We start from the raw sequence: 113046 nt of genomic DNA, 5'->3' as shown, positions 1-113046 counted from the left end.
GTCGTGTCGGCGAAGGAGTCGACCTGCTCCTGCGTGATCTGCCGCCAGGCGGTGGCGCCCAGGTCGGCGCCCTCGGCGGCGAGCAGCTCCTGGACGTCCTCGAACGAGCGCATGGTCCCTCCGGCATCGGTGCGGTACCCGGACGGTACCCGTCGGTGTGAGGTTGACGTCAAGTACGGACGGCGTCGAGTACCGGGGCGGGTGCACGGCGCGTCACCCGCAGCAGCAGGAGGACGAGCAGCCCGCCGAACCCGGCAGCGGCGGCCGCCGCGGCCATCGCCCACAGGTAGGCGCCGGTGCCGGTGCGCACGGCGCCGACCAGCAGCGGGCCGAAGGCCATGCCGCAGCTGACGCCGAGGTTGGACAGCGCGAGGATCCGCCCGTAGTGCCGCGCCCCGAACCGCTCGGCCACCAGCAACGGGTGCAGCACCTGCATGTTGCCCACCGTCAGGCCGAACGCCACCGTGCTCACGACCACGGCGGCGAGCGACGGCGCGGCGGCGATGCCGAGCGTCGCCGCGCACTGGAGGCCCAGCAGCAGGGCGGCGGCCGCGGTCAGCCGCACCCGCCCGAGCAGCGCCGAGCCGAGCACCCGTCCGGCGAGGCTGGCCAGCGCCATCGTGCTCACCGCGGCCGCCGCCGCGACCGCGTCGAGCCGCTCGGTGACCGCGTTGAACAGGTGGGACAGGGCCCCGACCTGGCCCAGCATGCCGAGCATCAGCCCCGTCGTCGCCAGCCAGAACCACGGGGTGCGCAGCGCCGCCCGGACGCCCTCGCCGCCGTCGTCGGCCGCACCGGCCGCGGTCCCGGGCGGCGAGCGCAGGACGGCGACGGCCACCGGCACGATCCCGACGACGTAGGCGCCGGCCAGCCACGGGGCCGCCCCGGCCACCCCGAGCGAGCGGACGAGCGCCGCGATCGCCGGGGTGAGGACGGCGCCGCCCACCGGCAGGCCGGTGAACGCCAGCGACATCGCCACCGCCGGCCGCTCCGGGAACCAGCGGGTGATCAGCGTGCTCGCCGGGATGGTGCCGGTCGCCGCGAAGCCCACGCCCAGCGCCGCGTAGGCGAGCACGAGCCCGGCCGGGGTGGCGACCGAGCCCAGCGCGAGCAGTGCCCCGGCGGCCAGCAGGGCGCCACCGGCGAGCACCCAGCGCACGTCCACGCGCTCGAGGAGCGCGGCCACGCCGAGCCCGGCCACCCCGCTGACGAGCAGGAAGGCGCTCGTGCCGGCGGAGACCGTGGCCAGGGAGAAGGCCCCCGGCCCGCGGGTCAGCGCCTCCAGGTAGACCGAGACGCCGTAGAACGAGATGCCGACGCTGACCCCCAGCACCACGCCGAGGGCGGCGACCACCGCCCACCGGTAGGACGGGCGACGGGCCGCCACCGGCGGGTCAGGCCGGGACGGCGGCGCCGAGGTGGCGCGCCGTGAGCCGCTCGAGCCCCGCCTCGAACTCGGCGACCGTGCGCCTGATGATCTCGGCCACCGGGAGGATCTCGTCGATCCGGCCGGCGACCTGGCCCAGCTGCTGGAGCGACGCGGACAGGTCCCCGCCCTCGTAGGTGTCGCGCACCTTGAGCAGCAGGGGGACCGGATCGGTCAGGTCCGCCTCGACCTGGGAGACCAGGTCGGTGCGCAGCACCCGCATCGGCTTGCGGTTGTGCCGGTTGAGCAGCGTCGTGTCGGTCTCGGTGGCTCGGACGACGGCGTCCTTGACGTTGTCGTGGACGCCGGACTCGGTGGAGGCGAGCATCCGCGTGCCCATCTGCACCCCCTCGGCGCCGAGGGCGAAGGCGGCCAGCATGGACGCGCCGTCGACGATGCCGCCGGCGGCCACGACGGGCACGTCCAGCGTCCGCGTGATCATCGGCAGCAGCACCATCGAGGCGACCTCGTGCGGGCTCTTGAAGCCCGCACCCTCCACGCCCTCGACCACCAGGCCGTCGACGCCGGCGTCGACCGCCTTCTGCGCGGCGTACAGGGTGGGGACGACGTGGAAGACCGTCAGTCCGGCGTCCTTGAGGATCGGGGTGTACTTGCCCGGCGAGCCGGCCGAGGTGGTGACGAAGGTGATGCCCGCGTCGACCACCACGTCGATGACCGCGGGGTCCTTGGCGAAGGCGATCGGGATGTTGACGCCGATCGGCTTGTCGGTGAGCTCCTGCGTGCGGGCGATGTCGGCACGCACCTGCTCGACGGCCAGCGAGCCGGGCACCAGGCCCATCCCGCCCGCCTCGGAGACGGCGGCGACGAGGTCGGGCCGGGCGACCCAACCCATCGGCGCGGAGAGGATCGGGACGTCGACCCCGAGGAGTTTAGTGACGCGCGTGTCACTTTTCATGCCGGCACGGTAGCCTCTCCGCCGGGAGCGCGTCGGGTGACCTGGATCACAGGGAGCGTCACCCGTTGGGAGGCGGGCCCGCGCGCGACCGGCTGTGGGACGACGGTGGCTCGTTACCATCGCCGTCGATCCGCGCGACGATGGTCGCGCGCACGGTGTTCGCAGGCAGGAGGGAGGGAGCGGGTCGTGGTAGCACCTCGTTCCCACGGCGCGGGAGCAGCCCCCAGCGTCGGTCAGCAGGAGCGCCGGGAGGCCGGTCCGCTCACCGGGAAGGGCCAGGCCCGCAAGGCGGCCCTCCTCGACGCCGCCGCCCGGGTGTTCGAGCGCCGCGGATTCCTCGACACGCGCGTGGCCGACATCGTCGCCGAGGCGAAGGTCGCGCAGGGCACCTTCTACACCTACTTCGACTCCAAGGACGCCGTGTTCCAGGCGGTGGCCACCCGCGTCGTCGGGGAGATGCTCGTCGCGCTGCACGCCGACCACCCGAACCCGTCGGCCACGCCCTACCAGCGCGCCTTCGCCGCGATGGAGCGCTTCGTCGACTCCTACCGGCCGCGGGCGCGGATCATCGCCCTCATCGAGCAGGTGGGCACCTTCACCCCCGAGCTCAAGAGCCTGCGCCTGCAGGTCCGCGAGGCCTTCGTCGACCGCGCGGCCCGCGGCATCGCCCACCAGCAGCAGCAGGGCATCGCCGACGCGTCGCTGGACCCCGTGCTCACCGCCGAGGTGCTCGGGGCCATGGTCGACCACGTCTGCTACGTGTGGATGAACCTCGGCAAGGAGTTCGACCGCGAGGCGCTGCTGAAGATGCTCACCGTGGTCTGGATCCGCGCGATCGGCGCCGAGGAGCCCGCCGAGGACGCCGCCGAGCCGGTGGTCGAGGCGGTCCCGGCCGGCTGATCGTCGCGGCGGCGTTCCGCCGCACTCCTCCGGCAGGTAGCGTGCCGCGCGTCGGAGGGAATTGACGATGGAGTCAACTGGCACGCCGGCGGCGCTCCCGCTCGCCGGTCTGCGCGTCCTCGAGTGCGGGGACACCCTGGCCGCCGCCTACGCCGGCCGGCTGCTGAGCGATCTGGGCGCGGAGGTGGTCAAGGCCGAACGGCCGGAGGGCGACCCGCTGCGCGCGCTCGGCCCGTTCGTCGGGGGGATCCCGGACGCCGACCTGTCGGTGTCGGCGGCGTACTTCCACGCCGGCAAGCGGTCGGTCCTGGTCACCCCGCCGGACGACGGCGAGCTCGCGCGGCTGGTGACCCGCGCCGACGTCGTCCTGCGCAGCACGCGCGACGGCGTCGACTGGGTGCCCGACGAGCTGCTCGCCGACGACCGGCTGCTCGTCGTGGACGTGTCCTCGTTCGGCCGGATCGGGCGGCCGGGCCCGCACCCGACCGACGACCTGCTGGCGTCGGCGGCCGCGGGGCTGCTCTCGGTCAACACGTGGAGCCTGTCGGACCCGACCGCGGGGCCGCTGCGCTACCGCGGCGAGCTGGCGTCGGTGCACGCCGCGTGCGCGGCGGTGCTGGCGACCCTCGGCGCGCTGGTCGAGCGCGACCGCAGCGGCCGCGGTCAGCGCATCGACGTCTCGGCGCAGGCGGCGGTCTCCAGCGTCCTGGCGACGGCGATGTCCCGCTACGGCTACACCGGCACGCTGCCGGTCCGGCAGGGCACCCGCAGCGTCGGCCCGTGGGGCTTCTACGCCTGCGCCGACGGCACGGTGCTGATCCAGTGCACCAAGGACGAGGAGTACCGGCGGCTGGTCGAGCTGCTGGGCGGCCCGGAGTGGGGGGAGCTGGAGATCTTCGCGACGATGGCCGACCGCGACGCGAACTCCGACGTCCTGGACGTGTTCCTCGGCGAGGCGCTGGCCGCCTACCCGCTGGAGGACTTCCTCGCCGCCGCGCACCGCGCCCGCGTGCCGGCGGCGCCGGTGCACTCCGGGGCCGACGTCCTCGCCTGGGACCACCTGCAGGCGCGCGACTCCCTGCACCCGGTGCGGGTGTCCGACGCGAGCCGCGCCGCCGAGCTGCCCGTCCCCGGGCCGGCGTGGCGGTTCGGCGGGGGCGGGCCGGCGCCGCGCGGGCCGGCACCGCGGCTCGGCGAGTCGCCCGCCGGGTCGTTGTGGGACGACGCCGCGACCGGCGCGCACGAGGGCCGCCCACCGGCGCGGCGCCCGCTCGAGGGCGTGCGGGTGATCGACCTGACCTGGGTGTGGGCCGGCCCGTACTCCACGATGCAGCTGGCCCACCTGGGCGCGGAGGTGATCCGGGTCGAGACGACGACGCGGGTCGACGTCACCCGCCTGCTCCCACCGTTCGCCGACGACGTCCCCGGCATCGACCGCTCCGGCTACTTCAACCAGTACAACCAGGGCAAGAAGAGCGTCGCGCTCAACCTGCGGGAGCCGCGGGGCATGCAGCTGCTGCGGCAGCTGGTCGCCACCGCCGACGTCGTGGTCGACAACATGGCCGCGGGCTCGCTGGCCCGGATGGGCCTGCCGTGGGAGCAGATGCGCGAGCTCAACCCGCGCCTGGTCGCCGTGTCGATGACCGGCTTCGGCGAGAGCGGGCCGTACGCCGACCACATGGCCTACGGCTCGCTCATCGACGCCCTGTCCGGCACGGCGGCGGCCAACGGCCCGGTCGGCGGCGGTCCCGCCGACTTCGTCATGTCGCTGCCCGACCCGATGGCCGGGGTGCACACCGCGATCGCCACCGTGGCCGCCGTGCGGCAGGCCCGGCGGACCGGCGTCGGCACCCGGGTCGAGACGGCGATGCTCGAGGCGTGCCTCGCCGCCTTCCCGCAGCCGGTGCTGTACGCGGCCGTCGGCTCGGCCGCGCCGGTGATCGGCAACCGGGACGACGAGCGCAGCCCGCACGGGATCTTCCCGTGCGCCGGCGACGACGAGTGGCTGGTCGTCTCCGTCGCGGACGACGACCAGTGGCGGGCGCTGGCGGCGGTGGTCGGCGGCCCGGAGCTCGCGGCCGACCCGCGCTTCGCCGACCTGCGCTCCCGCCGGGTGCACGAGTCGGCTCTGGAGGCGCTCGTCGGGGAGTGGGCGGCCCGCCAGGACGCGGCCAAGGCCGCCGACGCCCTGCGCGCGGCCGGCGTGCCGGCCGAGCAGGTGCTGCACGTCGACGAGGTCTTCCGGTCCGAGCCGCTGCTCACCCGCGGCCACTTCACCACCCACGACCACCCGGTGATCGGCCCGCGCACGCTGCCGGGCGTGCCCTGGGTGACCTCGCTGTCGGACATGGCACCGGCCGCGGCCTCCCCGGCCCTGGGCCAGCACACCCGCGAGGTGCTCGCCGGGGTCCTCGGCCTGGCGGAGTCGGAGATCGACGAGCTCGTGGCGGCGGGGGTCACGGTCTGAACGCCGCCGTGCTCGACGACCTGCCCGGCCGGCTGCGGCGCTGGGCCGACCGCGAGGTGCTCCCCGGCGGGCGGGTGGCCGGGCTGGCGCCCATGCCCGGCAACGCCGGGCTCAGCTTCGGCTTCGACGTCGTCGACGGGGACGGCGCCGTCGTCCGGTCGCTCGTGGTGCGGTTCGCCCCGCCGGGCGTGCGGCGCAGCGGGAACACCGACGTGCTCCGGCAGGTGCCGCTGCTGCAGGCGCTGGACCGGGCCGGGATCCCGGTCGCGCCGCTGGTGTGGTGGACGGGTGACGAGGCCTGGTTCGGCACCGACGCCATCGTGCAGGAACGGCTGGCCGCCCGGCCGCTGCGGCTGTGGGACGCCGGGGAGGCGGCTCCCGACCCGGCCCCGTACCTCCGCGCCGCCGTCGGGGTCCTCGCCCGGATCCACGCCCTGGACTGGGCGGCCGACCTCGCCGGCTGGGAGCGGCCGCGTCCGGTCGCCGAGGAGATCGCCTTCTGGCAGCGGCTGCTGGACAAGCACCCCGAGCCGGGCTGGACGGCGGCCGGGCAGCAGCTGGCCGCCGACCTGCTGCGCACCGACCCCGGCCGGCACCGGACCGGCCTGTTCCACGGCGACTTCCACACCAACAACGTGCTCTTCGACGACGACGCCTCCGTGGCGGCGGTCGTGGACTGGGAGATCGCCGGCATCGGCGCGACCGGTCTCGACCTGGGCTGGCTGGCGCTGATGACCGACCCGTCGTGCTGGCACCCCGACCAGCAGGCGGCGATGCGCGTGGTCGCCGACCCGGCCCGGCTGCGCGCCGACTACGAGGCGGCCGCGGGCGTCGCCGTCCCCGACCTCGCCTGGTACCAGGCGCTGGCCTGCTACCGGTTCGGCGCGATCGCCGGCTTCAACGTGCGGCTGCACCGCACCGGCCGCCGCCCGGACCCGCTCTACGAGGACATGGCGAGCTCGGTGCCGGTCTTCTTCGCCCGGGGGACGGAGCTGGTGCGCGGTGGATGAGCTGCGGGGCAGGGTCGTGCTGGTCACCGGCGGCAGCCGGGGGCTGGGCCGCGAGATGGTGCTGGCCTTCGCCGAGCGCGGCGCCTCGGTGGTGGTGGCCAGCCGGAAGCTCGACGCCTGCCGCGCCGTCGCCGACGAGGTCGCCGAGCGGTTCGGCGTCGAGGCGCTGCCGGTCGGGGTCAACGTGAGCGACTGGGCGCAGTGCGACCGGCTGGTCGAGGCCGCCTACGACCGGTTCGGGCGGGTCGACGTCCTGGTCAACAACGCCGGGCTGTCCCCGCTGTACCCGAGCCTGAGCGAGGTCTCGCCGGAGCTGTTCGACAAGGTGATCGGGGTCAACCTGCGCGGCCCGTTCCGGCTGACCGCGCTGATCGGCGAGCGGATGGCCGCCGCCGACGGCGGCTCGGTGGTCAACATCGGCTCGGTCGAGGCGGCCCGGCCGCAGCCGCTCGCGCTGCCCTACGCGGCGGCGAAGGCCGGGCTGCACGCGCTCACCGAGGGGTTCGCCCGGGCCTACGGGCCGTCGGTGCGGGTCAACACGGTCCAGGCCGGACCGTTCCTCACCGACATCGCCCAGCACTGGCCGCCCGGGCTGCGCGAGGAGATGGAGCAGCACCTGGTGCTCGGTCGCTGCGGCGAACCGGCGGAGATCGTGGGGGCGGTGCTGTTCCTCGCCACCTCCGCCTCGTCCTACGTGACCGGGTCGGTGCTGCGGGTCGACGGCGGCTGGCGTTAGAGAGAGGGAGACGACGATGTGGGGCTTCGAGACCGAGCCGGAGTTCCAGCGGGAGCTGGACTGGATCGACGCGTTCGTGCGCGAGCGGGTGCAGCCGCTGGACCACCTGCTGGGCAACCAGTACGACGTCGCCGATCCGGAGTTCGTGCGGCTGGTCCGGCCGCTGCAGGCGGAGGTCAAGGCGCGGGGGCTGTGGGCCTGCCACCTCGGGCCCGAGCTGGGGGGCAAGGGCTACGGCCAGCTCAAGCTCGCGCTGATGAACGAGAAGTTCGGCATGGCCCGGTTCGGCCCGATCGTCTTCGGCGCCCAGGCGCCCGACACCGGCAACTCGGAGATCCTCGCGCACTTCGGCACGCCCGAGCAGAAGCGGAAGTACCTCGAGCCGCTGCTGGCCAACGAGGTCGTCTCCTGCTTCTCGATGACCGAGCCGCAGGGCGGCGCCGACCCCCTGGGCTTCACCACCTCCGCCGTCCTCGACGGCGACGAGTGGGTCGTCAACGGCGAGAAGTGGTTCGCCTCCGAGGCCCGGACGGCCGCCTTCTTCATCGTCATGGTGGTCACCGAGCCGCAGGCGGAGAACCCGTACCGGCGGGCGACGATGCTCCTGGTCGACGCCGGCACCCCCGGGCTGGAGATCGTCCGCGACTACGGCTTCCACGGCGAGCCCGAGCCGGCGCACGCCCATCTGCGGTTCACCGACGTCCGGGTGCCGGCGGGCAACGTGCTCGGCGGCCGCGGCGAGGCGTTCGCCGTCGCGCAGACCCGGCTCGGCGGCGGCCGGCTGCACCACGCGATGCGCACCATCGCCCAGGCCCAGCGCGCCTTCGAGATGATGTGCGAGCGGGCCGTGTCCCGGACCACGAAGGGGCAGCGGCTGGCCGACCTGCAGATGGTGCAGGAGAAGATCGCCGACAGCTGGGTGCAGCTGCGGCAGTTCCGGCTGCTGGTGCTGGAGACGGCGTGGCTGGCCGACCAGGGGCGCGACTGGCGGCAGATCCGGCTGCACGTCTCGGCGGTCAAGGCCGAGATGCCCAAGGTGCTGCACGACATCGCCGCCCGGGCCCTGCAGGTGCACGGCTCGCTGGGGCTGTCGACCGAGATGCCGTTCACCGACTGGCTGGTCAACTCCTTCCACGTCGGCCTCGCCGACGGACCCACCGAGGTGCACCAGCAGGTGGTCGCCCGCGAGCTGCTCAAGGACGTCGCGCCGGCGGAGGGGATGTTCCCCTCCTACCTCCGCGCCGAAGAGGAGCGCCGGGCCCGCGAGCTCTACGGCTCGGTGTAGACCTCCGCGCCGCCGACCCACACCGTGCGGACGGCGTCGGCGGCGGGCTGCGGGCCGTCGAGCAGGACGAGGTCGGCGACGGCGCCCGGCACGACGCGTCGGCCGCCGGTGAGCCGGTCGAGGGCCGCGGCCGGCGTCAGCCGCTCGTCCGGGCCGACGACGGCGCCCGACCGGGTGCGCCGGTCGACCGCCGCCGCCAGGACCGCCCACGGGTCGAGCGGCCCGTAGGGGGCGTCGGAGGACAGCGCGACGGCCACCCCGGCGTCGACCAGCGACCGGCAGCGGTAGAGGTCGGCGTGCTCGTCGGCGGGGACGTCGCGCAGGTAGTCGTCGCCGCGGTCGGCGAGGAAGCCGGGCTGGGTGACGACGGTGAGCCCCCGCAGCGCCGGCACGAGCTCCGCGGGGACCAGCGCGGCGTGCTCGACGCGGTCACCGGGGTGCCGCCCGGCCCTCTCCAGCGCGGCGAGCAGCAGCACGAGCGCCTCGCGGGTCACGCAGTGGACGGCGACCGCGCGGCCTGCGGCGTGCGCGGCGGCGATGCGGCCGGTGAGGTCGTCGAGGTCGGGCAGCGCGCTGTCGGCGAGCACGATCTTGAAGGGCCCGGCGGTGAGCCCGTGCGGCAGCGGCCCGTCCAGCGGAGCGCCGAGCACGGTCACCCGCTGCGGCAGGCCGGCGCCGGCGAGGGCGGCCAGCGCGGCCGGGTCGAGGTCGGGCGTCGCGTCGATCACTGCCGTTATCCCCAACTCGGCCAGCCGTCGGCCGACGGCCGCCAGATCGGGCGGCGAGGAGCGCAGCCGCCCGCGCAGCCAGGCGTCGGCCCGCCACAGCCTGCCGGTCGGCCGCCCGTCGGGACCGCGTTCGACGCCCGGCGCGTCGGCGGAGTCGAGGTCGAGGAGCCGCGCGGCGACGCCGTTGACCACCCACAGCGCGCCGCTGCGGTGCTGGACGCGCACCGGGCGCGCGGCGTGCAGCCGGTCGAGCGCGGCGGCGTCGAGGTTCCCGGCGACGGTCTCGGCGTAGCCGACGCCGCGCACCCAGCCCGCGGCATCGCCCGGGGCCGCGGCGAGCGCGGCGGCCAGCGTGGCGGTGTCCTGCACGTCCGGCGGGCCGCAGCGGACCGAGGTGAGCGCGGCGGCCAGCGCCAGCAGGTGCAGGTGCGGGTCGACGAAGCCGGGCAGCAGGGCGCCGCCGCGGGCCTCGAGCACCTCCTCGCCGGGGATCCGCTCGAGGGCCGGCGCGACCGCCGCGACCCGGTCGCCGGTGATCCGCACGTCGGCCCGGCGGCCGCGCACCTCGGCGCCGCGGATCAGCACGGCAGCCCGAGCTCGCGCAGGACGTCGGCGGTGTCGGCCCCGGCCACGGGCGCGTCGCCGGCGGGCTCGCGGCGGCGGGGCAGTGCAACGGGCAGGTCGCCGGCCGGCCAGGACGGCGTCCCGTCGAGCGTCCGTGCGACGACGTCGGTCATCGAGACGTCGTGGAGCACGCCGGAGCCGTCGGCCGGCGCGGTCGTGGCGAGCACCGCGGCGGTCAGCCCGGTCAGCGGGTCGGCGAGCGCATCGCCGCAGAACAGCGGCGTCCCGTCGGTGTCGCTCGCGACCAGCCCGGCGGCGGCCGCGACGTCGTCCCCGAAGCCGACCCGGCCCGAACCCCGGCCGGCCGCGGTGAGCGAGATCCACGTCGTCCCGGCGGCCACCGCCGCTGCGGCGTCGAGCCCCCACGCGGCCAGCGCCCGGGGGCGGGACGCCTCGACCACGACGTCGGCGGCATCGACCAGCCGGGCCAGGGCCGACCGGCCCGTCGCGCTCGCCGGGTCGAGGACGACCGACCGGGTGCCGGCGTGCAGCAGCCGGTAGAAGCCGGGGTGTCCGTAGCGGGCGCCGTCGGGGCGGCCGGGCGTCTCGACCTTCACCACGCGGGCCCCGGCGAGCGCGAGCAGCGAGGTGCACAGCGGCCCGGCCCACAGCGCGCTGAAGTCGGCGACGAGCAGCCCGGCGACCGGGCGGTGCGGCGGCTCGGGGAGGACCTGCGGCGCCCGGCGTGGGGCGACCGGCGCAGCGGCCACCCCGAGCAGTTCGGCGCGCTCGGCGAGCACCGCACCGGGGTGCTCGCGCAGCCACGCCGCGACCTCCGGCCACGGATCGCCGGGGAGCTCCCGGCCCACCAGGGCGCCGAGCAGCGCCGGGTCGTCCGGTCGCGCGCAGGAGACGGCGGCCCAGCCGTCGGCGGTGGGCAGAAGGCGGCACGACCCGCCCACCGACACCGCGCCACGGCGACGGCCGCCGGTGAAGGCGGCCCGCTCGGCGAGCAGGGCCGCGCCGTCCACCCGCACGCCGGTGCGCTCGGCGAACCGGTCGGCGAGCTCGCCGGCGACGGTGGCGGCGCGGCCGGGCGGCAGCAGCGGCGGCCCGTCGGCCCGGCCGGTCAGCGCGAGGACGCCGCTGGCCGCCCAGTCACCCGCCGTTGACACGCGGAGGACCTTACGAGGGGCTCGTGCAACCCGGGCACGACCGCGTATGGTGCGAGCCATCCGTGTGACACTGACGTCAACACCAGGAGTCGTCGTGCGCGAAGCAGTCGTCGTCGAGGCCGTCCGCACCCCCATCGGCAAGCGCAACGGTGCGCTCTCCGGTGTGCACGCCGCGGACCTGTCGGCCCTCGTGCTCACCGAGCTGGCAGATCGCACCGGCCTGGACCCGGGCATCGTCGACGACGTCGTCTGGGGCTGCGTCTCGCAGGTCGGGGACCAGTCGAGCAACATCGGCCGCTTCGCCGTCCTGGCCGCCGGCTGGCCGGAGACGGTGCCGGGCACCACGGTCAACCGCGCCTGCGGGTCGAGCCAGCAGGCGCTGGACTTCGCCGCGTGGGGCGTGATGAGCGGCCAGCAGGACGTCGTCGTCGCCGGCGGCGTCGAGACGATGAGCCGCGTGCCGCTGGGCTCGGCACGGCAGTCCGGCTTCCCGTACGGGCCAAAGGTGATGGCCCGCTACGACGACTTCCCGTTCAACCAGGGGATCGGTGCCGAGCTGATCGCGGAGAAGTGGGGCTTGTCCCGCACGCGGCTCGACGAGTTCGCCGCCCGCTCGCACGCGCTGGCCGCAGCCGCGCAGGACGCCGGTGCCTTCGACGCCCAGCTCGTGCCCGTGCCCACCGACGCGGGCACGGTGAGCGCGGACGAGGGGGTGCGGCGGGGGAGCAGCGTCGAGTCGCTCGGGGCGCTCAAGCCCTCCTTCAAGGAGGACGGCGTCATCCACGCGGGCAACGCCAGCCAGATCTCCGACGGCGCCGCGGCTCTGCTCGTGACGACCCCGGAGATCGCCCGCGAGCACGGCTGGACTCCGATCGTCCGCTACCACACGGGCGCGAGCAGCGGCGCCGACCCGATCTTCATGCTGACCGGCCCGATCCCGGCGACGGAGAAGCTGCTGCGGCGGGCCGGCGTCGGCATCGACGAGATCGGCGTCTACGAGGTCAACGAGGCCTTCGCACCGGTTCCGCTGGCGTGGCTGATCGAGACCGGCGCCGACGAGGAGAAGCTCAACCCCCTGGGTGGGGCGATCGCGCTCGGTCACCCGCTCGGCGGCTCCGGCGCGGTGCTGATGACCCGGATGGTGCACCACATGCGCGACCACGGGATCCGGTACGGCCTGCAGACGATGTGCGAGGGCGGCGGCACCGCCAACGCGACGCTCGTCGAGCTGGTCTGAGAGAGGGAGAACATGCAGCTGAAGGTGGGCCAGACGCTCGTCAGCCCGGTCGACACGGTCTCGGTGGTCGTCGTCCGCGCCCCGGCGGGCGAGGTCGAGATCACCAGCGCCGGCGTGCCGCTGTGGGACCCGAAGGGCGGCGGCAGCGCCCCCGAGGGGAGCGCCGACCCCGGCCAGCAGGAGGGCACGCAGCTGGGCAAGCGCTACGCCGACGAGGAGCTCGGCCTCGAGCTGCTGTGCGCCAAGCCCGGCACCGGCACGCTCGCCGTGGGCGGCGTGCCGCTGCCGCTCAAGGACGCCAAGCCGCTGCCCGCCTCCGACTGACGGCGGCCCGGCGTGGACCTCACCCTGCTGCTCACCATGGCCGCCGACGGGTTCGGCGACCGCGTGGTGGTCGGTCCCCGCGAGGGCGGGCTGACCGCCTCGCGGCTGCGCGAGCTCGCCGTGGGGGGCGCCGCGGCCGTGCGCGCGGCCGGTGCCGACGCTGTCGTCTACCTCGCGGTCAACGGTCCGGCGTTCCCCGTCGCGCTGTTCGCCGCGGCGTACGCCGGCGTGCCGCTGGTCCCGGTCAACTACCGGCTGGGCGCCGACCAGCTCGCGGCCCTGCTGGCCCGCCACCCGCGGGCGCTGGTGATCGGCGACGACGCCCTGTCCGCGGACGCCTGGCTGGCCCTGGCCGCCGAGCACGCCGGCGAGGCGGTGGCCGACGTGCAGGCGGTGCCCACCGACGGCCCGGCGGTGGTCATCTACACGAGCGGGACGACGTCGGCGCCCAAGGGTGTGCTGCTGCGGCACGAGAACCTGGTGTCCTACGTGCTGGGCACGGTGGAGTTCGCCGCGGCCGACCCGGACGACGCCGCGCTGATGAGCGTGCCGCCGTACCACATCGCCGCGGTGTCGAACACGCTGACGAACCTGTTCGCCGGCCGCCGCACGCTGGTGCTGGAGACGTTCACGGCCGAGGGCTGGCTCGAACTGGTGCGCCGGGAGGGCGTCACCTCGGCCATGGTCGTGCCGACCATGCTGGCCCGGGTCCTCGACGCCGATGCGGACAGGTCCGTGCCGTCGCTGCGGTCGCTGGCCTACGGCGGGGCGAAGATGCCGCCGCGGGTGATCGAGCGGGCCTTGGTGGAGTGGCCGCACGTCGACTTCGTCAACGCCTACGGGCTGACCGAGACCAGCTCGACGGTCACCGTCCTCGGCCCGGAGGAGCACCGGGCCGCGGTGGCCTCCGACGACCCGGCGGTCCGAGCCCGGCTGGGCTCGGCCGGACGGGCAGTGCCCGGGATCGAGATCGAGGTCCGCGACGACGTGGGTGCGGTGCTGCCCGCCGGGGCCAGCGGGCTGATCTGGGTGCGCGGCGAGCAGGTCTCCGGCGAGTACGCGGGGTCCGGGCCGGAGGTCGACGACCGCGGCTTCTTCTGCACCCGCGACCAGGGCCGGCTCGACGGCGACGGCTACCTGTTCGTCGAGGGCCGGGTCGACGACACGATCATCCGGGGCGCGGAGAACATCGCCCCCGCCGAGATCGAGGACGTGCTGCTGCGCCATCCCGACGTCACCGACGCCGCGGTGGTCGGGGTGCCGGACGAGGAGTGGGGCCAGCGCATCGAGGCCGCCGTCGTCGTCCGGCCGGGCAGCCCGCTGGCACCGGAGGAGCTGCGCGCCTTCGCCCGCGGGTCGCTGCGGGGCTCGCGGACCCCTGACCGGATCGCCTTCTGGGACGAGCTGCCGCGCACCGTGACCGGCAAGCTGCTGCGCCGCGAGGTCGTCGCGGCGCTGGGCGATCGTCAGCCGGCCGGAGCCGCCTGAGGTGCTGCGCGAGCCCGTGGCCTTCGTGCCGTCGGACGCCGGCCCGGGCGAGGTGGCGGCCGCCCACCGGGACGCCGGTGTGGTCGTCGGCGTCTGCCGCGGGACGGCCGCCGAGCCCGCGACGCTCCGCGCCGTCGACCTGACGCTGGCGTCGCGTCCCGCGCCGCGGACGGCGGTCGCGGTGCCCGACGTCGACGCCGCGTGCGAGGCCCTGGCCGCGCGCGTGGCCGCGTTCCCGCAGGCGGCCGCCGTGCTCGCCGGGCTGCTGCGGTGGAGCGGGTCGCTGCCCGTCCCCGCCGCCCTGGAGGCGGAGTCGCTGGCCTACTCGACGCTGCTGGCCGGTCCGGAGTTCGCCGGCTGGCTGGCCGGGCGCGGACCGCGCCCCGAGCCGCCGCACGTCGCCGACCCCGTGCTGCTCGCCCGGGTGGACGGCGAGCTGCGGATCACGCTGAACCGGCCGCAGCGGCGCAACGCCTACGGGCGGCAGCTGCGGGACGCGCTGGTCGACGGGCTCGCGATCGCGGAGCTGGACCCGAGCGTGGAGCGGGTCGTGCTCGACGGCGCCGGTCCCGACTTCTGCTCCGGCGGCGATCTGGACGAGTTCGGGACGGCGGCCGACCCGGTCACCGCCCACCTGGTCCGCACCCGGGCCGGCGCCGCGGCTGTGCTGGCCCGGCTCTCGCCGCGGATCGAGGCGCGGCTGCACGGCCGCTGCATCGGCGCCGGGGTCGAGCTGCCCGCATGGGCGGGACGGGTGGTCGCGGCACCCGGCACGGAGTTCGCGCTGCCCGAGCTGGCGATGGGGCTGCTGCCCGGAGCCGGCGGCACGGTCAGCCTGCCGCGGCGGATCGGCCGCTGGCGCACGCTCTGGCTCGCGCTCACGGGGACCCCGCTCGACGTGGTCACCGCCCGGGAGTGGGGGCTGGTGGACGAGATCACCGACTTCGAGGAGCTCAGATGACGACGACGCAGTCCGCACCGGCCCGCCCGGCCCCCGACGTCTCCCGCCTGGTGGTCGGGGTGCTGGGCGGCACCGGTCCGCAGGGGAGGGGGCTGGCGGTGCGGCTGGCCGCGGCCGGCCAGCGGGTGCTGCTCGGCTCCCGGGACGCCGAGCGCGCCTCGGCGGTGGCCGGCGAGGTGGCGGAGCGCGCCGGGGGAGCGGCGGCACCGGGGGTCGAGGTGTCGGTGACCGGCGGGGGCAACGCCGACGTCGCCGGCGCGGCGGACCTGGTGATCGTCGCGGTGCCGTACGACGGGCACGCCGAGCTGCTGGCCGGGCTGGTCGAACCCCTCGCGGGCAAGGTCGTGGTGGACTGCGTCGTCCCGATGGGCTGGGACGAGAAGGGTGCCTACGTCCTCGCGGTCCCCGAGGGGTCGGCGGCCCTGCAGGCGGCGGCCCTGCTCCCGGACTCGCACGTGGTCGGGGCGTTCCACCACCTGTCGGCGCGCCTGCTCGAGGACCTGTCGCACCCCGAGATGGACGGCGACGTGATGGTGGTCGGCGACGACCGGGCGTCCACGGACCTGGTCCAGGCGCTGGCCGGGCGGTTGCCGGGCATGCGCGGGATCTACGCCGGGCGGCTGCGCAACGCCGCCGCGGTCGAGGCGCTGACGATCAACCTCGTGTCGGTGAACCGCCGCTACAAGGCCCACGCCGGCGTCCGCATCACCGACGTCTGAAGTCGCCCCCCGCGACCGGCGGGCTTAGCGTCGGGATCATGGCCGAGCAGACCGGGCCCCGCACGACGACGATCGTCGTCATGGGCGTCTCCGGCGCCGGGAAGTCGACCGTCGCCGCCGAGCTGGTGTCCCGCCTCGGCTGGGACTTCGCCGAGGGCGACGAGTTCCACCCGCCGGAGAACGTCGAGAAGATGCGCGCCGGCATCCCGCTGGACGACGACGACCGCTGGCCCTGGCTGCGCCGGCTGGCGGCCTGGATCGGGGAGCACGAGGCCGCGGGGACCAACGCCGTCGTCACCTGCTCGGCGCTCAAGCGGGCCTACCGCGACCTGCTGTGCGACGGCCACCCGTCGGTCTGGTTCGCCCACGTCCAGGCGGCCTCGGAGCTGATCCGCGACCGGGTCGAGCACCGCTCGGGCCACTACATGCCGGCCTCGCTGCTGGACAGCCAGCTCGCGACCCTCGAACCGCTGCAGGACGACGAGCCGGGCGCGGTCATCTCGGGGGTCGACCCGGCGGCGCAGGTCGCCGACCACGTGCTCACCGCGCTCAGCAAGGAGCGATCCCTCGACCTCCGGACCCAGGAGGACACGCCATGACGGTCCTGGCCGCCATCGATCACACCGACAACAGCACGCAGCTGGTGCTCGCCGCGCTGCTCGGCATCGCCACCGTCGTCGTGCTGATCGTCTGGCTGAAGGTCCACCCGTTCGTCTCGCTCATCCTCGGCTCGGCGGTGCTGGGCGTGGTGGCGGGCGTGAGCGCCCTGGACATCGTCACCAGCTTCACCACAGGGCTCGGCGCGACCACCGGCAGCGTCGGGTTGCTCATCGCGCTGGGCGCGATGATCGGTGGGCTGCTGACCCACTCCGGGGGCGCCGACGGGATCGTGAACCGGATCGTCGACCGGGTCAGCCCCCGTGCGCTGCCGTGGGCCATGGGGGGCGTCGCCGCGCTGATCGGCATCCCGCTGTTCTTCGAGATCGGCGTCGTCCTGCTCATCCCCGTCGTGCTGCTCGTGGCCCGCCGCGCCGACCAGCCGGTGCTGCGCGTGGGCATCCCGGCGCTGGCCGGGCTCTCGGTCCTGCACGGGTTCGTCCCACCGCACCCCGGGCCGCTCGTGGCGATCGCCAACCTGCACGCCGACCTGGGCCTGGTGCTGATCTTCGGCCTGATCGTGGCGATCCCGGCGGTGATCATCGCCGGACCGGTGTTCGGCTCGTTCATCTCGCAGCGGGTCGCCATCGCCCACCCCGCGCCCCTGGTGGCCGCTGGGGTGGGCGGCCGGGAGACCGGGAGCACCGGATCGGCGGGCCTCGGCCCCGACGAGGACGACCGCAGAGACCTGGTGCAGCCGGTCGCCGACTCGCCCGACCTCACCGACGAGCACCCCAGGCGGCAGCCGTCGTTCGGCGCGACCGTCTTCACGATCCTGCTGCCGATCGTGCTCATGCTGATCCGCGCGATCGTCGAGCTCACCGTCGACGACCCCGAGAACGGCCTGCAGAAGGTCACCGACGTGCTGGGCACCCCGTCGGTGGCGCTGCTCATCGGGCTGATCGTGGCCATGTTCACGCTCGGGACGGCGGTCGGCTTCGGCCGGGAGCGGATCTCCGCCATCACCGGCGGGGCGCTGCCCGCGATCGCCGGCATCCTGCTCATCGTGGCCGCCGGCGGCGGGTTCAAGCAGCTGCTCGTCGATTCCGGGGTGGGCGACCTCATCGCGAAGTGGGCGGAAGGCTCCCACTTCTCCCCGCTCGTGCTGGGCTGGCTGGTCGCCGTCGGCATCCGGCTGGCCACCGGCTCGGCGACCGTCGCGACGATCACCGCGGCCGGCATCGTCGCCCCGCTCGCCGAGGGCCTCGACCGGCCCACCGTCGCGCTTCTCGCCCTCGCCGTCGGCGCCGGTTCGCTGTTCTTCTCGCACGTCAACGACGCGGGCTTCTGGCTGGTCAAGGAGTACTTCGGGATGACGGTGGGGGAGACGATCAAGAGCTGGTCGGTGATGGAGACGATCATCTCCGTCGTCGGCCTGCTCGGGGTGCTGCTGCTGTCGGTGTTCTTCTAGCTCGCGGCGTCGCCGTCCGGCCGGGGCTCGTCCTCCGGCCGGGTCGGGCGGCGGCGCAGCAGGCCGGCCATCGAGCCGGTGACCGTGCCCATCCGCTCCTGCGCCTGGCGCAGCCCGTGGATGAGCGGCATGAGGTCGTCGTGGATGCGCCGCAGCGTGTCCGGCACGGTGTCGACGGCGGGGTCGTCGAGCACGCGGCCGACCCGCTCCAGGCCCGGCTTGAGCGCCCGCACCGGCTCCTCGAGCTCCTCGACCAGGGCCTCCAGCCGCTCGGCCGTGCGCTGCGCCGAGGCGACGGTGTCCTTGGCGGTGTTGGTCGCCTCGGTCAGCTGCCGGACCGTGCCCTGCAGGTCGGCGAGGGTGCGCGGCAGCTGCGCCAGCGCTTCGGTCTGCTGCTGCAGCAGCGTCAGCAGGTCGGTCAGGCCCGGGATGCGCCCGAGGTTGCGGAAGGGGTCCACGTCGCCACCGTCGGGGACGGCGGCGTTCACCGCAAGACGGCCGACACCCGGTGGGCCAGGCCGCCGACCCCGGCCTGGTCGGCCTCGGTGATCGTGAAGCCGGCCGCCTCGGCCAGCGGAACGGGCACGCGCAGCAGGTCGTCGGACTGCCAGCGCTTCGCGAACGGGTTGATCAGCCGCTGGACCGCCCGGATCCACCACGTCCGCGCCGGCCCGTGCTCCACCAGCACCAGCCGGCCGCCCGGCACGAGCACCCGCCGCGCCTCCCGCAGCACGGCGGCCGGATCGGCGACGGTGCACAGCGAGTACGTGGCGACGACGCAGTCGACCGAGGAGTCGGGCAGGTCGAGGTGCTCGACGTCCCCCTGCCGGACCTCGGCGCGGTCGAGGCCCTGGTCGGCGATCCGCGCCCGGGCGCGCACCAGCATCTGCTCGGACAGGTCGATCCCCAGCACGTGCGAGACGGCGTCGGGGTAGCGCGGCAGGTTCAGGCCGGTGCCGACGGCGAGCTCGAGCACCCGGCCGTGCGCCCGCGAGGTGGCCCAGCCGCGCTGGTCGCCGAGCAGCCGCCGCTCGACGTCGGCGACCGACCGGTCGTAGTCGGCGGCGTGCGTGTCGAAGTAGCGCCGCGCGCGGGCGGTGGTCAGCTGCGGACCCATGGCGGTCACGGTCCCGGGAGGGCGACGACGCGCGCAACCCCTCCGCGGCTGGTAGGACGGCGGTCATGCCGCCCACCAGGATCCCCGGCGCCACCACCGCTCCCGAGCTCGACGGCTACCTCGCCGTCCCGCCGGTCGGGGAGGGGCCGTGGCCCGGCGTGGTCGTCGTCCACGAGGTGTTCGGGCTCACCGACGACACCCGCCAGCAGGCCGACCGGCTGGCCGCCGCGGGCTACCTCGCCGTCGCCCCGAACCTGTTCACCGCCGGCGGCGCGCTGCGCTGCATGCGCTCGACGTTCGGCTCGCTGATGCGCGCGGCGGGGCCGCCGTTCGACGACCTGGAGGCGGTCCGCTCGTGGCTGGCCGACCGGCCGGACTGCACCGGGCGGGTCGGCATCATCGGCTTCTGCATGGGAGGCGGGTTCGCGCTGCTGGCCGCGCCGAAGGGATTCGACGCCTCCGCGCCCAACTACGGGCCGCTGCCGAAGGCCGACCTGGAGGAGGTGCTGCGTGGCGCCTGCCCGGTGGTTGCCAGCTACGGCGGCCGCGACCGCGGGCTGCCCGGCGCCGCGGCGAAGGTCGAGCGGGTGCTCACCGACCTCGGCGTCGAGCACGACGTCAAGGAGTACCCCGAGGCCGGGCACTCGTTCCTCAACCGGCACAACACCGGCCCGTTCGGCGTCCTGGAGAAGGTGGCCGGGCTGGCCTACCACCACCCGTCGGCCGAGGACGCCTGGGCGCGCATCCTCACCTTCTTCGACCGCCACCTCCGGGCGGCTGCCTGAGGCATGGGAAGCGATACGTGCGTTTCCGGGCGGAAAACGCATGTATGGCTTCCCATGCCTGGGTCGCCTAGGACTCGATCGGCAGACCGGTGTAGTTCTCGGCCAGCTCGCGGGCGGCGGCCTCGGAGTCGTGGATCCGGCGCAGCTGCGACAGCTGCAGCTGCGCGTCGAAGTCGTCGCCGGAGCGGTGCATCATCGAGGTCATGAACCAGGAGAAGTGGGTGCACCGCCACACCCGCTCCAGCGCCTTGTCGGAGTAGACGTCGACCAGGTCGCTCTGCTTCTCGTGCAGCAGCCGGACCAGCGCGCCCGCCAGCCGGGTGACGTCGGCGACGGCGAGGTTGAGGCCCTTCGCGCCGGTCGGCGGCACGATGTGCGCGGCGTCGCCGGCGAGGAACAGCCGGCCGCGGCGCATCGGCGCGGAGACGAACGAGCGCATCGGCAGGATCGACTTGTCGGTGACCCGGCCGCGGTTGACCGACCAGCCCTCGTGCGCGAAGCGGGTGTCGAGGGCGTCCCAGATCCGCTCGTCGGACCAGTTCTCGATCTTCTCGCTCGGGTCGACCTGGATGTAGAGCCGCGACACCGACGGCGAGCGCATCGAGTACAGCGCGAAGCCCTCGGGGTGCCACGAGTAGATGAGCTCGTCGGTGGCCGGGGCGGCGTCGGCCAGGATCCCCAGCCAGGCGTAGGGGTAGGTGCGCTCCCACAGCTGCCCCCGGGCGCCGGCGGTGACCACCGGCCGGGAGACGCCGTGGAAGCCGTCGCAGCCGGCGATCACGTCGCACTCGAGCACCTGCGGGTTGCCCTCGGCGTCGGTGAACCGGATCCGCGGCGACTCCCCGTCGACCTCCTCAGGGACGACGTCGGAGACCTCGAACAGCAGCGGCGGGCCGCCGTCCAGCTGGGTGGTGATGAGGTCCTTGACCACCTCGGTCTGCCCGTAGACCCAGACCGTGCGCCCGCACAGCTCCTTGAAGTCCAGCGCGAACCGGGTGCCCGGGTACTGCAGGTAGATCCCGCGGTGCTCCAGGCCCTCGCGCTGAAGGCGGTCGCCGACGCCGGCCTCGATCAGCGTGTCGACCGAGTGCTGCTCGAGGATGCCGGCGCGGATCCGCCCCTCGACGTACTCCCGCGACCGGTTCTCCAGCACCACGGAGTCGATGCCCTGCAACGTCAGCAGCCGCGACAGCAGCAGGCCGGCCGGGCCGGCACCGATGATCCCCACCTGAGTACGCACGGCGTCGAGTGTGACGGCCGCGACGCCGTCCGGCCTAGACGAGACTTCCGCTCAGCGGAAAGCCTCTGCCCGGGCCAGCTCGCGGCTGATGCCGCGCGCGGCCACCTCCAGCACCGGCACCAGCCGGGCGACGTCGCGCCGGTGGGAGGGGACGACGATCCCGAGCGCACCGGCGACGACCGGCCCGCCCCCGCGCTCCACCGCTATCGGGACGGCGACCGAGATCGTGCCCAGCGACATCTCCTCCGCGGTGCGCGCGAACCCGCGGCGGCGGATCTCACCGAGCTCGCGGCGCAGCCGCACCGGGTCGACGACGGTGTGCCGGGTCTCGCGGGTCAGCGTGCGGAAGACCTCGTCGCAGACCTCGTCGGGCGCCGCCGCGAGCAGCACCTTGCCCACGCCGGTGGCGTGCAGCGGCAGCCGGCTGCCGACCTGGCTGACCACCGGCACCGACTCGCGGCCGGAGATGCGCTCCACGTACAGCGCCCGCGTGCCCTCCCGGACGGCGAGGTGCACGGTGTCGCGGGTGGCCGTGTGCACGTCGAGCAGGAAGGGCGCGGCGACCTGGCGCAGCTCGAGCTGCACGGGGGCGAGCAGGCCGAGGTCCCACAGCTTGCGGCCGATCTCGTAGCGCCCGTCGGCCCGCCGGGTCAGCGCGCCCCACGCGGTCAGCTCGGCGAGCAGCCGGTGCACCGTCGTGAGCGGCATCCCGCTGCGGTCGGCGATCTCCGACAGCGACAGCCGGGGGGCCCGGACGTCGAACGCGTCCAGGACGGCGAGGGCGCGGGAGGTGACCGAACGCCCCGGGGTGGTGCTGCGCCCCGCCATGCCTTCCCTCCGCCGTCCCACCGCTTCCGTCCATCGGAAGCCTTCTCTTGGGCAGCGTACGGCCGGGCCGTACCTTTCCCGCTATGACCGGCACCACTTCGGCGAGCGGGCTCATCCTGCCGCGCTACCTCCGCGAACCCGCTGAGAAGCGGACCCCCGTCGGGTTCCCCAACTACCGGAGCACGGCGCTGCGCGCGCCGCTGCGGACGCCGGTCGACCTGCCGCAGCGGCTGACCGAGGTCACCGGCCCGGTGCTCGGCGAGGACCGCGTGCTCCCGCACGACGCGGACCTCACCCTGCGCAACGGCGGCGAGGCCGTCGGCCAGCGGATCCTCGTCTACGGCCGGGTGCTCGACAGCGACGGCCGCCCGGTGCCCGACGCGCTGGTCGAGGTCTGGCAGGCCAACGCCTCCGGCCGCTACCGGCACGTCGTCGACACCTTCCCCGGGCCCCTCGACCCGCACTTCGACGGGCTCGGCCGCGTGGTCACCGACAGCCTCGGGCGCTACGAGTTCATGACGATCAAGCCCGGCGCCTACCCCTGGGGCAACCACCACAACGCGTGGCGGCCGGCGCACATCCACTTCAGCCTGTTCGGCCGGGCCTTCACCCAGCGGCTGGTCACCCAGATGTACTTCCCGGGCGACCCGCTGTTCGGCCAGGACCCGATCTACCAGGCCATCCCCGACGAGGCGCGCGACCGCACGGTCAGCCGGTTCTCCCTCGAGCGGACCCAGGACAACTGGGCGCTGGCCTTCGAGTGGAACATCGTGCTCCGCGGCCGCGAGCAGACCCCGTTCGAGACCGACGACGACGGAGACGTGGCATGAGCGCCCCCAACCCCCTCGACGTCCCGGACGTCACCGAGCCGTACCAGCCCCGCTCCGGGCAGCGCGGCAGCGGCTTCCTCACCGACCTGTTCCAGCTCGGCACCACCCCGAGCGCGACCGTCGGCCCGTACCTCGCGATCGGCCTGACCTGGGAGGACGGCGTCTGGGCCGCCGCCGAGGTCACCGAGGGCGGCTTCTGGATCCGCGGCCAGGTGTTCGACGGCGCCGGCCAGGTCGTCCCCGACGCGATGATCGAGACCTGGCAGGCCGACCCGGACGGCGGCTTCGCCTCGCCCGAGGACCCGCGCGGGCAGGCGACCTACCCCGGGTTCCGCGGCTACGCCCGTGCCTCGACGATCACCGGCGAGTACGAGGTCTTCACCCTCAAGCCGGGCCGGGTCCCGGACGGAGAGGGCGGTCTGCAGGCGCCGCACATCGACGTCTCGGTGTTCGCCCGCGGCATCCTCGACCGCGTCGTCACCCGGATCTACTTCGCCGACGAGGCCGACGCCAACGCCGAGGACGCCGTCCTGCGCGGGCTCTCCGACGAGCAGCGCCGCACGCTGATCGCGGAGAAGACCGACGACGGGTACCGGTTCGACGTCCACCTGCAGGCCTGCACGGACAAGGGCATGGACGAGACCGTGTTCTTCGCGGTCTGACCGGCTCCGGTAGGAAGGGCGCGTGACCGACCTCTTCGCCGGGACCTTCGCGCGCGGGGGAGCGGCCGGTGCCGTCTCCTCCTCGGCCTGGTTCGACGCGCTGCTCGACGTCGAGGCCGCCCTGGCCCGCGCCGCCGCCCGGGTCGGGCTGGTCCCGTCCGAGGCGGCCGACGCGGTGACGCGGGCCTGCGCCGAGCCGGCCGCGCTCGACCTGGCCGCCGTGGTGGCCAGGGCCGCCGACGCGGGCAACCCGGTCCCGCCGCTGGTGCGCGTGCTGCAGGCGGCCGTGGGGGAGCGGGCCGCGGTCGCCGTGCACGTGGGCGCGACCAGCCAGGACGTGCTCGACACCGCGCTGGTGCTGCTGGCCCGCCGGGCGCTGGGCGCGATCGACGCCGACCTCGCCGCCGCGGCGGCTGCTGCTGCCCGGCTGGCCGAGGCGCACCGGGACGACGTCGTCATGGGCCGCACGCTTCTGCAGCAGGGCCTGCCGACGACGTTCGGGCTCAAGGCCGCGGTCTGGCTCTCCGGCCTGGACGGCGCCCGCGCCCGGCTGCGCGCCGTCGACGCCGCCCTGCCGGTGCAGTACGGCGGCGCTGTGGGCACCCTCGCCGCGAGCGGCGGCCGCGGGCTCGAGCTGCGGGAGGCGCTCGCCGCCGAGCTGGGCCTGACCACGACCGCCGTCCCCTGGCACACCGTGCGGCTGCCGATCGCCGACCTCGCGGGGGCGCTCGGCGCGGCCGCCGGGGCGGTGGCCACCGTCGCGGTCGACGTCGTCCTCATGGCCCAGACCGAGGTCGGCGAGCTGGCCGAGGTCGCCCCCGGCCGCGGCGGCTCCTCGGCGATGCCGCACAAGAACAACCCGGTCGCCGCGATCTCCGCGCGGGCCTGCGCCCGCCGCGCGCCCGGCCTGGCCGCCGGCCTGCTCGCCGCCATGGAGCAGGAGCACGAGCGGGCCGCCGGCGCCTGGCACAGCGAGTGGCCGACGCTGACCGATCTGCTCACCGCCGTCGGCTCGGCCGCGGCCTGGCTGGCCGAGAGCCTGGCCGTGCTGCGGGTCGACGCCGACCGGATGGCCGCCACGGTCGCCGAGGCCGCCGAGCCGGCCCTCGCGCAGCGGGTCACCGAGTCGCTCGGCGACACCCTCGGCCGGGCCGCCGCGCACGAGGCGGTCGCCGACGCGGCCCGCCGCGCCCGGGAGGCCGGCCTGCCGCTCGCGGCGGTCCTGGCCGAGCGCGGCGACGTCGACCCCGTGCTGCTCGACGCGGCCGGGCCGGACGTCGGCGAGGCCGGCCGGCAGGTCGACGCCGTGCTCGCCGACCACAAGGCCTTCGTGGAGGAGAACCCGTGACCGCAGTCGAGGTGGACGCGAGCGTCGCCGGGCCGGAGGACGCGCCGGTCGTCGTCCTGGCCAACTCCCTGGGTGCCGCGCGCGGCATGTGGGACCCGCAGGTGCCGGCGCTGGCCGAGCGCTACCGGGTGGTCACCTACGACATGCGCGGGCACGGCGCCTCGCCCGCGCCCGCCGGCCCGTACGCGCTCGACGACCTGGTCGACGACCTCGTCGCGCTCCTCGACCGGCTCGGCGCCGGGCGGGCGCACGTCGCCGGGCTCTCCCTGGGCGGCATGGTCGGCCTGCGGCTGGCCGCCCGCGAGCCGGCCCGCGTGCACCGGCTCGCCGTCCTGTGCACCTCGGCGAAGACCGAGCCGCAGGGCTTCCTCGACCGCGCCGCCGCCGTCCGGGCGAACGGCACCGCGCCGATCGCCCCGGCCGTGGTCAGCCGCTGGCTGACCCCGCCCTACGCCGCCGAGCACCCCGACCTGGTCGCCCGCCTCGAGGCGATGATCGCCGGCTGCGACGACGAGGGCTACGCCGCCTGCGCGGAGGTGGTCGCCGGCATCGACCTGCGCGGGGACCTCGGCCGGATCACCGCGCCGACGCTGGTGATCTCCGGCGCCGACGACCAGGCGCTGCCGCCGGCGCACCAGCAGGCGATCGCCGAGCGCATCGCGGGGGCGGAACTGCGGAGCGTCACCCCCGCCGCGCACCTGGCCAACCTGGAACGGACCCTCGAGGTCACCGACGGGCTGCTCGCCCACTTCGACGGGAGCGCCCGATGACCACCGATGACGACCGGCACGACGCCGGCATGCGCACCCGCCGCGAGGTGCTGGGCGACGCGTGGGTCGACCGCGCGGTCGCGAACACCACGCCGTTCACGGCCGACTTCCAGGACTTCATCACCCGCACGGCCTGGGGCGACATCTGGCAGCGCCCCGGGCTGGCCCGGCGCGAGCGCAGCATCGCCACCCTGTCGATCACCATCGCCCTGCGGCACTGGGACGAGTTCGCGCTGCACGTGCGCGCGGCCAAGAACAACGGCCTGTCCGACGAGGAGATCGCCGAGGTCATCCAGCACGCGGCGGTCTACGCCGGGGTGCCGGCCGCCAACCACGCCTTCAAGGTCGCGGGGCCCATCCTCGAGGAGCTGCGCGCCGGATGAACCCGGCCCCTCCGCGGGCCACGGGGATGCTGCTGGCGGGCGTGCTGCTCGCCGGCCTGAACCTGCGCCTGTCCATCGCCGCCGTCTCGCCCGTCCTGCCCGAGATCCGGGCCGACCTCCACCTGTCCGCGACGGTGGCCGGCCTGCTCACCACGCTGCCCGTGCTCTGCTTCGCCGGCTTCGCCCCGGTCGCCGCCTGGTTCGGCCGCCGGGTGGGCGCCGAACGGGCGATCCTGCTCGGCCTGGTCCTGCTCGGCGCCGCCACCGCGCTGCGGGTGCTCGACGGCGCGCCCGTCCTGCTCGCCGGGACGGTGCTGCTCGGCGCCGCGATGGCGGTGGGCAACGTGCTGCTGCCGGCGGTGGTCAAGCGCGACTTCGGTCCGCGCGCCGGCACCGTGACCGGCCTGTACACGGCCACGTTCACCGTGGGCGCCGCGGCCACCGCCGCGCTGACCGCGCCGCTGGCGGCCGTGTGGGGGTGGCGCGCCGCCCTGGGCTGCTGGGCCGTGCTCGCCGTCGTCGCCGTCGTCGTCTGGGCGCTGGCCACCCGCGGTGACCGCGGGGTGCCCGGCGCGCGGGCGGCCGGACCGAGCGGCGGGCCGCGGGTGTGGCGCAGCGGCCTGGCCTGGGCGGTGAGCACCGCGCTGATGCTGCAGACGGGGCTGTACTACGCGGTCACCGCCTGGCTGCCGAGCCTCCTGGTCGACGAGCTCGGTCGCGGCGGCGCCGCGGCCGGGGCGAGCGCGGGCTCGCTGTTCCAGAGCCTGGGCATCCCGGGCACGCTGATCGTCCCGCTCGTGGTGCGCCGCAGCACGAGCCAGCGGGGCCTCGGCCTGGTCGTCGCCGCCGGCTGGGCCGTGCTGGTCGTCGGTCTGCTCGTCGCGCCCGCGGCGTGGCCGGTGTGGGCGGTGGTCGGCGGGATCGCTCAGGGAGCCGGGCTGGCGCTGGCCTTCACGCTCGTCGTCCTGCGCTCGGCCGACGAGGAGCAGGCCCGCCAGCTGTCTGGCATGGGCCAGCTGGTCGGGTACGGCGGCGGCGCGCTCGCCCCGCTGGCCGTCGGTGCGCTCTACGCGGTCGGCGGGTCGTGGACGCTGCCGCTGGGGTTCCTCGTCGTCCTGGTCGTCGTCCAGGCAGCCGTGCTGTTCCGGGCCGGCCGGCCGGGAACGCTGGCCCCGCTCAGCGAGCGAACGGGTCCCGAGGCGTCGCCCGGCTCGTGACCAGCTGCACCTCGGTGAAGTCGTCCCGGCCCGGACCGGTGCCGAACCGGCCCCAGCCGGAGTCGAGCGAGCCGCCGAAGGGCATGTGCGGCTGGTCGTTCACGGGGGAGTCGTTGACGTGCACCATCCCGGCCGTCAGCCGCCGGGCCAGCCGCAGGCCGCGTCCCTCGTCGCCGGTGATGACGCCGGTCGACAGCGCCCAGGGCGAGTCGTTGGCCCGCTCCACCGCGGCGTCGGCGTCGGGCACCCGCTCGACGATCGCGACCGGGCCGAAGGTCTCCTCCAGCGCCAGCTCGCAGTCGGCCGGGACGTCGGTGAGCACGGTCGCGGGGTAGCACGGGCCCTGCGCGCGCCCGCCGGCGAGCACGGTGGCCCCGCGGTCGACGGCCTCCTGCACCCGCCGCTCGATCAGCCGCAGCGCCCACTCGTTGATCAGCGGGCCGATCTCCACGCCCGGCTCGCGCGGGTCGCCGACCGGCAGCCGTTCGGCCCGTGCGACGAACTCCTCGGTGAACGCGTCGGCCACCTGCTCCTCGACGAAGATCCGCCGCGAGCACATGCACACCTGGCCCTGGTGCACGAACGAGCCGTACGCCGCCGAGCGGGCGGCCGCGGGTACGTCGGCGTCGGCCAGCACCAGCAGCGGGTTGAACCCCGACAGCTGAAGCAGCAGCGGCTTGAGGTGCCGGCCGGCGTTCTCGGCCAGCCGGCGGCCGGTCACCGTCGACCCGGTGAAGTTCAGCCGGCGCACCCGCGGGTCGCCGACCAGCACGTCGGCGATGCCGCCGGCCTCACCGGGCGCGTGGGGGACGACGTTGAGGACGCCGGGCGGCAGACCGGCCTCGGCCAGGATCTCGGCGAAGAGCAGACCGCCGGACCACGGCGACTCCTCCGAGGGCTTGAGCACCACGCAGTTGCCGACGGCGATCGGGACCGCGAGCGCCCGCGCGGACAGGCTGACCGCGGCGTTCCACGGCGTGATCGAGCCGACGACGCCGACCGGGCGCCGGCGGGCCAGCGCGTGCGTGCCCGGCAGGTCGGAGGCCAGCGCGTCGCCGACCGGCGCGTAGGCCAGGGCCGCCGCCTGCCGGAACAGGGTCGCGGCGAACTCGACCTGCACGCCGGCGAACGAGGCGCCGCAGCCGGTCTCGACCGCGAGCAGGTCGCGGATCTCCCCGGCCCGGCGCTGCATCAGGTCGGCCGCGGTGAGGAACACCCGCTGCCGCTGCGCGGGGGTGGACTCCGACCAGGCGGGGAAGGCCCGGGCCGCCGCGTCGACCGCCTCGACGGCGTCGTCGGCGTCCCCGGCCGCCACGGTCACGACCACGCCGTCGTCCCACGGGTTGAAGTCGGGGAACGTGCGCCCGTTGAGCGCGTCGACCCACTTGCCGTCGACGAACATGCGCAGCCCGGGTGCCTCGGTCACGACTTATTGGACCTCAACCGGTATCCGATCGGCAGCAGCGGTCCCGGCAGCCGGTCGCCGATCAGGCTCCACAGCCCGCGCGGCAGGAAGAGCGCGAAGCCGATCGCCACCAGGCCCAGGCCGATCAGGTACCAGGCGCCGAGGTCGGCGAACTCGTTCTGGGCGACGAAGAAGACCAGCGCGCCGAGGATCGGTCCCTCGAAGCTGCCGAGCCCGCCGACCAGCACCATGAAGATCATGAAGGCGGTGTACTGGACGCCGAAGATCGACTGCGGCTGGATGAACAGGGTGTTGGCCAGGGTCAGCGCCCCGGCCGCGCCGCAGCCCACGCCGGCGAGCACGAAGAGGATCAGCTTGAGCGGCCGGGTGCGCACGCCGACCGAGGCCGCGGCGCCCTCGTCGTCCCGGATGGCCTGCAGCGCGGCGCCGGTGCGGCGGCGCAGCAGCAGCAGGACCGCGCCGAGCAGCACGACGGTGAAGGCCAGGGTGATCCAGTACGTGTAGGCCCGCCGGTCGGCGACCGGGTAGACGTTGAGCGCCCGCAGCGAGACGCCGGTGCCGCCGCCGAGGCTGGCCTGCATGAGGATGATCAGCCCGATCGTCTCGGCGACCACCCAGGTGGCGATCGCGAAGACCCCGCCGCGCAGCCGCAGCAGCAGCGGCGAGACCACCAGCGCGAGGACACCCGAGGCCAGCGCCGCGATCACGATGGACAGGTACGGCTCGACGTCCCGCTGGGTCAGGAAGATGACCGCGTAGGCGCCGAACCCGATGTAGGCCTGCTGGCCGACGCTGACCAGCCCGCCGTAGCCGGCCAGCGCGTTCCACATCGACGCGAGGATCACCAGGATCAGGAACGACGTCGTCTGCTGGATGACGACGGGGATGAACGCGATCGGGACGAACGCCAGCACGACCAGGACGGCGAGGAAGCCCAGCGAGCCCAGCCACGAGGTGAGGCTGGAGCGGCTGACCCGGTAGCCGGTGCCGGTCGCCGGCCGCTGCGCCCGCTCGGTGGTGCTCATGCGCGCACCCCGCCCAGGTCGAGGGACCGGCCGCGGGGGGTGGCGAGGATGAGCAGGAACACCAGGTGCCCGGCCAGGATCGACCACTGCGGGTCGAACTGCGCGCCCACCGTCTGCGCGACACCGAGCACGATGCCGCCGCCGAGGGTGCCCCAGAGCGACCCGAGGCCGCCGATCACGACCGCCTCGAAGGCGAAGATCAGCTGGGTGGGGCCGCTGGCCGCGGAGAAGGTGGACCGCAGCGCCAGGAACATCCCCGCGAGGGTCGCCGTCGCCACCGCGATCGCCGTGGCACGGGCGTACACCGACGACGACGGCACGCCGACCAGGCCCGCCGTGTCGGCGTCCTGGGCGGTGGCTCGCATCTCGCGGCCGACGCCGGTGCGGCGCAGCACCAGCTGCAGCCCGCCGAGGACGGCGACCGCGGTGGCGAGCACGACCACCCCGAGCACCGGGACCGACAGCTGGTCGGTGATCGTCCAGCTGGCGTGCGCGATCGGGCCGGCCTGCCCGCCGAGCGAGCGGACGTCGGCGGAGAACACCTGCAGCAGCCCGTTCTGGATCACGATGGACAGGCCGAACGTGGCCAGCAGCGGGATCAGCGGGCCGCCGCGCAGGGCGCGGGTGAGCATCGTCTTCTGCAGCACGTAACCCAGCACCAGCATGACCACCAGCGTCGGGATCAGCGCGAGGAACGGGCTGATGCCGAACGAGGTGCTGATCTGCCAGATGAGGAAGGCGCCGAGGACGGCGATGTCGCCGTGCGCGAGGTTGATGATCCGCATGACGCCGAACAGCAGCGACAGCCCGCAGGCGAACAGCGCGTAGAGGCCGCCGAGGAAGACCCCCTGCAGGACCGCGTTCACCCAGGTCACCGGCGGGCCCCCTCAGACACGGTCCACCCCGAAGTAGGCGGCGGTGACCTCGTCGCGGGTGATCCGGTCGCTGGGCGCCTCGAGCACGATCCGGCCCTCCAGGACGCAGATCACCCGGTCGGCGACCGTCAGCGCCCGGCCCAGATCCTGCTCCACCAGAACCAGCGTGGCGCCGTCGTCGTCGGTCAGATGGGCGAGCGAGGCGTAGACGGCGTCGACGGCGACGGGGGACAGGCCCAGGGAGACCTCGTCGACCAGCAGCAGCCGCGGGTTGGTCATCAGCGCCCGGCCGATCGAGGTGGCCTGCTGCTCGCCGCCGGACAGGCTCGCCCCGCGCCGGCCGCGCAGCGGCTCGAGCATGGGGAACGCCTCGAGCACGCGCTGCAGGGTCCACGGGCCGGGCCGCGCGCGGCGGCCGGCGACCAGCAGGTTCTCCTCCACGGTCATGTCGCCGAACAGCCGCCGCCCCTCGGGGACCAGCGCGACGCCGCGGCGGACCCGCTTGTAGGCCGGCAGGTGCGTGACGTCGGCCCCGTCGAACACGACCGACCCGCTGGTGGCGTGGTGCGCGCCGGCGAGCGTGCGCAGCAGCGTCGTCTTCCCGGCGCCGTTGGCGCCGACGAGGGCGACGGTCTCGCCCTCCCGCACCTCGAAGCTCATCTCCCGGACGGCGGTGAGCAGCCCGTGCCCGGCGGTGAGGTCCCGCACCTCGAGCAGGCTCATGCCACCGCCCGGCCCAGGTAGGCCTCGATCACGGCCGGGTCGGCCAGCACGGCCCGCGGCTCGCCGTCGGCGATGACCTTGCCCGCGGCCATGCAGATCAGCCGGTCCACCACCCGCAGCAGCACGTGCACGATGTGCTCGATCCAGACGATCGCCACCCCCCGCTCGCGCAGCGCCAGGATCGTGTCGACCAGCTCGGCCGCCTCGGCGTCGGTGAGCCCGCCGCCGATCTCGTCGAGCAGCAGCACCCGCGGCTCGGTGGCCAGCGCCCGCGCCAGCTCCAGCCGCTTGCGGGAGAGCAGCCCGAGGTCCTCGGCCCGCCGGTTGGCCACGCCGATCAGGCCGCACAGCTCCAGGACGTCGATCGCCCGCTCCTCGCCGCGGCCCCCGCGCAGACCGCCGCCGAAGGTGGCGCCGACGAGCACGTTCTCGAGCACGGTCATGCCGCCGAACGGCCGCGGCACCTGGAATGCCCGGCCGATGCCCCGCCGGCAGCGCACCTCCGGCCGGGCGCGGCTGACGTCGGCGCCGAGCAGGGTCGTGTGCCCGGCGGTGGCCGGGGTCGACCCGGACAGCACGGAGAGCAGCGTCGTCTTGCCCGCGCCGTTCGGGCCGACGATGCCCACGGCCTCGCCCTCGGCGACGGCGAAGTCGACCGAGTCGAGGACCGTGAGGTCGCCGTACCGCTTGGTCAGCCCGGTGCCCGCGAGCACCGGCGTCCCGCTGCCTTCGCTCACAGGCTTCCGTACGGCTTGAGCGAGGCCGCGATCGGGACGTTCGTGTCGGAGGAGTTCTCGACGAGGACGAAGTCGAGCGGGAAGTCGGTGCCCTTGACCCACTGGCCGCCGATGATCGGGGTGGCGACGACGTTGCCGTTCGGGCCCGAGCCCCACTTCAGGTTCCCCACCGGCGTCTCGACCTCGAGGGTGCCGATCGCCTTGGACACGGCCTCCTTGTCGGTGGGGTCGTCGGCCGCCTTGAGCGCGGCGACGCCGGCGTCCAGCAGTGCCATCGTCGCGCCGAGCTGCTGGTTCCACTGCTTGCCGGAGTCCTTCTGGTAGCCGTCGGCGAGGTCCTTCGAGCTGGTCCCGGTGAGCGAGGACTTGTAGGGGAACGTCGGCGTCCAGTACGCGCCGGACGCCAGGCCGACGCCGATGTCACCGAGCTCCTCGACCTGCGAGGGGAACAGGCCGGTCTTGGCGATCTGCGCGATCAGCGGCTTGTAGCCCTGCTGCGCCGCCTGCTGCCAGAACGTCGCGAAGTCCGGCGGGATCGGGAAGGTGTTGAAGATCTGGCAGTCCTCGGCCTTGAACTGCGCGATCTGCGACGAGTAGTCGTTGGTGCCGTCGGTGTAGGCGCCCGGGTCGACGATCGTGTACCCGGCCTGCTGCAGCAGCGGGCCGAGCGACTGGCGGATCGCGTTGCCGTCGGAGTCGTTCGGCCACATCACGCCGACCTTGTTGTTCGTCGGCACCTGCGGCCACATCGTCGTGTAGGCCGAGGCGAACTGCTCGACGCCGAAGCAGAAGTGGTAGGTGTACCGGAAGGCCTTCTTGTCCTCGGGCGTGCCGCCGCGGCCGAAGTACCAGGCCTCCCACGGGACGACGGTGGAGATGCACGGAACGCCCGCGGCCTCGCACGCGTCGGAGACCGGGTTGACCGTCTCCGGCGTCGAGGTCGTGAGCATGAGGTCGACGCCGTCGGAGTTGATCAGGTCGTTGGCGACCTGGGCCGAGCGCTGCGGGTCGGACTGGCTGTCCTTGTCGACGATGGTCACGTCGTAGGTGGTGCCGCCGATCTTCAGGCCGCCCTTGAGCGCGTCGCGGGCCTGCTTCAGGGCGTAGCCGTCGGGCTCGCCGAACCCGGCGGTGGCGCCCGTCCGCGGGCTGACGAAACCGACCTTCAGCGACGAACCGCCCGAGCCGCCGCCACTGCTGCCGTTGGCGCAGGCGGACAGGAGGGGGGAGGACAGCGCCAGCCCCGCGCCCACCGCCCCCGCCGTCCGGAACAGATCACGCCGGCTCATGCCCCGGCCGGCGAACAGCCCTTCCCGTGGTTGGTCCATGTCGACCTCGCTGCTCCGTGGGTCCGCCATTGGACCGGTGGTCGGCAAGCTAGGGATCCCGGGTGTGACCGTCAACACGTCGTTCTACGATCCGGAACGTGGAGGCCAACGATTCGAACACCGTGCGGACGGCGGAGCGCTCCGGGTTCTCGCAGTCGCTGGAGCGGGGGCTCTCGGTGCTCGACGCGTTCGCCGGGATGCACTCGACGCTGGGCATCGCCGAGATCGCCCGCGAGGTGGGTCTCAACAAGAGCACCACGCACCGGTACGTCAACACCCTCGCCGTCCTCGGGTACCTGCACCAGGACCCGGAGAGCCGCAAGTACCGGCTCGGCGCGCGGGCCGTCGAGATCGGCTTCGCCGCCCTGAACTCGATCGAGATCACCAGGGTCGCGGCGGGCCCGTTGCAGCGGCTGGCCGACGAGACCGGGTTCACCGTGAGCATGGCCGTCCTCGACGGCCCGGAGATCGTCTACATCGAGCGCCGGCGGACCGGGCAGGACCGGCAGCTCGACCTCAACCTGCAGGTCGGTTCGCGGTTGCCGGCGTACTGCACGGCGCTGGGCAAGGTGCTGCTCGCCGCCGAGCCGCCGGCCCAGCTGCGGGCGCTGCTCGACCGGATCGACCTGGCCCGGCGCGCGCCGAACACGATCACCGCCCGCGAGCACCTGCTGGCCGCGCTCGACCGCATCCGGCGCGGCGCTGTCGCGGTCAACGACGAGGAGCTCACCCCGGGCCTGCGGGCGATCGCCGTCGGGGTGCGCGACCGGTCCCGCCGGGTGGTCGCGGCGATCAACATCGCCGTCCACACGACCGGCTGGAACGCCTCGCCCGACGCGCTCATGCGCCGGCTGGAGCCGGCCCTGCGGCGGACCGCCGCCGACATCTCCGGCCAGCTGGGTTTCCGCGACCCGACCGGTTGAGCGTTCCACTCTCTCGATCCGGCGTCCCGCCGGGCGGAACGCTCTGTTGTCGCGCTTCCGAACCGGCGGCTAACGTCCGCTACCGGCCGCGCCGGCGCGGCTCCGGGGAACGGCAGGGAGGCCACCGACATGGGACTGCTCGACGACGGCGCCTGGCAGGGCAGGCTCTGGACCGGTGCCTGGACCGACGGGTCCGGCGGCACCTATGACGCGGTGGAGCCGGCGACCGGCGACGTGATCGCGCCGGTCGGCCGGGCGACGCCGGAGGACGTGCACGCCGCGGCGGAGCGCGCGGTCGCGGCGCAGAAGGCGTGGGCGGCCGCCCCGTTCGAGGAGCGGGCCCGCGTGCTGCGCAGGGCCGGCGAGGTCCTCGAGGCCCACGCCGACGAGATCAAGGGCTGGCTGGCGCGGGAGTCCGGGGCGATCCAGCCCTTCGGTGACTTCCAGGTGCACACCTCGGCGGCGGAGTGCTACGAGGCGGCGGCGCTGCCCTCGCACCCCTATGGCGAGCTGCTGCGCAGCGGCTCCCCGCGCCTGTCGTTCGCCCGGCGGCTGCCGGCCGGCGTCGTCGGCGTGATCGCGCCGTTCAACGTGCCGACCATCCTGGCCATCCGGGCGGTCGCCCCGGCGCTGGCGCTGGGCAACGCGGTGGTCCTCAAGCCCGACCCGCGCACCGCGATCTCCGGCGGGGCGATGTTCGCCCGCGTCTTCGAGGAGGCGGGGCTGCCGGCCGGCGTGCTGCAGGTGCTGCCCGGCGGTGCCGACGTCGGCGAGGCCATGGTCGTCGAGCCGGCGATCCGGGTGATCGCGTTCACCGGGTCGACCCGGGCCGGGCGCGCGGTCGGCGCGCTGGCCGGCCAGCACCTCAAGCGGGCGCACCTGGAGCTGGGCGGCAACTCGGCGCTGATCGTGCTGCCCGACGTCGACGTGGCCGCGGCCGCGTCGGTCGGGGCGTGGGGCACCTTCGCCCACCAGGGCCAGATCTGCATGGCGACCTCGCGGCACCTGGTGCACCGCGACATCGCCGAGGAGTACACGCAGATCCTCACCGAGAAGGTGGAGAAGCTGCCGGTCGGCGACCCGTTCCGCGAGCAGGTCGCGATGGGCCCGCTGATCGACGTCGGCCAGCGCGACCGCGTGCACGGGCTGGTCACCGCCTCGGCCGAGCGCGGCGCGAGCGTGCGCACCGGCGGCACCTACGAGGGCCTGTTCTACCGGCCGACCGTGCTCGGCGACGTCCCGGTCGACACCCCGGCCTACCAGGAGGAGATCTTCGGCCCGGTCGCGCCGGTGACCCCGTTCTCCTCCCTGGAGGAGGTCGTGGAGCTCGCGCGCGGGACCGAGTACGGCCTGTCGCTGGGCATCCTCACCCGCGACGTCTACCAGGGTCTGGAGATCGCCGAGCAGATCCCGTCGGGCCTGGTGCACATCAACGACCAGACGGTCAACGACGAGGCGGTCGCCCCGTTCGGCGGCGTCGGGGCGTCGGGCACCGGCTCCCGGCACGGTGGCCCGCAGGCCAACATCGAGGCGTTCACCGAGACCCAGTGGGTCACCCTGCGCGGCGACCTCCCGGCCTACCCGTTCTGACCCGTCGCGGTTTCGCGCGCCTGACCACCCGCGGTCAGGCGTGCGAAACCGCGGTCACATCCCGGCCGCGGCGGGCCAGAGGGCGAGCAGCGTCCGCAGCCCGGTGACCAGGGCGAGCGGCTGGTCGAGCATGGGGTGGTGGCCGGCGTCGGGCAGGTCGACGACCGGCAGGTGCTCCCGCGCGAGCCCGGCCATCTCGGCTGCCATCTCGGGGCTGACCAGCCCGTGCTCGCAGCGGAACAGCGCCACCGGGCAGGTCAGCTGCGGCAGCAGTTCACGCAGCAGGAGCCGGCGGCCGAAGAAGGTCGGGTCGAACTTCCAGGTCCAGCCGCCCTCGACCTGGTGCAGCGACTCGCGGGCGACGTGCTCGCGGATGTAGGGCAGGACGACGTCCTGCGGCGGCAGCGTGCGGAACCGGCCGACCGCCGCCTCGAGGGTCGGGTAGACCCGGCGCGGACGGCGCCGCTCGGCCAGCCGGGACTCCTCCGGCGGCTGGTCGTTGAGCGGGGAGTCGATGTAGGCGACCGCGGAGACGGCGTCGCCGTGCTCCACACCGACGGTCACCGCGACCCAGCCGCCCATGCTGTGCCCGACCACGACCGGCCGGTCCAGCGCCTCGGCCTCGGTCACCGTCACGATCTCGCGCGCCCACTGGCGCATGTCGTAGATCTCCCGGCGGCCGCTGTCACCGTGCCCGGACAGGTCGAGCGCCACCACCCGGTGCGAGGACAGCTGCGGTGCGATGTGGTCCCACCAGCCGGAGTGCGCGGCCCCGCCGTGCACGAGCACCAGGCCCGGCGCGCCGACCCGGCCCCACACGCGGTAGTGCACGCGGGTGCCGTCGACCTCGACGTCGCGGTGCTCCGGCGCCGCGGCGAGGGCCCGGGTGAACCACGCGGGGACGTCGGTGTCGGTCGGCTCGCTCACGACGGTGATCCTCTCCGACGGCGGACGGCGCTCCGGCAGCAGGCCCCACTCGTCCCTCCGCTCGGCGAACAGGTCCTAGCCTCGCGGCCGTGGATCCGTCGGTCTGGCTCGCCGCGCACCGCACGGGTGGGCTCGCCGCCGACGCGCTCGCCTGCTTCGACCGGTGCGGCACGGTCGGGCCGGGTGAGCTGACCGGTCGCTGGCGAGGGAGCGGGCTGCCGACCGGCCACCCGTTCGACGGGCTGCTCGAGGACTACGGCTGGTACGGCAAGGAGGTCGTCGACCCCGAGACGGTGCACCCGCTGCTGTTCCGCGACCGGCGCGGGCGGCCGCGGCCGGTCGACCCCACTCACGCGCCGCTCGCGCTCCTGCGCCGGGCGCCGGGACTGGCCCGGACCACGGCCGCCCGGACCGGCTTCGCCGTCGTCCGGCCGCTGCGCACCACCCGCCGTCCGGCGGCCCGGGTGCGCGCCGTCGAGTTCCGCGGAGTGCTGTCGGCGGCCCTGGTCTACGACCGGCTGCCGATCATCGACGTGCTGCGGCGGGCCGACGAGGCGACCCTGCTCGGGCTCATGGACCTGCGCGGCGTGCCGGCACCGTTCTTCTTCGTGCTGCGGCGCGACAACCCCTGAGGACCGGGCTCCGGTGGTTCCCGGAGTCCTTGTCGGCCCCACGGCGCCGGAGCACACTCGGCCGCTGTCCGTGGGAGGTGCCCCATGACCCGTGCCCTGCCCGACGAGCGCATCGAGCTGCGCCTCGCCCTGGTCTGCTACGGCGGCGTCTCGCTCGCCGTCTACATGCACGGCGTGACCAAGGAGCTGCACAAGCTGGTGCAGGCCTCGCGGAAGTTCGACGCCATGGACCCGGACGACGCCAACCCCTTCGACGCCGAGGACAGCGCCTTCGCGTACTTCGAGGCGCTGCGCGAGATCGCCCGGAACGGCCGCCGGTTGTCGGTGTCCATCGACGTCATCTCCGGAACCTCCGCAGGCGGCATCAACGGGGTCGTCCTGGGCAAGGTCCTGGCGCGCGGCGGCTCCCAGGAGAAGCTGAAGCGGCTGTGGATCGACGCCGGCGACCTGAAGACGCTCCTGCGCGCACCGGCCATCGGCGGTGTCCGGGTCCGGGCCGCGCTGGCCGGCGTGCGGCTGCTGGGCCGCCAGCTGATCGGCAGCAGGGAGGACAAGTCCCTCTCGCCGCTCAAGGGCGAGCGCATGTCCCGGCTGCTGGTCGACGCGATCGGGGAGATCGACGCCTCCGCCGACGGCTCGCTGATCCCGCAGCCGGGATCGCTGGACCTGTTCGTCACCGCCACCGACCTGCACGGCTTCGAGATGCTGGTGCCCACCGGGGTCGGTGGCGCCAGCCAGCACGACCGGCAGCACGCGCAGGTGCTGCGGTTCACGGCCGACGGCACCGACACCGCGCAGTTCGGCCCGAAGGCCACCGGCGCGCTGGCCTTCGCCGCCCGGGCGACCTCGGCCTTCCCGGGCGCGTTCGCGCCGGTCAACGCCGTCTCGTTCGGCACCGAGTCCGGCGAGAAGCCGGACATCGACCTGCTGAAGCAGAGGTTCGTCTACCCGTACGAGGAGAACGGCGCGACGGCGGTCGACGCCTGGTTCGTCGACGGTGGGGTGCTCGACAACGCGCCGTTCGACCTCGTCGTGCGGGCCGTCGCCGACAAACGGGCCGAGAGCCAGGTGGTCCGACGGATCGTCTACATCCAGCCCGACCCGGGACTCCCACCGACGCAGGGGCAGCAGCAGGGCGGCGGTGCGCAGGCGCCCACGTGGCTGGGTGGCCTCACGCAGGCGGTGTGGGAGGTGAAGGGCAACCACGACGTCCTGCGCGACCTCATCGCGCTGCGCGACCTCAACCTGCACATCGCCGAGGTGGGCTCCATCACCGCGACCCAGATGGCCGCCGTCGAGGGCCTCCTCCGGGCCGCCCTCGCCGGGACCGGCCTCCCGGCCGGGCAGGTGACGCAGGAGGCGTTCCGGCCGGTCTCCGACGCGGTGCACCGGAAGGCGGCCGAGCGGCTCGGCGCGGACTATCCCACCTACGTCCGGCTCAAGCTGGAGGCCACCGTCCGTCGGCTGGCCGACGAGGTCGCGCGGCGGTTCACCTACCCGTCCGGCGCCCGGCGCGAGTCGTTCCTGCGGGCGGCGGCCGGCGCCTGGGTCAGGAGCCTCCCCGAGTGGGCCGACCAGGACCCGGACGGCATGATCGCCCTGCTCAAGCAGACCGATCTGCCCTATCGCGAGCGTCGGCTGTTCTTCCTGCTGGCCGGCATCAACTCGCTCTACCCGCGGGTCGGGGCGGACGCCGGGGCGCCGAAGCGCACCCAGCTCGACGCGCTCAAGCGCAAGGTGTGGGACCTGTTGCAGAAGCAGCGAGACGTCGCCCAGCGGGTCGTCCACGTCCCCGAGGCGGACTTCCTCGACCCCATCGCCCTCGACGAGAACCGGATCGCCGACCCGGCCGCGTTCGCCGCGGACCACGCCAAGCACTTCCACGGGCTCTTCGACGTCTACGGCCGGGCACTGGAGCACGACCTCGGGGACGGCAGCAGCGTGCTCTGGGTCGAGTTCGAGGAGCAGGCCCGCGGCTGGGACGAGGACCACCGGCGCGCGCTGCTCGACCGGTACCTGGCCTTCCCGTTCTGGGACGGGCTGATCTTCCCGACCGTCGCCCTGGCCGCCCTGCCGCAGTTCACCCCCATCGGCGTCGCCCAGTTCAGTCCCCTGACCGCCAGGGCGCTGACCCCCGACGGCGCGAAGCTCAAGGGGCTCGCGCTGTTCCACTTCGCCGGGTTCGTCAAGCCGGAATGGCGGCAGAACGACTACCTCTGGGGCCGCCTGGACGGCGTCGAGCTGAACCTGCGCACCCTCTACGACGCCGGCTCCGAGCACCCCGCGCCGGCCCGCACGACGCAACCGGCGTCGGTCGAGGAGGCGGTGCGAACGGCCGGCGGGCCGGTGCTCCAGCAGGGTCTGCGGGCGGTGCTCGCCGCCGAGACCGACCTGACCGGCGTCGCCCGGCTCAGGGGGCTGCTCGGCGATCAGGTCGAGGAGCTGCTCACAGCCAGGTGAGCACGCGCACCGTCGTCCCGGTGGGGGAGGAGCGCAGCTGGACCAGGTCGCAGAGCTGGTTGACCAGGTAGAGGCCGTGGCCGCCGTCGTCCTCGGCCGCCGGGCGCAGCCGGCCGGTGAGCGGCTCGTCGATCGTCCCGGGATCGGTGAACTCCAGGACGGCGGCGCCGTCCTCGGTCCACATCGCGACCGAACCGGACCCTCCGCCGTGGCGGACGCTGTTGGCCGCCAGCTCGGCGCTCGCCAGCTCCAGCGCCTCCACCCCGTCGGCCGGCAGGTGCAGCGACGCGGCCCAGTGCCGGACGGTCCGCCGGACGGCGGGGACGTCGACGGCGGAGAACTCGCCGCGCAGCACCGCACCCGACGGCGGCGGCAGCGGCGCGGCGAACGCCGCCCGGTGCTCGGCGTCCGTGCCCGGGCCGGCATGGGTCCGGCGTGCCCCGGCGATCACCTCCGGCGGCAGGTGCTGCTCGTCGTACGGGCAGACCAGCCGCCAGGCCGGGCCGTCGCCGAACGCGCGGCCGAGCAGCCGCTCGTGCAGCGTGCACTCGACCAGCTCGGCCGGCCGGCGGCCGACGTACGCCGGCTCGCCGACCCCGCGCAGCGGCCGTCCGGCGGCCAGGCTCGCGCGCAGCGTCGTCGTCCAGACGTCGATGATCCGGGCCGGGTTGGCACCGATCTCGGCCATGTCCAGCCAGGTGACCGTGGTCGCGTCGCCGCCGAGGGCATCCCGCAGCTGGTCCAGGCGGGGCCGGGGGAGGGCCACCGCGACCACCTCGCCGCCGGCCACCCCGGCCCGCACGAAGCCGCCGACGCGGCAGGTGAACTCCGCGTCGTCGCGGTAGAAGAGCGCGTCGTGCTCGAAGCCGGGGAGAGCCACGGTCACGTAGGCGGCTCCCGGAACGACACCTCGGCGCAGGCGTCGAAGTCGCAGATCCGCCACATCCTGCGGAACACCCGGGACGTACCGGCCAGCTCCAGCACCGAGCCGCGCTCCTGCAGCAGGCGTGCCCAGCGGGCGATCGCCCGGGCGCCGCCGACGTCGACGAACTCGACCTGCGAGAGGTCGAGCGTCACGGTCGGCCGGGCGACGTGCGTGCCGGTGAGCACCCGCTCGAGCCGGTCGGCGCCGAAGGTGTCCAGAGCGCCGGCGAGCGTGATCGCCTCGCCCTCGAACCAGGCGCGGAACGGCGGCCCGCCGGCGGCGTCGTGCACCAGGGGGTGCACCGACGCGACGTCGGTGAGCGCCTGGCGGCCCAGCTCGCTGCGGTAGGCGCAGAGGGCCCGCATGCCCGAGCCGGAGGCCATGAAGTCGTCGGCCAGGTGCTCCCAGCGGACCAGGGCCGGCCGGCGTTCGCGGTCGGCGGCCAGGCCGCTGATCTCGGCGACGACGCACAGCCCCGTGTAGCCCGCGGCGCGCGCGTCGGCGGTGGCGGTCTCGTAGAAGGCGAGCTGCACGGCGGGCGTGAAGGAGCCCGACCCCTCGTACCCCGCCCGCAGGTCGAGCACCTGCAGCGTGCCGCGGGCGATCAGCGCCTCGACGTCGGCCAGCGGGCCGTCGTCGGTGGCCAGGTCGGCGGGATGCGGCTCGCCGACGTAGAGCAGCCGCTCGCCGCGGGCCAGGCCTTCCTCGAGGTAGCGGCGGGCGACGTCGACGAAGTCCTCGTCGTCGTCGTAGACCCAGCACACGTGGTCGGCCTGGACCGCCCCCGCAGGGTCGGTCAGCAGTCCGGCGGCACGCACCTGATCACCGTAGGAGCCGGGGCGGCCGAAAGACAGCCCCGAGCGGGGGACCCGCGCCGATCAGGGGGACTGCCGGGTGCCGAACCGCAGGCCGTCGACGAGGAGGTCGAGCAGGCGGCCCGCCTGGGCCCGCTGCGCCGGATCGCCGGCGGCCAGGGAGACGCCGGACAGGCCGGCCAGGAGGTCGGTCGCGTCGGCGTCCGGGCGGAGCGTGCCTGCCTCCGCTCCGGCGCGGAGCAGCACGTCGAGGGCCTCCACCATGCGATCGCGGCTGTGCGCGAAGGGGTTGCCCCCCGAGGCCACGACCGCGTGCAGCGCCCCCTTCATGCCGCGCTTGGTGGTCATGTAGTCGACGAAGCGGTCCATCCAGAGCCGCAGCGCGCGGGCGGGGTCCGTCGTGGCCAGCAGGTCCGCGGCGGCGTCGCACAGGCGGGCCAGCTCGTTGCGGTAGGCCGCCTCGACGAGTGCCTCGCGGGTGGGGAAGTGGCGGTAGAGCGTCCCGATGCCGACCCCTGCCTCGCGGGCGATCGCCTCCAGCGTCGGGTCGTCCCCGGCGGCGAACGCGCGGGCGGCGACCTCCAGCAGGCGGTCGCGGTTGCGCTGCGCGTCGGCGCGCAGCGTCCGCTCTCCGGTCGGCGGCACGGTCGATCCCTCCTCGGGGTTGCGAAGCGGAGGTTCCTCCGGATAGTGTTCCACACGTACCGGAGGCGCCTCCGGTCCGCAATTCTACGGACCTGCGGGTCCGATCCGTCCACCCGAAGAGGGGACAAGCCACATGACCACCATCACCCGTCTCACCACCCCCTTCGACGCACGTTCCACCGCCGCCGACGTCCTCGCCGGCGTCGACCTCCGCGGCCGCCGCGCCATCGTCACCGGCGCCGCCTCCGGCATCGGCCTGGAGACCGCCCGTGCCCTCGCCGGGGCCGGCGCCGAGGTCACCCTCGCCGTCCGCGACCAGGCCGCCGGCCAGCGCGCCGCACGCGAGATCCTCGAGAGCACCGGCAACCCGTGGCTGCGGGTGCTGCCGCTCGACCTCACCGAGCCCCGCTCGATCAGGACCTTCCTCGACATCTGGAGCGGCCCGCTGCACGCGCTGGTGCTCAACGCCGGCGTCATGGCCGCCCCGCTGCGGCGCACCCGCCAGGGTTACGAGCTGCAGTTCGCCACCAACCACCTCGGCCACTTCGCGCTGGCCACCGGCCTGCACCCCACGCTGGCCGGCAGCGAGGGGGCGCGGGTCGTCTCCGTGAGCTCGACCGCGCACCTGCGGTCCGACGTCGTCCTCGACGACCTGCACTTCCGCGCCCGGCCCTACGACCCGTGGCTGGCCTACGGGCAGTCGAAGACGGCGAACGTGCTCTTCGCCGTCGAGGCGCAGCGGCGCTGGGCCGACCACGGGATCACCGTCAACGCCCTGAACCCGGGCGGGATCCGCACCAACCTCCAGCGCCACCTCTCCACCGACGAGCTGGCCCGGATGCAGGTCCGGGCGGCGGAGGGGCCGGGGTGGAAGACCCCGCAGCAGGGTGCGGCGACCTCGGCGCTGCTGGCCGCCTCGCCGCTGGTCGACGGCGTCGGCGGGCGCTACTTCGAGGACTGCAACGAGGCCGAGCCGCACCGCGAGGGCACCTACAGCGGCGTCGCGGACTACGCGCTCGACCCCGAGTCCGCCGCCCGCCTCTGGGACGTCTCCCGGGGGCTCGTCGGCTGATCAGCCCAGCCGCAGCCGGACGACGGGCCGCGCCGGCTGCGGGCGGGCCACCTCGGTGAACCCGGCACGCAGGAACACCGACAGCGGTCCGTGGTACAGCTCGGCCGCGCTGGTCCGGCCCCGGACGGCGAGGTCGACCGGATAGCCCTCGACCTCGCTCGCCCCACCGCGGCGGGCGAGGTCGACGGCGCCGGCCAGCAGGGCCGACGCGAGCCCGCTGCGCCGGGCGGGGCGGCGGACGACGAAGCAGGTCACCGACCACACCGCCGGGTCCTCCAGGTCCTCCGCTCCGCGCAGCAGCTGCCCGTTGGTCAGCCGGGTGTAGCCGGGCCGGGCGGCCACGGCGGCCCAGCCGCTCGGCACGCCGTCGAGGTAGCCGAGCACGCCGGGCGGTGGGCCGCCGCGCACCTGGTCGCACAGGGCCGACCGGTTGCCCGCGGCGTGCTCGGTGTCGGCCTGCCCTCCGCGGAAGAACCACTGGCACCAGCACCTCCCCGGATCGCCCGGCCCCTCGAAGACGGCGACGACGTCGTCCCAGCGCTCGGCCGTCGCGTCCCGGACCTCCACGTGGGTCACGGCGCCAGGCCACCGATCCGCCGGGTCAGCTCGCCGGCGGCCGCGGTCACCCGGCGGGCCAGCTGCCGGCGGGCGGCCTCGTCGACGTCCCCGGCCGGGAACGTGACGGCCGCGCCCGCGACCGGGTGGCCGGTGTGGTCGTGCACGGCGGCGGCGACCGAGGCCAGGCCGGGGGTGACCTCGCCGTCCTCGGTGGCGTAGCCGGCGGCCCGGGCGGTGGCGAGCAGCCGGCCGAGCTGGGTCGGCGTGCGCGGTCCGGCGCCGTGCCGGTCGACGAACGCCGACGCGTCGGGGAACAGCGCGCGCACCTGCGCGGCCGAGAGCCCGGCCAGCACCGCCCGCCCGCTCGCGGTCAGCTGCGCGGGCAGCCGGACGCCGACGTCGGTGACCAGCCGCGGCCGGCCCGGCGCCCGCTCCTCGACGACGTAGAGCACCTCCCGCCCGTGCAGCACCGCCAGGTGCGCCGACTGTCCGACCGCCTCGACCAGCCGCCCGAGCACCGGGCGGGCCAGGCGGGCGAGCGGCTCCTGGCGCAGGTACGCCGTCCCGATCTCGAACGCACCCACCCCGAGGCCGTAGCGGCGCTCCTCGGGCAGGTGGACGACGAAGCCCGCGCCCTCCAGCTCGCCCAGCAGGGCGTAGGTCGTGGAGCGCGGGAGCCCGAGGTCGCGGGCCAGCGCGGCCGCCGGCACCGGCCCGGGCGCACGGGCCAGCGCCTGCAGCAGGTCCAGCGCCTGCCGCGCGGCCGGCACGCCGGGTCGCGCCCGGCGGAGGCTCTCCACGACGGGGGACGATAGGCGCTGTCCGGGATGCCGGACAGTCCCGGATCCCGGACAGTGCTCGACCGGAGGACCTCCCCAGCGAGGTGGGGGCGGGTGTGCCATGAGGCGCATGAGCACCACGGTGGTCGTCGGCGCCGGTCCGCTGTCGCCCGAGGACGTCGTCCGGGTCGCCCGTGAGGGGGCGGGGGTCCGCCTGGGCGGCGACGCGCTGGCCGCGCTCGCCGAGAGCCGCAAGGTCGTCGACGCCCTGGCCGACGACCCGGTGCCGCACTACGGCATCTCGACCGGCTTCGGCGCGCTGGCCACCACGCACATCCCGGCCGACCGCCGGGCCCAGCTGCAGCGCAGCCTGATCCGCTCGCACGCCGCCGGCGCCGGCCCGGAGGTCGAGCGCGAGGTCGTGCGCGCGCTCATGCTGCTGCGCCTGTCCACCCTGGCGACCGGCCGCACCGGCGCCCGCCCCGAGACCGCGCTCGCCTACGCCGCGCTGCTCGACGCCGGGATCACCCCCGTGGTGCACGAGTACGGCTCGCTCGGCTGTTCCGGGGACCTGGCGCCGCTGGCCCACGTCGCGCTGGCGCTGATGGGGGAGGGCGACGTCCGCGACGCCTCCGGCCGGCTGCTGCCCGCCGCCGAGGCGCTGGCCGCCGCCGGGCTCGCGCCGGTGCAGCTGGCCGAGAAGGAGGGGCTGGCACTGGTCAACGGCACCGACGGCATGCTCGGCATGCTGCTGCTGGCGCTCGCGGACCTCCGCCGGCTGCTCGCCGTCGCCGACGTCGCGGCCGCGATGAGCGTCGAGGCGCTGCTGGGCACCGACGCCGTCTTCGCCGCCGACCTGCAGCGGCTGCGCCCGCACCCCGGTCAGGCGGCCTCGGCGGCCAACCTGCGTGCGCTGCTGGCCGGCAGCGGGATCATGGCCAGCCATCGCGGGCCGGAGTGCACCCGCGTGCAGGACGCCTACTCGCTGCGCTGCGCACCCCAGGTGCACGGCGCCGCCCGCGACACCGTCGACCACGCTGCGTCGGTCGCCGAGCGGGAGCTGGCCGCGGCGATCGACAACCCGGTGGTCACCGTCGACGGGCGGGTGGAGTCCAACGGCAACTTCCACGGCGCGCCCGTCGGCTACGTGCTCGACTTCCTGGCGATCGCCGTCGCCGACGTGGCCGGCATGAGCGAGCGGCGCACCGACCGGTTCCTCGACAAGGCCCGCAGCAACGGGCTGCCGCCGTTCCTCGCCGCCGAGCCCGGTGTCGACTCCGGCCTGATGATCGCCCAGTACACGGCGGCCGGGATCGTCAGCGAGCTCAAGCGGCTCGCCGTCCCGGCCAGCGTCGACTCCATCCCCTCCTCGGCCATGCAGGAGGACCACGTCTCGATGGGCTGGGCCGCCGCCCGCAAGCTGCGCCGCGCCGTCGACGGCCTGGCCCGCGTGCTCGCCGTCGAGGTGCTGACCGCCGCCCGCGCGATCGACCTGCGCGCCCCGCTGGCGCCCTCGCCAGCCACCGGTGCGGTGCGGGACGCCGTCCGCGCGGCCGGCGTCGCCGGCCCGGGACCCGACGCCCACCTCGCTCCCGACCTCGAGACCGTCACCACCCTCGTCCGGGACGGCGGCCTGCTCGCCGCCGTCCCGGTGGACCTGCAGTGAAGGAGAACCCCATGGACGGCGCCCGACCGGTGCGCGCCCCGCGCGGCACCACGCTCACCGCGAAGAGCTGGCAGACCGAGGCCCCGCTGCGGATGCTGCAGAACAACCTCGACCCGGACGTCGCCGAGCGCCCCGACGACCTGGTCGTCTACGGCGGCACCGGGCGGGCGGCGCGGGACTGGCGCAGCTTCGACGCCATGGTCCGCACGCTGACCGACCTCGAGGCCGACGAGACGATGCTCGTGCAGTCCGGCCGGCCGGTCGGCGTGCTGCGCACCCACGAGTGGGCGCCGCGGGTGCTCATCGCCAACTCCAACCTGGTGCCCGACTGGGCCACCTGGCCGGAGTTCCGCCGGCTGGAGCACCTCGGCCTGACCATGTACGGGCAGATGACCGCCGGCTCGTGGATCTACATCGGGACGCAGGGGATCCTGCAGGGCACCTACGAGACGTTCGCCGCGGTCGCCGCGAAGCGGTTCGGCGGCACGCTCGCCGGGACGCTCACGCTCACCGGCGGCTGCGGCGGGATGGGCGGGGCGCAGCCGCTGGCCGTCACGCTGAACGGTGGCGTGTGCCTGGTGGTCGACGTCGACCGCGCCCGGCTGGTGCGGCGCGTCACCACCCGCTACCTCGACGAGGTGGCCGACGACCTGGACGACGCCGTCGCGCGCTGCCTGTCCGCCAAGAAGGACCGCCGCGCGCTGTCGGTCGGGCTGGTCGGCAACTGCGCCGCCGTCCTCCCGGAACTGCTGCGCCGCGGGGTGGAGGTCGACGTCGTCACCGACCAGACCTCCGCGCACGACCCGCTGTCCTACCTGCCCGAGGGCGTCGACCTCGGCGACTGGTCGGACTACGCGGAGAAGAAGCCCGAGGAGTTCACCGACCGGGCCCGGGCCTCGATGGCCAGGCACGTCGAGGCGATGGTCGGCTTCCTCGACGCCGGCGCCGAGGTGTTCGACTACGGCAACTCGATCCGCGACGAGGCGCGGCAGGGCGGGTTCGAGCGCGCGTTCGCCTTCCCCGGCTTCGTGCCCGCCTACATCCGCCCGCTGTTCTGCGAGGGCAAGGGCCCGTTCCGGTGGGCGGCGCTGTCCGGCGACCCGGCCGACATCGCGGCGACCGACCGCGCCGTCCTCGACCTGTTCCCCGACGACGACCACCTGCAGCGCTGGATCCGGGCGGCAGGGGAGAAGGTCGCGTTCCAGGGGCTGCCGGCCCGCATCTGCTGGCTCGGCTACGGCGAGCGCGACGCCGCCGGGCTGCGGTTCAACGAGATGGTGGCCTCCGGCGAGCTCAGCGCGCCGATCGTCATCGGCCGCGACCACCTCGACGCCGGCTCGGTCGCCTCTCCGTACCGCGAGACCGAGGGCATGGCCGACGGCTCGGACGCGATCGCCGACTGGCCGCTGCTCAACGCCCTGGTCAACACCGCCTCCGGCGCGACGTGGGTGTCGATCCACCACGGCGGCGGCGTGGGCATCGGCCGGTCGGTCCACGCCGGGCAGGTCAGCGTCGCCGACGGCACGCCGCTGGCCGCGCAGAAGCTCGAGCGCGTGCTGCGCAACGATCCGGGCATGGGCGTGATCCGGCACGTGGACGCGGGCTACGACCTCGCGACGCAGGTGGCAGAGGAACGGGGTGTGCGGGTGCCGATGAGCGAGGGCGCATGAGCTCCTTCCCCGGCATGTGGGACGACCTCGGGGACGTCGGCCGGGCGCCGTCCGGCGGCTACCGGAGGTTCGCCTGGACCCGGGAGGACGGCGCGCTGCGCGAGTGGTTCCGCGGCGAGGCCGCGCGCCGCTCGATGACGGTGATCTCCGACCGGGTCGGCAACCTCTGGGCCTGGGACGGCGACCCGGACGCCGACGGCCCCGGCCTGGTGCTCGGCAGCCACCTCGACTCGGTGCCCGACGGCGGCGCCTTCGACGGGCCGCTCGGCATCGTGTCCGCGTTCGCGGCGGTCGACCTGCTGCGCTCGGACGGTCATCGCCCGGAGCGGCCGCTCGGGATCGCCTGCTTCGCCGACGAGGAGGGCGCGCGCTTCGGCGTCGCCTGCGCCGGCTCCAAGCTGCTCACCGGCGACCTCGACGCCGACCGGGCACGCGCCCTGACCGACGCCGACGGCACGACCATGGCCGAGGCGATGGCCGCGGCCGGCGTCGACCCGGGCTCCGTCGGCCGGGACGACGAGGCCCTGGCCCGGATCGGCACGTACGTCGAGCTGCACGTCGAGCAGGGCCGCTGGCTGGTGGACGGCGACGCGGCGGTCGGCGTGGCGACCGGGATCAGGCCGCACGGGCGGTGGCGGCTGGACCTGCGCGGGCGGGCCGACCACGCCGGCACGACCCGGCTCGAGGACCGCCGCGACCCGATGCTGGACCTGGCCGCGCTCGTGCAGACCGCGCGCGAGGCCGCGCGGCGGCACGACGTCGTCGCCACCGTCGGCAAGCTGGTGGTCCGGCCGAACGCGGTCAACGCCATCCCGTCGGAGGTCACCGCCTGGCTGGACGCCCGCGGGCTGCCCGTGTCGGCGGTGCGCGAGCTGGTCGCCGAGGTGGGTGCGGCGGCCGGGGTCGACCCGGTCGAGGAGTCGTGGGTGCCGCCGACGACGTTCGAGGCCGGGCTGCGCGACCGGGTGGCGGCGGCCGCCGGCGGCGACGCCGGGCCGGCGCCGCTGCTGGACACCGGCGCCGGGCACGACGCCGGCATCCTCGCCGCGGCCGGGGTGCCCGCCGCGATGCTGTTCGTGCGCAACCCGACCGGGATCTCGCACTCTCCGGCCGAGCACGCCGAGGCCGACGACTGCCTCGCCGGGGTCCACGCCCTGGCCCGGGTGGTCCGGGAGCTCGCGTGAGCTCGTTCTGGTGCGAGCGTGCCTGGCTGCCGTCAGGTGTCGCGGACGGCGTCCGCGTCACCGAATCAGGCGGCGTGATCACGGCTGTCGAGCGCCGCGAGCCCGGGGCCGACGACGTCCGGCTGCGCGGCCTGGTCCTGCCCGGCTTCGCCGACGCGCACTCGCACGCCTTCCACCGCGCGCTGCGCGGCCGCACCGCCGCCGGCTCCGGCACCTTCTGGACCTGGCGGGAGGCGATGTACCGGGTCGCCGCGCGGCTGGACCCGGACTCCTACCTCGCGCTGGCCCGGGCCGCGTTCGCCGAGCTCGCCCTGGCCGGGATCACCTGCGTCGGCGAGTTCTCCTACCTGCACCACGACCCGGCCGGCCGCCCCTACGCCGACCCGAACGCGATGTCCGAGGCGCTGGTCCAGGCGGCGGCCGAGGCGGGGATCCGGTTGACCCTGCTCGACACCGTCTACCTGGCCGGCGGGCTCTCGGGCGAGGGGCACCTGCCGTTGGACGACGTCCAGCGCCGGTTCTCCGACGGCTCCGTGGCCGCCTGGGCGGCCCGGGTCGCCGCGCTGCCGGCCCGCCCCGGGCTGCTGATCGGCGCCGCCGTCCACTCGGTGCGGGCGGTGCCGGCGGGCGCTCTGGCCGACGTGGTCGAGGCCGCGGCCGGCGGGCCGCTGCACGTGCACCTGTCCGAGCAACCGGCCGAGAACGAGGCCGCCCGGGCGTTCTACGGGTGCACGCCGACCGGGCTGCTGGCCGAGCACGGCGTGCTCGGGCCGGGCACCACCGCGGTGCACGCCACCCACCTGACCGACGGCGACCTGGCGTTGCTCGGCGGCTCGGGCACCGCGGTCTGCGCTTGCCCGAGCACCGAGGCGGAGCTCGCCGACGGGATCGGGCCGTTCGGGCGGCTCCGCGACGCCGGTTCGCCGCTCTGCGTGGGCTCGGACTCGCACGCACAGGCCGACCTGCTGGCCGAGGCCCGGTCGCTCGAGTCGTACTCGCGGCTGGCCACCGGCGCCCGCGGCACCTTCGGGCCCGGCGAGCTGGTCGACGCGCTCACCGGCGCGGGCCACCGGGCGCTCGGCTGGACCGACGCCGGGCGGCTCGCGGTCGGCTGCCGCGCGGACCTCGTCGCCGTCGCGACCGACTCGCCGCGGACCGCCGGGGTCGCGCCCGACCAGCTGGTGCTCGCCGCGACCGCGGCCGACGTGACCACCGTCGTCGCCGACGGGCGGGTCGTGGTCGACGAGGGCCGGCACGTGCTGGGCGACGTCGGCACGCTGCTGCGCAAGGCGGTGGAGCCGCTGTGGCGGTGAGCACGCTCGTGACCGGGATCGGGGAGCTGGTCACCAACGACCCCGCTCTGGGCTCCGGACCGCTCGGGCTGGTCCACGACGCGGCGCTCGTCGTCGAGGACGGCCTCGTCGCCTGGGTCGGGTCCGCTGCCGCCGCACCGGACGCCGACCGCCGGACCGACGTCGACGGCCGGGCGGTGCTGCCCGGCTTCGTCGACAGCCACGCGCACCTGGTGTTCGCCGGCGACCGGGCGGCGGAGTTCGAGGCGCGGATGACCGGCACGCCCTACGACGGCGGGGGCATCGCGACCACGGTGGCCGCGACCCGCGCGGCCACCGACGACGAGCTGCGCGCGCACCTGGCCCGGCTGGTCGCCGAGATGCGGGCGCAGGGCACCACGACCGTCGAGGTCAAGAGCGGCTACGGGCTCACCGTCGACGACGAGGCGCGGGCGCTGCGCCTGGCCCGGGAGGTCACGCCGGAGACGACGTTCCTCGGCGCGCACGTCGTCCCGACCGAGTACGCCGGCCGCGCCGACGCCTACGTCGAGCTGGTCACCGGGCCGATGCTGGCCGCCGGCGCGCCGTCCGCCCGCTGGATCGACGTCTTCTGCGAACCGGCGTCCCCGCACGCCTTCGACGGCGACGCCGCGCGGGTGGTGCTCGAGGCCGGCCGGGCCGCGGGGCTGGGGTTGCGGGTGCACGCCAACCAGCTCTCGGCCGGGCCCGGGGTGCGGCTGGCCGTGGAGCTGGGCGCGGCCAGCGCGGACCACTGCACGCACCTCGCGGACGCCGACGTCGAGGCCCTGGCCGGGAGCGGCACGGTGGCGACCCTGCTGCCGGGTGTGGAGTTCTCGACCCGCTCGCCCTACCCGGACGCGCGGCGGCTGCTCGACGCCGGCGCGACCGTGGCACTGGCGAGCGACTGCAACCCCGGCAGCTGCTTCACGTCCTCCCTGCCGTTCTGCATCGCGCTGGCGGTGCGCGAGATGGGCATGACCCCGGCCGAGGCCGTGTGGGCGGCGACCGCCGGGGGCGCGGCGGCGCTGCGGCGGACCGACGTGGGCCGGCTCGCCCTCGGCAGCCGGGCCGACCTCGCCGTGCTCGACGCGCCGTCCTACCGGCACCTGGCCTACCGTCCGGGTGTACCGCTGGCCGGGGTGCTGGACGTGTAGTCCCCGGGTCGGGCACGCTTTCGGGGTGCCTGGTGCCTTCCGAGTCGAGGAGCTGGATCAGGCGACCTGCGAGCGGCTGATCCGGACCGTCGCGTTCGGCCGGATCGCCTCCACCCACCACGGGCTGCCGAAGATCGTCCCCGTGCACTGCACCGTGCGCGGGGGCGAGATCGTTCTCGGCAGCATCCAGGCGCACAAGTCCGTCCGGGTCCTCGAAGGCGACGTGGTCGCCTTCGAGGCCGACAGCTACGACCCCGCCGCGTGCGAGGGCTGGAGCGTGGGCGTGGTCGCACCCTGCCGGGTGGTCACCGACGAGGTCGAGATCAAGGAACTGGACGCCCTGGGGTTCACGCCCTGGACCTTCGAGGACGGCGGGCGCTACATCGGCCTGCCGCTCGAGCTGATCTCCGGGCGGGCCCTGAGCAGGCGGCGCTAGACCTCCGTCAGCGGCACCTCCGGATCGGTCAGCCGGTCGACGTCCACGGGCCTGCCGGAGCGCACGAGGTCACCGACCTGGTCGACGACGTCCCAGACGTTGACGTTCATCCCGGCGACGACGTGGTCGCCGGACAGCCAGAACGCGATGAACTCCCGGCCCTTCTGGTCCCCGCGGACGACGACCCGCTGGTACTGGCCGGGCACTGCATACCCGATGTACTCCATGCCGAGGTCGTACTGGTCGCTGAAGAAGTACGGCAGCCGCTCGTAGACCGTCCGCTTGCCGAGCATCGAGCGGGCGGCCACCTGGGGCTGGTGCAGCGCGTTCGCCCAGTGCTCGACGCGCAGGTGCTTGTTGTAGAAGGGGTGGAAGGCGCTGGCCACGTCGCCGGCGGCGAAGACGGCCGGGTCGGAGCTGCGCAGCGACGCGTCGACGACGACGCCGTCGTCCACGGCGAGCCCGGATTCCTGGGCGAGCGCGACGTCCGGTGCCACGCCGACCCCGGCGAGGACGACGTCGCCCTCGACCGTCGTGCCGTCCTCGAGCACCAGCGCGCCGGCCCGGGCCGAGGCGATGCGGGCGCCGAGGCGCAGGTCGACGCCGTGCTCGCGGTGCAGGTCGGCGAACACCTGGGCCATCTCCGGGCCGAGCGCGCGCAGCAGCGGCAGCTCGGCGTACTCCAGGACGACGACGTCCGCGCCGGCGTTTCGCGCCGCGGCGGCCGCTTCGAGGCCGATCCAGCCCGCCCCGACGACGACCACCCGCGCGCCGGGGGTGAACGCCGCCTTGAGCGCCTGGCTGTCCTCGATCGTGCGCAGGTATCGCGGGGCGAGCTCGTCGGCGCCCGGGATGTCCAGCGGCCGGGGCTGGGCCCCGGTGGTGAGCAGCAGCCGGTCGTAGGGGAGCGCGTCGCCGTCGGCCAGCCGGACCAGGTGCGCGTCGCGGTCGATCGCCGTCGCCCGGGTGCTCAGCCGGAGCGTGACGTCGTTGTCCGCGTACCACTCCCGCGGCTGGGGAAAGACGACGTCGAGCTCGTCGTTGCCGAGGAGGTAGCCCTTGGACAGCGGCGGGCGCTCGTAGGGCACGTGCGGTTCGGCGCCGATGAGCGTGATCGGGCCGTCGTGGCCCTCCTCGCGCAGCGCGGTCACCGCCCGCGCACCGGCCAGTGCGGCCCCGACGACGACCATGTTCTCCGCGCTGTCCATCACGGCCTCCCGGTGAGCGACAGGAACTCTGCCCGTGACCGCGGATCCTCCCGCAGGACGCCCTGCAGCGCCGAGGTGATCGTCGTGGTGCCGGGGGCCTGCACCCCGCGCAGCGTCATGCACAGGTGCTCGGCCTCGACGACGACCCCGACCCCGCGTGGGGACAGCTGCGCCTGCAGCCAGTTGGCCACCTGGACGGTGAGCCGCTCCTGCACCTGGGGACGGCGGGCGAACAGCTCCACGACCCGGGCGAGCTTGGACAGGCCGACGATGCGTTCACCGGGCAGGTAGCCGACGTGCGCGACCCCGGTGAACGGCAGCATGTGGTGCTCGCACACCGACTGCACCGGGATGCCGCGGGCCAGCACCAGCTCGTCGTAGCCCTCCTCGTTGGGGAAGGTCGTCAGGTCGAACGCGCGAGGCGTGAGCAGCTCGGTGTACGCGTCGACCATGCGCCGCGGCGTCTCCTCGAGCCCCGGGTCGTCCACCGGGACGCCGAGAGCCCGGAGGAACGCCTCGGCGGCGTCCCTGGCGCGGTCGGCATCGGGGGCGGAACCGTCGTGCACGACGTGCAGACGGGAGGAGGGCCCGAAGGCGGCCGCCGCGGTCATGCGCGCGCCCGGGCATCGGCGTCGGCGGTGGTGCCGGCCGGGTGGAACGCCCAGGCGAGGCGGCTCAGGCCCAGCGCGGCGAGCAGGAGGCCGAGGTCGCGCAGCGCGACGTCGCCGTAGCCGCCGAGCAGCAGCAGGTCGACGATGATGCCGGCCAGCCAGGCGGCGACGAGCGGACCGCCGAAGCGGGGGAGCACCGCGACGACCAGGCCGGCGACGATCTCGACGACGCCGACGGCGAGCATCGCCTGGTGGGCGGTGCCGGGCACGATCGAGTCGATCTGCGGGGCCAGGTACCTAGACCAGTCGGTGAGCACGTTCGCGAACTTGTCCAGGCCGAACACGATCGGCAGGACGGTGAAGCCGATCCGCAGCAGCAGGAAGACCTGGTGGGCGGCGGTGGGGACGCGCAGGGACGGGTCGGTGGCGGTGGCTCTGCCGAGAAGCGTCATGGTGACCTCCGGTCTAACGGACTGTAGCCTGGACGTTAGAACGTGAAGTGTCTTACAGCAAGACTGTTGTCTCTTAGAAAGTGGAGGCGCCGTGGCGGAGGACCTCGCCGGGCAGATCGCGGCGGTCGGCGCGCTCGCCGACCCCGCGCGTCGGGCCCTGTACCGCTTCGTCACGGGCGCGTCCGAGCCGGTCAGCCGGGACCAGGCGGCCGCCGGCGTCGGCCTGGCCCGGCACACCGTGAAGTTCCACCTCGACCGGATGGTGGACGACGGGCTGCTGGAGACCGAGTACCGGCGGCTCTCCGGCCGGCGCGGCCCGGGCGCCGGTCGCCCGTCGAAGCTGTACCGCCGTTCGACGCGGCAGATCGACGTGTCGCTGCCCGAGCGGCACTACGACCTGGCCGGGCAGATCCTGGCCGGCGCCGTCGAGTCCGCGTCGGTATCGGGCGGTCCGGTGCTCGAGGCGGTCGACGAGGCGGCGTCCGCGGAGGGGCGCCGGCTGGCGTCCCCGGACTCCGGGCTGACCGACGTCCTCACCGACCTGGGCTTCGAACCCCGCGAGACCGGCGACGGCGTCGTCCTGGGCAACTGCCCGTTCCACGCGCTGGCCACGTCGCACACCGCGCTGGTCTGCGGCATGAACCTGGGCATGCTCACCGCGCTGCTCGACGAGCGCGGCGAGCCGGTGGAGGCATCCCTCGACCCCGCGCCCGGCCGCTGCTGCGTCGTCCTGCACCCGTCGAGCCAGCCAACTCGCGGCTGAACCCGCCGGCTACAGCGCCTTGAGGATGTCCTCGACCCGCTCCCTCGCGTCGCCGAAGAGCATCTGGGTGTTGTCGCGGAAGAACAGCGGGTTCTGCACGCCCGCGTAGCCGGTGCTCATCGAGCGCTTGAAGACGACGACGTGCTCGGCCTCCCACACGTGCAGCACCGGCATGCCGGCGATCGGCGAGCCCGGGTCCTCCAGCGCCGCCGGGTTGACCGTGTCGTTGGCGCCGATCACCAGCACCACGGTGGTGTCGGGGAAGTCGTCGTTGATCTCGTCCATCTCCAGGACGACGTCGTAGGGCACCTTGGCCTCGGCGAGCAGCACGTTCATGTGCCCGGGCAGCCGGCCGGCGACCGGGTGGATGCCGAAGCGCACGTCGACGCCGAGCTCGCCGAGCCGGCGGGTCAGCTCGGCGACCGGGTACTGCGCGTGGGCCACCGCCATGCCGTAGCCGGGCGTGATGATCACCGACTTCGCCGTCCGCAGCAGCTCGGCCGCGTCCTGGGCGGTGACCTCGGTGTGCGTGCCGTAGTCGGTGTCGGCGGCGACGCTGCCCTCGTTGCCGAACCCGCCGGCGATCACCGACAGGAACGAGCGGTTCATCGCCTTGCACATGATGTAGGACAGGTACGCACCCGAGGAGCCGACCAGCGCACCGGTGACGATGAGCAGGTCGTTGCCCAGCAGGAAGCCCGACGCCGCGGCCGCCCAGCCCGAGTAGCTGTTGAGCATCGAGACCACGACCGGCATGTCGCCGCCGCCGATCGAGGCGACCAGGTGCCAGCCCAGCGCCAGCGCGATGGCGGTCAGCGCCACCAGCAGGCCGAGGTTGGGCGTGATCACGAAGACGACGGTCAGGGCGGCGAACGCCACCAGCGCGCCCAGGTTCAGCGCGTTGCGCCCCGGGAGCATGAGCGGGTTGCTCTTGATCCGCGCCGACAGCTTGAGGAACGCCACGATCGACCCGGTGAAGGTGACCGCGCCGATGAAGACGCCGATCCCCACCTCGGCGGAGTGGATGCCGACGAGGTTGCTCGCGATCTCGTCCTGGGTCGCGCCCTTGCGCTCGACCGACAGGTAGCCGTTCCAGCCGACCAGGACCGCGGCCAGCCCGACGAAGCTGTGCAGCATCGCGATGAGCTCGGGCATCCCGGTCATCGGCACCCGCCGCGCCCGCCACAGCCCGATCGTCGCGCCGATCACCATCGCGACGGCGATCGCCCCGATCGCCGCCGCGGAGATCGACCGGGTGGCCAGCCCGATCGTGGCGGCCAGCGCGACCGCCATGCCGGCGATGCCGAACGTGTTGCCCGCCTTCGCCGTCTCGTGCTTGGAGAGGCCGGCCAGCGCCAGCACGAACAGCAGGGCGGCGACGATGTAGGCCGCAGCGGCCGCGGACGTCGCGGTCATCGGGTGAACATGCCGAGCATGCGGCGGGTCACGGCGAAGCCCCCGAACACGTTGATGCTGGCCACGAGGATCGCCACGAACGCCAGCACGCTGACCACGGCGTCCCCGTGCCCGATCTGCAGGAGGGCGCCGACCACGATGATCCCGCTGATCGCGTTGGTGACGCTCATCAGCGGGGTGTGCAGCGCGTGGTGCACCGACCCGATGACGTAGAACCCGACGACGACGGCGAGCGCGAACACCGTCAGGTGGCCGATCAGCTCGTTGGGCGAGAAGCCGGCCAGCAGGAACAGCAGGGCCGCGGCCACACCGACCACCGCGAACCGCCGTCCCGGTGGGGCCGGCCGTTTCTCCGGCAGCGCCAACGGGGCGGGCTGGGGAGCGACCACCGGTGCCGCGGACACCTGCACCGGCGGGGGCGGCCACAGCACCTCGCGGTCGCGCACCACGGTCATCGCCCGCTGGACGACGTCGTCCAGGTCGAGCACCAGCTGCCCGTCCTCGCCGGGCGTCAGGAGCTTGAGCAGGTTGACCAGGTTGGTGCCGTACAGCTGCGAGGCCTGCGCCGGCAGGCGGGCGGGCAGGTCGGTGTAGCCGATGATCGTCACGCCGTTCGGCGTCGTCACCACCTCGTCGGCGACCGACCCGGCCACGTTGCCGCCCTGGGCGGCGGCCATGTCGACGATGACCGATCCCGGCCGCATGGCGGCGACCATCTCCTCGGTGATCAGCCGCGGCGCGGGCCGGCCGGGGATCAGCGCGGTCGTGATCACGATGTCGACGTCGGCTGCCTGCTCGGCGTACATCACCGCGGCCCGGGCGTTGTAGTCCTCCGACGTCACCGACGCGTACCCGGTGCCACCGCCCTGCTCCTCGTCGGCCGGCACGCCGACGTACTCGCCGCCCAGCGAGCGGACCTGCTCGGCCACCTCGGGGCGGACGTCGGTCGCCCGCACGATCGCGCCGAGACTCGACGCAGCGCCGATCGCGGCCAGCCCGGCCACCCCGGCACCGGCGACCAGCACCTTCGCCGGCGGCACCTTGCCCGCCGCGGTCACCTGCCCGGTGAAGAACCGGCCGAAGGTGTGCGCCGCCTCCACGACCGCGCGGTAGCCGGCGATGTTGGCCATCGAGCTGAGCACGTCCAGCGACTGCGCCCGGGAGATCCGGGGGACGGCGTCCATGGCGAGCGCGGTGATCGGGCGCCGGCCCAGTTCCTCGACGAGGGCCGGGTCGAGCGCGGGCGCGAGCTGCGCGATCAGCGTCGCGCCCTCGGCCAGCCGGTCGAGCTCTCCGGGCGTCGGCGCGTTGATCCGCAGGACGACGTCCGCGGCCCACGCCTCGTCGTCGCCGACCACCTGCGCGCCCGCCTCGACGTAGGCCTCGTCGGCGAAGCTGCTGGCGCGGCCGGCTCCCGCGCCGACCAGCACCTCGTAGCCGAGGCGGCGCAGGGCGCCCACCGTCGCGGGTGTCGCCGCCACGCGGGTCTCCCGCGCCCGGGACTCGACGGGAACTCCGATACGCATCCGCACTGCCTCTCCGAGCCAACGACGCACCGTTGCGTCGTCGGATCGTCGCACTACCCCTTCGGGTGAGTCCGCGCGGTTCCACGAAACACGGCCCGGGTGTCGGCCGAAAGACGCCCGCACAGGAAACCGGCCGCGCCGGTTCCGCAACATGGACGAGGGGAGGACCGTGGCCGCCGAGCCGACCGCGATGATCGCGGGTCAGCCGTCACCGGAGATCGTCGCCGGCATCTTCTACGGTGCCGCCGTCACGGACATGATGGCGATCCTCGTCGCCGAGCGGACCGCCGGCACCACGCGCGTGACCTGGGGAAACCAGGGCGCGGTGAAGCTGCTCGGCTACGGCGTGGAAGACCTCGGCAACCTCCCCTTCGAGACGCTGCTGCCGACCCTGCGCGGCGGCGAGCTCAAGCTGTTGCTGCGCCGAGAGCGCGGCACCCAGATGAACCTGCCGATCCGCACCGCCAGCGGCGCGACCGTCGACTGCGCGATCATCTCCACGCCGATGCCCAGCGGCCGGATGTGGACCCTGCGGGTGGTCGCCGGCACCAACGAGCAGGAGCGCGCGCTGCGGGCCACCGCCGACGCGCACGAGCGCCGCTTCTCCACCCTGACCGAGCGCTCGCCGATCCCGATGCTGCTCTCCGAGCAGGGCATGCGGCTCGCGCACGTCAACGACGCCTTCTGCAGCCTGCTCGGCCGCCGCGCCGAGCAGCTGCTCGGCACGAGCTGGCTCGACGCCGTCCACCCCGACGACCTCGACGAGGTCCTCGAGTCGGCCGCGGACGCCCTCGAGGGCGGGGACGGCGAGGCGAAGGCCCGGATGGTCCGCGAGGACGGCACCGTCCGGACGACGGTGCTCCGCTTCGCGCACCTGTTCACCCCCGGCGTCGGGGCCGGCTTCGTCGGCACGATCGAGGACATCACCGACCGGCTGGCCTTCGAGGAGCGCCTGGCCCACCAGGCCAACCACGACCCGCTGACCGGCCTGCCCAACCGGACGCTGCTGGCCCAGTACGTGGCCGAGCGCTTCGCGGCCGGCCGCAGCGAGCTGGCCTGCCTCTTCCTCGACCTGGACAACTTCAAGGTCGTCAACGACTCCCTCGGCCACGCCGCCGGCGACCTGCTGCTGGTGGAGGTGGCCACCCGGCTCACCCGGACCGTCCGCCCCGGCGACCTGGTCGCCCGGTTCGGCGGCGACGAGTTCGTCGTCGTCTGCGAGGGGGTGGACGAGGCCGCCGCGGTGACCCTGGCCCAGCGGATCGGCGAGGCGCTGTCGGCGCCGGTCCGGCTCGGCGGCGTCGACGTCCGGCCGCACGCCAGCGTCGGTGTCACCGTGCAGACCGGCGAGCACGTGGAGGCCGACGAGCTCATCCGCGACTGCGACATCGCCATGTACCAGGCGAAGGCCGGCGGCAAGGGCCGGATCACCGTGCTGGACCAGCAGGGCCGCGCCCAGGCGCGCGACAAGCTGCGTCTGGTGGCCGACCTGCGCGACGCCATCGAGCGCGGCGAGATCGCGCTGCTCTACCAACCGATCTTCAGCGCCGGCGACGGCGCCCCCGTCGCCGTCGAGTCGCTGGCCCGCTGGGAGCACCCGGAACGCGGCCTGATCAGCCCGGTCACGTTCGTGCCGCTGGCCGAGGAGAGCGGGCTGATCTCGCCGCTGGGCCTGCTCGTGCTCGACGAGACCTGCCGGCAGCTCGCCGACTGGGACGCCGAGCTGGGCATGGCCGCGCCGATGCGGGCCAACGTGAACGTCTCCGCCCTGCAGCTCGACGAGAACCTGCCGGTGCACGTCCGCGCGGCGTTGCACCGGCACGGGCTGGAGCCGTGCCGGCTGCAGATCGAGATCACCGAGTCGGCCCTCATGGCCGACCCGACGTTCGCCCGCGAGGTTCTCCAGCAGCTGCGCGACCTCGGCGTCGAGGTGGCCATCGACGACTTCGGCACCGGCTACTCCTCGCTGGCCTACCTGCGCCACCTACCGGTCGACTGCCTCAAGGTCGACCGCTCGTTCGTCGCCGAGCTGGCCGACGGGCACGCCGAGATCGCCTCGGCGGTCATCGCGCTGGCCCACAACCTCAACCTGTGCACGGTCGCCGAGGGCGTGGAGACCGTGGAGCAGGCCGAGGAGCTGGCCCGTCTGGGCGCCACCTTCCTGCAGGGCTTCAGCCTCGGCCGGCCGATGAGCGGCCCGGAGATCACGACCTGGTTCGCCGCCCACCGCGAGACCCTCGAGACCCCGACCGACCCGGAGCTGCCCCGATGACCCCCCTCACCGCCGTGCCCGCGCCGTCGTTCGACATCGAGCGCGTGCTGGCCAGCATCGACACCATGGCCGCGCAGAAGCCGGTCGCCGCGCAGATCGTCTCGGTCGCCAACGCCGACGACACCAGCTCCAAGAAGCTCGCCGCCATCCTGGCCACCGACGTCGCGCTGGCCGGCCGGGTGATGAAGCTGGCCAACTCGGCCTACTTCGGCATGCGCGGGCGGGTGACCTCGCTGCAGTTCGCCGTCACCGTCGTCGGCTTCACCACCGTGCGGACGATGGCGACGGTCGCGCTGACCGACCTGGACGACGAGTCCCGCCTCCCCGAGGACTTCTGGGACCTCACCACCACGATCGCGCTGTCCGCCTCGACCCTCGCGCCGCGCTTCGGCGAGCGGCCGCAGGACGCGCTGTGCATCGGGCTGCTGGCCCAGCTCGGGATGGCGTTGCTGGCCCACAACGACCCCGAGGGGCACGCCGGGCTGCGGGCGGACAACCCCGCGTTCGCCGACCTGCGCGCGGCCGAGGTGCAGCGGTACGGCATCTCCGCGCTGCGGCTGACCGCCGTCGCGCTGGAGCAGTGGGGCTTCCCCCGCGAGATGGTGAGCGTCCTCAACAAGGTCGAGGAGATCACGGCGCCGGAGGGGTCGCTGCTGCGTGCGGCGTTCGAGGTGGCCGGCCGGCTGACGCTCGAGGACTACGAGCCGATCCCGATCAGCCGGCTCACCTGCGGGGTGCTGGGTGAGGAGGCGCTGCCCCCGGTGCTGGAGCGGGTCTGGGTCGAGGCCGAGGAGCTGCGCGCCGCGATGATCGGATAGCTCCCGCCGGGGCTCGCTCCGGGCCAGGATCGCGGGCTATGGACCCGGTGGCGCGGATGCGGGCGATGGTGAACGGCTACCAGGTGTCGCACGCGCTGTCGGTCGCCGCGTGGCTGGGGCTGTCGGACCTGCTCGCCGACGGCCCGCGCACCCCGGCCGAGCTCGCCGAGGCCGCCGGCGTGCACGAGCCGACCCTGTGCCGGCTGCTGCGCGCGCTGAGCACGGTGGGGGTCTACGAGCGGCAGGACGACGGCGGGTACGCCCTGACCGAGCTCGGCGCCACGCTGCGCACCGACGTCCCCGGGTCGGTGGCCGGCTGGGCCCGGCTGGTCGGCCGGGCCTCGTACGCGCAGGCCTGGGCGGCGCTGGCGGACAGCGTGCGGACCGGCGAGAACGCCTTCTCCCTGGTGCACGGGACGTCGGTCTGGGAGTACCGCGCCACCCGTCCCCTGGAGCAGGCGATCTTCGACCGGGCCATGACGTCGCTGGCCGGGCCGGTCGCCGACGCCGTCGCGCGCGCCTACGACTTCGGCCGGTTCGGCACGGTGGTCGACGTGGGCGGCGGACGCGGCCACCAGCTGGCGGCGATCCTCGCCGTGCACCCGGGGGTGCGCGGGGTGCTCTTCGACCAGCCGCAGACGGTCGCGGCCGTGACGTCGGCGGAGCGGATGAGGGCCGTCGGCGGGGACTTCTTCGCCGCCGTGCCCGAGGGCGGTGACGCCTACCTGCTCAAGGCGGTGCTGCACGACTGGCCGGACGAGGAGTGCGTGGCGATCCTGCGCAGCTGTCGGCGGGCCATGGCCCCGGGCGGCGTCGTGCTGATCGTCGAGCAGGTGCTCGACCTCGCCCCGGACCCGGTCCGGACGGCGTTCTCCGACCTGAACATGCTGGTCGCGCCCGGCGGCCAGGAGCGCGAGCTCGCGGAGTACGGCACCCTGCTCAGCGCCGCGGGGTTCTCCCTCGGCCGGGCCGTGCCCACCGGCACGGACGTGTTCGTGATCGAAGCCCTCCCCGCGCAGGAGACCTAGTGGAACTCGAGCTCGTCGAACGGCTGCCCGACTCCGCCACCCCCGAGCGCCCGCCGGTGCTGATGGTGCACGGGCTCGGCCACGGCTCGTGGTGCTGGGAGCACTGGCTCGACGGCGTCGCCGCGGCGGGGTACCCGGCGTACGCGGTCTCGCTGCGGGGGCACGCCGGCAGCTCGGGGAGGCTGGGGACGGCGCGGCTGTCGCACTACGTGGACGACGTCGTGCAGACGGCGCTCGGGCTGCCGCGGCCCGCCGTCCTGGTGGGGCACTCGATGGGCGGGCTGGTTGTGACGCGGGCGCTGTCCCGCTACGCGGCCCGGGCCGGCGTCCTGGTCGCGCCGGTTCCGGCGCAGCCTGCGGTGTACGCGTACCTGCGGCTGCTGCGCCGGCACCCGGGCGACGCGCTCGGGATGCTGGCCGGCCGGAGCCTGCCGATGAGGCCCGAGTACCTGTTCCGCGAGCTGGACGGCGACGAGGCCGCCCGGCACAGCGGGCGCTGCGGCGAGGAGTCACCGCTGGCGCAGTACCAGCTGATCTTCCACAGGCCGGCCCCGAAGCCCCTGGGCGGAGCGCCGGTGCTCGTGCTCGAGTCGCCGGACGACGAGCTGCTGCCCGCGTCGAGCATCCGGGCGACCGCCCGCCGCTACGACGCCGAGCTGGTCGAGTTCCCCGGGATGGGGCACGACCTCATGCTCGACGCCCGCTGGAAGCAGCCCCTCCAGGCCATGCTCGACTTCCTAGCCCGCCTCCCTTGAGGTGGTTTCGCGCGCTTAACCGCGCGCGGTTAAGCGCGCGAAACCACTCTGCTCAGGCGTAGGGGGCGCCGAGCGGGTCGACGGTCGGGTAGCTGTCGACGTCGGCCGCGAGCCGGGACAGCGCCCAGGCGCCGTCGCCGAGCACGTGGTCGATCGCGGTGAGCCGGCTGGTGTAGTGCCCGACCGAGTACTCCGCGGTGACGCCGATGCCGCCGTGCAGCTGGATCGCGTCCTTGCCGATGTGCCGCGACGCCTTGCTGATCTGCAGCCGCACCCGCTCGGCGGCGGTGACGACGTCGCCACCGGCGTCGATGACCAGCGAGCCCCACAGCGCGATGCTGCGGGCCAGCTCCAGCGACACGTACATGTCCGCGGCGCGGAAGGTGAGCGCCTGGAACTTGTTGAGCGTGACGCCGAACTGCTTGCGGGTCTTGAGGTACTCGGTCGTCGTGGTCAGCGCGGTCTGCATCGCGCCCATCGCCTCGTGGGCGTAGGCGATCCGCGCCTCGGCCTGGGCCCGGTCGATCGCCACCGACTGGTCGGCGCCGGCGTCGCCGAGCGGCTCGGCCGGGGTGTTCGCGAACTCGACCTTGGCCGCGCGGCCGCCGTCGTGGGTGCGGTAGCCGGTGCGGGTCAGCCCGTCGGCGTCGCCACGGACGACGAACAGCCGCGTGCCGCCGCCGGCGACCGCGCTCACGATCAGCACGTCCGCGCGGGCACCGCCCAGCACGGGCTCCTTGACGCCGGTGAGCCGCCACGTGCCGCCGTCCTCGGTCGCCTTGACCCCGGAGGCGGTCGGCGTCCAGCGGGTGCCGGGCTCGGCGTGCGCGAACGCGGGGATGAGCGAGCCCTCGGCCAGCCCGCCGATCAGCCCCTCCCGCTGGGCGGCGGTGCCCTCGGCCTGGATCAGCCCGCCGGTCAGGACGACGGCCTCGACGAAGGGCTCGGGCGCGATCACGCGGCCGATCTCCTCAGCCACGATCGCGACCTCGACCGGGCCGGCGCCCATGCCGCCGGACTCCTCGGGGAAGGGCAGGCCGAGCAGCCCCATCTCGGCCAGCCGCGCCCAGGTCTTCTCGTCGAACCCGGGGTCGGCCGCGGTGACCCGGCGGCGCTGCTCGCTGTCGCCGTACGCGCGGGCGAGCAGCCCGCTCACCGCCTCGCGGAGGGCCTTCTGCTCGTCGTCGTAGGTGAAGTCCACGGTGAGATCACAACCCCAGGATCGTGCCGGCGATGATGGTGCGCTGAACCTCGTTCGAGCCGCCGTAGATGGTGACCTTGCGGTAGTTCAGGTACTCCGGGGTGGCCGCCCGCGCCCACTCGGGGACGTCGGAGCCGCCGTCGGCGTAGGAGGCCAGCGAGAGCGGCCCGGCCAGGTCGACCAGCAGCTCGGTGGCGGCCTGCTGCAGCTCGGAGCCGCGGAGCTTGAGCACCGAGGAGGCCGGGTCGGGCCGGCCGCCGGAGGAGTTCGCGACCACGCGCAGCGCGGTCAGCTCGAGGGCCAGCAGCTCGTTCTCGATCTCGGCGATCCGGGCGGTGAAGCCCGGGTCCTCCGACAGCGGGGTGCCGTTGGACACGATGGTGCGGGCGTGCTCCTTGGCGTCGGCCAGCAGCCGCTTGGTGTGGCCGACCCGGGCGATGCCGACCCGCTCGTTGCCGAGCAGGAACTTGGCGATCGTCCAGCCGGAGTTCTCCTCGCCGACCAGGTTCTCGGCGGGCACCCGGACGTCCTCGAAGAAGACCTCGTTGACCTCGTGGGTGCCGTCGAGCAGCTCGATCGGGCGGATGGTGACGCCCGGGGTGTCCATCGGGAACAGCAGCATCGAGATGCCGCGCTGCCGCTTCTCGGCCGTCGGGTCGGTGCGGACCAGGCAGAAGATCCAGTCGGCGTGCTGCCCCAGCGTCGTCCACGTCTTCTGGCCGTTGACGATGTACTCGTCGCCCTCGCGGACGGCGGTGGTGCGCAGCGAGGCCAGGTCGGAGCCGGCGTCGGGCTCGGAGAAGCCCTGGCACCACCAGATGTCGAGGTTCGCCGTCTTCGGGAGGAACTCCTCCTTCTGCTCCTGCGAGCCGAACTGGGCGAGCACCGGGCCGATCATGCTGGTGTTGAACGCCAGCGGCTCGGGCACGGCGGCGAGCTGCATCTCCTCGCGCCAGATGTGCCGCTGCAGCGGCGTCCAGTCCTTGCCGCCCCACTCGACCGGCCAGTGCGGGACGGCGAGGCCGGCGGCGTTGAGGATCCGCTGGGTCTCGACGTACTGGTCCTTGGTCAGGTGGCGGTGGTTGGCGACGGTGTCGCGGATCGACTGCGGCACCTGGGTGGTGAAGAAGGTGCGCATCTCCTCCCGGAAGGCCTCGTCCTCCGGGGACAGCTGCAACCGCATCGGACCTCTACTCCCTGACGGCGCCTTCGCCGTCGTACGCGTGGCTTCCCCGACGATCCCACATCGGCTACTGCCCGGTAACCGCGGCTTCCGCGACCGCTGCGGGAGCCGGCGCGGGGTGGCGCAGCAGCACCGCGGTGAGCACCGCCGTGACCAGCGCGACCCCGCAGGCCACGAGCCCGAGAACCGTGTACCCGCTGCTGGCCGGGACGCCGCCGGACCCGGGCGTGGCGGCCTCCAGCAGCGTGGCCGTCAGGGCACTGCCGGAGGCGAAGCCGACGTAGCGCAGCACCTGGTTCAGGCCCATCGCGCTGCCGGTCTCGCTCGGCGGCACCGCCCGGGCGATCAGGCCGGGGAAGGCGGAGAACGCCCCGCCGACGCCGAACCCGCACACCCCCATGAGCACGAACAGCTCCCACAGCTGGGTGCGGGCGGTGGCGAACAGCAGGGCAGCGGCGGCGACGATCAGTGCGCTGGCCGGCAGGACGACGGCGCCGCGCCCGCGGACCACCAGGCCGCGGACGACGCGCCCGGCGAGCAGGCTGCCCACGGAGAACGGCAGCAGGATCAGCCCGGAGAGCACCACGCTCGCGCCGAAGCCGTACCCGGACGACTCCGGCGTCTGCGCGAGGAACGTGACGCCGGTGATCAGCAGGTAGTTGGCCAGGCCGGTCAGCATCGAGGCGGCGTGCGCGACGGAGGCGGTCCGGCCGCGGGCGAGGTGGAGGTCCACCAACGGCGCCGGACGGCGCAGCTCCCAGAACACCCAGGCGACGAGCGAGACGACGGCGACGGCGACCAGTGCGAGCAGCCACGGGGACGCCCACCCGTGCGCCTCGCCCTCGCTGATGAACAGCAGCAGGCAGGCCAGCCCCACGCCGAGCAGCAGCCCGCCGACCACGTCGAGCCGCGTCGCCGGGCGGGACGGGGACGGCGGGAAGACGACGAGCGCCGTGACCAGGGCGATCGCGGTGAACGCCGCGCCGAACCAGAACGCCGCGTGCACCCCGCCGAGCTCGGCGATCGCGCCGGTGATCGGGTAGCCGAGCCCGATCCCGGCCGCCGTGGTGAGCGACAGCGCCGCCGCGGTCGAGCGGCCCCGCTCGCCGGCGAGCACGTCGCGGGCGGTCGCGATCGCCACCGGGGTGAGGCCCAGCCCGAAGCCCTGCAGTCCGCGGCCGGCGATGATCCAGCCGAGGCCGAGGGGGAGCGCGGCGAGGACGCCGCCGAGGACGACGAGGGCCAGGACGGCGAGCACCACGGGACGGCGGTGCGGGCCGTCGCCGAGCCGGCCGACGACCGGGGTCGCGACGGCGCCGACGAGCAGCGTGATCGTGAGGGTCCACTGCGCCGAGGCGGGGGAGGCGCCGGTGTCGGCCGCGATCGCCGGGACCAGCGGGGCGCCGAGACTGCTGATGACGGCGACGCACGTGCCGATGAAGATCAGCGCGGGGACGAGGGCGCGCGGCGCGGGAGTCGACACGTCCTGCCACGCTAACCGCGTGGAGCAGCAGGGGCTGGTGGTGATCACCGGCGCGGCGGGTGCGCTTGGTCACGCGGTCGTGGCGGAGTTCCGCGGCGCCGGCCGGGAGGTCGTCGCGCTGGATCGCGCGGGGGAGCGCCTCGAGCGGCTGGGCGGCGAACCGGGAGTGCACGCCGTCGCGGCCGACCTGGCCGTTCGCGACTCGGTGTCGCAGGCCTGGCGGGCGATCGACGAGATCGGCACCGTGTCGGCGCTCGTCACGCTGGCCGGTGGGTTCCGGCCGTCGTCCCTCGCCGACCTGACCGAGGAGATCTGGGACGCGATGTGGAGCTCCAACGTGGCGTCGGTGCTCTGGTCGGCCCAGCAGGCGGCGGCGCGCATGGGGGACGGCGGGGCGATCGTCACCGTCGGCTCGAAGACCGCCGTCACCGGGGCGGCGCCGGTCGCGCACGCGACGAGCAAGGCCGCCGTCGTCCGGCTCACCGAGCTGCTCGCCGAGGAGCTGCGCCCGCAGGGCATCCGGGTCAACTGCGTGCTGCCGTCGGTGATCGACACCCCGGCCAACCGCGAGTGGATGCCGCCCGACCTAGCCGCCCGCGCCGTGGCGCCGGCCGCGATCGCCCGCGTGATCGCGTTCCTCGCCGGCCCCGACTCCGCCCCGACCAGCGGCGCCCGCATCCCCGTCTACGGCGACGCCTGAGTCTCTAGAAGTGCCACTCCCAGCCGCCCTGAGTGAGGTAGAGCGGCTGGTACTGCACGATCCCGGTCGTCTCGGGGACGTCGAGGACGAGCGTGCCGACGTACTGCTGGCCGCTGCCGAGCGGACCGCTGGGCAGCTGCTCGGCGTCCGGCGCGCAGGTGAACGCCGGGAAGGTGTCGACGTTGCTGACCGTGACCCCGTCGCCGCCGATGAACGAGAAGTCGGTGGCGTTGATGTCGACGAAGGAGTCGGCCGGCAGGTTCGGCGCCGTCGTGATGTGCATCGAGAGCCCGACGAAGTGGCCGTTCTCCGGCGGCTGCGGATAGTCGCCGGAGCAGGGGTAGTCGACCTGGATCGCGTCGACGGTGAAGGTCATGAGGTCCGAGCCGTCCGTGCCGGTGACGCCGGCCTCTTCGCCGATCTGCTTCTCGATGTTGCCGCGCGCGTTGCCCCCCGGAGCGGCCGGTGCGGACGACGAGGACGACGGGGGGTCGGTCGAGGGCGCCACCGCCTCGCCGGGGCCGATCGCCGGGTCCGCGGTGGCCTGCCCGCGCACGGTCGTGGCGCAGCCGCTCGCCAGCAGGACGCCGAGCGCCACCGCGCACGTCCCCAGGGCTCTCCTGCCGTTCACCTGCGTCGACCTCCCCGTTGTCGCCCGCCGCCGATTCGATCACGCCCGCTCGGGGGACGCCGGACCGCGTTGCTAGCGTGCGAGCCGTGCTGCCGCCGTCCGGCCCGCTGGCCGGTATCCGCGTCGTCGAACTGTCCGGGCTGGGGCCCGGGCCGTACGCCTGCATGCTGCTGGCCGAGCTCGGCGCCGACGTCGTCCGCGTGGACCGGCCCGGTGGGGGAGCGAAGCTCTTCCCGCCGGAGAAGGAGGCACTGCACCGCAGCCGCCCGTGCGCCGCGGTCGATCTCAAGAACCCCGACGGGCGAGAGACCGTGCTGCGCATGGTCGAGCGGGCCGACGTCCTCGTCGAAGGGCTGCGGCCCGGCGTCACCGAGCGGCTCGGCCTCGGGCCCGACGACTGCCTCGCCCGCAACCCGCGGCTGGTCTACGCGCGGATGACCGGCTGGGGGCAGACCGGCCCGCTGGCCGACCGGGCCGGGCACGACATCAACTACCTCGGTCTGACCGGCGCGCTGCACGCCATCGGCCCGAAGGAGAAGCCGGTCCCGCCGCTGAACATCGGCGCCGACTTCGGCGGCGGCTCGATGTTCCTCGTCGTCGGGGTGCTCGCCGCGCTGCTCGAGCGCGCGACCAGCGGCCGCGGCCAGGTCGTCGACGCGGCCATGGTGGACGGCGCCAGCTCCCTGATCACGATGGTGCACGGGATGCTCGGCGGCGGCCTGTGGCGCGACCGGCGGGCCAGCAACCTGCTCGACGGGGGCGCCCCGTTCTACGACACCTACGCCTGCGCCGACGGCGGGTTCATGGCGGTCGGCGCGCTGGAGCCGCAGTTCTACGCGCAGTTCGTCGCCGGCCTCGGCGTCGACCTGCCCGGCGGCCAGCACGACGTGCAGCGGTGGCCGGAGCACCGGCGGCTGATCGCCGAGGCGTTCGCCTCGCGCACCCGGGACGAGTGGACGGCGGTGTTCGAGGGGACCGACGCCTGCGTCACGCCGGTGCTGGGCCTCACCGAGGCGCCGCGGCACCCGCACCTGGCGGCGCGGGGGACGTACGTGGAGACACCGACCGGCTTCCAGCCGGCACCGGCGCCGCGCTTCTCCCGCACCCCCGCCGAGGTGCGCGGCACACCCAGGGGGCCCGGGCAGGACACGGTCGCCACGCTGAGCGCGTGGGGGTTCGCGGACGACGAGGTCGACGCACTGCTGGCCAGCGGGGCCGTGGTGCAGAGCGAGGAGGCTCAGTGAACGACGTGGTGCTGGTCGAGCAGCGGGACGGCGTGCAGGTCATCACGATCAACCGGCCCGAGGCGAAGAACGCCCTCGACAAGGCCGTCGCCGAGGCGGTCGCGGCGGCCGTCGACGAGCTGGACGCCTCCGACGAGCTGCGCGTCGGCGTGCTCACCGGCGCCGGCGGTACGTTCTCCGCGGGCATGGACCTCAAGGCGTTCCTGCGCGGGGAGACCCCGGCGATCGAGGGCCGCGGCCTGTGCGGCATCACGCAGACGCCGCCGCGCAAGCCGCTCATCGGCGCGGTCGAGGGGTGGGCGCTGGCCGGTGGCTTCGAGCTGCTGCTCGCCTGCGACCTCGTCGTCGCCGCCGAGACCGCGAAGTTCGGCGTCCCGGAGGTCAAGCGGTCGCTGGTCGCGGCCGGGGGAGCGGCGCTGCTGCTGCCCAAGCGCGTGCCCTACGCGCTGGCGCTGGAGATGCTGCTCACCGGCGAGGCGCTGAGCGCGCCGCGGGCGGCCGAGATCGGGCTGGTCAACCGGCTGACCGACGAGGGCGCCGCCCTCGACGGCGCCCTCGACCTGGCCGCCACGATCGCCGCGAACGGCCCGCTGGCGGTGGCCGCGACCAAGCAGATCGCCCGCGGCACCGTCGACTGGTCCTGGGAGGAGAGCTGGCGCCGGCAGGCGGAGCTCACCGGCCCCGTGTTCGCCAGCGAGGACGCCGTCGAGGGGTCGACGGCGTTCGCCGAGAAGCGGGCGCCGGTGTGGAAGGGCCGCTGAGCACGTCGTCGTTGCTCGACGTCCTGGACCTGGAGGAGATCGACCGCGACCTGTACCGCAGCCGGCTGGTCTTCGCCGACCCCTACCCGCTCTACGGCGGGCAGGTGGCGGCGCAGGCGCTGTTCGCGGCCGGCCGCACGGTGCCGGAGGACAGGCTGCCGCACTCGCTGCACGGGTACTTCCTGCGCAGCGGGGACGCCGCCCGGCCCGCCGTCTTCCGGGTGGACCGCGACCGCGACGGCGGCTCGTTCTCGGCCCGGCGGGTGGTCGCGCTGCAGGGCGGCGAGGTCATCTTCAACATGTCGGTGTCGTTCGCCGCGGAGGGCACCGGGCCGGACGTCGCGGTCGACCCCGCGCCGGACGCCGAGCCGCCGGACGGGCTGCCCTCGCACCAGCTGCCGCGGCTGTTCTCCTTCGAGGGACGCCGTCCGTCCCAGCCCTATCCCGGCGCGCACTGGCCGACCCGGTTCTGGGCGCGCAGCACCACGCCGCTGCCGGACGACCCGCTGGTGCACGCCTGCGCGCTGACCTACCTGTCCGACATCGGCACGGGTCTGTCCGCGCTGCCGCACGACGAGGCGAGCCCCGGCCCGTCGCTGGACCACGCGCTGTGGTTCCACCGCCCGGCGCGGCTGGACGAGTGGGTGCTCATGGACCTCGTGCCGCGGACCGTGGCGGCCGGGCGCGGCTGGTACACCGGCACGCTGCACACCGCCGACGGCGTCCTGGCCGCGAGCTTCGTGCAGGAGACGCTGTTCCGGACCGGACCCAACCCGTTCCGCCGGCCACGCGCCTCCGAGGAGCCGCTGTCCTGAGTTCGGGAAGTGCACCTACAGTGCGATGCAGAGTTGGTGGCAGACCACACGCCGTCGAAGGGGACTGGACATGCGGGACGCAGTGATCGTGGAGGCCGTGCGCACGCCGACCGGCAAGCGCAACGGCGGGCTGTCGGGGGTGCACCCGGCCGACCTGTCGGCCCACGTGCTCAAGGCGCTGGTGGAGCGGGCGGGCGTGGACCCGGCCGCGGTGGACGACGTCATCTGGGGCTGCGTGTCGCAGGTGGGGGAGCAGACCTTCGACATCGCGCGCACCGCGGTGCTCACCGCCGGGTGGCCGGAGACGGCGACCGGCGTGACCGTCGACCGGCAGTGCGGGTCCTCGCAGCAGTCGGTGCACTTCGCCGCGGCCGGGCTGATCGCCGGGCAGTACGACCTCGTCGTCGCCGGTGGTGTGGAGTCGATGTCCCGGGTGCCGATGGGCACGGCGACGTCGGTCGGCGGCAACCCGCTGCCGGCGCCGTTCATGGACCGCTACGGCGTCTTCCCGAACCAGGGCATCGGCGCGGAGATGATCGCCGAGCAGTGGGGCTTCTCGCGCCAGCAGGTGGACGAGTTCTCGGTGCACTCGCACGAGAAGGCTGCTGCGGCGCGCGACGAGGGGCGCTTCGACGCGCAGATCGCGCCGGTGACCACCGACGCCGGGGTGGTGGCCCACGACGAGGGCATCCGTGAGTCGACCGTCGAGAAGCTCGGCACGCTGAAGTCGGCGTTCAAGGAGGACGGCGTCATCACCGCGGGCAACTCGTCGCAGATCTCCGACGGCTCGGCGGCGCTGCTGATGACGACGTCGGAGAAGGCGCGCGAGCTCGGGCTGAACCCGATCGCCCGCGTGCACACCGCCGTCCTGGCTGGCGCCGACCCGGTGATCATGCTGACCGCGCCGATCCCGGCGACCCAGAAGGCGCTGGCGAAGTCGGGCCTGTCGATCGACCAGATCGGCGCGTTCGAGGTCAACGAGGCCTTCGCCCCGGTGCCGCTGGCCTGGCTGGCCGACCTCGGCGCCGACGCCAAGGCGCTCAACCCCAACGGCGGCGCGATCGCGCTCGGCCACCCGCTCGGCGGCTCGGGTGCGCGGCTGATGACCACGCTCGTGCACCACATGCGCGACAACGGCATCCGCTACGGGCTGCAGACGATGTGCGAGGGCGGCGGCCAGGCCAACGCCACCATCCTCGAGCTGCTGTAGGCGGGTACTCCTCGACGAACCGGCCGGCGTGCTTTCCGCATGCCGGCCGGTTCGCGTCTGCGCGGCCTAAAGGGAAGCGGCCGGCGTCCGAACGGAAACCACCACGACGGCAACGGCGAGGGCCACCAGCAGCAGCAAGAGCAGCAGCGGGGCAAGCAGCGCGAACAGCGCCAGCCCGACGATCAGCAGGATCTTCACGGGCGTGCTCAGTCCGGCAACCCAGGCCTTGATCGCCGCGACCACAGGATTGCGGCCGGCCAGGACGGCTTGCACGGCGGCCAACGCGGCCCGCGCCGCCCCGCCACCGTGGCCTGCGCGGTCGCCCACTGCCGAAGCAAGCCGCGATGACAACCGACGCACCATGCGCCGGACTGCCTGCAGCGGACCAGCGAGAAGCCCGCGCAGCGCCGCACGGGCGCGGTGCAGCGTCGCCGAGACGATGTCGCGGGTCTCGTGAGGCGGCCGGGCTGTGCGCGTGCTGCCGTCGGCGCCGCCGGCCGGGTGATCCTCGGTGCTCTCCGGGCGCGGTGGGCGCTCGCTGGGTGGCTGCGCCCCGCGGGTACCGCGGTCGACATGTCGTTCGGTGACCGTGCGGGTGTCCCGACTGCGCTGGGGGTCACGGGGGACCTGCTCAGCCCGAGCCGCGCCCGCGGCCGGCCGCGTGGCTGCGTCGGTGCCGGTCTGTGCCGGACGGGCGGAGATGCGCCGGGAATCCGCGGCCCGCGGTGCCGCTCGTCGCCCCTGCGCCGCCCGACGCCCCTGAGCCGCCAGACGTCCTTGAGCCATGTTGGCGACGCCTCCCCATCCCGAAGCCCGAAGTTGGCCCCTCGCTGAGTTCGCGAAATACCACTGACGGCTGCACGTCAACCTTTCCGGTGCTCGCCGGGCGTGGCGTCTTTGTCCCGTTTGGAGCCGCGTTCCCCCGGCCGGACCAGCTTCAACCAGGAGGGGAACCCTTCAGCGGCGGATCGGCCGGGTGCCCTCAAGCGGCCCATTTAGGGACAGTAGGGCGAGTCCTCCCCACCCTCGACCCGCCAGGGGTTCCAGAGCAGGGGCGCGCCAAGCAGACGCCCAGAGTCAGCGGCGAGGGCCTGCCGCACCGGTCCGTAAGGCCCTTCCCCGGCGCAATCGGCGACTCCTAGCGTCGGTTCATGACTCGGAAGCCACTGCGGTGCTGGGTCGGGTTTCACTCCTACGTCCAGCGGCACCCAGACGGAGAGGAGGCCCCGGCGCCGGACGAGAAGATCTGCCGTCGGTGCGGGAGGCGCACCGGCGCCCCGTTCAACAAGGCTCCGTGGGTGGCCGGGTGACGTTCTCGACGCGGGGGTGCGCTGACTGGTGAGGACGGCGCCCATGAGACATGCCGTGAGGGGGCGACGCTGTCGAGGCGGCTCAGAAGGGCGTCGGGTCGGTGGTGGCGGTGATGCCCGACGGTGTGGTGACGACGAGGGTGCCGTCGGCGGTCATGGCGTGGGTGAACCCGGGGGCCTGGTGCTTGCCGCGGTGGTCGCCGGTGCAGAACCCGGCCAGGTTGATGGCGTCTGTCGGGCCCTCGGGCCAGCGCACGAAGTGATCGAGCTCGCCCTTGGAGACGGGCAGCCGGCAGCCGGGGAAGCGGCAGCGCCGGTCGCGGCGGCGCAGGAACCGGTCCAGCTCGGCGCCGGGCCGGTAGCCGCCGGTCGGCGGCGGCGCGCCCAGGGCGCGCCCGTCGCGTACGGCCCGGCCCAGCGCGGGCAGGTCGGTGAGGGAGACCAGGGCGCCGGTGAGGGCGTCGACCAGCGCGAGGCGGGGACGCTCGGCCAGCCCGCCGCCGGCGGTGCGCCGCAGCAGGTCGGTCAGCGCCGTCCGGTCGGCGATCGTGGCCGCGCGCAGCGCGGTCATCGCATCCTCGGCGGCGTCGACGCGGCCGCCGCTGCCGGTCCGCCAGGCCTGCTCGTCTTCGGCGTCGGACCACACCGCCTGCCGCACCTGCCCCCCGGCGCGGGCCAGGGCGCACTCGGCCTGCTCCTGCGCGGCCCGCGCCTCCTCCAGCGCCCGCTCCGCACTCGCCCACCAGCCACCACCCGGCGGTGGATCGGTCGGGGATGGTTCGGTCGGTGCTGGTTCGGGGTGATCGTCCGGGTCGGGGTCGGGATGCAGCCCGGCGGCGTACTCGCGCCACCAGCGGTCCTGCGCCGCGGCCAGCTCCCGATCCAGCTCGAGTTCGATCTCGCCGCTGGCCAGCCGGGCTTCCACCGAGGCGAGCCACACGTCATCGGGCATCGGATCGGGATCGTCGTCCTCCGCCTGGCACTGACGCTCCCAGTCGGCGAAGTCTTCGCTGTCGGGCGCGGTGCCGACCGGCTCGGGAGGCACTCGCTCGGCGTCCTCCTCGGCGATGCGCCGCAGCTCGGCCAGGGCTCCGTCGCCGAGGCCGGCGCCGGTCAGCGCGTTGAGCAGCTGCCGGGCGGTCTCGGCGGACACGATCCGGCCGTTGAGCTCCGCGGGCTGATCGCCGCCCAGTGCGGTCTGCACCGAAGCGACCAGGGTCAGCACCACCTGCACCGGCGGCAGCCCGGACTCGCCGGGGCGCAGCACCAGGTCCAGCAGCACGTCCAGCAGCTTCTGCTCGCGGGTGCGGGTGTCGGAGGGGTCCTTCGGCAGCGCGTCGACACACGCCGACAGCGCGGCGTGCAGCGCCTCGATCTCCGGCACCGTCCCGACCACACCCAGGCCGGCCAGGCCCACCCCGCGCTCGCCCTCCAGCCGCACGCCACGCTTCGCCAGCGCCCTGATCGCCTCCTGCGCCCGATCCCGGGCGTTGCGCCGGGCCAGCTCGCGCAGCACCTTCTCCGCCAACTGCCCCGGGGTGGTGATCGTGCCCTTCGCCGCCCGGCCGGCGACCCAGTCCAGCAGCACACCCTCGACCTCCGCGCGCAGCACCGGGTCGGCCAGCGGCGCCACGTGCTCCTCCAGGCACCACAGATGCCCGACCGTGAGCAGCCCGGCCTCGGTCGCGGCCAGCGCGGCCGGCAGCCGGGCCAGCATCAGCGCCTGGCCCAGCAGATCCTCGGCCCTGCGCCGCGAGCAGCTCAGCCCGATCGAGAGCTCCGGCGCGGCCCACTCCGACACCGGCTGGAGCAGCTCCGGGCGCGCCGCCCACCGCTCCGGGCTCATCGCCCCGGGCTCGCCCTGCGCCCGATCGGCCGATGCCGGGCGCTCCGCGGCGAACGCCGCGAGCGCCCGGCATCGGGCCACGAACGCCGCACCCATCGCCCGATCCGCCACCTGCGCCGCCCCCAGCGCACCGCGCCCCAGGGCAGTCTGCGGCCCGAAGGCCAGCGGGTCGGAAGGGATGGTCACGCCCTCGATCATACGTTCGAAAGCGGCGGAGCACAATACGAATCCGCAGCTCAGCGGCCTGTGGACAACAGCAGAGAACTGTCAGACGCACCCAGTAGATGCCGTCAGGCTGCTCGGGGGTGCTCTTCGTCGGAGGGGTGCTCCGACGAGGCGTCGGGCGCGTGTTCGCCGGTCCGGGCGAGCAGGACGACGCCGACCGCCGCAACGGCCGCGGCCGGCAGCCAGACCACCGCGTGCCCGTGCTCGAGGCGCTCGCCGAGCAGCAGGTGCGCGGCGGGGATCGCGGCGACCGGGTCGAGCAGGATCAGCGCCGGCAGCGACCAGGCCAGCGAGCCGCGCGCGTACGCCTGCTGACCGCCGACCTGCGCCACGATGGCCACCACCAGGGCGCCCCACACCGCGATGCCGGCCAGGGCATGCACCCACCCGCCCTCGCGGAGCGAGGTCAGCCCGACGGAGATGAGCACGGCCCCGATGCCGGCGGCGATCCCGGCGGCGCTGCCGCAGGCCAGCGCGCCGTGCGCCCCGCGCTTGAACAGCGTGGCCACGGCGACGAGCACGACGGAGACCGCGACCGCGGTGATGACCGCGAGCGTGGACGGTTGGTGCGTGTGCACCCCGCTGGCCGGTTTGGCGGCGACGAGGAAGACGGCGAGGCCGCCGGTGGTCAGCGCGGCGCCGATCAGCTCCAGCCGGAGCGGGACCTGGCGGTTGCGGACCGCCCGGATCGCCAGGGCGACGACCAGCGCCACGGCCAGGACCGGCTGGACCACGGCGACCGGCGCGAGACCCAGGGCGACCACCTGCATGCCGGTGCCGGCCGCGGTGGACAGCTGGCCCACGACCCAGCGCGGCCGCCGGAGCAGCTGCCCCATCCGCAGGGTGCCGCCGACCGTGCTCTTCTCCGCGGCCTCGTGCTGCAGGACGGCGCCTACGGCGAACAGCACCGCCGCCAGCGCCGCGACCGCCGTCCCCAGGCCGTAGCCGGCCGCCGTCGTCCCCGCCTCTGCCTCAGCGAGCATGCGAAGAGCATTCCCCGTCCTGGCGGCCCTCACCCGCACGGGGGCTCGACGACGGCACATGCACCGGGTCGGCGGGCCGCTGGCGTACGGTCAGCGCGAATGGGTGGGAGATGATCACCCACCGGCCGAATCGCGGGAGACGTCGTGGTTGATGCCGGTGCCTCCGCGCCGGTGGATCCGGAGCTGCTCGGGGAGGCGCTGGACGCCGTCCCCGAGGGTGTCGCCGTGTTCGACGCGGACTGGACCATCGTCTACGTCAACCGCTCCGCCGCCGGCATCCTGCAGCGCGACCGCACGCAGCTGCTCGGCCGCAACATCTGGATCGCCCTGCCCGAGCTCGGCGGCACGATCCTGCACAGCTTCCTGCTGCACGCCCGGAGCGTCGGCTCGCAGGTCAGCTGGCACGGCTACTACGCGCCGGCCGCGCGCTGGCTGAACGCCACCGCCGTCCGCCGGGGCGACCGGCTGCACGTCAGCTTCCGCGAGGCCAGCGACCACGGGCGCGAGGACGCCGCCCTCCTCGCGGGTCCGGACGACGACGACGCGGCCGACGCCGACCGCGAGCGGCTGCGCTTCCTCGCCGAGGTCAGCGAGGCGATGATCTCGAGCTCGCTGGACGTCGACGACGCGCTGCAGAAGCTGATGGACCTCGTCGTCCCGCGGCTCGGCGACTGGGCCATCGTGGCCCTGCTCGGCGACGACCGCCGGCCGACCCAGAGCGCCCGGGCGCACAGCGATCCCGCCCGGATCCCCGACATGGACGCCTACCTGGACCGGCCCGACCAGGGTGACGGTGACCAGGACAGCCCGATGGCCGCCGCGTTCTACACCGGCGAGCCGATCGCGATGCACCCGATCCCGTCAGAGCTGGTCGACTACCAGTTGACCAGCGACGAGGTGCGCGCCGCCTGGCGACGCCTCGACACCGACTCGTTCGTCATCGTGCCGCTGCGGGCTCGCGGCGAGACGTTCGGCGGCCTGGTGCTGCTCAACACCAGTGCACGGGGTCCGCACAGCGAGATGGAGATCGCCACCGCTGTGGAGGTCGCCCGCCGCGCGGGGTTGGCGCTGGACAACGCGCGGCTCTACGGCCAGCAGCTCAAGGTGGCCGAGACCTTGCAGCGCAGCCTGCTCACCCCGCCGCCGCAGCCGGACGACCTGGAGATCGCCGTCCGCTACCAGCCGGCGGCGATCAACATGCACGTCGGCGGCGACTGGTACGACGCCTTCCAGCAGCCCGACGGCGCCACGCTGCTGGTCATCGGCGACGTCGTCGGGCACAACGTCGACGCGGCCGCCGCGATGGGCCAGATCCGCTCGATCGTGCGCGGCATCGCCTTCGACCGCCAGGACGAACCGGCCGCGGTCCTCGGCCGGGTCGACGAGGTGATGGACGGGCTGCGGATCGGCACCATGGCCACCGCGCTGATCGCCCGCATCGAGCAGACGCCCGAGGAGCGCGAGCAGAGCGTGCGCCGGCTGCGCTGGTCGTCGGCCGGCCACCTGCCCCCGCTGGTCCGGCACGCCGACGGGACGATCGACGTCCTCTCCGCCCGCCCCGAACCGCTGCTCGGCGCCGACATCGCCCAGAACCGGACCGACCACGTGCACCGGCTGCTGCCGGAGGACACCGTGCTCTTCTACACCGACGGGCTGGTCGAGCAGGGCCGCACCACGATCGACGCCGGGCTCGAGCGGCTGATGGGCGCCGTCCGCGACCTGGGGGAGCTCGGCCCCGACGCGCTCTGCGACGCGCTGCTCGACCGGATCGTGGCCCGGCGCAGCGAGGACGACGTCGCGATCGTCGCCGTCCGCTGCCACCGGCAGAGCTGAAGTATCTTGCGACCCGGGCAGGTTCCCGGGAGGTCTGACATGGACGAGCGACGTCCGGATCTGCGGGTGTCGGACCGCGACCGGCAGGCCGCCGCCGAGCGACTGCGCCTCGCGATGGGCGAAGGACGGCTCGACGTCGTCGAGTACGACGACCGGCTGGCTAAGGCCTACGCCGCCGTCACGTACGCCGACCTCGAGCCGCTGTTCATCGACCTGCCGCCGGCGAGCGCGATGGCGCTGCCCGAGCTGCGCCCGAGACCGACCGCGCCGCCCGCGCCGCGCCCGGCGCCGTCGGTCGCCCGGGTGCCGACCGCGCTCAAGGTGCTGTGGACCGTCTGGGGCGCGGTGGTCGCGATCAACCTGACCGTCTGGCTGATCGTCAGCGTCACGACCGGGCTCACGTACTTCTGGCCGATGTGGCTGGCCGTGCCCGGGGCGGCACTGTTCGCCGTCTCCGCCGGCGTGGTCGGGATGCGCGGCGAGCGCCGTTGAGGGTCAGTCGGCCGAGGACGACGCCGCGGCGGCGTAGAGGTCGGCCATCGCCTGGCGCAGCTTGTACTTGAGCACCTTGCCGCCCACGGTCTCGGGCAGCGCGTCGGCGAAGACGACGGCCTTCGGCGTCTCGAAGCCGGCCAACCGGGCGCGCGCCCAGTCGACCAGCTCGTCCTCGGTGACCGTCGCGTCCGGCGTCCGGACGACGACCGCCGTCACCGCCTCGCCCCAGCGGTCATGGGCCAGCCCGATGACGGCGGCCTTCGCCACCTGCGGGTGCTCGTGCAGCATCGCCTCGACCCGGATGCTCGAGACGTTCTCGCCACCGCTCTTGATGATGTCCTTGTAGCGGTCGACCATGATCCGCAGGCCCTCGTCGTCGACCACGCAGCTGTCGCCGGAGTGGAACCAGCCGTGGCGGAAGGCCTCCTCGGTGGCCGGTAGGTCGCGGTAGTAGCCCGAGGCGACGGCGGGGGAGCGGTACACGGCCTCGCCGGGAGTGCCGGGCTTGTCCAGCAGCGACGAGCCGTCGAAGTCCATGATCGTCGAGGCCAGCAGCGGGTTCGGGATGCCGACGTAGTTGACGCTGGACCCGGCCTTGACGTACTTCTCCCGCTCCCGGTCGGGCCAGAAGCGGTGGCAGCTGATCGCCTCGGTCTGCCCGAAGATGCCCACGAGCAGGAAGTCCTCGCCGCACTGCTCCTTGAGCGTGGCCAGCACACCGGGCTCGACCGCGCCCCAGCCGTAGACCAGCACCTTCAGCGCGCAGTCCGGCTCGCCGGCGTCCAGCGCCGCGGCGAACGCCTTGACCAGCTGCGGGGAGCCGCCCCACAGCGCGGTGACCTGCTCGCGGCGCACCGCCGCGGCCATCTCGCCCGGCACCGGCCGGCGGCCGATCAGCAGCCGGCCGCCGGCCAGGAACGCCGGCAGCGACAGCGCCTGGTCGGCCACGTGGTAGATCACCGGCAGGAACGAGCAGAGCACCAGGTCGGCCTCGACCGGCACGCCGCGGGTCAGCGACAGCGCGAACGCGTACGCGCCCATGTGCGCGTAGGTGTGCGAGAGCATCACGCCCTTCGGCAGCGCCGTCGTCCCCGAGGTGAACAGCAGCTCCCAGATGTCGTCGCCGTGGACGACGGTGTCCGGCTCCTCGGGCGAGGCGCCGGCGAGGAACTCGGGGAAGGCGACGGTGCCGGCGACCGGCCCGCCGCCGATGCCGATGGTCACGTCGGGGGAGAGGCCGGCGGCGTCGAACGCCGGCTGCACGGCCGGCCACAGCTCGGCGTCGACGACGGCGAAGCGCGGCTCGGCCAGCGCGAGGAGCTGCGCGATCACGTCGGGGGCGAGCGAGGGGTTGAGCGGGACGTTGACCATGCCGGCCTTGGCCACGCCGAGCTTGGTCAGGTACGCCTCGACCGAGTTCTCGCAGAGCAGGAGCACCCGGTCGCCGCGGGTCAGGCCGCGGGCGAGCAGACCCTGCGCCACCCGGTTCACGACCTCGTTCGCCTCGCGGTAGGTCAGCCGCTCGAACTCGGGGGTGGCGAAGGCGCCCGCCCAGCCGGTGATGGCCACCCGGTCCGGCCGACTCCAGGTCACCCGCTCCAGGACGTCGCCGACGCAGGTCCGGTCCCACCGGTTGTCCGCGCGGCGGTCGTAGAGCTTCTCGACGTCGATGACCATTGGGGCTCCCCGGGTTCGGTGGTGCGGGCCTGAGGCGTGACGGGCGCCACAGAGTCTGGACCACCGGAGCCCCGAAGTGAATGGCCGATCACTTGGCGGCTGGTGCCGCGGCCGGTGCGGCGGCGGGCACCGGCGGCGTGAGCCGCGCCGTCACGACGTAGCTCACGGCCACGGCGACGATCACCACCGGCATCACGGCCAGCCCGTCGGCCCCCATGATCAGGGTGGCCAGCAGCACCGAGGTCAGCGGCAGCTGCAGCATCGCCGCGCAGGTCGCACCCATGCCCATCGCGATGGCCGGGACCAGGGGCAGGCCGGGGATCGCCGACAGGGCGATCCCGCCGACCGCCCCCAGGAAGATGGCCGGGAAGGTCGGACCGCCGCGGAAGGCGACCAGCGAGCCCGCGTAGGCGAGCGACTTGCAGACCAGGAGCAGGAGCAGCGCGCCGGTCGAGTACTCGGCGCTCCGGCTGACCACCGCGGGCAGCCCGGCCTCGCCGGAGAACAGCACGTCCGCCGTCCCGTGCCCGGTGAGCTGCGCGTAGCCGATGGCCAGGCCGGCGACGGCGAGCCCGACGAGCGGGCCGGCGACCAGGATGCGCCGCTCGACCGGTGCCCGCAGCGGCACCGCGACCCGGCGGATCCCGCTCACGAGGAGCGCGGCCGCGACGCCGATGGGCACGGCCCAGGCGAGCTGGGCGAGGTCGGGATGGGCGAAGGACGGCAGATCGGGGAGGGCGAGGGTGAACGTGCCGAGGCCGGTCCAGGCGTCCAGGCCGATGAACACGAGCGTGCCGATCCCCGACGCGACCAGCCCGGGCAGCAGCAGCGTCCGCAGCAGCGGGCCGCCGAGCCCGACCGCCTCCATGAGCAGGAACGCACCGGACAGCGGCGAGCCCAGCAGCGCGCTGATCGCGGCGAAGCTGCCGGCCGCGGCGACGACGGTGAGCACCTGCGCCGGCGCGCCGCGGCGGGCCGCCCGGACGGCGAGCGCGGCGAGCCCGCCGCCGATCGCGACCAGCGGCGCCTCCGGTCCGACGACGGCGCCCGCCGCCAGGCTGACGAGCGCGGCGACCGCGATCCCCAGCAGCGGAACCGGGCCGGGAGCGCCGCCGCCAGGGGTGAACCCCCCGAGCGGCGACTCGCCGCCGTGACCCGGCACATACCGGATGAGGACGGCGACCAGCAACCCGCCCGCGCCGAGCACCGGCAGCGGCCACCAGGCGGGCACCGGGTCCAGGTCCAGGGCTGCGGGCAGGTCGGAGTACAGCCAGTCCTGCAGCGTGTCGCTGAGCGCGAGGAACCCGTAGGCGATGGCGGAGATCGGCACGCCGAGGACGACGGAGAGGACCAGCAGCTGCAGGTACTGCCGGCTGCGCAGCAGGGCCGCAGGATCCGCGGCGGCCGCCGGGGCGGAGCTGTCCGAAGCCTGCGTGGTCATCGTCGCGGCCTCCGTTCCGGCCCGCGCCACGCTGGTGCCCGGCGCGGTGCGGACGCATCCTCCGCGCCGGATGAGGAGAGGCCCTCGACAGCCGCCCCCGAGTGGTGTTGGCTGCGTCCGGTAGTGAATGACGAATCACTTCTGGGGGCGCCGTGGACTTCGCCGAGACCGCCGAGATGCAGGCGCTGCGCAAGACCGTCGCGGACATCACCGGCCGCTTCGGCGGGGCCTACTACGCCCGGCACGCCGAGGCGCACGAGCCCTGCGACGAGCTGTGGTCGGCGCTCGGCGAGGCCGGCTTCATCGGGATCAACGTGGCCGAGGAGTACGGCGGCGGCGGGGCCGGGCTGCGCGAGCTCGCCGCGGTCTGCGAGGAGACCGCGGCCGCCGGGGCGCCGCTGCTGCTGCTCCTGGTCTCGCAGGCGATCTCCGCCGAGGTGATCGGCCGGTACGGCTCCGAGGAGCAGAAGGCGCGCTGGCTGCCCGGGCTGGCGTCCGGCCGCAGCAAGGTGGTCTTCGCGATCACCGAGCCCGACGCCGGCTCCAACACCCACGAGCTGTCCACCGTGGCGGTCCGGGACGGCGAGGACTGGCTGCTCTCGGGCACCAAGTACTACATCTCCGGGGTCGACGAGGCCGACGCCGTCCTGGTGGTCGCCCGCACCGGGGCGCAGCGCGGCCGCGACCCGGGCACCGGCAAGCCGCGGTTGTCGCTGTTCGTCGTCCCGACCGACACCCCGGGGCTGCAGGCCCACCCGCTGCCCGTGAGCGCCCAGCTGCCGGAGAAGCAGTTCACGCTGCACTTCGACGAGGCGCGGCTCGGCCCGGACGCGTTGGTCGGCGAGGAGGGCGACGGCTTCACGCAGGTCTTCCACGGCCTGAACCCCGAGCGGATCACCGGGGCGGCGGTCTGCGTCGGCATCGCCCGCTACGCGCTGGACCGCGCCGCCGACTACGCCCGCACCCGGCAGGTGTGGCAGACCCCGATCGGTGCCCACCAGGGGGTCAGCCACCCGCTGGCCAAGGCGAAGATCGAGACCGAGCTCGCCGGGTTGATGACCCGCAAGGCCGCCTGGGCGCACGATCTCGGGCTGCCCGCCGGCGAGGCCAGCAACATGGCCAAGTACGCCGCCGCCGAGGCCGCGCTGGCCGCCGTCGACGCGGCCATCCAGACCCACGGCGGCAACGGGCTGTCCACCGAGTACGGCCTCGTGCCGCTGTGGGGGCTGGCCCGCCTGCTGCGGATCGCCCCGGTGAACCGCGAGATGATCCTCAACTTCGTCGCCCAGCACAGCCTGGGCCTGCCGAGGTCGTACTGATGGCGCACCCGCGGGTCGACGAGGGCACGGTGCTGCGCTCGACGCTGGACACCGCCGACGAGCAGTACCGCACCAACCGCGCGGCCAACCTGGCCCTGCTCGAGCAGCTGGAGGAGCAGCTCGACCTGGCCCGCGCCGGTGGCGGCGAGCGCTACCAGCAGCGGCACCGCGACCGCGGCCGGCTGCTCGCCCGCGAGCGGCTGGAGCTGCTGCTGGACCGCGACTCGGCGTTCCTCGAGCTCTCGCCGCTGGCCGCGTGGGGCACCGAGTTCACCGTCGGCGCCAGCCTGGTCACCGGGATCGGGGTGGTGAGCGGCGTCGAGTGCGTGGTCATCGCCCACGAGTCGACCGTGCGCGGCGGCGCGATGAACCCCTGGTCGCTGAAGAAGTCGCTGCGCGCCCTGGAGATCGCCCGGATCAACCGGCTGCCGGTGATCAACCTGGTCGAGTCCGGCGGCGCCGACCTGCCGACCCAGTCGGAGCTGTTCGTGCCGGCCGGCAAGATCTTCCACGACCTGACCGAGCTCTCGGCGATGGGCGTGCCGACGATCGCGCTGGTGTTCGGCAACTCCACCGCCGGGGGCGCGTACGTGCCGGGGATGTGCGACTACGCCGTCCTGGTCGACCAGCAGGCCAAGGTGTTCCTGGGCGGCCCGCCGCTGGTCAAGATGGCCACCGGTGAGGACGCCGACGACGAGGAGCTCGGCGGCGCCCGCATGCACAGCCGCGTGTCCGGGCTGGCCGACCACTTCGCCGTCGACGAGCGCGACGCCATCCGGCTGGGACGGCGGATCGTCAGCGAGCTGAACTGGCGCAAGCTCGGGCCCGGCCCCTCGCTGCCGGCCGACGAGCCCCGCTACGACCCCGACGAGCTGCTCGGCATCGCCCCGGCCGACATCCGCGTGCCGTTCGACCCGCGCGAGGTGCTCGCCCGCGTCGTCGACGGCTCCCGGTTCGGCGAGTACAAGCCGGAGTACGGCACCAGCCTGGTCACCGGCTGGGCCTCGGTGCACGGCTACCCGGTCGGTGTGCTGGCCAACGCCCGCGGCGTGCTGTTCAGCGAGGAGGCCAAGAAGGCCGCCGAGTTCATCCAGCTGGCCAACCAGGTCGACACCCCGCTGGTCTTCCTGCAGAACACCACCGGCTACATGGTCGGCAAGGACTACGAGCAGGGCGGGATCATCAAGGACGGCTCGAAGATGATCAACGCCGTCACCAACTCGACGGTCCCGCACATCACCATCAACACCGCCTCGAGCTTCGGCGCCGGCAACTACGGCATGAGCGGGCGGGCCTACGACCCGCGGCTGATGTTCGCCTGGGTCGGCGCCAAGCTCGCCGTCATGGGCGCCGCCCAGCTGGCGGGGGTCATGTCGATCGTCGGCAAGGCGGCCGCGGCGGCGTCCGGGCGGCCGTTCGACCAGGACGCGGACGACGCCCGCCGCCGGGCCATCGAGGCGCAGATCGACGCCGAGTCGCACTCCTTCTTCGTCACCGCGCGGCTCTACGACGACGGCCTGCTCGACCCGCGCGACACCCGCACGGCGCTCGGCATCGCGCTGTCGGCCGCGCACTCCGGACCGATCGAGGGACGCCGTGGCTTCGGCGTCTTCCGGATGTGAGGAGCTCATGACCATCCGGAAGCTGCTCGTCGCCAACCGCGGCGAGATCGCCGCCCGCATCATCCGCACCGCCCGGGCGATGGACATCGCCACGGTCGCGGTCTTCTCCGACCCGGACGCCGACGCGCCGTTCGTGGCCGCAGCCGACGAGGCGGTCCGGCTGCCCGGCGCGACACCGGGGGAGACCTACCTGCGCGGCGAGCTGATCGTCGCCGCGGCGCGGGCCACCGGCGCGGACGCCGTCCACCCCGGCTACGGCTTCCTGTCGGAGAACGCCGGGTTCGCCCGGGCCTGCGCCGACGCCGGGCTGGTCTTCGTCGGCCCCTCGCCCGAGGCGATCGAGGCGATGGGCTCGAAGACGGCGGCCAAGGAGCGGATGGCCGCGGCCGGCGTGCCCACGCTGCCCGGCGCGGTCATCGGCGCCCGGGGCGAGCTGGACGAGGCGGCGCTGAGAAGGGCGGGCGAGGGCATCGGCTACCCGCTGCTGGTCAAGGCCGCGTTCGGCGGCGGCGGACGCGGCATGCGGATCGTCCGGGCGCCCGACGAGCTGGCCGAGGCGGTCGCCGGCGCGCGGCGGGAGGCGGCCTCGGCGTTCGGCGACGGCACGGTGTTCCTGGAGCGGTTCGTCGAGCGGCCGCGGCACGTCGAGGTGCAGGTCTTCGGCGACACCCACGGCACCGTCGTCCATCTCTTCGAGCGCGAGTGCTCGATCCAGCGCCGCTACCAGAAGATCGTCGAGGAGGCGCCGTCGCCGGCGGTGACGCCGGAGCTGCGCGCCGAGCTCGGTGCCGCCGCGGTCGCCGCGGCCAAAGCGATCGACTACGTCGGCGCCGGCACCGTCGAGTTCGTGCTCGACCAGTCGGGCCGGTTCTTCTTCCTCGAGGTCAACACCCGGCTGCAGGTCGAGCACCCGGTCACCGAGCTGGTCACCGGCCTCGACCTGGTGCGGGTGCAGCTACAGGTCGCCGACGGCGAGCCGCTGCCCGACGAGGTCACCGGCGCCTCGATCACCGGGCACGCGGTCGAGGTGCGGCTCTACGCCGAGGACGTGCCGGCCGGGTTCCTCCCGGTCACCGGCACCCTGCACCGGTTCGCCGTCCCGGCGCTGCCCGGTGTGCGGGTCGACGCCGGCGTCATCGACGGCTCCGTGGTGAGCACCTACTACGACCCGATGCTGGCCAAGGTCATCGCGTACGGACCCACCCGCGACGCCGCCTGCCGCACGCTGGCGCGGGCGCTGGCCGACGCGCACCTGCACGGCGTCACGACCAACCGCGACCTGCTCGTCGGCCTGCTGCGCGAGGACGAGTTCCGCCGCGGCGCGATCGACACCGGCTACCTGGAGCGGCACGACCCGGCGGAGCTCTCCCGCAACCCGCAGGAGGAGCTCGCCGTCCGGGTGCACGCGCTGGCGGCCGCCCTGGCGGGGGCGGCGGCACGCCGCACCGACGCCCGGGTGCAGGCGACGATCCCGGCCGGCTGGCGCAACGTCCCCAACGCCGATGCCTCCGCCTCCTTCGGTGTGGGCGACCGGACGGTCGACGTCGCCTACCGGTTCGGCCGCGACGGCGTGCGCGCCAGCGTGGACGGCGAGCGGCTCGACGTCACCGTCGGCGCGGTCACCGCCGAGCGCGTGACGCTCACCGTCGACGGCGTCCGGCGCACCGTCGACGTGCACCGGGTCGGCGACACCTCGTTCTGCGACAGCGCGCTGGGCGCCACCGAGCTGGTGGAGGCCGAGCGGTTCCCCGAGCCGGTGGCCGAGGAGGAGGCGGGCTCCCTGCACGCGCCGATGCCCGGCACGGTCGTGCGGGTCGAGGTCGAGGAGGGCGCCCCGGTCGGCGCGGGCACCGTGGTCGTCGTCCTGGAGGCGATGAAGATGGAGCACGCCGTCCGCGCCCCGCACGACGGCGTCGTCACCTCCCTGCACGCCGACGTCGGCCAGGCCGTCGACACCGGGCACGTGCTCGCGGTGGTGACCGGATGAGCGAGGTGACCTACGAGGTCGACAACGGGGTCGCCTGGCTGACCATCGACCGGCCGGAGGCGCGCAACGCGCTGTCGGCGGCGGTGCGCGCCGCGCTCTGGGACGGCGTGCGGCGGTTCAACGCCGACGACGACGCCGCGGTGCTCGTGCTCACCGGTGCCGGCGACACCGCGTTCTGCGCCGGCGGTGACCTGCGGGAGATGGCCGACTCGGCGATGACCACCGTCCCCGTGGACTTCCTGCCGCAGTTCGGCCGCAACATCGACGTCGACAAGCCGACCATCGCCGCGGTCAACGGCGTCGCCTACGCCGGGGGCTTCCTGCTGGTGATGAACTGCGACCTCGTCGTCGCCGCCGAGCACGCCCGGTTCGCGGTCACCGAGGCCAAGGTCGGCCGGGGCATGCCCTGGGCCACCCCGCTGCCGCTGCTCGTGCCGCCGCGGATCGCGATGCAGATGCTGCTCACCGGCGACCCGATCGACGCCGCCCGCGCGCACGAGGTCGGCCTGGTCAACCAGGTCGTGCCGCTCGCCGAGCTCCGGGCCACCGCGCAGGCGCTGGCCGAGCGGATCGCGGCCAACGCGCCGCTGTCGGTGCGCGCGGCGAAGAAGACGGTCCGGCTGGTCGCGGAGCTGCCGCTGGCGTCTGCGTTCGAGCAGGCCGAGGAGCTGTGGGCGCCGGTCTACCGCAGCGCCGACGCGCAGGAGGGCCCGGCCGCCTTCCGCGACAAGCGCGCGCCCGTCTGGCAGGGGAGGTAGCCGTGGCCGTCGACATGGGCGTGCTCACCGCCGACCTGGCCGCCGAGTCCGCCGACCTCTACGAGGTGCTCTCCGTGCTGGCCGAGCCGGAGTGGAACCGCGACACCCCCGCGGCGGGCTGGACCGTGCGCGACCAGGTCACCCACCTCGCCTACTTCGACGGGACCGCGGTGCTCTCGGCCACCGACCCCGAGCGGTTCCGGGCCGACACCGAGGCCATCACCGCCGAGGGGCCCGACTTCCCCGACCGGATCGCCGAGAAGTACCGCGGGCTCTCCGGCGCCGAGGCCTTCGCCTGGCTGCAGCGGGAGCGCCGCGACTACCTGGACACCTTCGGCGCGCTCGACCCCGGCACCCAGCTGCCCTGGTACGGCCCGCCGATGAGCGCGGCGTCGTCGGTGACCGCGCGGCTGATGGAGACCTGGGCGCACGGGCAGGACGTCGTCGACGCGCTGGGGCTGACCCGCCGGCCGACCCTGCGGCTGCGGCACGTCGCCCATCTCGGCGTCCGGACGTTCGGCTGGAGCTTCGTCGTCCGCGGGGAGGAGCCGCCCACCGTCCCGGTCCGGGTGGAGCTGACCGGCCCGGACGGCGAACCGTGGACCTGGGGCCCCGAGGACGCCGCCGACCGCGTCACCGGCCCGGCCGAGGACTTCTGCCTGCTCGTCGTCCAGCGCCGGCACCGGTCGCAGACCGCGCTGACCGCGACCGGCCCGGTCGCCGACCGGTGGCTCGACGTCGCGCAGGCCTTCGCCGGCGCGCCGGGACGGGGGAGGACGGCGTGAGACCCGTGCGCATCGCGAACTGCTCCGGCTTCTACGGCGACCGGCTCGCCGCCGCCAAGGAGATGGTCGAGGGCGGCCCGATCGACGTCCTCACCGGTGACTACCTGGCCGAGCTGACCATGCTGATCCTCTGGAAGGCGCGCCGGAAGGACGACACCGCGGGCTACGCGCGGACCTTCCTCACCCAGCTCGAGGAGGTGCTCGGCACCTGCCTCGACCGCGGCATCAAGATCGTCACAAATGCCGGCGGCCTCAACCCGCTGGGCCTGGCCGACGAGGTCGGCAAGCTCGCCGCGACCCTGGGCCTGGCGCCGAAGGTCGCCGCGATCACCGGTGACGACCTGCTCGACCGGCTGCCCGAGCTGCAGGCGGCCGGCGTCGACCTCGCGCACCTCGACACCGGACGCACCCTGGCCGCGGCGGGCGTGCGGCCGATCTCCGCCAACGCCTACCTCGGCGGGTGGGGGATCGCGGCGGCCCTCTCCGCCGGCGCCGACGTCGTCGTCTGCCCGCGGGTCACCGACGCCTCGCTGGTCGTCGGGCCGGCCGCGTGGTGGCACGGCTGGGCGCGGGAGGACTGGGACGCCCTGGCCGGGGCGGTCGCGGCGGGGCACGTCATCGAGTGCGGGCCGCAGGCGACCGGCGGCAACTACGCCTTCCTCGACGAGATCACCGACCTGCGGTACCCGGGGTTCCCGATCGCCGAGGTCGCCGCCGACGGCAGCAGCGTGATCACCAAGCACGAGGGCACCGGCGGCGTCGTCTCGGTGGGCACGGTGACCGCGCAGCTGCTCTACGAGATCGCCGAGCCCGCGTACCTCAACCCCGACGTCGTCGCGCACTTCGACACCGTCGAGCTCACCCAGGAGGCGCCCGACCGGGTGCGGCTTTCGGGCACACGCGGCTCGCCGCCGCCGGACACGCTGAAGGTCGCGCTGAACTACCTGGGCGGCTACCGCAACACGATGACGCTCGTGCTCACCGGCCTCGACCTCGAGGCGAAGGCCGCCCGGGCGCGCGATCTGCTCGACGAGCTGCTCGGCGGGTGGGGCACGTTCGCCGACTCCGACATCCGGCTGCTGCCGTTCGACACGGGCGCGCACCTGCGGATCACGGTCAAGGACCCCGACCCGGCGAAGGTCGGGCGCCGCTTCTCCGACGCCACCATGGCGCTGGCCCTCGGCGGCTACCCGGGCTTCCACACCACGACACCGCCGACGTCGGAGACGGCCTACGGCGTCTACTGGCCGGCGCTGGTGCCCGCCGACGAGGTCGAGCACGTCGTCCACCTGCCCGACGGGACCACGACGACCATCCCGCACTCGCCGTCGGGCGCCGTGCCGGCGCCGCGGCCGGCGCCGGCGACGGCCCGCCCGGACGGACCGACGGTGCGGGTGCCGCTGGGGACGGTGGCGGGGGCGCGGTCGGGGGACAAGGGCGGCAACGCCAACATCGGGCTGTGGGCCCGGGACGACGCCGGCTACGCCTGGCTGGCCGCGGAGATCACACCCGACCGGGTCCGCGAGCTGCTCCCCGAGGCGGCCGACCTGGAGGTGCGGGTCTTCGCCCTGCCGAACCTGCGGGCGGTCAACGTGGTTGTCGTCGGCCTGCTCGGCGAGGGCGTGGCGTCGAGCACCCGGCCCGACCCGCAGGCCAAGGGGCTGGGGGAGTACCTGCGCTCGCGGCTGGTCGACGTCCCGGCGGAGCTCGTCTGATGTCCGAGAGCGTGCGCACCCGCGACCCCGACCGGCGGGAGCGGATCCTGCGCGCCGCCGCCGAGCTGGTCGCCGAGCGCGGCTTCCACGCGGTGAGCATGGCCGACATCGGTGCCGCGTCCGGGATCGTCGGCTCCGGCGTCTACCGGCACTTCGACTCGAAGTCCGCCGTCCTGCTGGCGCTGCTCGACGACGGGATGGAGCGGCTGCTGGCCGGCGCGTCGGCGGCGGTCGGCTCCGGCCGGCCCGACGCCGAGGTGCTCGACGAGCTGGTCCGCGACCAGGTGCGCTTCGCCGTCGACGAGGCCCTGCTGGTCCGCCTGTGGTTGCGCGAGGTGCAGACCCTCCCGGACGGCGACCAGCGGCGGCTGCGCCGGCTGCAGCGGCACTACGTCGAGGAGTGGGTGCACACGCTGCGCGAACTGCGCCCCGAGCTGCTCGACGCCGACGCCCGCGCCCGCGTGCACGTGGCGATCGGCGCGATCCAGTCGGCGGCGACCTGGAACGCCGGCGTCCCGCGCGAGGCGCTGGCGGACCTGCTGACCGAGTGCGCCCGGAGATGCCTCTACACCTGAGGGAGAGAGCGATGGAGCTGGCAGAGAACCTCATCCAGCGGGTCAACGTCGGCGACAGCCTGACCCGCACGGCCGCGGCACGGCCGGATCAGGTCGCGGTGGTCGACGGCGAGCGCCGGTGGACCTACCGCGAGCTCAACGCCTGGGTGAACCGGATCGCGCACGGCCTCGCGGCGCGGGGTTACTCCACCGGCGACGCCCTCGGGCTGGCCTCCGGGAACAGCGCGGAGTTCCTCGCCGTCTACTACGCCTGCGCCAAGCTCGGCGTGGTCTGCGTGCCGGTCAACCTCGGCTGGCGGCCCGACGAGGTCGCCTACGTGCTCGAGCACTCCCGCTCCCGCGGCCTGGCGGTCGAGACGCAGCTGGTCGGCGCGATGACCGAGGCGATCGCCAAGGTGGCCGAGATCGGCGACGTCGTCGTCCTCCCGGGGCTCGGCGCCGAGTACACGGCCGAGCCCGCCGAACGGACCTGGACGACGCTCGACGAGCTCGCCGCCGACGACGAGACCGAGCCCCAGGTGCTCGTCGAGGACCGCGCCCCGCTGTCCTACCTGTACACCTCCGGGACGACGTCCTTCCCGAAGGGCGTGGTCGGCAGCCACCTGGCCATCTACCTGGAGTCGATGTCGACGGCGCTGGACAACGGCTGGAGCGCGAGCGACCGGTTCGCGGCGATGATGCCGATGTTCCACACCGCCCAGCTCAACGCGTTCTGCACCCCGGCGGTGCTGGTCGGCGCGACCATCCACGTGCTGCGCGGCTTCGACCCGGTCGTCTTCCTGGAGACCATCGAGCGGGAGCGGATCACCCAGGTCTTCGGGCTGCCGATGATGTACCGCGCCGCGCTGGAGCACCCGACGTTCGGCGAGCGGGACGTGACCAGCCTCCGGCGCGCGGTCTACGCCATGGCACCGATGCCCGACGCGCTGATCCGCGCCTGCCTGGCCGGCTTCGACTGCGACTTCGCGCTGCTGTTCGGGCAGACCGAGATGAGCCCGGTGACCACGTTCTTCCGGCCGGAGCACCAGCTCACCCACATCGGCGCGGTCGGCACGCCGGTCACCGGGGTGCAGGTGGCGGTCATGGGTCCGGACGGCGCGCTGCTGCCGTGGGGCGAGCAGGGCGAGATCGTCTACCGCGGGCCGTCGACGATGACCGGGTACCTGCGCAACCCCGAGGCGACGGCGGCCGCGTTCGAGCACGGCTGGTTCCACTCCGGCGACGTCGGCCGCTTCGGCGAGGACGGCGTGCTGTGGTTCGCCGACCGGTACAAGGACGTGATCAAGACCGGCGGGGAGAACGTGGCCTCGATCGAGGTCGAGAAGGCGGTCTACGCGGCCGATCCGCGGATCGCCGAGGCGGTCGTGGTCGGGCTGCCGCACGCGCGGTGGAGCGAGGCGATCACGGCGGTCGTCGTCCCGAAGCCGGGGGAGCGGATCGACGAGGCCGAGCTGATCGCCGCGCTCAAGGGGCGGCTGGACGGCTACAAGGTGCCGAAGGCGGTCGTGGTCGTGGACGAGCTGCCGAAGACCTCGACCGGCAAGATCCAGAAGAACGTCGTCCGCCAGCACCACGCCGACCTGTACGGCGGCCACGGCGGTGATCAGGTGACCTGATCGAACACTGTCCTACCGCACCAACGCTGGTGCGGTAGGACAGCCATTGATCAGGTCACCTGATCACCGCTGGGGGCCGGACGCGTTGCCGCGAGCCGGGACGGCGGTCTAGGCCGACTGGGCCTTCTGCTCGGCGAGCTGCTCGCGGACCTTGTCCATGTCGAGGCTGCGGACGCCCTCGATCAGCTGCTCCAGCGCGGGCGCCGGCAGCGCACCGGCCTGGTTGAACACGAGGATGCCCTGCCGGAAGGCCATCAGCGTCGGGATCGAGCGGATGTTCGCCGCGGCGGACAGCCCCTGCTCGGCCTCGGTGTCGACCTTGGCGAACACGATGTCGGGGTGAACCTCGCTGGCGGCCTCGAACACCGGCGCGAAGCGCTTGCACGGGCCGCACCAGTCGGCCCAGAAGTCGACGAGCACGATGTCGTTGTCCGTCACCGTGGTCTCGAAGGTGCCGGCGGTGAGTGCGGTGCTGCTCATGGGAGAAGCAACAACCCTGCGCCGCCGGGATTCCCGGTTCAGCCGAGCGAACCGAGCAGGTCCCGGCAGGCCTGCTCGCAGCGCCGGCACACCTCGGCGCAGATCCGGCAGTGCTCGTGCATCTGCGCGTGCCGCTCGCACTCGTCCCCGCAGGCCCGGCACGTGGTGGCGCAGGCCTCGAGCACCGCGCGGGTGACGGTCGCGTCGTAGGCGGTGCGCCGCGAGAGCACCCGGCCGGTGGCCTCGCAGACGTCGGCGCAGTCGAGGCACGAGCGGATGCACGTCCTGAGGTGGGCGACCGTCTCCTCGCTGAGGTCGGCATCGGCGCACGCGGTGCAGGCCTGGCCGCACTCGACGCAGGCCTCGATGCAGGCGAGGAGCTTCTGTCTGTCGATCCCGCCGAGGTCGGCCGGGAAGGTCTCGAGCATCTGGGCGGCAACGGTCATGCCGGACGCTACCGCCGGGAGCGACCGCCGGTAGCGTCCCGCGGCGTGGCCGCCCGCGAGCTCGTCGTCCTGGGGACGGCGAGCCAGGCACCGACCCGCACCCGCAACCACAACGGCTACTTCCTGCGCTGGGACGCCGAGGGGCTGCTCTTCGACCCGGGGGAGGGCACCCAGCGGCAGATGCTGCGCGCCGGCGTGCCGAGCTCTGCGATCACCCGCCTGTGCCTGTCCCACTTCCACGGCGACCATGTCCTCGGCGTCCCCGGCGTCGTGCAGCGGCTGTCGCTGGACAAGGTGCCGCACCCGGTCGTGGCGCACTACCCGGCCTCCGGTCAGGTGTTCTTCGACCGGCTGCGGCACGCCTCGGTGTTCCACGAGGTCGCCGAGATCCAGGAGCGGCCGCTGACCGCGGACGGTCCGATCGCCGAGGGCTCCTTCGGCACGCTGGAGGTGCGCCGGCTGGACCACCTGATCGAGTCCTTCGGCTACCGGCTGGTCGAGCCCGACGGCCGGCGGATGCTGCCCGACGAGCTCGCCCGCGCCGGCATCGCGGGCCCGGACGTCGGCCGGCTGCAGCGGGAGGGCGAGCTCAGCGTCGGTGGCCGGACGGTCCGCCTGGAGGAGGTCAGCGTGCCGCGGCGCGGCCAGCGGTTCGCCTTCGTGATGGACACCCGGCTCTGCGACGGGGTGCACGCCCTGGCCGACGGCGCCGACCTGCTGGTCATCGAGTCGACCTTCCTCGACGAGGACGCCGACCTGGCGCACCGGTACGGCCACCTCACCGCGGCGCAGGCCGGCGCCGTGGCCGAGTCGGCCGGGGTGCGCTGCCTCGTGCTCACGCACTTCAGCCAGCGCTACGTCGAGCCCGAGCGGTTCCGCGACGAGGCCGCCGCGGCGTTCGGCGGGGACGTCGTGGTCGCCGCCGACCTCGACCGGATCGCCGTCCCGTCCCGTCGCTGAGCCGGAGGGTGTGCTGCGCCGCGGCACCCGCGTAGCGTTGTCGTCGGCGTCGCCGGTCAGCGTGGAGGCGGCCGTGGATTCGCATGCGGGGCGTGTGCGCCCTCTCCCCGGATCTCTCACGGTCGAGCGCGACCCGGACAGCCCGGGCGTGCTCCGCCTGGTCGGTGACATCGACTCCGCGGTGGTGGCCGAGTTCGAGGGTCGCCAGGGGCGTCGGCCGGTCGTGGTCGGCGCGATCGACGCCGGCGCGGTGACGTTCCTCGGCTCCGCCGGGCTCGCGGTGATGGTCCGCTATGCCGAGGCAGCCGCCGGGGTGGGCCGGCTCCCCGTCCTGCGCGCCGCCTCCGCCCCGGTGGACCGGCTGCTGCGCACGGCCGGGCTGGAGGACTACTTCCCGCGGTCAGGAGGAACGCCGCCGGCCGGTCAGAAGGAGACCGGCAGTTCCTCGACGCCGTAGACGAACGAGAGCCCCCGCCAGCTGAGCTCCGCCTCCGGGACGGCGAGGGCCAGGTCGGGGAAGCGGCGCAGCAGCGCCGGGAAGATGATCCGCAGCTCGAGCCGGGCGAGCTCGGCGCCGGCGCAGCGGTGCACCCCGTGCCCGAACGCCAGGTGCCCGCCGCCGGCGGGCGACCGGGTCGGGTCGAAGCTCTCGGGGTCCGGACCGGCCCAGGCCGGGTCGCGGTCGGCGCCGCTCAGGGAGACGGCGATGACGTCGTCCTTGCGGACGGGGCAGCCGAACAGCTCGTGGTCGGCCTTGGCGAATCGCGGGAAGGCCACCTGGACCACGGTCAGGTACCGGAGGATCTCCTCCACGGCGCGCTCCACCTCGGCGCGCGAGCCGTCGCGGACCAACGCTGCGTGGGCGGGGTCGCGCAGCAGCACCGCGGTGCCCATGGAGATCGTGCTGGCCGTGGTCTCGTAGCCGCCGGTGACGATGCCGTCGACCACACCGGCGAGCTCGTTGTCGGAGATCGAGTCCCCTTCGGCCTGCAGGATCCGCCCGATCAGACCCTCGCCGGGTTCGCGCCGCTGGCGGGCGACCACGTCGAGCAGCATGGTCTTCTGCTCGGACACCGCCCCGAGCGACGCAGCGGTGCCGCCCGTGGCGTCGAAGCGGGAGGTCCCCAGCCGGACGAACTCGTCGTGGTCGGCGTCGTCCAGGCCGAGCAGCTCGCAGATCACGTCCATCGGGACCTTGGACGAGACGTGCGCGGCCAGGTCCGCCGGCGACCCGGCAGCGGCCAGGTCGTCGAGCCGCTGGGCCACGATGGCCTCGATCCGGGGCTCCAGCTTGCCCAGCCGCGCCTTGGTGAACTCCGGGGCCACGAGCTTGCGCAGCCGCGTGTGCAGCGGCGGATCGGTGAAGCCGAGCCCGCCGACGTCGGCGACCGAACCCTCGCTCGAGTCCTTGAACAGGTGCCGCATGTCGTTGCTGTAGGACTCGCTGTCGGCCAGGACCACCCGGGCCTGGTCGTACCCGGTCACCAGGTGGACGCCGAAGTCGAACGGCATCGGCATCTCCAGCCGCTGCACCGGGCACCGGGCGCGTGTCTCGGCGAGCTCGGGGACCGGGTCGGTGCCGTTGCGCAGGAGGGGCAGCCGCACGCTCTCCGGGAGGATCGTCAGCTCGGAGAGGTCGAGGCCCTTCCGCCGGATCCGCCACTGCACGAGGCGGCCCAGCCACGCCGTGACGAGGGCGCGGGGACGAGGGACACGGATCGTGGGCATGGTTCCTTCCGTCTTCTCGCTGGACCGACCAGGGCGGACCCGCCCCGCTTGTTCTACGCCGAACGTAGGCAGCACGGTTCCACCGCGGGGCATCGGGCTCCTCGGCGGCCGTCGCTGCCGTCACCCTCGTCCGACCAGCCCCGGGGATCCCACCCGCCGTCGGGTCAGCGCAGCTGCGCGGCGCACTCCAGCAGCAGGGCGTGCACGAACGCCTGGGGGAGGTTGCCGCGCAGCTGGCGCTGGCGGACGTCGAACTCCTCGGCCAGCAGGCCCGGGGTCCCGCAGGCGGCCCGTGTCCGCTCGAACGCCCGGTACGCGGCCACCTCGTTCCCGGCCGCCTGCTCGGCGAGGGCGAGCACGAACCCGCAGAGCAGGAAGGCGCCCTCCTGCTCGCCCAGCGGCGCGGGGCCGGGCCGGAACCGGTAGACGTAGCCGTCCTGGGTCAGCTGGTCGCGGACGGCGGCCAGCGTCGCGAGCGACCGCGGATCGGTCGGCGGCAGCGCGCCGCGCACCGGCGGGAGCAGCAGCGAGGCGTCGACCCCGGCGATCCCGGGGCTGCGCTGCCACCAGCCGCCGGCGGACAGGCAGCGGCGGCCGGTCTCGGCCAGGATCCCGTCGGCCAGCGTCTCGGCCCGGCCGGCGTCCCCCCGGGTGGGCGCGATCTCGGCGATGCGGCGCAGGCCGGCGACGACGGCCAGCCGGGACTGGGTCCACCAGTCGTCCTCGACCTCCCAGATGCCGGCGTCGGGGAGGTCCCAGCGTTTCTCCACGACGTCGACGGCGAGCTGCGCGGCCCGCCATCCGTCGGCGTCCAGGCAGTCCAGCCGGGCCGCGGCGGCCAGCAGCTGCAGCAGCTCGCCGAGGGTGTCGAGCTGGAACTGGGTGTTGACGTGGTTGCCGGCGAGCGCCGCGCCGCCCGGGTAGCCGGGCATCCCGGCGAGCTCGTGGACGTCGGGCACCGGGCCGCCGTCGACGCGGTACGCCGGCTGCAGCCGGTCGCCGTCCTCCAGCAGGCGGGCCGTGGTGAACCGGACCGCGTCGTGCAGCGCGGGCAGCGGCCCGTGCGCCGCGGCCGCCAGGCCCGCGTAGCACTGGTCGCGGATCCACACGTACCGGTAGTCGTAGTTGCGGTGCCGCTCGGCCCGCTCCGGCAGTCCGGTGGTCGCGGCCGCGACCATCCCGCCGCTGCTGCTGGTCAGCCCGCGCAGGACGGCGTAGGCGTGCCGGGCGTCGCGGCTGGCCGATCCCAGCTGGAGGTCGGGCACGCCCTCTGCCCACCCCGCCGTGGTGGCCGACCACAGCCGGTCCGGGTCGCGCCGCTCACCCGGTGCGTCGAGGCCGATCTCGAGGACGAGGTCGACGGTGTCTCCCTCGCCGAGGGTCAGTTCCGTGGCCAGCACGCCGTCGCGGCCGGTGCGGGCGCCGTGGGCCCCGGACCACCGCCAGTGCAGCTGGCCGGTCCGGCCGCTCCAGGTGCCGACGTCGTCGTGCTGCCGACCCCCCGCGGGCAGGTCCAGGGTGACCTCGACCCGGGCGGTGCCGGCCACGGCCCGCACCCGGCGGAGCAGGACGGCGTTGCGGGGATCGGCGGGCAGCGCGAGGGCCTCCCGGCACTCCACGATCGAGCCGTCGTCCACGACCCACCGGCTGCCCCACACCAGCGAGTCGGGTTCATAGGAACCGCCCCAGACGTACCGCCCGGTGGGCGCGACGGTGTACCGGCCCGGTCCGCCCAGCAGACCGCCGAAGACCGGGTCGTCGTGCCAGCGCGGCAGGCACAGCCAGGAGATGTCGCCCCGGGGTCCGATCAGCGCGCCGCGTTCCCCGTCGGCGATCAGCGCGTACTCGCGCAGGGCGTGCGGAGCCGTCTCCGCCCGGCTCACGGCCGGGCGTCCGGGGCGAGCAGGACGCCGAGCGCCGACGAGGCGGCCGCCGTCGTCCCGCTGACCGCAGCGGCCCAGCGGTACCGGGGCCAGCGCGCGGCCACGCCGGCCATGCTGGCGGCGTGCACCGCGTCGACGGCGGAGGCGCCGAGCACGCGGGACCGGTTCGGGGACAGCAGCACCCACACGCTCTGGACCAGCAGCCGCAGACCCAGCACGCGCACGATCCAGGCGCGCGGCTCCGGCCGGCCGGCGCAGGTGAGCGCCGCCGTGCGCGCCGGGGCGGCGGCGAGCGCGAGTCCCCAGGCGGCCTGGACGGCCGCGGCTGCGCGCAGGAGCCGGCTCATCGCCGCTTCCGCAGCGCGAGCCCGGCCACGGCGGCGGCGCTGCCGAGGGCGGCGGCCACCGCGCCGTGGTGCCGGCTGGCCCAGATCTGCGGATCGCGGTGCCACTGCTTGCGGCCGAACACGCCCTCGGCGCCGAAGTCGGCACCGTCGGGCCCGTCGGCGGGCTGCCAGAGGTTCACCTCGGGGTCGGCCGACGCCGGGACGTCGGTCTGCTGACCGGCGATGCCCTTCCTCGCCAGGTACCAGTCCATGAACTGCGGCCAGACGGTGTTGCCGAGGATCGTGTAGACGGTCGGGATGCCGACCCACCAAGCCCGCCGGTCCGGGTGCTCGGCGGCGTGCACCATGCAGTCGCCGATCAGCTCGGGCGCGTAGATCGGCGCCACCGGCTGCGGCCGCTTCGGCAGCTTGTTGAGCACCCACTGGAACTGCGGCGTGTTGACCCCGGGGATGTAGACCATGGTCACCTTCACGCCGCTGCCGTCGTGCTCGAGCTCGGTGACCAGCGACTCGGTGAAGCCCTTGATCGCGTGCTTGGCGCCGCAGTAGACGCTCTGCAGCGGGATGCCGCGCCGGCCCAGCGCCGACTCGGCCTGCACGATCACGCCCCGGTCGCGGGGCTTCATCCGCTTGAGCGCGGCCATCGTGCCGTGCACGAAGCCCAGGTAGCTCACCTGCGTGACCCGCGCGTACTCCTCGGCGCTCACGTCCTCGAACTTCGCGAACACCGTGCTGAACGCGACGTTGCACCAGACGTCGATCGGCCCGAGCTCGGCCTCGATCCGGTCGGCGGCGGCCTCCACCGCCTCCGCGTCGGCCACGTCCACCGGGACGACGAGCGGCGTGCCGCCCGCCGCCCGCACCTCCTCGGCGGCGCCCGCCAGCCCCTTCGTCCCGCGCGCCAGCAGCGCCACCTTGTCGCCGCGGCGGCCGAACGCGATCGCCGTCGCCCGGCCGATCCCTGCGCTCGCGCCGGTGACGACCACGACCCTGTCGCTCATCGGATGCGCATCCCCTTCTCGAATGCCTGGACCATGCCCTGCTCGACCGGTTGTCAGTCGTCGTGTCCCGGGTGCCGTTCGCCTACCCACGAGGGACCGAGGTACACGCGGAGGACAACTATTGCGCTATAGCAACTGATTGACGCTCCCGCTTCTCGCGGCGCTGCTGCTCGCGGACGACGCCCGAGGTGTCCAGCGCGACGATCCCCGCGATCAGCAGCGCGAGGCCGACGCAGCCTCCGAGCAGCGCCGGCGCGGTGGTGTTCACGCGCTCGCCGAAGACGAAGACGCCGAGCCCGATCGCCACCACCGGCAGGGTCGAGTCGACCACCGGCGAGCTGGCCGCCAGCGGACCGGCCTGGAAGGCGTTCTGGATCAGGAAGCCGCCCAGGAAGCTCGCGACGATCAGGCAGTAGGGCTCCCAGCGGACGAACGTCCCCCAGCCCCGCTGCCCGAGGAGGTGGAGGCTGGCCGCGAACAGCGCCGTCTGCAGGCCCGACACCAGCGCGCCGGCGAAGCCGAGCGCCGAGGCCCGGGCCGGGCCGCGCACCAGGCGGAAGGCGAGCAGCGCCGCGACGGTGAGCCCCCCGATGACCACCAGGGCGGGCAGCCAGCGGCCGATCGGCTGGATCGGCCGCCCTTCGCCCGGGGAGGCGGAGACCAGCCCGACGGTCAGGCCGGCGACGACGGCGGCGGCGGCGAGCCACTCCCGCCGGCCCAGCCGCAGCCCGCGCAGCCGCGCCGACACCGGGATGGCGAACAGCAGCTCGGAGACCACCAGCGGCTGCACGAGCACGAGCGGTCCGAACGCCAGGGCCAAGGCCTGGAATCCGTAGGAGACCACCGACAGCCCGAGCCCCAGGAGCCAGCCGCGGTCGTGGAACAGCTGCCCGATCAGCCGCAGCGAGAAGCGCTCCTCGCTGGGACGGCGGCTGGCCGCCCGCTGCTGGAGCACCGCGGCGGAGGCGATGCTCAGCCCCGCGAGGACGGCCGCGCCTGCCGAGACGCCGGAGGACAGCGCCGGGCTCATGCCCTCCCTGTGCCCGCCGGAAAGTTTCTCTATGCCAAGGGTCGGGGCGCGGGCCGGGCAGCCCGGCGCGGCGTCTCGGCGCCAGGTTCCTGGCGGATCCGGTCCAGCACGGCAGAAGGGGTGAACCAGCCGACGAGCCGGTCGTCCGCGACGACCGGCAGTGCGTGTGCGGAGTGCCGCTCCAGAACGTCCAGGGCGTCGGCGACGGTGTCGTCGGGGGTCACCGTCGGCCGGACCTCTGCCCACGCCGCCGGGTCGGCAGCAGCGTCCGCCTCGGCGATCCGCTCGGCGAGTGCCTCGGCGGTCAGGACGCCGAGCAGCCGGCCGTCGGCGTCGGTGAGGGGCAGCTCGCCGCCCGGGGCGGCCCGCAACGCGTCGGCCGCCGCGGAGAGGGAGATGCCGGGGGTGAGGACCTCCGCGGCCGGCTGCATCACCGCCCGCACCGGGTGCGAGGCGGCCCACGACGGCGGAGGGGCGTCCAGGTCGACCCCGCGGCGCACGAGCTTGGCGGTGTAGATCGTCGTCCGGGACAGCAGTGCGCTGATCCCGGTGGCCAGCGCCACGGCGAGCATCAGCGGCAGGATCAGCGAGTACTCGCCGGTGAGCTCGAAGACGATGAGGACGGCGGTGATCGGGGCGCGGGCCGCCCCGGCGAACACCGCCGCCATGCCCACGAGCGCGAAGGCCCCGGCAGCGCCCGCTGCGCCCGGAGCCACCGCGGCGGCGGTCTGCCCGAACGCCGCGCCGAGCATCGCGCCGATGAACAGGCTGGGCGCGAAGACGCCGCCCGAGCCGCCGATGCCGATGGTGAGGCTGGTGGCCACCATCTTCGCGGCGAGCAGCAGCAGGAGCGTTCCGACCGCGTAGCGGCCGACGACGCCGTTCCCGAGCACGGGGTACCCGACGCCGTACATCTGCGGGACGCCGAGCAGCAGCAGCCCCAGGAGGATGCCGCCGACGGCCGGGCGCAGCCACTCCGGCCCGCGCCACACCCGGTCGCAGACGTCCTCGATGCCGTAGAGCACCCGGACGAAGACCACCCCGGCGACGCCGGCCAGGACGCCGAGCAGCGCGAACAGGGCGTAGCCGGCCACGTGCTCGACGCGGAAGGAGGGCAGATCCAGGAACGGCCGGTCGCCGAGCACGGTTCGGCCGACGACGCTGGAGGTGACGGCGGAGACGACCACCATGCCGAACGACCGGGCCGTGAAGTCGCGCAGCACGATCTCCATGGCGAACACGACCCCGGCCATCGGGGCGTTGAAGGTGGCGGCGATGCCACCGGCGGCGCCGCAGGCGACAAGGAGGCGCTGCCGGTCCTCGGCCACCCGCACCAGTCGGCCGATCGTCGAACCGAGCGCCGAGCCGATCTGCACGATGGGGCCCTCGCGGCCGACCGATCCGCCGCCGCCGATGCACAGCGCCGAGGCCAGGGACTTGACCACCGCCACCCGCGGGGGGATCTGCCCGCCACGGCGAGCCACGGCGTACATCACCTCCGGGACCCCGTGCCCCCGGGCCTCCGGTGCGCCGAGGTGCACCAGGGGGCCGTAGAGCAGGCCGGCCAGCACCGGGACAACGACGACGAACCACCGCCCGACGCCGGGCAACCAGCCGTGCGGGGCGCCCGGTGTGACCGCGTAGTCCGCGGTGCCCGTGAAGACCCACGTGAGGCCCTCGATGAGCATCCGGAAGGCGACCGCGCCGAGCCCGGTCGCCCCACCCACCAGCAGGGTCAGGGCGAGCAGCCCGGCGTCGGTCTCCTGCAGGGTGCGGGGGAGGGAGTGCGGCCACCTGCTCTCGCGGGTGGATCGGAGGGCACGAGTGGTCACGTCCCCCGATGGTGTCATACCACCAACGGTTGTGCTCGACCAATGATGTGCCGCGGGCCGGCGCGCCGGCCCCGTGCCCGGCGCGCCGGGTCAGGCGGGCCGGCCGGGCGCGGCCCGGACCATCAGCTCACCGCCGTCGGCGGCGAGCGCGCGGGCCGCGTCGCGCAGCACGTGCAGGCCGGCGTCGTCGGCGCCCTGCACCTCCCGCAGATCGAGGAGCACGCGGGCGTGCCCGCTGCGGTGCAGCTGCTCGACGGTGCCGCGCAGCAGATCGGCGCCCTGCGCGGTCAGGTGTCCGCTGGCACGGACGGTGCCGCCGCGGGCGTCCACGACCTCGGTGAGGGTGCTCATGCGCCCCACCCTGGCAGCCGGACGGCGCCGTTCCGAGAGCTCCCGGCGACTCGTCACGGCCTCGTCATGCAACCGCAAAGTCTCAGGACGGCGGCGCCACCAGCAGCCGCTCGTAGTCGGCGGCGGTGAGCGGTGCGGCCGTCAGCTCGCCCGAGGGCAGCGGCGCCTCCAGCGCCTGGCCGTCGTGGGTGAGCAACACCGCCGTCACGCCGGGCAGGCTGGTGGCGGTGAGCACGATCTGGCCCACCGCGCGCCGGGTCTGCTCGCCGGCCGGTGAGGCGCTGGTGGCCGAGAAGTCGATCGTCGCCGTACCGCCGGCGACCGAGCTGACCGACAGGGCGATCCGCGGGGGCAGCGCCGTGGTCAGCTCGTCGTCCCGCTCCCCGGCGGTGGGGCCCTCGGCCAGCTGACCGAGCAGGTCGTCCAGCCGTTCGCGGGTGGTCGTGCCGGACACGTCGCGACCGCTGGGCACGAGGACCTCGTCGGGATCGACCAGGTAGACCCGCGGCCGGTCCTCCCGCGCGGGGGAGGAGGTGGCGGCCGACGTGCCGGGGGAGGGCGAGGCCAGCCCGTAGGGGACGTCGGAGGGGTCGATCCGGTCCGGCGCGCCGCCCGTGGGGACGCCGCAGCCGGTGAGGACCGCCGCGGCGGCCAGCGCCAGCAGCCGGCAGCGGCCGCTCACGGGGTCGCCGCCGGCAGCGAGAGGGTGAGCCGCGCGCCGCCGTCCGGGCTCGTCGAGCACCAGGCGGCGCCGCCGTGCGAGGCCGCGGTCTCGGCCACGATGGCCAGGCCCAGGCCGGCTCCCGGCAGCGACCGGCGCGCGGCCTGCTGGCCCCGGGCGAAGCGCTCGAGGATGCGCTCCCGGTCCTCGACCGGCACACCCGGGCCGGCGTCGTCGACGGTGAGCAGGACGACGCCGTCGCGGCGGGCCACGCGGACCGTGCGGGCGCCGCCACCGTGCCGGTCGGCGTTGTCGAGCAGGTTGCGCACGGTCCGCTCGAGGCGGTGCTTGTCCGCGCGCACGGTCGTGCTCGGGTCGTCGTCCGTGGTGAGCAGGCCGGCCGGGCGGCCGGTGGCGGCGAGGACCTCCCGGGTGAGCGCGCCCAGCGCGACCGGGGGGAGCGGGCCGTCGTCCGGCGTTCCGCTGTCGAGCCGGGCCAGCACCAGCAGGTCCTCCAGCGTCGTGCGGAACCGGGCGAGCCGGCCCTCCACCATCGCCAGCGCCTCCCGCGACCGCGGGGACAGCTCGTCGCGCCGGGCGGCGAGCACCTCGACGCTGGTGACCAGGCTGGTCAACGGGCTGCGCAGCTCGTGGCTCACGTCGCCGACGAACCGGTTGTCCCGCTCGATGCGCGCGGCCAGCGCGTCGACCATGGAGTTGAAGCTGCCCACGATGGCGACCAGGTCGGGGTCCTCGGTGCTCGGCAGGCGGGCGGTCAGCTCGCCGCCGGCGATCCGCGTGGCCGCCCCGGCCACCTGCTCCAGCGGCTGCACGACGCGACGGCTGGCCCAGAAGCCGAACGCCGCTCCCGCGGCGGTCGCGGTCGCCGCGCCGGCACCGAGCACCCCGGCGACCGTGTGCAGCACGCCCTGCAGCTCGACCAAGGGGGCGACCTCGTAGAACTCCAGGTCCGCGGCGGCCACCGGCACGCCGATGACCAGGCGCGGCCCGGCGGCGGAGCTCACGTGCACGGTGCCGGCGGCGCCGCCGGCCACCATCTCGCGCAGCTCGGCCGGGACGTCCCGCGCGCCGACGTCGAGGCTCGAGGAGTACCAGGCACCGCCGCGCCGCACGACGACGTCGGCCCCGCCGCTGGGGACCAGGTCGGGCAGCACGTCCCCGACGTCGGTGCCCGCGGTCGCCAGCCGGCTGCGCAGCAGGTTGGCGTCGACGAACGCCTGCCGGGTCGCCGCGCCCTCCCGCTGGTCGAGCAGGTAGCTGCGGGCCAGCAGGAAGGTGGTGCCGACGAGGACGGCGGAGACCAGCAGCGTGCCCGCGGCGAACGCGAGGACGATCCGCGCCCGCAGGCCGCGGGGCAGCCCGGGCGCGAGCCTCACTGCGGGTCCAGCCGGTAGCCCAGCCCTCGGACGGTCACCACCAGCCGCGGTGCGCCGGCGTCGATCTCGACCTTGGTGCGCAGCCGGCGCACGTGCACGTCGACGATCCGCTCGTCGCCGAAGAAGCCGTGCTGCCACACGCGCTGCAGCAGGTCCTGCCGGCTGAGCACCCGGCCCGGGGTGGCCGCCAGTTCGCACAGCAGCCGGAACTCGGTGACGGTCAGGGGCAGCTGCTCGTCGCCGCGGTGCACCGTGCCCCGCTCCTCGCGCAGCACGAGGGGCGCGGCCGGGTGCCGGTCCAGCACGACCTCGCGCGGGCCGCCCTCGCCAGGGGCCGGCGCGGCCCCCGCCCGGCGGCGCAGTGCCCGCAGCCGGGCGGTGATCTCCTTGACCTGGAACGGCTTGGTCACGTAGTCGTCCGCGCCGGCCTCGAGCGCGGCGACGATGTCGTGGGTGTCGGCCCGCGCGCTGACCACGATGATCGGCAGGTCGTGCGCCCGCCGGACCTCGCGGACCACCTCGAACCCGTCCATCCGGCCGAGCATGAGGTCGAGCACCATCAGGTCGGGCGCGGCCTCGCGCACCTGCGAGCAGGCGTCCTCACCGCTGCCGGCCTCGTCGACCCGGTAGCCCTCGTCCTCCAGCGCCCAGCGCAGCGCCGTCCGGATGTGGTCGTCGTCCTCCACGAGCAGCAGGCGGGGTGCGGACACCCGCTCGATGCTGCCACCGCTCACGCCGTGCAACGGCCCTGCCCACGGACCGTCATGGAATCGCAAAGGTCCGATCCGGGGGATCGCAACGTCGCAGGGGGAGGCTCGGGCCATGACCCGCGCACTCCCCGACGCCGACGAGGTCGTCGTCCGGCTGAGCGAGGCGCTGCTGGTCGACGGCCTGGCCGACGCGCGGTGGCTGCTGCACGACGCGCTGCGGGCCGGAGCCCGCCGGATCGTGGTCGACCTCAGCGGCGTCCCATCCCTGTCCAGCCCGGCGCTGGCCAGTTTCCTGTCGGCGCACCGCATCTGCCGGGCCCGGGGCGGCGCGCTGGCGTTGCGCGGGGCCGACCGGCGCACCCGGGACATGCTCGCCCGGACCGGCCTGTGGCGGGTGCTGGAGGTGCAGGTCAGCGGAGGGGCATCTCGACCTCGCTGACCGGCGCGTTCATCGCGTGCCCCTGCTCCGAGCGGTAGGCGTAGAGGGCCTCGCGGCCGGGCAGCGCGTGGCCGCCGGGGCAGGCCAGCGTGCCGACCTCGCCCACGTAGTGGTGGGTCGCGCGCTCCGGGGCGAAGCAGAGCTGCGCCTGCTGGACCAGGCGGGTGTCGCAGCGAGGGCAGTGCAGGTTGTGCAGGGACTCGACCCAGATCGCTTCCATGCTGCGAGGCTGCGTGGCGACCACGCGCCGTCGCCACCCGTCTCCGGCGTGTCCGGGCGACCGTCACGAGATCTCAAAGTCGCCGGCCGAGCTCAGCCGGCGGTCGGGGCCTCCGCGATCTGCCGGGCCAGCGCCGAGAGGTCCGGCCGCACGGGCGTGACGCCGGCGGCGCACACCTCGTGCTCGAGGACGTCGAGCACCTCGGACCGGGGATGACCGGCGTACTGCCGGGCGATCTCGTCGAACCTGCGGTCGAGCTCCTGCTGGGCCCGCCGGAGTGCATCGGGAACGTGCTGCGTCGTGGCGCCCATGGTGGCCTCGCCTCGTCGTCGGGGGTCCCACGCTAGTCCGAGAGACCAACAGTTGCTAGCGGTACAGCGTGGCAGCCTGCTCGGCCAGGGCACCGATCGCGGCGGCGCCCAGCGCGTCGACCTCGGCGGCCAGCCGGTGCAGCGGCAGCGGTCCCGCCGCGTGCAGCAGCCCGCCGAGCCGCTCGGCGGCCGCGGCCACCCGCTGCGCGCCGGTGCCGGTCAGCTCCGGGGCGGGGACGACGTCCCACGGCTCGGCGATCTCGGCCGACAGCCCCGGGTAACGGCGCAGGAAGGCCGCGCACTCGGCCGCGAGCCGCCACCACGTGCCCGCCTCCAGGCTGGGCGAGCCGCCGGTCTCCGCCGTGGCCCAGCGCAGCAGCCGCACCACCTCGCCCCACACCGCGTCCGACACCACGCCTTCCACCGGGCTGGGCAGCGGCGGGCGGTGGGCGAGCACGAGGTCGTGGGCGGTCTCGGGGTCGAACAACGTCCGGCGGAGCGCGTCGTCCATGGGCCGACCCTGGTCCGGCCAGGTGGCCGTCCGGTGGACGGCGGCTGTGGAACGGCTGTCGGTCAGGCGCCGGCGCGCACCTTCTCCTCGGCCTGCACCTCGGCGCGCATCCGCGAGTGCCGGTGGCCGTAGGAGAAGTAGAAGACCAGCCCGATGACCATCCAGGCGAGGAACCGCAGCCAGGTCTCCACGCTCAGGTTGAGCATGAGGTAGAGGCAGGCCAGCGCGGACAGGACCGGCACCACCGGCGACCACGGCACGCGGAACTTCCGGTCCAGGTCGGGCTTGGTCCGGCGCAGCACCGGCACCGCGATCGAGACCAGGACGAAGGCGAACAGCGTGCCGATGCTGACCAGGTCGGCCAGTGTCGTGAGCTTCACGAACGCCGCCATGACCACGACGACGACCGCGTAGGCCAGGGTCATCCGGACCGGCGTCCCGGTGCGCTCGCTCACCTTGGCGATCATCGGCGGCAGCAGCCCGTCGCGGCCCATCGCGAAGCCGATCCGGCTGACCGTGACCAGGTCGACGAGGATCACCGAGGTCAGCCCGGCGACGGCGGCCAGCGACACCAGCGCCGAGGCCCAGCCGAGCTCGTTCTGGTCGAAGGCGTTCGCGATCGGCGCGCCCTCGTCGATCTTGGTGTACTTCACCATCCCGACGACGACGAACGAGACGCCGACGTAGAGCGCGGTCGAGACCGCCAGCGTGCCGAGCAGACCGAGCGGCAGGTCGCGCCCGGGCCGCTTGGTCTCCTCGGAGAGGTTCGCGACGGCCTCGAAGCCGGTGTAGGAGAAGAAGACGACGGCGGCCGCGGTGAGGATGCCGCCGATGCCGAACGCGGCCGGCGACAGCCCGAAGACCGCGCCGATGAGCGGCTGGGCCAGGCCGCCCTCGCCGTGCGTGGCCTCGCCCTGCGGCACGAACGGGGTGAGGTTGGCGCCGGTGAGGTACCAGGCGCCGAGCACGATCACGAAGACGCAGATGACGACCTTGACGATGACCAGCCCGCCGGTCACCCGGGCGGACTCGCGGATGCCCAGGACGGCGATGACCGTCAGGACGACGACGATGAGCACCGCGCCGACGTTGACCGTCGACTCCTCCCCGAACAGCGACGGCGGCAGGTGCAGCAGGCTGCCCACGTAGCCGGACCACCCGCGCGCGACGACCGCGGCGCCGAGCGCGAACTCGAGGAACAGGTCCCAGCCGATGATCCAGGCGACCAGCTCGCCGGCGGTGGCGAAGGCGTAGGAGTAGGCGCTGCCCGCCGTCGGCACCGACGAGGCGAGCTCGGCGTAGCAGAGCGCGGCCAGGACGGCGACGACGCCGGCGATCACGAACGAGATCACCACCGCCGGGCCGGCGTGGTTCTTCGCCTCGACGCCGGTGAGCGTGAAGATGCCGGTGCCGATCACCACCCCGATGCCGAAGCCGACGAGGTGCCGGGCGGAGAGGTTCTTGCGGAGTCTTCCGACGCCGGCGGCCTCGGCCTCGGACTCCCCGATGGACTCGACCGGCTTGGTGCGGAACAGGTGCAGCGCCACGAGCGGTTCCGGTACCCCCGCCGATCGGGCGTCCACACGTGACGTCGCCCGCGCGGGTGGCGCAGGCTGGAGGGCGTGTTCGACGTCGACTGGATGGGGATGCTGACCCGCGAGGTGCTGCGCGAGCGGGTGCCCGCTCTCGTCGCCGAGGCCTGCGCGTGGAGCGTCGGCCTCTCCGACCAGCCGCACCACCTGCGCCACCGCGGGCGGCTGGTCACCACCGGGACGACGATCGGGGTCCGCGCCGCCAACGGCCAGCCGCTGTCCGGTGACGAGGAGGGACGGCTGGAGCTCGGCGACGCGCGGCCGGGCAGCTTCGCCGACGTCCTCAACGCGGCCACGCCCGACGGCGGCACCTACGCCGACCGGCTCGACCGCGAGGTGCTCGACCCGTTCGTGCTGCAGACCTGCGTGCTGGCCGCGGAGCGGGCCCGCGACTCCCGCCGGCGAGCCTGGGCCGAGCTGCTCGACGAGCTCGGTGAGGACGGCAGCGACCTCGCCGGCGTCGTCCGGGCGGGGGACTGGGAGACCCCGCTGCGGATCGAGGCCGAGCACCTGCTGCTGGCCGCGCTCGGCGACGTGCCGCTCGCCGAGGTCGAGGCCGAAGGGCTGCCGCTGTCGGTGGTGCGGGCCGCGGAGGCCGCCGCGCGGGGCGCCGTCCGGGTGCCGGTGGAGCTGGAGGAGGACCCGGGCGCGCTGTTCCTCGCCGAGGCGGCGCTCGGCGCCTCCGGGCTGCCGCTGCCGGTGGTGCCGGCCGAGGCCTCGCGGCTGCTGGAGCTGCTGCTCGCCGAGGGCCTGGAACCCGGCGAGATCCCGGCGCTGCTGGGCCGGCTGCCGGTCGAGCCGGCGACCGCCGTGCAGGTGGCCGCGATGATCGCCGCCGCGGGCGAGGAGCCCTACGCCTGAGCGGTGGTCTCCAGCTGCGCCGCGACGCCGAGCAGCAGCGCCTCGCTGCCCGGCCGCCCGACGAGCTGGACCACCAGCGGCAGGCCGTCGCGGACGCCGACCGGCACGGTCACCGCGGGGAAGCCGGCGAGGTTCCAGGCCTGGCAGAACGGCACCGCCTTGGCCGAGGCGAGGTAGGTGGCCAGGTAGCCGCGGCCGGTCAGCGCCCCGGCGGGCCCGGGTACCCGCGCGACCGCCGGGGTGAGCAGGACGTCCGTGCGGGCGAACCAATCGAGGGCTCGGTCGCGCCACGCGGCGGCCTCGGCGGGGCGCGGTCCGTGCCGCCGGCCCTTGCGCACCATCGTGGCGGTGCGGGGCTCGAGCCGTGGGAGATCGAGGCCCAGGCGGTCGGCCTCCTCCGCGATCCCGGCGAGCCACGAGCGGCCCCACTGGTTGAGCAGGGTCGCCGGGTAGGGCGGATCGCCCCGCTCCACCCGGTGCCCTGCGGCAGAAAGCGCGACTTCTGCCGCCTCGACGGCGGCGCGCTGGTGCGCGTCGGGCCGGCCGAGCGGTGAGGGGCTCTTCGTCGAGACAGTGATGTGCAGCGGCGCCGGGTCGGGGACCGCGACCGGCTGCCCGCTGAGCACGGCCAGCGCTGCCGCGGCGTCGGCGGCGGTGCGCGCGATCGGGCCGGCGACGGTGAGGCCGTACCAGTGCTCGTCGAGCCCGCCGGGCAGCGGGACGAGGCCGGGCGTGGGCTTCACGCCGACCAGCCCGCAGGCCGCGCCGGGGATGCGCAGCGAGCCTCCGCCGTCGGTGCCGAGCGCGAGCGCGGCCAGGCCCGCGGCGACGGCCGCCGCGCCGCCGCCGGTGGAGCCGCCGGGGTCGCGGGCGAGGTCCCACGGGTTGCGGGTCGGCCCGCCGGCGGCCGAGGCGGTGAAGCCCCAGGCGGCCAGCTCCGGCATCCGCGTCGTCCCGACGACGACGCAGCCGGCCGCCCGCACGCGGGTGACCAGCTCGTCGTCCGCGGCCGCCGGGGTCGCGGACGTGGCGGCGCTGCCGTGGCGCAGCGGCTCGCCGGCCACCGCGATGTTCTCCTTGACCGCGACCGGCACCCCGGCCAGCGGCAGCTCGGAGCGGCTCTCGGAGGCGTCGACCGCCGCGGCGTCGGCGAGCGCGGCGTCGGCGCGGACGGTGCAGAAGGCGTTGAGCTCGGGGTCGCGCGCGGCGATCCGGTCGAGGTGCTCGCGGACGACGTCGACCGCGGTGCGGCGTCCCCCGCGCACGGCGGCGGCGAGGTCGAGGGCGCTGGCGGTGCGGGTGGAGGTGGTCATGCGGCAAGGCTGGCCGCGGCCGACTCCCGCCGGTATCGGGCGAACGCCCTAGCGGGCCATCGCGCCGACCGTCCCGAGCGACCTACTCGCGTCGCGTGTGCAGCTCCCCGGCCGACAGCGCGGCCACCACGGCCGAGGCGCGGGTGGAGACGCCGAGCTTCGCGTAGGCGTGCTCGAGGTGGGCGTTGACCGTCTTCGGCGAGATGGCCAGCCGCCGGCCGATCGCGACGTTGGTCAGCCCGTCGGCGACCAGGTCGAGGACGGCGCGCTCCCGCGCGGTGAGCAGGCCGGGCGGAGCGGGAGCAGGAGGTGGCGCCGCCCCGGCCGCGGCGAGCACGGCGTCGACCGCGCCGGCCGGGAGGCGTCCGGCGTCGGCGTGCGCGCGCAGCAGCGCCGTCCGCTCGCCGTCGTCCCGGGCCGGGCGGTGCGGGCGCGGCTCGCCGGTGGTGACCCACGCGTCGGCGGCGGCGAGCAGCGCGGCGGCGGGGGAGAGGGCGGGGCCGGCCAGGCCGCGGTGGTAGCCGGAGCCGTCGCAGCGCTCGTGGTGCGCGCACGCCAGGTCGGCGAGGTCGGCCAGCGCGGGCACCCGGGCCAGCGCCCGCGCGGTGAAGTACGGGTGCAGCCGCACCTGCTCGCGCTCGGCGTCGCTCAGCGGGCGCTGCTTGTCCCAGACGGCGGAGGAGACCGCGACCCGGCCGACGTCGGCGACCAGCCCGGCGCGGCGCAGCGTGCTCACCTCGTCGTCCGGGCGGCCGGCGACCCGGGCCGCCTCGGCGGCCAGCCCGGACACCCGTTCGCTGTGCCCGCGGAAGACCGGTGACTTGAGGTCGGCGACCAGACCGAGGACGGCGAGCACCTCCTCGGCGTCGTCCGGGCCGACCGTGCGGTGCGGCGACGGCTCCGCGGCCAGGACGGCGGCCAGTCGGGCGTCCTCGCGGACGGCGAGCAAACCGTCGACCGCGTCGGCAGCCACCCCCGTGACGGTCGGGTCGAGCGTGCGGCCGGCCCGGCGGCGCAGCTGCGCGGCGGGGTCGGGCGCGTCGGCGAGCAGGTCCAGCACGTGCGCCACCTGCCAGACCCGCGTGGCGGGCGCGAGGTCCGCACCGCCGCGCAGGCCGGGGTGCCCGTGGCCGTCCCACCGCTCGAAGACCTGCCCGAGCGCGTCGGTCACCCCGGCCGGCAGGCCGAGACGGCCGGCCACGACCTGCGCGACCTCGCAGCTGGCCACCTCGTGCGCGCGGACGACGCCCGGCGCGCGGGCGAGGAAGCCCAGCAGCCGGTCCGGCCGAGGGCCGACCGCGGCCAGCGCACCCCGGAGGACGTCGCGCAGGTCGCGGGCATCGGCAGCGGCGAAGGCGGCGCTGACCGCCAGCTCGTCGCCGAGGGCCGCGGCCATCTCCGAGGCCGTCGCGGTGCAGCCCACGAAGCGCAGCAGGCCGACCCAGAACAGCGCCTCGCGGTCGGCCGCCGGCAGGTCGAGGCGGTCGGCCAGCGCACCGGCGACGGCGCAGGCGCGCAGGCCCTGACCGTCGGTCAGCCCCTTGCCGAGGTCGCTGACCACCGACAGCCCGGCGACCAGCTCCGCCAGCCGGAAGTCCCGCACCGCGTCATCCTCCCGGCGGGGGCCCTCCCGGTGGGACGATCCCGGCGTGGAGGTCCCGGCCCGGGATGCGATCGAGCGGAGCCGGGCGGCACTGCGGGCGGGGGACGCGGCGACCGCTCGCGAGCTGCTGGGCGGGATCGTTGAGCCGGACGGCGAGGTCTGGGAGCTCCTCGGTTCGGCGGCCTACCTGGAGCTGGACTTCGCGCGCACGGCCGAGCACTGGGAACGCGCGTGCACCGCCTACCGGCGCTCGGGCGGCCACGCCGGCGCCGTGCGGGCCGCCCGGATGCTGTGCTTCGTCCACATGATGGTGCTGGGCCATCCGTCGGTGGCCCAGGGCTGGCTGGGCCGTGCGCAGACGCTGCTCTCGGGCGTCCCGGACTCGCGCGAGGCCGGGTGGGTCGCGCTGAACGTCGGCATGTTCGACGGCGACCGGGCGCGCAAGGAGGAGGGGCTCCGCCGGGCGTTGGAGGTGGCCCGCACGGTGGGCGACGCCGACCTGGAGTTCGCGGCGCTGGGCTACCTGGGGGCCTCCCTGGTGCACGCCGACCGGATGGACGAGGGCATGGCCCTGCTCGACGAGGCGCTGGCCGCGGTCACCGGTGGCGACGTCGACGACTTCTTCGTGCTCGAGGAGATCTTCTGCCAGCTGTTCGCCGCCTGCGAGCACGCCTGCGACGTCCGGCGGGCCGAGGAGTGGATCGCCGTCGGGGAGGAGGTCGCGCGGCGGCGCAACCTGCCGGCGGTGTCGGCGTTCTGCCGCACCCACTACGGCGGGGTGCTGACGACGGCGGGGCGCTGGACCGAGGCCGAGGAGGCGCTGACCGCGGCCGTCGGGCTGTGGGGGCTCAGCCGCCGGTCGGCGCTGCGCATGGGTGCGCTCGCGCGGCTGGCGGAGCTGCGGGTCCGGCAGGGCCGGGTCGACGAGGCGGCGCAGCTGCTCGCCGAGCTCGACCTGGGCCGCGCCGGGGAGGCCGCCCGTCCGCTGGCCGCCGTCCACCTGGTGCGCGGCGAGCCGGACCTCGCCGCCGACGTGCTGGAGCGCGCGCTCGCCGAGGG

The 113046-nt window shown here is 74.7% G+C and carries 108 protein-coding genes (2 of these 108 running past the window's edge); 55 read left to right on the top strand and 53 right to left on the bottom strand.

Annotated features, from left to right (window positions below; all coding sequences use genetic code 11):
* The 3 genes in view from GGQ55_RS24970 to GGQ55_RS24960 are tightly spaced (at most 56 nt apart) and all read right to left on the bottom strand, a layout consistent with a single transcriptional unit that may run on beyond the window.
* Window positions 1-113 carry the start of a MaoC family dehydratase gene (locus tag GGQ55_RS24970; protein WP_179721480.1) on the bottom strand. The gene continues 337 nt to the left of window position 1, outside the view, so only the first 113 of its 450 coding nucleotides appear in the window; the start codon lies at window positions 111-113; its stop codon lies beyond the left edge, outside the window.
* A gap of 56 nt (window positions 114-169) precedes the next feature.
* A complete protein-coding gene (locus GGQ55_RS24965; RefSeq protein WP_179721478.1) occupies window positions 170-1387 on the bottom strand; it encodes an MFS transporter in 1218 nt (405 codons plus the stop codon).
* Between the two features lie 7 nt (window positions 1388-1394).
* Complete coding sequence (locus GGQ55_RS24960) at window positions 1395-2342, bottom strand: NAD(P)H-dependent flavin oxidoreductase (RefSeq protein ID WP_179721475.1); 948 nt, start codon at window positions 2340-2342, stop codon at window positions 1395-1397.
* Between the two features lie 186 nt (window positions 2343-2528).
* On the opposite strand from GGQ55_RS24960, the gene GGQ55_RS24955 reads away from it, so the two are divergent.
* The 5 genes from GGQ55_RS24955 (at window position 2529) to GGQ55_RS24935 (ending at window position 8740) form a co-directional block, all read left to right on the top strand.
* Entirely contained in the window at window positions 2529-3242 is a 714-nt protein-coding gene (locus GGQ55_RS24955) for a TetR/AcrR family transcriptional regulator (protein WP_179721473.1), read from the top strand.
* Between the two features lie 67 nt (window positions 3243-3309).
* Window positions 3310-5709: a CaiB/BaiF CoA-transferase family protein gene (locus tag GGQ55_RS24950; protein WP_179721471.1), complete on the top strand. Its 2400-nt coding sequence runs from the start codon at window positions 3310-3312 to the stop codon at window positions 5707-5709.
* A gap of 8 nt (window positions 5710-5717) precedes the next feature.
* A complete protein-coding gene (locus GGQ55_RS24945; protein WP_179721469.1) occupies window positions 5718-6719 on the top strand; it encodes a phosphotransferase family protein in 1002 nt (333 codons plus the stop codon).
* On the top strand, window positions 6712-7455 hold the full coding sequence (locus GGQ55_RS24940) for an SDR family NAD(P)-dependent oxidoreductase (protein WP_179721467.1): 744 nt from the start codon (window positions 6712-6714) through the stop codon (window positions 7453-7455). The genes GGQ55_RS24945 and GGQ55_RS24940 overlap by 8 nt, the downstream gene beginning before the upstream one ends.
* Window positions 7456-7471: 16 nt before the next feature.
* Window positions 7472-8740: an acyl-CoA dehydrogenase family protein gene (locus tag GGQ55_RS24935; protein WP_179721465.1), complete on the top strand. Its 1269-nt coding sequence runs from the start codon at window positions 7472-7474 to the stop codon at window positions 8738-8740.
* Here the strand turns inward: GGQ55_RS24935 and GGQ55_RS24930 are convergent.
* Together GGQ55_RS24930 and GGQ55_RS24925 are read right to left on the bottom strand one after the other, a co-directional pair.
* Entirely contained in the window at window positions 8725-10053 is a 1329-nt protein-coding gene (locus GGQ55_RS24930; RefSeq protein ID WP_179721463.1) for an amidohydrolase family protein, read from the bottom strand. The two genes, GGQ55_RS24935 and GGQ55_RS24930, sit on opposite strands and share 16 nt — an antisense overlap.
* On the bottom strand, window positions 10047-11207 hold the full coding sequence (locus GGQ55_RS24925) for a CoA transferase (RefSeq protein WP_218859440.1): 1161 nt from the start codon (window positions 11205-11207) through the stop codon (window positions 10047-10049). Before GGQ55_RS24925 ends, GGQ55_RS24930 begins: the two co-directional genes overlap by 7 nt.
* A 94-nt stretch (window positions 11208-11301) precedes the next feature.
* Here GGQ55_RS24925 and GGQ55_RS24920 point away from each other — a divergent pair, with 94 nt between their 5' ends.
* From GGQ55_RS24920 to GGQ55_RS24890, 7 genes are read left to right on the top strand one after another with little or no spacing between them, the layout of a single operon-like run.
* Window positions 11302-12444 carry a thiolase family protein gene (locus GGQ55_RS24920; protein WP_179721459.1) on the top strand — a complete coding sequence of 381 codons (1143 nt, stop codon included), beginning with the start codon at window positions 11302-11304 and terminating at the stop codon, window positions 12442-12444.
* Window positions 12445-12456: 12 nt separating this feature from the next.
* Entirely contained in the window at window positions 12457-12768 is a 312-nt protein-coding gene (locus GGQ55_RS24915) for a hypothetical protein (RefSeq protein WP_179721457.1), read from the top strand.
* 12 nt (window positions 12769-12780) lie between these two features.
* Window positions 12781-14256 (top strand): class I adenylate-forming enzyme family protein, encoded by a 1476-nt coding sequence (locus GGQ55_RS24910; RefSeq protein ID WP_179721455.1) that lies wholly within the window; start codon window positions 12781-12783, stop codon window positions 14254-14256.
* A gap of 1 nt (window position 14257) precedes the next feature.
* On the top strand, window positions 14258-15217 hold the full coding sequence (locus GGQ55_RS24905; RefSeq protein ID WP_218859438.1) for an enoyl-CoA hydratase/isomerase family protein: 960 nt from the start codon (window positions 14258-14260) through the stop codon (window positions 15215-15217).
* Window positions 15214-15936 carry an NADPH-dependent F420 reductase gene (gene npdG, locus GGQ55_RS24900; RefSeq protein ID WP_179721453.1) on the top strand — a complete coding sequence of 241 codons (723 nt, stop codon included), beginning with the start codon at window positions 15214-15216 and terminating at the stop codon, window positions 15934-15936. Before GGQ55_RS24905 ends, npdG begins: the two co-directional genes overlap by 4 nt.
* 38 nt (window positions 15937-15974) lie before the next feature.
* The gene (locus GGQ55_RS24895; RefSeq protein WP_179721451.1) at window positions 15975-16535 is read left to right on the top strand and encodes a gluconokinase; all 561 of its coding nucleotides are present in this window, start codon (window positions 15975-15977) and stop codon (window positions 16533-16535) included.
* Window positions 16532-18004, top strand: a complete 1473-nt coding sequence (locus GGQ55_RS24890; protein ID WP_179721449.1) for a GntP family permease — start codon at window positions 16532-16534, stop codon at window positions 18002-18004. The genes GGQ55_RS24895 and GGQ55_RS24890 overlap by 4 nt, the downstream gene beginning before the upstream one ends.
* Here GGQ55_RS24890 and GGQ55_RS24885 read toward each other — a convergent pair.
* Together GGQ55_RS24885 and GGQ55_RS24880 are read right to left on the bottom strand one after the other, a co-directional pair.
* Window positions 18001-18462 (bottom strand): hypothetical protein, encoded by a 462-nt coding sequence (locus GGQ55_RS24885; protein WP_179721447.1) that lies wholly within the window; start codon window positions 18460-18462, stop codon window positions 18001-18003. The two genes, GGQ55_RS24890 and GGQ55_RS24885, sit on opposite strands and share 4 nt — an antisense overlap.
* Before the next feature lie 26 nt (window positions 18463-18488).
* Window positions 18489-19121: a class I SAM-dependent methyltransferase gene (locus GGQ55_RS24880; protein WP_179721445.1), complete on the bottom strand. Its 633-nt coding sequence runs from the start codon at window positions 19119-19121 to the stop codon at window positions 18489-18491.
* A 65-nt stretch (window positions 19122-19186) separates the two neighbouring features.
* Here GGQ55_RS24880 and GGQ55_RS24875 point away from each other — a divergent pair, with 65 nt between their 5' ends.
* Window positions 19187-19906 carry a dienelactone hydrolase family protein gene (locus tag GGQ55_RS24875; protein WP_179721443.1) on the top strand — a complete coding sequence of 240 codons (720 nt, stop codon included), beginning with the start codon at window positions 19187-19189 and terminating at the stop codon, window positions 19904-19906.
* A gap of 67 nt (window positions 19907-19973) precedes the next feature.
* On the opposite strand, the gene GGQ55_RS24870 is transcribed toward GGQ55_RS24875, so the two are convergent.
* Entirely contained in the window at window positions 19974-21146 is a 1173-nt protein-coding gene (locus GGQ55_RS24870; RefSeq protein ID WP_179721440.1) for a 4-hydroxybenzoate 3-monooxygenase, read from the bottom strand.
* 51 nt (window positions 21147-21197) lie between these two features.
* Window positions 21198-21974, bottom strand: a complete 777-nt coding sequence (locus GGQ55_RS24865; protein WP_179721439.1) for an IclR family transcriptional regulator — start codon at window positions 21972-21974, stop codon at window positions 21198-21200.
* An 83-nt stretch (window positions 21975-22057) separates the two neighbouring features.
* On the opposite strand from GGQ55_RS24865, the gene pcaH reads away from it, so the two are divergent.
* Genes pcaH through GGQ55_RS24835 form a run of 6 tightly spaced genes read left to right on the top strand, consistent with a single transcriptional unit; the run spans window position 22058 to window position 27184 of the window.
* Window positions 22058-22804, top strand: coding sequence for a protocatechuate 3,4-dioxygenase subunit beta (gene pcaH / locus GGQ55_RS24860; RefSeq protein ID WP_179721437.1), 747 nt, complete (start codon window positions 22058-22060; stop codon window positions 22802-22804).
* The gene (gene pcaG, locus GGQ55_RS24855; RefSeq protein ID WP_179721434.1) at window positions 22801-23466 is read left to right on the top strand and encodes a protocatechuate 3,4-dioxygenase subunit alpha; all 666 of its coding nucleotides are present in this window, start codon (window positions 22801-22803) and stop codon (window positions 23464-23466) included. The genes pcaH and pcaG overlap by 4 nt, the downstream gene beginning before the upstream one ends.
* A gap of 22 nt (window positions 23467-23488) precedes the next feature.
* Complete coding sequence (gene pcaB / locus GGQ55_RS24850) at window positions 23489-24814, top strand: 3-carboxy-cis,cis-muconate cycloisomerase (RefSeq protein ID WP_179721432.1); 1326 nt, start codon at window positions 23489-23491, stop codon at window positions 24812-24814.
* Window positions 24811-25584, top strand: a complete 774-nt coding sequence (gene pcaD / locus GGQ55_RS24845; RefSeq protein WP_179721430.1) for a 3-oxoadipate enol-lactonase — start codon at window positions 24811-24813, stop codon at window positions 25582-25584. The genes pcaB and pcaD overlap by 4 nt, the downstream gene beginning before the upstream one ends.
* A complete protein-coding gene (pcaC, locus tag GGQ55_RS24840; protein ID WP_179721428.1) occupies window positions 25581-25967 on the top strand; it encodes a 4-carboxymuconolactone decarboxylase in 387 nt (128 codons plus the stop codon). The genes pcaD and pcaC overlap by 4 nt, the downstream gene beginning before the upstream one ends.
* Entirely contained in the window at window positions 25964-27184 is a 1221-nt protein-coding gene (locus tag GGQ55_RS24835; protein ID WP_179721426.1) for an MFS transporter, read from the top strand. Before pcaC ends, GGQ55_RS24835 begins: the two co-directional genes overlap by 4 nt.
* On the opposite strand, the gene GGQ55_RS24830 is transcribed toward GGQ55_RS24835, so the two are convergent.
* From GGQ55_RS24830 to GGQ55_RS24805, 6 genes are read right to left on the bottom strand one after another with little or no spacing between them, the layout of a single operon-like run.
* Window positions 27144-28610 carry an aldehyde dehydrogenase family protein gene (locus GGQ55_RS24830; RefSeq protein ID WP_218859437.1) on the bottom strand — a complete coding sequence of 489 codons (1467 nt, stop codon included), beginning with the start codon at window positions 28608-28610 and terminating at the stop codon, window positions 27144-27146. The two genes, GGQ55_RS24835 and GGQ55_RS24830, sit on opposite strands and share 41 nt — an antisense overlap.
* The gene (locus GGQ55_RS24825; protein WP_179721423.1) at window positions 28607-29635 is read right to left on the bottom strand and encodes a branched-chain amino acid ABC transporter permease; all 1029 of its coding nucleotides are present in this window, start codon (window positions 29633-29635) and stop codon (window positions 28607-28609) included. Before GGQ55_RS24825 ends, GGQ55_RS24830 begins: the two co-directional genes overlap by 4 nt.
* Window positions 29632-30510, bottom strand: coding sequence for a branched-chain amino acid ABC transporter permease (locus GGQ55_RS24820; RefSeq protein ID WP_179721421.1), 879 nt, complete (start codon window positions 30508-30510; stop codon window positions 29632-29634). Before GGQ55_RS24820 ends, GGQ55_RS24825 begins: the two co-directional genes overlap by 4 nt.
* A gap of 12 nt (window positions 30511-30522) precedes the next feature.
* The gene (locus GGQ55_RS24815; RefSeq protein ID WP_179721419.1) at window positions 30523-31233 is read right to left on the bottom strand and encodes an ABC transporter ATP-binding protein; all 711 of its coding nucleotides are present in this window, start codon (window positions 31231-31233) and stop codon (window positions 30523-30525) included.
* On the bottom strand, window positions 31230-31970 hold the full coding sequence (locus GGQ55_RS24810) for an ABC transporter ATP-binding protein (RefSeq protein WP_179721417.1): 741 nt from the start codon (window positions 31968-31970) through the stop codon (window positions 31230-31232). The genes GGQ55_RS24815 and GGQ55_RS24810 overlap by 4 nt, the downstream gene beginning before the upstream one ends.
* On the bottom strand, window positions 31967-33298 hold the full coding sequence (locus GGQ55_RS24805; RefSeq protein WP_218859436.1) for an ABC transporter substrate-binding protein: 1332 nt from the start codon (window positions 33296-33298) through the stop codon (window positions 31967-31969). The genes GGQ55_RS24810 and GGQ55_RS24805 overlap by 4 nt, the downstream gene beginning before the upstream one ends.
* Before the next feature lie 98 nt (window positions 33299-33396).
* On the opposite strand from GGQ55_RS24805, the gene GGQ55_RS24800 reads away from it, so the two are divergent.
* A complete protein-coding gene (locus GGQ55_RS24800; RefSeq protein WP_218859435.1) occupies window positions 33397-34221 on the top strand; it encodes an IclR family transcriptional regulator in 825 nt (274 codons plus the stop codon).
* A gap of 129 nt (window positions 34222-34350) precedes the next feature.
* Complete coding sequence (locus tag GGQ55_RS24795) at window positions 34351-35811, top strand: benzaldehyde dehydrogenase (RefSeq protein WP_179721415.1); 1461 nt, start codon at window positions 34351-34353, stop codon at window positions 35809-35811.
* A 54-nt stretch (window positions 35812-35865) separates the two neighbouring features.
* On the opposite strand, the gene GGQ55_RS24790 is transcribed toward GGQ55_RS24795, so the two are convergent.
* Window positions 35866-36738 (bottom strand): alpha/beta fold hydrolase, encoded by an 873-nt coding sequence (locus GGQ55_RS24790; RefSeq protein ID WP_179721413.1) that lies wholly within the window; start codon window positions 36736-36738, stop codon window positions 35866-35868.
* Window positions 36739-36827: 89 nt separating this feature from the next.
* Here GGQ55_RS24790 and GGQ55_RS28670 point away from each other — a divergent pair, with 89 nt between their 5' ends.
* The gene (locus GGQ55_RS28670) at window positions 36828-37370 is read left to right on the top strand and encodes a DUF4334 domain-containing protein (protein ID WP_179721411.1); all 543 of its coding nucleotides are present in this window, start codon (window positions 36828-36830) and stop codon (window positions 37368-37370) included.
* A gap of 84 nt (window positions 37371-37454) precedes the next feature.
* Window positions 37455-39830: a patatin-like protein gene (locus GGQ55_RS24780; RefSeq protein ID WP_179721409.1), complete on the top strand. Its 2376-nt coding sequence runs from the start codon at window positions 37455-37457 to the stop codon at window positions 39828-39830.
* Here GGQ55_RS24780 and GGQ55_RS24775 read toward each other — a convergent pair.
* Genes GGQ55_RS24775 through GGQ55_RS24765 form a run of 3 tightly spaced genes read right to left on the bottom strand, consistent with a single transcriptional unit; the run spans window position 39817 to window position 42215 of the window.
* Window positions 39817-40716, bottom strand: coding sequence for an anti-sigma factor RsbA family regulatory protein (locus GGQ55_RS24775; protein WP_179721407.1), 900 nt, complete (start codon window positions 40714-40716; stop codon window positions 39817-39819). The two genes, GGQ55_RS24780 and GGQ55_RS24775, sit on opposite strands and share 14 nt — an antisense overlap.
* On the bottom strand, window positions 40713-41573 hold the full coding sequence (locus tag GGQ55_RS24770) for an MEDS domain-containing protein (protein ID WP_179721405.1): 861 nt from the start codon (window positions 41571-41573) through the stop codon (window positions 40713-40715). The genes GGQ55_RS24775 and GGQ55_RS24770 overlap by 4 nt, the downstream gene beginning before the upstream one ends.
* Before the next feature lie 60 nt (window positions 41574-41633).
* Complete coding sequence (locus GGQ55_RS24765) at window positions 41634-42215, bottom strand: TetR/AcrR family transcriptional regulator (protein ID WP_179721403.1); 582 nt, start codon at window positions 42213-42215, stop codon at window positions 41634-41636.
* Window positions 42216-42348: 133 nt separating this feature from the next.
* Between GGQ55_RS24765 and GGQ55_RS24760 the strand changes: the two genes are divergently transcribed.
* Window positions 42349-43287: an SDR family NAD(P)-dependent oxidoreductase gene (locus GGQ55_RS24760; RefSeq protein ID WP_179721401.1), complete on the top strand. Its 939-nt coding sequence runs from the start codon at window positions 42349-42351 to the stop codon at window positions 43285-43287.
* On the opposite strand, the gene GGQ55_RS24755 is transcribed toward GGQ55_RS24760, so the two are convergent.
* Entirely contained in the window at window positions 43288-43863 is a 576-nt protein-coding gene (locus GGQ55_RS24755; protein ID WP_179721399.1) for a GNAT family N-acetyltransferase, read from the bottom strand. It abuts the gene before it with no gap.
* A complete protein-coding gene (locus GGQ55_RS24750) occupies window positions 43860-44645 on the bottom strand; it encodes an IclR family transcriptional regulator (RefSeq protein WP_366490196.1) in 786 nt (261 codons plus the stop codon). The genes GGQ55_RS24755 and GGQ55_RS24750 overlap by 4 nt, the downstream gene beginning before the upstream one ends.
* Before the next feature lie 109 nt (window positions 44646-44754).
* On the opposite strand from GGQ55_RS24750, the gene hutH reads away from it, so the two are divergent.
* The 6 genes from hutH to GGQ55_RS24720 are packed head-to-tail and all read left to right on the top strand — an operon-like array spanning window position 44755 to window position 52047.
* Complete coding sequence (gene hutH / locus GGQ55_RS24745; protein ID WP_218859434.1) at window positions 44755-46290, top strand: histidine ammonia-lyase; 1536 nt, start codon at window positions 44755-44757, stop codon at window positions 46288-46290.
* Window positions 46291-46301: 11 nt separating this feature from the next.
* Window positions 46302-47960 (top strand): urocanate hydratase, encoded by a 1659-nt coding sequence (hutU, locus tag GGQ55_RS24740; protein WP_179721394.1) that lies wholly within the window; start codon window positions 46302-46304, stop codon window positions 47958-47960.
* The gene (locus GGQ55_RS24735; protein ID WP_218859433.1) at window positions 47957-49144 is read left to right on the top strand and encodes an allantoate amidohydrolase; all 1188 of its coding nucleotides are present in this window, start codon (window positions 47957-47959) and stop codon (window positions 49142-49144) included. The genes hutU and GGQ55_RS24735 overlap by 4 nt, the downstream gene beginning before the upstream one ends.
* Window positions 49141-50457 (top strand): formimidoylglutamate deiminase, encoded by a 1317-nt coding sequence (locus GGQ55_RS24730; protein WP_179721392.1) that lies wholly within the window; start codon window positions 49141-49143, stop codon window positions 50455-50457. The genes GGQ55_RS24735 and GGQ55_RS24730 overlap by 4 nt, the downstream gene beginning before the upstream one ends.
* Window positions 50454-51611, top strand: coding sequence for an imidazolonepropionase (gene hutI / locus GGQ55_RS24725; RefSeq protein WP_366490193.1), 1158 nt, complete (start codon window positions 50454-50456; stop codon window positions 51609-51611). Before GGQ55_RS24730 ends, hutI begins: the two co-directional genes overlap by 4 nt.
* Window positions 51612-51636: 25 nt before the next feature.
* The gene (locus GGQ55_RS24720) at window positions 51637-52047 is read left to right on the top strand and encodes a pyridoxamine 5'-phosphate oxidase family protein (RefSeq protein ID WP_179721388.1); all 411 of its coding nucleotides are present in this window, start codon (window positions 51637-51639) and stop codon (window positions 52045-52047) included.
* Here GGQ55_RS24720 and GGQ55_RS24715 read toward each other — a convergent pair.
* From GGQ55_RS24715 to GGQ55_RS24705, 3 genes are read right to left on the bottom strand one after another with little or no spacing between them, the layout of a single operon-like run.
* On the bottom strand, window positions 52044-53255 hold the full coding sequence (locus GGQ55_RS24715; RefSeq protein ID WP_179721386.1) for an NAD(P)/FAD-dependent oxidoreductase: 1212 nt from the start codon (window positions 53253-53255) through the stop codon (window positions 52044-52046). The genes GGQ55_RS24720 and GGQ55_RS24715 overlap by 4 nt on opposite strands.
* Window positions 53255-53866 carry a GTP cyclohydrolase I FolE gene (folE, locus tag GGQ55_RS24710; protein WP_179721384.1) on the bottom strand — a complete coding sequence of 204 codons (612 nt, stop codon included), beginning with the start codon at window positions 53864-53866 and terminating at the stop codon, window positions 53255-53257. Before folE ends, GGQ55_RS24715 begins: the two co-directional genes overlap by 1 nt.
* The gene (locus tag GGQ55_RS24705; protein WP_179721383.1) at window positions 53863-54318 is read right to left on the bottom strand and encodes a hypothetical protein; all 456 of its coding nucleotides are present in this window, start codon (window positions 54316-54318) and stop codon (window positions 53863-53865) included. Before GGQ55_RS24705 ends, folE begins: the two co-directional genes overlap by 4 nt.
* Before the next feature lie 91 nt (window positions 54319-54409).
* On the opposite strand from GGQ55_RS24705, the gene GGQ55_RS24700 reads away from it, so the two are divergent.
* Window positions 54410-55081 (top strand): helix-turn-helix transcriptional regulator, encoded by a 672-nt coding sequence (locus GGQ55_RS24700; RefSeq protein ID WP_179721380.1) that lies wholly within the window; start codon window positions 54410-54412, stop codon window positions 55079-55081.
* 9 nt (window positions 55082-55090) lie between these two features.
* Here GGQ55_RS24700 and pntB read toward each other — a convergent pair whose 3' ends face one another.
* Together pntB and GGQ55_RS24690 are read right to left on the bottom strand one after the other, a co-directional pair.
* Complete coding sequence (pntB, locus tag GGQ55_RS24695; protein ID WP_179721378.1) at window positions 55091-56497, bottom strand: Re/Si-specific NAD(P)(+) transhydrogenase subunit beta; 1407 nt, start codon at window positions 56495-56497, stop codon at window positions 55091-55093.
* Window positions 56494-58023: a Re/Si-specific NAD(P)(+) transhydrogenase subunit alpha gene (locus GGQ55_RS24690; protein WP_179721376.1), complete on the bottom strand. Its 1530-nt coding sequence runs from the start codon at window positions 58021-58023 to the stop codon at window positions 56494-56496. The genes pntB and GGQ55_RS24690 overlap by 4 nt, the downstream gene beginning before the upstream one ends.
* 151 nt (window positions 58024-58174) lie before the next feature.
* On the opposite strand from GGQ55_RS24690, the gene GGQ55_RS24685 reads away from it, so the two are divergent.
* The 4 genes from GGQ55_RS24685 to GGQ55_RS24670 are packed head-to-tail and all read left to right on the top strand — an operon-like array spanning window position 58175 to window position 62896.
* Window positions 58175-60295 (top strand): putative bifunctional diguanylate cyclase/phosphodiesterase, encoded by a 2121-nt coding sequence (locus GGQ55_RS24685; protein WP_246323865.1) that lies wholly within the window; start codon window positions 58175-58177, stop codon window positions 60293-60295.
* The gene (locus tag GGQ55_RS24680; protein WP_179721374.1) at window positions 60292-61113 is read left to right on the top strand and encodes an HDOD domain-containing protein; all 822 of its coding nucleotides are present in this window, start codon (window positions 60292-60294) and stop codon (window positions 61111-61113) included. Before GGQ55_RS24685 ends, GGQ55_RS24680 begins: the two co-directional genes overlap by 4 nt.
* Window positions 61114-61151: 38 nt before the next feature.
* Window positions 61152-62141 (top strand): methyltransferase, encoded by a 990-nt coding sequence (locus tag GGQ55_RS24675; RefSeq protein WP_179721372.1) that lies wholly within the window; start codon window positions 61152-61154, stop codon window positions 62139-62141.
* Window positions 62141-62896, top strand: coding sequence for an alpha/beta hydrolase (locus GGQ55_RS24670; protein WP_179721370.1), 756 nt, complete (start codon window positions 62141-62143; stop codon window positions 62894-62896). The genes GGQ55_RS24675 and GGQ55_RS24670 overlap by 1 nt, the downstream gene beginning before the upstream one ends.
* A 52-nt stretch (window positions 62897-62948) precedes the next feature.
* On the opposite strand, the gene GGQ55_RS28665 is transcribed toward GGQ55_RS24670, so the two are convergent.
* From GGQ55_RS28665 to GGQ55_RS24655, 3 genes are all read right to left on the bottom strand, one after another.
* Window positions 62949-64097 (bottom strand): acyl-CoA dehydrogenase family protein, encoded by a 1149-nt coding sequence (locus GGQ55_RS28665; RefSeq protein ID WP_179721367.1) that lies wholly within the window; start codon window positions 64095-64097, stop codon window positions 62949-62951.
* A gap of 7 nt (window positions 64098-64104) precedes the next feature.
* Window positions 64105-65280, bottom strand: a complete 1176-nt coding sequence (locus tag GGQ55_RS24660; RefSeq protein WP_179721365.1) for an acyl-CoA dehydrogenase family protein — start codon at window positions 65278-65280, stop codon at window positions 64105-64107.
* A 67-nt stretch (window positions 65281-65347) separates the two neighbouring features.
* Complete coding sequence (locus tag GGQ55_RS24655) at window positions 65348-66763, bottom strand: MFS transporter (protein WP_366490188.1); 1416 nt, start codon at window positions 66761-66763, stop codon at window positions 65348-65350.
* Window positions 66764-66782: 19 nt separating this feature from the next.
* On the opposite strand from GGQ55_RS24655, the gene GGQ55_RS24650 reads away from it, so the two are divergent.
* Window positions 66783-67463, top strand: coding sequence for an SDR family NAD(P)-dependent oxidoreductase (locus GGQ55_RS24650; RefSeq protein WP_218859432.1), 681 nt, complete (start codon window positions 66783-66785; stop codon window positions 67461-67463).
* A gap of 4 nt (window positions 67464-67467) precedes the next feature.
* On the opposite strand, the gene GGQ55_RS24645 is transcribed toward GGQ55_RS24650, so the two are convergent.
* The gene (locus tag GGQ55_RS24645; protein ID WP_179721362.1) at window positions 67468-68094 is read right to left on the bottom strand and encodes a hypothetical protein; all 627 of its coding nucleotides are present in this window, start codon (window positions 68092-68094) and stop codon (window positions 67468-67470) included.
* An 86-nt stretch (window positions 68095-68180) separates the two neighbouring features.
* On the opposite strand from GGQ55_RS24645, the gene GGQ55_RS24640 reads away from it, so the two are divergent.
* From GGQ55_RS24640 to GGQ55_RS24625, 4 genes are all read left to right on the top strand, one after another.
* Window positions 68181-69338, top strand: a complete 1158-nt coding sequence (locus GGQ55_RS24640) for a CaiB/BaiF CoA transferase family protein (RefSeq protein WP_366490185.1) — start codon at window positions 68181-68183, stop codon at window positions 69336-69338.
* A complete protein-coding gene (locus GGQ55_RS24635; RefSeq protein WP_179721360.1) occupies window positions 69335-70099 on the top strand; it encodes a crotonase/enoyl-CoA hydratase family protein in 765 nt (254 codons plus the stop codon). The genes GGQ55_RS24640 and GGQ55_RS24635 overlap by 4 nt, the downstream gene beginning before the upstream one ends.
* Window positions 70084-70914 (top strand): acyl-CoA thioesterase, encoded by an 831-nt coding sequence (locus tag GGQ55_RS24630; RefSeq protein ID WP_366490183.1) that lies wholly within the window; start codon window positions 70084-70086, stop codon window positions 70912-70914. Before GGQ55_RS24635 ends, GGQ55_RS24630 begins: the two co-directional genes overlap by 16 nt.
* A gap of 70 nt (window positions 70915-70984) precedes the next feature.
* Window positions 70985-72124: a thiolase family protein gene (locus GGQ55_RS24625; RefSeq protein WP_179721358.1), complete on the top strand. Its 1140-nt coding sequence runs from the start codon at window positions 70985-70987 to the stop codon at window positions 72122-72124.
* A 66-nt stretch (window positions 72125-72190) separates the two neighbouring features.
* Here GGQ55_RS24625 and GGQ55_RS24620 read toward each other — a convergent pair whose 3' ends face one another.
* From GGQ55_RS24620 to GGQ55_RS24610, 3 genes are all read right to left on the bottom strand, one after another.
* A complete protein-coding gene (locus tag GGQ55_RS24620) occupies window positions 72191-72451 on the bottom strand; it encodes a hypothetical protein (RefSeq protein ID WP_179721356.1) in 261 nt (86 codons plus the stop codon).
* Window positions 72452-73516: 1065 nt separating this feature from the next.
* Window positions 73517-75466, bottom strand: a complete 1950-nt coding sequence (locus GGQ55_RS24615; protein ID WP_179721354.1) for an HNH endonuclease — start codon at window positions 75464-75466, stop codon at window positions 73517-73519.
* A 104-nt stretch (window positions 75467-75570) separates the two neighbouring features.
* Window positions 75571-76488: a DMT family transporter gene (locus GGQ55_RS24610; protein ID WP_179721352.1), complete on the bottom strand. Its 918-nt coding sequence runs from the start codon at window positions 76486-76488 to the stop codon at window positions 75571-75573.
* Window positions 76489-76632: 144 nt separating this feature from the next.
* On the opposite strand from GGQ55_RS24610, the gene GGQ55_RS24605 reads away from it, so the two are divergent.
* Both GGQ55_RS24605 and GGQ55_RS24600 read left to right on the top strand, forming a co-directional pair.
* The gene (locus GGQ55_RS24605) at window positions 76633-78321 is read left to right on the top strand and encodes a PP2C family protein-serine/threonine phosphatase (protein ID WP_366490180.1); all 1689 of its coding nucleotides are present in this window, start codon (window positions 76633-76635) and stop codon (window positions 78319-78321) included.
* A 39-nt stretch (window positions 78322-78360) separates the two neighbouring features.
* The gene (locus GGQ55_RS24600; RefSeq protein WP_179721350.1) at window positions 78361-78813 is read left to right on the top strand and encodes a DUF1707 SHOCT-like domain-containing protein; all 453 of its coding nucleotides are present in this window, start codon (window positions 78361-78363) and stop codon (window positions 78811-78813) included.
* A 3-nt stretch (window positions 78814-78816) separates the two neighbouring features.
* Here GGQ55_RS24600 and GGQ55_RS24595 read toward each other — a convergent pair whose 3' ends face one another.
* Entirely contained in the window at window positions 78817-80493 is a 1677-nt protein-coding gene (locus GGQ55_RS24595) for an AMP-binding protein (protein ID WP_179721348.1), read from the bottom strand.
* Window positions 80494-80581: 88 nt separating this feature from the next.
* Window positions 80582-81934 carry a chloride channel protein gene (locus GGQ55_RS24590; protein WP_179721346.1) on the bottom strand — a complete coding sequence of 451 codons (1353 nt, stop codon included), beginning with the start codon at window positions 81932-81934 and terminating at the stop codon, window positions 80582-80584.
* Between the two features lie 152 nt (window positions 81935-82086).
* Here GGQ55_RS24590 and GGQ55_RS24585 point away from each other — a divergent pair, with 152 nt between their 5' ends.
* The 8 genes from GGQ55_RS24585 to GGQ55_RS24550 are packed head-to-tail and all read left to right on the top strand — an operon-like array spanning window position 82087 to window position 92311.
* Entirely contained in the window at window positions 82087-83253 is a 1167-nt protein-coding gene (locus tag GGQ55_RS24585; RefSeq protein ID WP_179721344.1) for an acyl-CoA dehydrogenase family protein, read from the top strand.
* The gene (locus tag GGQ55_RS24580) at window positions 83253-84875 is read left to right on the top strand and encodes an acyl-CoA carboxylase subunit beta (protein ID WP_179721342.1); all 1623 of its coding nucleotides are present in this window, start codon (window positions 83253-83255) and stop codon (window positions 84873-84875) included. Before GGQ55_RS24585 ends, GGQ55_RS24580 begins: the two co-directional genes overlap by 1 nt.
* A 7-nt stretch (window positions 84876-84882) precedes the next feature.
* On the top strand, window positions 84883-86862 hold the full coding sequence (locus GGQ55_RS24575; protein ID WP_179721340.1) for an acetyl/propionyl/methylcrotonyl-CoA carboxylase subunit alpha: 1980 nt from the start codon (window positions 84883-84885) through the stop codon (window positions 86860-86862).
* Window positions 86859-87620: an enoyl-CoA hydratase/isomerase family protein gene (locus GGQ55_RS24570; RefSeq protein WP_179721337.1), complete on the top strand. Its 762-nt coding sequence runs from the start codon at window positions 86859-86861 to the stop codon at window positions 87618-87620. Before GGQ55_RS24575 ends, GGQ55_RS24570 begins: the two co-directional genes overlap by 4 nt.
* A gap of 2 nt (window positions 87621-87622) precedes the next feature.
* The gene (locus tag GGQ55_RS24565; RefSeq protein WP_179721335.1) at window positions 87623-88405 is read left to right on the top strand and encodes a TIGR03084 family metal-binding protein; all 783 of its coding nucleotides are present in this window, start codon (window positions 87623-87625) and stop codon (window positions 88403-88405) included.
* On the top strand, window positions 88402-90120 hold the full coding sequence (locus tag GGQ55_RS24560) for an acyclic terpene utilization AtuA family protein (protein ID WP_179721333.1): 1719 nt from the start codon (window positions 88402-88404) through the stop codon (window positions 90118-90120). Before GGQ55_RS24565 ends, GGQ55_RS24560 begins: the two co-directional genes overlap by 4 nt.
* Window positions 90120-90695 carry a TetR/AcrR family transcriptional regulator gene (locus GGQ55_RS24555; RefSeq protein WP_179721331.1) on the top strand — a complete coding sequence of 192 codons (576 nt, stop codon included), beginning with the start codon at window positions 90120-90122 and terminating at the stop codon, window positions 90693-90695. Before GGQ55_RS24560 ends, GGQ55_RS24555 begins: the two co-directional genes overlap by 1 nt.
* An 11-nt stretch (window positions 90696-90706) precedes the next feature.
* The gene (locus GGQ55_RS24550; protein ID WP_179721329.1) at window positions 90707-92311 is read left to right on the top strand and encodes an AMP-binding protein; all 1605 of its coding nucleotides are present in this window, start codon (window positions 90707-90709) and stop codon (window positions 92309-92311) included.
* Between the two features lie 108 nt (window positions 92312-92419).
* On the opposite strand, the gene trxA is transcribed toward GGQ55_RS24550, so the two are convergent.
* Window positions 92420-92791: a thioredoxin gene (gene trxA, locus GGQ55_RS24545; RefSeq protein ID WP_179721327.1), complete on the bottom strand. Its 372-nt coding sequence runs from the start codon at window positions 92789-92791 to the stop codon at window positions 92420-92422.
* A 38-nt stretch (window positions 92792-92829) separates the two neighbouring features.
* Window positions 92830-93237: a four-helix bundle copper-binding protein gene (locus GGQ55_RS24540; RefSeq protein ID WP_179721325.1), complete on the bottom strand. Its 408-nt coding sequence runs from the start codon at window positions 93235-93237 to the stop codon at window positions 92830-92832.
* A gap of 45 nt (window positions 93238-93282) precedes the next feature.
* On the opposite strand from GGQ55_RS24540, the gene GGQ55_RS24535 reads away from it, so the two are divergent.
* Window positions 93283-94197 (top strand): ribonuclease Z, encoded by a 915-nt coding sequence (locus GGQ55_RS24535; RefSeq protein WP_179721323.1) that lies wholly within the window; start codon window positions 93283-93285, stop codon window positions 94195-94197.
* 10 nt (window positions 94198-94207) lie between these two features.
* The gene (locus GGQ55_RS24530) at window positions 94208-94654 is read left to right on the top strand and encodes an STAS domain-containing protein (RefSeq protein WP_494546179.1); all 447 of its coding nucleotides are present in this window, start codon (window positions 94208-94210) and stop codon (window positions 94652-94654) included.
* Here GGQ55_RS24530 and GGQ55_RS24525 read toward each other — a convergent pair.
* From GGQ55_RS24525 to GGQ55_RS24480, 10 genes are all read right to left on the bottom strand, one after another.
* Complete coding sequence (locus tag GGQ55_RS24525; RefSeq protein ID WP_179721319.1) at window positions 94621-95925, bottom strand: cytochrome P450; 1305 nt, start codon at window positions 95923-95925, stop codon at window positions 94621-94623. The two genes, GGQ55_RS24530 and GGQ55_RS24525, sit on opposite strands and share 34 nt — an antisense overlap.
* 164 nt (window positions 95926-96089) lie before the next feature.
* Complete coding sequence (locus GGQ55_RS24520; RefSeq protein WP_179721317.1) at window positions 96090-97808, bottom strand: glycoside hydrolase family 15 protein; 1719 nt, start codon at window positions 97806-97808, stop codon at window positions 96090-96092.
* A complete protein-coding gene (locus GGQ55_RS24515) occupies window positions 97805-98155 on the bottom strand; it encodes a hypothetical protein (RefSeq protein WP_179721315.1) in 351 nt (116 codons plus the stop codon). The genes GGQ55_RS24520 and GGQ55_RS24515 overlap by 4 nt, the downstream gene beginning before the upstream one ends.
* Window positions 98152-99156 carry an SDR family oxidoreductase gene (locus GGQ55_RS24510; RefSeq protein WP_179721313.1) on the bottom strand — a complete coding sequence of 335 codons (1005 nt, stop codon included), beginning with the start codon at window positions 99154-99156 and terminating at the stop codon, window positions 98152-98154. The genes GGQ55_RS24515 and GGQ55_RS24510 overlap by 4 nt, the downstream gene beginning before the upstream one ends.
* Before the next feature lie 118 nt (window positions 99157-99274).
* Complete coding sequence (locus tag GGQ55_RS24505; RefSeq protein ID WP_179721311.1) at window positions 99275-100186, bottom strand: DMT family transporter; 912 nt, start codon at window positions 100184-100186, stop codon at window positions 99275-99277.
* A gap of 29 nt (window positions 100187-100215) precedes the next feature.
* Window positions 100216-102018 (bottom strand): chloride channel protein, encoded by a 1803-nt coding sequence (locus GGQ55_RS24500; RefSeq protein ID WP_218859431.1) that lies wholly within the window; start codon window positions 102016-102018, stop codon window positions 100216-100218.
* Window positions 102019-102108: 90 nt separating this feature from the next.
* Window positions 102109-102369 (bottom strand): STAS domain-containing protein, encoded by a 261-nt coding sequence (locus GGQ55_RS24495; RefSeq protein ID WP_179721307.1) that lies wholly within the window; start codon window positions 102367-102369, stop codon window positions 102109-102111.
* An 82-nt stretch (window positions 102370-102451) separates the two neighbouring features.
* Window positions 102452-103051 (bottom strand): GerMN domain-containing protein, encoded by a 600-nt coding sequence (locus GGQ55_RS24490; RefSeq protein WP_179721305.1) that lies wholly within the window; start codon window positions 103049-103051, stop codon window positions 102452-102454.
* Window positions 103048-104427 (bottom strand): sensor histidine kinase, encoded by a 1380-nt coding sequence (locus GGQ55_RS24485; RefSeq protein WP_179721303.1) that lies wholly within the window; start codon window positions 104425-104427, stop codon window positions 103048-103050. The genes GGQ55_RS24490 and GGQ55_RS24485 overlap by 4 nt, the downstream gene beginning before the upstream one ends.
* Window positions 104424-105137 (bottom strand): response regulator transcription factor, encoded by a 714-nt coding sequence (locus GGQ55_RS24480; protein WP_366490172.1) that lies wholly within the window; start codon window positions 105135-105137, stop codon window positions 104424-104426. The genes GGQ55_RS24485 and GGQ55_RS24480 overlap by 4 nt, the downstream gene beginning before the upstream one ends.
* A 112-nt stretch (window positions 105138-105249) precedes the next feature.
* Here GGQ55_RS24480 and GGQ55_RS24475 point away from each other — a divergent pair, with 112 nt between their 5' ends.
* Window positions 105250-105576: an STAS domain-containing protein gene (locus GGQ55_RS24475; protein WP_179721299.1), complete on the top strand. Its 327-nt coding sequence runs from the start codon at window positions 105250-105252 to the stop codon at window positions 105574-105576.
* Here GGQ55_RS24475 and GGQ55_RS24470 read toward each other — a convergent pair.
* The 4 genes from GGQ55_RS24470 to GGQ55_RS24455 form a co-directional block, all read right to left on the bottom strand.
* Complete coding sequence (locus GGQ55_RS24470; RefSeq protein WP_179721297.1) at window positions 105548-105796, bottom strand: hypothetical protein; 249 nt, start codon at window positions 105794-105796, stop codon at window positions 105548-105550. The genes GGQ55_RS24475 and GGQ55_RS24470 overlap by 29 nt on opposite strands.
* 92 nt (window positions 105797-105888) lie before the next feature.
* A complete protein-coding gene (locus GGQ55_RS24465; protein ID WP_179721295.1) occupies window positions 105889-106107 on the bottom strand; it encodes a hypothetical protein in 219 nt (72 codons plus the stop codon).
* Window positions 106108-106162: 55 nt separating this feature from the next.
* Complete coding sequence (locus GGQ55_RS24460) at window positions 106163-106618, bottom strand: hypothetical protein (RefSeq protein WP_179721293.1); 456 nt, start codon at window positions 106616-106618, stop codon at window positions 106163-106165.
* Between the two features lie 62 nt (window positions 106619-106680).
* Window positions 106681-108165 carry an amino acid permease gene (locus GGQ55_RS24455; protein ID WP_366490169.1) on the bottom strand — a complete coding sequence of 495 codons (1485 nt, stop codon included), beginning with the start codon at window positions 108163-108165 and terminating at the stop codon, window positions 106681-106683.
* A gap of 75 nt (window positions 108166-108240) precedes the next feature.
* On the opposite strand from GGQ55_RS24455, the gene GGQ55_RS24450 reads away from it, so the two are divergent.
* Window positions 108241-109071 (top strand): hypothetical protein, encoded by an 831-nt coding sequence (locus tag GGQ55_RS24450; protein ID WP_179721291.1) that lies wholly within the window; start codon window positions 108241-108243, stop codon window positions 109069-109071.
* On the opposite strand, the gene GGQ55_RS24445 is transcribed toward GGQ55_RS24450, so the two are convergent.
* Both GGQ55_RS24445 and GGQ55_RS27425 read right to left on the bottom strand, forming a co-directional pair.
* The gene (locus GGQ55_RS24445) at window positions 109062-110384 is read right to left on the bottom strand and encodes an amidase family protein (protein ID WP_179721289.1); all 1323 of its coding nucleotides are present in this window, start codon (window positions 110382-110384) and stop codon (window positions 109062-109064) included. The genes GGQ55_RS24450 and GGQ55_RS24445 overlap by 10 nt on opposite strands.
* An 82-nt stretch (window positions 110385-110466) precedes the next feature.
* Window positions 110467-111987: an HD domain-containing phosphohydrolase gene (locus GGQ55_RS27425; RefSeq protein ID WP_179721287.1), complete on the bottom strand. Its 1521-nt coding sequence runs from the start codon at window positions 111985-111987 to the stop codon at window positions 110467-110469.
* 46 nt (window positions 111988-112033) lie between these two features.
* On the opposite strand from GGQ55_RS27425, the gene GGQ55_RS28660 reads away from it, so the two are divergent.
* Window positions 112034-113046 carry the 5' portion of a LuxR C-terminal-related transcriptional regulator gene (locus GGQ55_RS28660; RefSeq protein ID WP_179721285.1) on the top strand. 634 nt of this gene lie beyond the right edge of the window, so only the first 1013 of its 1647 coding nucleotides appear in the window; the start codon lies at window positions 112034-112036; the stop codon falls past the right edge of the window.

The sequence above is a fragment of the Petropleomorpha daqingensis genome, from assembly GCF_013408985.1.
In the GTDB taxonomy this organism is placed as follows: domain Bacteria; phylum Actinomycetota; class Actinomycetes; order Mycobacteriales; family Geodermatophilaceae; genus Petropleomorpha; species Petropleomorpha daqingensis.
The sequence above is the reverse complement of the archived record's forward strand: the minus strand, read 5'-3'. Positions and strand labels throughout refer to the sequence as shown.

Excerpts from the sequence above, each read along its gene's own strand:
- pcaC (WP_179721428.1), top strand. The coding sequence starts at position 25,581 with ATGACCACCGATGACGACCGGCACGACGCCGGCATGCGCACCCGCCGC.
- hutU (WP_179721394.1), top strand. The coding sequence starts at position 46,302 with ATGGACGGCGCCCGACCGGTGCGCGCCCCGCGCGGCACCACGCTCACC.
- GGQ55_RS24805 (WP_218859436.1), bottom strand. The coding sequence starts at position 33,298 with ATGGACCAACCACGGGAAGGGCTGTTCGCCGGCCGGGGCATGAGCCGG.
- GGQ55_RS24890 (WP_179721449.1), top strand. The coding sequence starts at position 16,532 with ATGACGGTCCTGGCCGCCATCGATCACACCGACAACAGCACGCAGCTG.
- GGQ55_RS24835 (WP_179721426.1), top strand. The coding sequence starts at position 25,964 with ATGAACCCGGCCCCTCCGCGGGCCACGGGGATGCTGCTGGCGGGCGTG.
- GGQ55_RS24515 (WP_179721315.1), bottom strand. The coding sequence starts at position 98,155 with ATGAGCCGGCTCCTGCGCGCAGCCGCGGCCGTCCAGGCCGCCTGGGGA.
- GGQ55_RS24675 (WP_179721372.1), top strand. The coding sequence starts at position 61,152 with ATGGACCCGGTGGCGCGGATGCGGGCGATGGTGAACGGCTACCAGGTG.
- GGQ55_RS24760 (WP_179721401.1), top strand. The coding sequence starts at position 42,349 with ATGACCACCATCACCCGTCTCACCACCCCCTTCGACGCACGTTCCACC.
- GGQ55_RS24915 (WP_179721457.1), top strand. The coding sequence starts at position 12,457 with ATGCAGCTGAAGGTGGGCCAGACGCTCGTCAGCCCGGTCGACACGGTC.
- GGQ55_RS24680 (WP_179721374.1), top strand. The coding sequence starts at position 60,292 with ATGACCCCCCTCACCGCCGTGCCCGCGCCGTCGTTCGACATCGAGCGC.
- GGQ55_RS24595 (WP_179721348.1), bottom strand. The coding sequence starts at position 80,493 with ATGGTCATCGACGTCGAGAAGCTCTACGACCGCCGCGCGGACAACCGG.
- trxA (WP_179721327.1), bottom strand. The coding sequence starts at position 92,791 with ATGAGCAGCACCGCACTCACCGCCGGCACCTTCGAGACCACGGTGACG.
- GGQ55_RS24475 (WP_179721299.1), top strand. The coding sequence starts at position 105,250 with ATGACCCGCGCACTCCCCGACGCCGACGAGGTCGTCGTCCGGCTGAGC.
- GGQ55_RS24575 (WP_179721340.1), top strand. The coding sequence starts at position 84,883 with ATGACCATCCGGAAGCTGCTCGTCGCCAACCGCGGCGAGATCGCCGCC.
- GGQ55_RS24815 (WP_179721419.1), bottom strand. The coding sequence starts at position 31,233 with ATGAGCCTGCTCGAGGTGCGGGACCTCACCGCCGGGCACGGGCTGCTC.
- GGQ55_RS24510 (WP_179721313.1), bottom strand. The coding sequence starts at position 99,156 with ATGAGCGACAGGGTCGTGGTCGTCACCGGCGCGAGCGCAGGGATCGGC.
- GGQ55_RS24460 (WP_179721293.1), bottom strand. The coding sequence starts at position 106,618 with ATGGACGACGCGCTCCGCCGGACGTTGTTCGACCCCGAGACCGCCCAC.
- GGQ55_RS24610 (WP_179721352.1), bottom strand. The coding sequence starts at position 76,488 with ATGCTCGCTGAGGCAGAGGCGGGGACGACGGCGGCCGGCTACGGCCTG.
- GGQ55_RS24465 (WP_179721295.1), bottom strand. The coding sequence starts at position 106,107 with ATGGGCGCCACGACGCAGCACGTTCCCGATGCACTCCGGCGGGCCCAG.
- GGQ55_RS24495 (WP_179721307.1), bottom strand. The coding sequence starts at position 102,369 with ATGAGCACCCTCACCGAGGTCGTGGACGCCCGCGGCGGCACCGTCCGT.
- GGQ55_RS24895 (WP_179721451.1), top strand. The coding sequence starts at position 15,975 with ATGGCCGAGCAGACCGGGCCCCGCACGACGACGATCGTCGTCATGGGC.
- npdG (WP_179721453.1), top strand. The coding sequence starts at position 15,214 with ATGACGACGACGCAGTCCGCACCGGCCCGCCCGGCCCCCGACGTCTCC.
- GGQ55_RS24875 (WP_179721443.1), top strand. The coding sequence starts at position 19,187 with ATGCCGCCCACCAGGATCCCCGGCGCCACCACCGCTCCCGAGCTCGAC.
- GGQ55_RS24685 (WP_246323865.1), top strand. The coding sequence starts at position 58,175 with ATGGACGAGGGGAGGACCGTGGCCGCCGAGCCGACCGCGATGATCGCG.
- GGQ55_RS24625 (WP_179721358.1), top strand. The coding sequence starts at position 70,985 with ATGCGGGACGCAGTGATCGTGGAGGCCGTGCGCACGCCGACCGGCAAG.
- GGQ55_RS24580 (WP_179721342.1), top strand. The coding sequence starts at position 83,253 with ATGGCGCACCCGCGGGTCGACGAGGGCACGGTGCTGCGCTCGACGCTG.
- GGQ55_RS24705 (WP_179721383.1), bottom strand. The coding sequence starts at position 54,318 with ATGACGCTTCTCGGCAGAGCCACCGCCACCGACCCGTCCCTGCGCGTC.
- GGQ55_RS24540 (WP_179721325.1), bottom strand. The coding sequence starts at position 93,237 with ATGACCGTTGCCGCCCAGATGCTCGAGACCTTCCCGGCCGACCTCGGC.
- GGQ55_RS24555 (WP_179721331.1), top strand. The coding sequence starts at position 90,120 with ATGTCCGAGAGCGTGCGCACCCGCGACCCCGACCGGCGGGAGCGGATC.
- GGQ55_RS24525 (WP_179721319.1), bottom strand. The coding sequence starts at position 95,925 with ATGCCCACGATCCGTGTCCCTCGTCCCCGCGCCCTCGTCACGGCGTGG.
- GGQ55_RS24960 (WP_179721475.1), bottom strand. The coding sequence starts at position 2,342 with ATGAAAAGTGACACGCGCGTCACTAAACTCCTCGGGGTCGACGTCCCG.
- GGQ55_RS24865 (WP_179721439.1), bottom strand. The coding sequence starts at position 21,974 with ATGGCGGGGCGCAGCACCACCCCGGGGCGTTCGGTCACCTCCCGCGCC.
- GGQ55_RS24735 (WP_218859433.1), top strand. The coding sequence starts at position 47,957 with ATGAGCTCCTTCCCCGGCATGTGGGACGACCTCGGGGACGTCGGCCGG.
- GGQ55_RS24470 (WP_179721297.1), bottom strand. The coding sequence starts at position 105,796 with ATGGAAGCGATCTGGGTCGAGTCCCTGCACAACCTGCACTGCCCTCGC.
- GGQ55_RS24660 (WP_179721365.1), bottom strand. The coding sequence starts at position 65,280 with ATGCGGTTGCAGCTGTCCCCGGAGGACGAGGCCTTCCGGGAGGAGATG.
- hutH (WP_218859434.1), top strand. The coding sequence starts at position 44,755 with ATGAGCACCACGGTGGTCGTCGGCGCCGGTCCGCTGTCGCCCGAGGAC.
- GGQ55_RS24795 (WP_179721415.1), top strand. The coding sequence starts at position 34,351 with ATGGGACTGCTCGACGACGGCGCCTGGCAGGGCAGGCTCTGGACCGGT.
- GGQ55_RS24505 (WP_179721311.1), bottom strand. The coding sequence starts at position 100,186 with ATGAGCCCGGCGCTGTCCTCCGGCGTCTCGGCAGGCGCGGCCGTCCTC.
- pcaH (WP_179721437.1), top strand. The coding sequence starts at position 22,058 with ATGACCGGCACCACTTCGGCGAGCGGGCTCATCCTGCCGCGCTACCTC.
- GGQ55_RS24935 (WP_179721465.1), top strand. The coding sequence starts at position 7,472 with ATGTGGGGCTTCGAGACCGAGCCGGAGTTCCAGCGGGAGCTGGACTGG.
- GGQ55_RS24690 (WP_179721376.1), bottom strand. The coding sequence starts at position 58,023 with ATGCGTATCGGAGTTCCCGTCGAGTCCCGGGCGCGGGAGACCCGCGTG.
- folE (WP_179721384.1), bottom strand. The coding sequence starts at position 53,866 with ATGACCGCGGCGGCCGCCTTCGGGCCCTCCTCCCGTCTGCACGTCGTG.
- GGQ55_RS24825 (WP_179721423.1), bottom strand. The coding sequence starts at position 29,635 with ATGAGCACCACCGAGCGGGCGCAGCGGCCGGCGACCGGCACCGGCTAC.
- pcaG (WP_179721434.1), top strand. The coding sequence starts at position 22,801 with ATGAGCGCCCCCAACCCCCTCGACGTCCCGGACGTCACCGAGCCGTAC.
- pntB (WP_179721378.1), bottom strand. The coding sequence starts at position 56,497 with ATGACCGCGACGTCCGCGGCCGCTGCGGCCTACATCGTCGCCGCCCTG.
- GGQ55_RS24570 (WP_179721337.1), top strand. The coding sequence starts at position 86,859 with ATGAGCGAGGTGACCTACGAGGTCGACAACGGGGTCGCCTGGCTGACC.
- GGQ55_RS24715 (WP_179721386.1), bottom strand. The coding sequence starts at position 53,255 with ATGGACAGCGCGGAGAACATGGTCGTCGTCGGGGCCGCACTGGCCGGT.
- GGQ55_RS24780 (WP_179721409.1), top strand. The coding sequence starts at position 37,455 with ATGACCCGTGCCCTGCCCGACGAGCGCATCGAGCTGCGCCTCGCCCTG.
- GGQ55_RS24950 (WP_179721471.1), top strand. The coding sequence starts at position 3,310 with ATGGAGTCAACTGGCACGCCGGCGGCGCTCCCGCTCGCCGGTCTGCGC.
- GGQ55_RS24880 (WP_179721445.1), bottom strand. The coding sequence starts at position 19,121 with ATGGGTCCGCAGCTGACCACCGCCCGCGCGCGGCGCTACTTCGACACG.
- GGQ55_RS24445 (WP_179721289.1), bottom strand. The coding sequence starts at position 110,384 with ATGACCACCTCCACCCGCACCGCCAGCGCCCTCGACCTCGCCGCCGCC.
- GGQ55_RS24600 (WP_179721350.1), top strand. The coding sequence starts at position 78,361 with ATGGACGAGCGACGTCCGGATCTGCGGGTGTCGGACCGCGACCGGCAG.
- GGQ55_RS24550 (WP_179721329.1), top strand. The coding sequence starts at position 90,707 with ATGGAGCTGGCAGAGAACCTCATCCAGCGGGTCAACGTCGGCGACAGC.
- GGQ55_RS24590 (WP_179721346.1), bottom strand. The coding sequence starts at position 81,934 with ATGACCACGCAGGCTTCGGACAGCTCCGCCCCGGCGGCCGCCGCGGAT.